Below are 115343 nucleotides of genomic sequence, written 5' to 3' on the forward strand. Positions count from 1 at the left end.
CAGGCGCCGCAGCTGGCTCGGAAGAGTTGGCACGGTTATGCGTTTGATCCTTGAGAACTCAACAGTGTGTCATAGTCGACGAATTAGTTTAATTGCCCTGTCGGCATGCTTTTCGGAGTGTGTTGATGGTTTCTTTGATTGACAACGAATTCTGACAAATTATTGTCGGTGTTCAGTCTGTCGGGAATTTGGCTCTCTTTTTCCGATCGAGGCTTTCGGGTTTTGGTTGGTGTTGTTTTCAATGGAGAGTTTGATCCTGGCTCAGGACGAACGCTGGCGGCGTGCTTAACACATGCAAGTCGAGCGGTAAGGCCTTTCGGGGTACACGAGCGGCGAACGGGTGAGTAACACGTGAGTAATCTGCCCTTCACTTTGGGATAACTACCGGAAACGGTGGCTAATACCGAATATGACCCCCTTCTGCATGGTTGGGGGTGGAAAGCTCCGGCGGTGGAGGATGTGCTCGCGGCCTATCAGCTTGTTGGTGAGGTAATGGCTCACCAAGGCTTCGACGGGTAGCCGGCCTGAGAGGGTGACCGGCCACACTGGGACTGAGACACGGCCCAGACTCCTACGGGAGGCAGCAGTGGGGAATATTGGACAATGGGCGAAAGCCTGATCCAGCAACGCCGCGTGAGGGATGAATGCCTTCGGGTTGTAAACCTCTTTCGCCTGCGACGAAGCGAGAGTGACGGTAGCAGGTAAAGAAGCACCGGCCAACTACGTGCCAGCAGCCGCGGTAATACGTAGGGTGCGAGCGTTGTCCGGAATTATTGGGCGTAAAGGGCTCGTAGGCGGTTTGTCACGTCGGGAGTGAAAACTCAGGGCTTAACTCTGAGCTGGCTTCCGATACGGGCAGACTAGAGGTATGCAGGGGAGAACGGAATTCCTGGTGTAGCGGTGAAATGCGCAGATATCAGGAGGAACACCGGTGGCGAAGGCGGTTCTCTGGGCATTACCTGACGCTGAGGAGCGAAAGTGTGGGGAGCGAACAGGATTAGATACCCTGGTAGTCCACACCGTAAACGTTGGGCGCTAGGTGTGGGGCCTATTCCATGGGTTCCGTGCCGCAGCTAACGCATTAAGCGCCCCGCCTGGGGAGTACGGCCGCAAGGCTAAAACTCAAAGGAATTGACGGGGGCCCGCACAAGCGGCGGAGCATGCGGATTAATTCGATGCAACGCGAAGAACCTTACCTGGGTTTGACATATGCCGGAAAGCTCTAGAGATAGAGCCCCTTTTAGTCGGTATACAGGTGGTGCATGGCTGTCGTCAGCTCGTGTCGTGAGATGTTGGGTTAAGTCCCGCAACGAGCGCAACCCTCGTTCTATGTTGCCAGCACGTAATGGTGGGGACTCATAGGAGACTGCCGGGGTCAACTCGGAGGAAGGTGGGGATGACGTCAAGTCATCATGCCCCTTATGTCCAGGGCTTCACGCATGCTACAATGGCCGGTACAAAGGGCTGCGATCCCGTGAGGGGGAGCGAATCCCAAAAAGCCGGTCTCAGTTCGGATTGGGGTCTGCAACTCGACCCCATGAAGTCGGAGTCGCTAGTAATCGCAGATCAGCAACGCTGCGGTGAATACGTTCCCGGGCCTTGTACACACCGCCCGTCACGTCACGAAAGTCGGCAACACCCGAAGCCGGTGGCCCAACCCCTTGTGGGAGGGAGCCGTCGAAGGTGGGGCTGGCGATTGGGACGAAGTCGTAACAAGGTAGCCGTACCGGAAGGTGCGGCTGGATCACCTCCTTTCTAAGGAGCACATGCCCCGACAACCGGCGTTCGATCGGTTGCGTATGGTGGTGTTCACTAGTGGAATCGTCGATGAATGGCTTTGATGGTTCGTGTGTTTGTTCCTCAGTACGGCGTGGGTCCTTTGTGGGTTTGCGTGTGGAAAGTGGGATGGATGTGCGGGTTGGATGGGTCGAGACACACTGTTGGGTCCTGAGGGATCAGATACCTGTGTCACTGCCTTTGGGTGGTGGGATGGGGGTTTGGTTTCTTGGTTCCTCCCTTTGCCTGGTCCGGGTCGGTTGATTCGGGTTGGGGGTTGGTGGGGTTGTTGTTTGAGATCTGGATAGTGGACGCGAGCATCAAATGCCCGCCTTGTTTTGTGTGGCTCACCGTTGGGTGGGGGCACGATGCGAGTGTGTGGTGTTTAGTTGTGTAATTTTTGTTGACCATTCACATCCTGATTGTGGTGTGGTGGTTGAGTTCTTTGTAGTTGAGTTGTTTTGACGTTGTTGAGACAAGCTACTAAGGGCACATGGTGGATGCCTTGGCACCAAGAGCCGATGAAGGACGTAGGAGCCTGCGATAAGCCCCGGGGAGTTGGCAACCGAGCTGTGATCCGGGGGTGTCCGAATGGGGAAACCCAGCTGGAGTCATGTCCAGTTACCCTCACCTGAACACATAGGGTGAGTGGAGGGAACGTGGGGAAGTGAAACATCTCAGTACCCACAGGAAGAGAAAACAAAAGTGATTCCGAGAGTAGTGGCGAGCGAAATCGGATGAGGCCAAACCATAATTGTGTGATACCCGGCAGGGGTTGCAGTTGTGGGGTTGTGGGGCCGCTCGATCACGTCTGCCGGCGTGGTACAGAGTAAGAAACTTGTGGTGAAGTCGAAGCCGGTTGGAAAGCCGGGCCGTAGAGGGTGATAGCCCCGTAGGTGTAAGCCGCAAGCTCTGGAGCGTCACCCCAAGTAACACGGAACCCCTGAAATTCCGTGTGAATCTGGCGGGACCACCCGTTAAGCCTAAATACTCCTTGGTGACCGATAGCGGACAAGTACCGTGAGGGAAAGGTGAAAAGTACCCCTGGCGGGGAGTGAAATAGTACCTGAAACCGTGTGCCTACAATCCGTTGGAGCGAGAACTTGTTCTTGTGACAGCGTGCCTTTTGAAGAATGAGCCTGCGAGTTTGCGGTGTGTAGCGAGGTTAACCCGTGTGGGGAAGCCGTAGCGAAAGCGAGTCCGAATAGGGCGTATCAGTTGCGCGCTCAAGACCCGAAGCGAAGTGATCTATCCATGGGCAGGTTGAAGCGCGGGTAAGACCGCGTGGAGGACCGAACCCACTTAGGTTGAAAACTGAGGGGATGACCTGTGGATAGGGGTGAAAGGCCAATCAAACTTCGTGATAGCTGGTTCTCCCCGAAATGCATTTAGGTGCAGCGTCGCGTGTTTCTTGCCGGAGGTAGAGCACTGGATAGCTAATGGGCCCTACAAGGTTACTGACGTTAACCAAACTCCGAATGCCGGTAAGTGAGAGCGCGGCAGTGAGACTGCGGGGGATAAGCTCCGTAGTCGAGAGGGAAACAGCCCAGACCATCAGCTAAGGCCCCTAAGCGGTGACTAAGTGGAAAAGGATGTGGAGTCGCATTGACAACCAGGAGGTTGGCTTGGAAGCAGCCACCCTTGAAAGAGTGCGTAATAGCTCACTGGTCAAGTGATTCCGCGCCGACAATGTAGCGGGGCTCAAGTCATCCGCCGAAGCTATGGCATTCACATATTGAGCTAGGCCTTCGTGGTCCAGGCGTGTGGATGGGTAGGGGAGCGTCGTGTGGGCAGTGAAGCGGCAGAGTGATCTAGCCGTGGAGGCCACACGAGTGAGAATGCAGGCATGAGTAGCGAATGAAATGCGAGAAACATTTCCGCCGAATGATCAAGGGTTCCAGGGTCAAGCTAATCTGCCCTGGGTAAGTCGGGACCTAAGGCGAGGCCGACAGGCGTAGTCGATGGACAACGGGTTGATATTCCCGTACCGGCGAAGTAGCGCCCATGATGAATCTGTTGATGCTAACCGTCTGAAGCGCGTGTGACCGATCCCTTCGGGGTGAGGCGTTCGTGTGGAGCACGGGACCCGATTCAGTAGTAGTCAAGCGATGGGGTGACGCAGGAAGGTAGTCCAACCGTGGCGATGGTAGACCACGGCCAAGGGTGTAGGACTGACGGTAGGCAAATCCGCCGTCTGCATGTCTGAGACCTGATGGGGAGCTCTTTTGAGCGAAGTGGGTGATCCTATGCTGTCGAGAAAAACCTCTAGCGAGCTATGAGCCGCCCGTACCCCAAACCGACTCAGGTGATCAGGTAGAGAATACTAAGGCGATCGAGATAACCATGGTTAAGGAACTCGGCAAAATGCCCCCGTAACTTCGGGAGAAGGGGGGCCGGATCCGTTATCACCCTCGCGGTGAGAAGCGGTGATGGCCGCAGAGACCAGGCCCAAGCGACTGTTTACTAAAAACACAGGTCCGTGCGAAGTTGTAAGACGATGTATACGGACTGACTCCTGCCCGGTGCTGGAAGGTTAAGGGGACCGGTTAGACGCAAGTCGAAGCTGAGAACTTAAGCCCCAGTAAACGGCGGTGGTAACTATAACCATCCTAAGGTAGCGAAATTCCTTGTCGGGTAAGTTCCGACCTGCACGAATGGAGTAACGACTTGGGCGCTGTCTCAACCGTGGACTCGGCGAAATTGCACTACGAGTAAAGATGCTCGTTACGCGCGGCAGGACGGAAAGACCCCGGGACCTTTACTATAGTTTGGTATTGGTGTTTGGTTCGGCTTGTGTAGGATAGGTGGGAGACTGTGAACCATACACGCCAGTGTGTGGGGAGTCATCGTTGAAATACCACTCTGGTCGTACTAGATGTCTAACCTAGGTCCGTAATCCGGATCAGGGACAGTGCCTGATGGGTAGTTTAACTGGGGCGGTTGCCTCCTAAAATGTAACGGAGGCGCTCAAAGGTTCCCTCAGCCTGGTTGGTAATCAGGTGGCGAGTGTAAGTGCACAAGGGAGCTTGACTGTGAGACAGACATGTCGAGCAGGGACGAAAGTCGGAACTAGTGATCCGGCGTCGGCATGTGGAAGCGGCGTCGCTCAACGGATAAAAGGTACCCCGGGGATAACAGGCTGATCTTCCCCAAGAGTCCATATCGACGGGATGGTTTGGCACCTCGATGTCGGCTCGTCGCATCCTGGGGCTGGAGTAGGTCCCAAGGGTTGGGCTGTTCGCCCATTAAAGCGGCACGCGAGCTGGGTTTAGAACGTCGTGAGACAGTTCGGTCCCTATCCGCCGCGCGCGTTGGAAACTTGAGAAAGGCTGCCCCTAGTACGAGAGGACCGGGGTGGACGAACCTCTGGTGTGCCAGTTGTCCCGCCAGGGGCACGGCTGGTTGGCTACGTTCGGAAGTGATAACCGCTGAATGCATCTAAGCGGGAAGCATGTTTCAAGATGAGGTTTCCCACCACCTTGAGTGGTTAAGGCCCCCAGCAGAACACTGGGTTGATAGGCCGGAGGTGTACAGCAGTAATGCCCAGCCGACCGGTACTAATAGGCCGAGGGCTTGTCCCAACACCGTACAAAACACCTCAAAACATTGAGCATGAAGTACACAACAGCGCACGCGTCCACTAACCAGTTCCCAGACAACAACTGTCTGCTGAGGAACACACACAACAACACAATGGACTCGACCCGACACACATGCCGGTTCGAGCACCTCACGCCGTACCTGGGTGTGATGAGTGCCGAACGGTGTCACTGGACAGGGTTGGATAGAGTTACGGCTGCCATAGCGAGAGGGAAACACCCGGTCCCATCCCGAACCCGGAAGTTAAGCCTTTCAGCGCCGATGGTACTGCGATGGAGACGTCGTGGGAGAGTAGGACGCAGCCGGACATACACTTCGCAGAGGCCACCCCTATAAGGTGGCCTCTGCTGCATTTCTTGGCCGGGCACCCCTGGCCGACGCGCAGAACTGAGACTGAGAAGGTGAAGTACATGGCTGACGAACGCCGTGGCCAGCGTCCTGAACGCAACTCTCGCGGGGGTCCGCCCTCCTCGTCCAACCGCGGCGGTGCAGCTGCATCGCGCGGTGCCGGCGGCGGCCGTGGTCCTTCGGGGTCCAAGCCCCCCGCCCGCGACGGCATGCCGCCCTACAGCCGCGATGGCAAGCCTGCCTCGCGTGACGACAAGCCCGCGTACGGCAAGCGTGACGACAAGCCCGGATACCGCGACGGCAGTCGTGACGACAAGCCCGCGTACGGCAAGCGTGACGACAAGCCCGGATACCGCGGCGGCAGTCGTGACGACAAGCCCGCGTACGGCAAGCGTGACGACAAGCCCGGATACCGCGGCGGCAGTCGTGACGACAAGCCCGCCTACGGCAAGCGTGACGACAAGCCGTCCTACCGCGCCGGTGACGGCCGCACCGCTGGTGGTCGCCCGACTGGCGGGCGCCCCGGTGACCGCGACAAGCGTCCCTACTCGCGTGAGCGCAAGGATGACGCACGGGGTGAGGCTCGGCCCCGTCGTTCGATGACCGAAGCTGAGCGCACTGCGGAGCAGGAGAGGTACGACGGTCCGCCCCTGCCCGAGGAGATCACGGGCAAGGAACTGGACCGCAACGTCATCGCGCAGTTGAAGGGCCTACCGGAGAAGCTGGCTGCTCGGGTGGCCCGCCACCTGGCAGCGGCCGGCATGCTCATCGACTCTGACCCGGAGACGGCCTACAAGCACACGTTGGCTGCCCGTGCTCGCGCCACTCGCCTCGCCGTCGTGCGTGAGGCAACCGGTGAGGCAGCCTACGCAGCCGGGCACTACGCGGAGGCGCTGTCTGAGTTGCGTGCCGCCAAGCGGATGAACGGCGCCCCGGACTACCTGCCGATCATGGCGGACTGTCACCGCGCGCTCGGACAGCCGGAGCAGGCCATCAAGCTCGCCAAGAGCCCGTCGGTCGTCAACTTCTCGGCAGAGGCGAAGGCAGAGATGACCATCGTCGAGGCCGGTGCGCGTCGCGACATGGGTCAGGTGGATGCCGCGCTGCGTACGCTCGAGCTCGCGCCCTTGATGTCCAAGAGTCGCGAGGGGTGGGTCGTCCGTCTGCGCTACGCCTACGCCGACATCCTCGAGTCGGCCGGGCGTGAGGACGAGGCGTTGATGTGGTTCCACCGCACCCATGCGGTCGACAGTGACGAGATGACCGACGCCGCTGAGCGTGCGGAGTTGTTGGAGCACAGGACCAGGTGACTCGCAGCGCCGCACAGCGGTGCATGCAACGATGACCAGCACACATGTCCCGGCGTGTCCGAGGCGCGTGTGCTGGTTTTCTTTTGTCCTGTGGGTCAGAATGGGTTCAAACTACATAGGTGTCACTGTGCACTGACAGTTTCCAAAGTCGAGACCGCTGGGGAAGGCGTAGCTCACGCCGGAAACAAGAGGAGGTCACGGTGACCACACGTAATGCACCCAACCCGAATGGACCCGGGACCAGGGGCATCCTGTTCGTGCACTCGACGCCGTCCGCACTCAGCCCGCACATTGAGTGGGCCGTCGGGGGCGTTCTCGGCGCTGCCGTGAGTTTGGACTGGACCCCTCAACCGGCCCAACCCGGTACTTACCGCGCCGAGCTCTCATGGGCCGGTGCGGCAGGAACTGCGGCCGCTGTTGTTTCAGCGCTGCGCGGGTGGAACCACTTGAGGTTCGAGATCACGGAGGAGCCGACGGCTTCGACCGAGGGATCTCGTTACTCGTTCACCCCTGAGCTCGGCGTCTTCCATGCCGTCACAGGGCTGCACGGTGACATCATGATTCCCGAGGACCGGATCAAGGCCGCAGTGGTGAAGGCAGCGATGGGGGAGACCACGGTCGAACTCGAGCTCGACAAGCTGCTGGGCAAGCCTTGGGACGATGAACTGGAATCCTTCCGGTACGCCGGCGAGGGCGCTCCTGTCAGGTGGCTCCACCAGGTGGGCTGAGCATCTCGCGCCAAGGTGCCAAGAACGCAACACGAAGGGCCCGACGACCAGAGATGGTCGTCGGGCCCTTCGGCGTCTGGCTCGTCGGCGTCAGAGAGGGATGTTCGTGTGGGTGCCGCGTACGTCCCCACCGTCTGCCAGAGCGTCCGCGATGGCGCGAGCGATGGCGGTACGGGTCAGGGCAGGCTCGACGATCTCGTCGACCACGCCGATCTCGACCGCCTTCTCCACTCCGCCTGCGATCTTCTCGTGCTCGACGGCGAGCTCGGCCTCCACCTGGGGACGCTGGTCCGGCGGCACCTCGGCCAGCTTGCGCCGATGGAGGATCCGCACGGCGGCGACGGGTCCCATCACCGCCACTTCGGCGCCGGGCCAGGCGAAGACCTTGGTCGCGCCGAGCGAGCGGGCGTTCATCGCGATGTAGGCGCCGCCGTACGTCTTGCGGGTCACGAGGGTGACCCGGGGCACCACGCTCTCGGCGAAGGCGTGCAGCAACTTCGCCCCCCGGCGTACGACCCCGTCCCACTCCTGACCGACGCCCGGTAGATAGCCGGGGACGTCGACGAGCACGACCAGGGGGATGCCGAGGGCGTCGCACAGTCGGACGAAACGGGCCGACTTCTCGGCGGACATCGAGTCTAGGCAGCCACCGAGACGCAGTGGGTTGTTCGCCACCACTCCGACCGTACGACCGCCCAGACGACCCAGGGCAGTGACGACGTTGGGGGCCCACTTGGCGTGGAGCTCCTGGGTGGTTCCCTCGTCGAGGACCGATTCCACCAACGGATGGACGTCGTAGGCGCGCTTCTTGCTCTCGGGCAGCAACGCCGCCAGGTCGGTGTCGAGGACCTTGGCCGTGTCGAGGACGCCACGGTTGCCGGTCAGGGACGTCACCCGACGGGCCCGGTCCAGCGCCTCGCGCTCGGACTGGGTGAGGATGTGGACCACGCCGGAGCGGCGCCCGTGCGGCTCGGGTCCACCGAGACGAGCCATGTCGACGTCCTCGCCGGTCACCGAACGTACGACATCGGGGCCGGTGACGAAGATGCGTCCCTCCGGTCCGAGAATGACGACATCGGTCAGAGCCGGACCGTAGGCGGCGCCTCCGGCGGCCGGGCCGAGGACCACGGAGATCTGCGGGATCTTGCCTGACGCCTGGGTCATCGCGTGGAAGATGAGACCGACCGCGTGGAGCGAGAGCACACCTTCGGCCAGTCGGGCGCCTCCTGAGTGCCACAGTCCGATGATCGGTGCCTGGTCGGCCATGGCGCGTTCGTACGCCTCGACGACCACCCGGCAGCCGGCATCGCCCATGGCTCCACCCATCACGGTGGCGTCGGAGCAGAAGGCCACGGAGTGCGTGCCTTCGACCAGACCGACGGCGGCGAGCATCCCGGAGTCGTCCTGGGGGCTGATGAACTCCACGGTGCCGTCGTCGAAGAAGGCAGTCAGACGGTGGACCGGGTTGCGCGGGTCCTCCTCGCGGGGCACTTTCGCGACCGTGCGGGTGCCGGGAGCCAGTGCGGGGGCAGTCATCAGACGCTCCCGAAGGCGACGGCCACGTTGGCGCCACCGAATCCGAAGGAGTTGTTGAGCCCTACGACGTCACCCGCGGGCAGGTCGCGAGCGCTGGTCGGGATGTCGAGGTCGACAGCCGGGTCCTTGTCGTCGAGGTTGATGGTCGGCGGGCTGACCCGGTGGTGCAGCGCCAGCACGGTGGCAACCGCCTCGAGGGCCCCGGCCCCACCGAGCAGATGGCCGGTCATCGACTTGGTGCTGGTCACCACGGCCTCGCTGGCCTGGCTCCCGAGCACGTTGTGCAACATCAGGCCTTCGGCCACGTCGCCCTGCGGGGTCGAGGTGGCGTGCGCGTTGACGTGCACGACGGTGGTGGGGTCGACGTCGCCCTCGCGCAGCGCCATCCGGATGGCGCGGGTGCCGCCGCGGCCCTCCGGGTCCGGCTGGGCGATGTCGTGGGCGTCGTTGGTGATCCCTGCGCCCAGCAGGGTGGCGTAGACGCGGGCGCCGCGGGCCCGGGCGTGCTCCTCGGACTCGAGGATCAGCGTGGCGCCGCCCTCTCCGAGCACGAAGCCGTCGCGCCCCGTGTCCCAGGGACGAGACACGGTGGTCGGGTCGCCGTCGTTCTTCGACAGCGCCATCATCTGGGCGAAGGCGGACATCGGGAGCGGATGGATCGCAGCCTCCGCGCCGCCGGCGATCACGACATCGGCACGACCCAGGCGGATCAGGTCGAGCGCCATGGCGATGGCTTCGTTGCTGGAGGCACAGGCGGAGGTGGGGGCGTGAACGGCAGCACGGGCGCCGAAGGCCAGCGAGATGTTGGCTGCCGGGGCGTTCGGCATCAGCATCGGCACCGCGAGGGGCGAGACCCGGCGAGGACCCTTCTCCTTGAGTGCGTCGTAGTTGCTGAGCAGGGTCGTGACGCCTCCGATCCCGGAGGCGACCGCCACGGCGAGACGCTCGGGGTCGACATCGGTGTCAGTGAGACCCGCATCGGCCCAGGCCTCCTGAGCGGCAACCATCGCGAACTGGGTGGACCGATCCATCCGTCGCGCCTTGACCCGATCCAGGACCTCGCTCGGCTCGACCGCGACTCTGGCCGCGATCCTGACCGGCATTTCAGCTGCCCAGTCCTCGGTGAGGAGCCGGACGCCGGACTGCCCGGCCAACATGGCCTGCCAGGTGCTGGGGACGTCGCCGCCCAAGGGGCTGGTGGCCCCGAGGCCAGTGACCACGACACGGGTCGGGCTCATCGCGATGGCTTCCGTTCTCAAGAGGGGGTGGGGTGAGTGGGGCGGGCAGCCGGAGTGGTCCGGCCGCCCCGCCACGGATGGAACTGATCAGGCGGCTGCGCGCTCGATGAACGCCACGGCGTCGCCGACGGTCCTGAGGTTCTTGACCTGGTCGTCGGGGATGGAGACGCCGAACTTCTCCTCGCAGGCGACGACGACCTCGACCATGGACAGGGAGTCGACGTCGAGGTCGTCGACGAATGCCTTGTCCAGCTGGACCTCGTCGGTGTCGACGCCGGCGACCTCGTTGACGATGTCGGCGAGGTCGGAGCGGATCTCTTCGGTGGTGGCCATGTGGCTTCCTTCTTTCGTGGTGGGTGGTGCGGGGGACTGCGGTGGTGGGTGGTGCGGGTCGGGCCTGCGTCAGGGGACGACGACGACCTGTGCTGCGTACGCGAGGCCGGCACCGAAGGCGATCAACAGGGCCTTGTCGCCGGACCGGGCCTCGCCCTCGACCATCATTCGGTCCAGGGCCAGCGGCACCGAAGCCGCAGAGGTGTTGCCCTGCTCGGCGATGTCGCGGGCGATGCGTACGTGGGGCGGCAACTTCATCGAGCGCGCCATCGCGTCGATGATGCGCATGTTGGCCTGGTGCGGGACGAAGACGTCCAGCTCGTCGGCGGTGATGCCGGCGCGCTCGAGGGTCTCGTTGGCGATCTTTGCCATGGCGAAGGAGGCCCAGCGGAAGACCGAGCTGCCCTGCATGGTCAGGAAGGGCATCACTCCGCTGCCCGGCTCCTCGGGGGTGCCGACGACGTCTCGCCAGTCCTCGCGTTGTCGGATGTAGTCGAAGTACTCACCGTCGGAGCCCCAGACGACCGGGGAGATGCCGTTGGTCTCGCTCCGCCCGACCACGGCGGCGCCAGCGCCGTCCGCGAAGATGAAGGCGGTGCCGCGGTCGCCCGGGTCGGTGATCTCGCTGAGTCGTTCGACCCCGATCACCAGGACGTTGGTGGCACTGCCGGCCCGCACCATGTCGTTGGCCAGGGCGACGCCGTGGCAGAAACCGGCGCATGCTGCGGAGATGTCGAAGGCCGCGGCCTTGTCGGTGCCCAACTCGTGGGCGATCGCGGTGGCGATGGCCGGCGTCTGGAGCAGGTGGCTCACGGTGGCCACCACGACGCAGTCGATCTCCGCGGCGGTGATGCCGGCGCGCTGGATAGCGACCTTCGAGGCCTCCACGGACATGAACTGCACGGACTCGTGCTCGTCGGCGAAGCGCCGCTCACGGATGCCGGAGCGCTGCTGGATCCACTCGTCGCTGGAGTCGATGGCCGCGATGATGTCCGCGTTGGGCACGATCAGGCTGCCGCGGTAGGACCCGATGCCCAGGATGCGCGCATGCGTGTCGACGGGCGTGGTGGCGAGGCTCATGCCGCACCCACCGGGTGGATGCGTACCAGCGGTTGGCCCGGGTCGACCGGGTCACCGTCCTCGACGAGCCACTCCACGACCCTACCGCCGTGGCGTGCGCTCACCGGCGTACGGTCCCGGGTGCTGGCCACGTCACCGATCACCGTGCCGGTCGCGAAGGACTCGACGTCGGCGTCGGGAGCGCGGTGGAAGATCCCCTTCGAGGGTGCCACGACCATGCGCCAGGTGGGCGAACTCTCCATCGGCGAACCCTCGCCGTGGCGCTCGCAGAACGCCCTGGCCTCGTCCAGCTGGTCAGGAGACTTCAGCGCGAAGGTCTCCACGCCCTTGAGGGCGCGCTTGGCGATGCCGGTGAGGGTGCCGGCCGGAGGCATCTCGAGGATGCCGGTGACACCCAGGTCCTGGAAGGTCTCCATGCACAGGTCCCAACGGACGGGGCTGGCGATCTGGCCGACGATCCGCCTGATCACGTCCTCGCCGTGATGGACGACCTGACCGTCGCGGTTGGAGACCAGACGCGTACGCGGGTCGTGGGTCGAGACCGAGCGAGCCAGGGACTCCAGGTGGCTGACAGCAGGTGCCATGTGCGTGGTGTGGAAGGCACCGGCGACGCTGAGGGGGATCAGGCGGGCCTTCGCCGGAGCTGCCTCGGCCAGGGCCGCGAGCTGCTCGAGGGTGCCCGCCGCCACGATCTGTCCTGGTCCGTTGTCGTTCGCAGGGGTCAGTCCGTGACGGGCCAGAGCAGCCAGCACCTCGTCGCGGTCCCCGCCCAGCACGGCCGTCATGCCGGTGGGGATGGTCGCGGAGGCAGTTGCCATGGCGCGGCCACGCTCGCGAACCAGGACCATCGCCTGCTCGGCAGTGATGGCGCCGGCACCGGCAGCCGCAGTCAGCTCACCGACGCTGTGACCGGCCACCGCACCGATCATGCGGAAGGCCTCGGTGGGATGAGGGAAGAGCTCCAGGGCAGCGACCAGACCCGTGGCCACCAGGAGAGGTTGGGCGATCTCGGTGGCCCGGATCGTCTCCGCGTCAGAGTTGGTGCCGTGCTCGACGAGGTCGATGCCGGCCACGGTGGAGAGCCACTCGAATCGGGAGCGGAACGTGGGGTCCGCCAACCAGGGAGTGAGGAATCCGGGGGACTGGGCACCTTGGCCGGGAGCGACAATGACGAGCACGAGTGACACTCTGCCCTGTGGGGAGGCAGTGGATCCCCTCCAGCGCACACGAAAAAGATGGCCGAATCTTTGTAGGGTCCCTACAGATTCGCTGTGCCGGGCGTGGGTTCGGACTGTCTCCCCAGGATCAACGCGAGCTGGAGGGTCAACGCGTCTCGGGGGACCGCGGGCGTGAGGCCGGTGAGCTCGGCCACCTGACGGAGTCGGTAGCGCACCGTGTTGGGGTGGACGAAGAGGACCCGGGCGGCTCCTTCCGTCGAGGAGCCCGACTCGAACCAGGCCGTGAGGGTCTCGATGAGGGACTTGCGTGGCGAGGCCAGTGGGGCGTAGATCTCCTCCACCAGATGACGCCGGGCGTGGACGTCGCCGGCCAACGTTCGTTCGGGCAGGAGGTCGATGCTGCGGACGGGGCGTGGGGCGTGGGGCCAGGCCGGGGCCGCGAGTTGAGCCGAGAGGGCAGCGCGGGCCGACACGTGTGCAGTGGCGAGGCCGGAGGTGACCGGGCCGACCACCACCGGGCCGTCGCCGAAGAAGCCCGCGATGAGGTCGGCCCCCTTCAGGGCGTCCGTCAAGCCTCCGAGGACCACGACGAGGCGATCTCCCTGGGTTGCGCACAGGGCATCGAACCCGCCGGAGCGAGCCACCCTTCGTACGTCGTCGAAGACGTTGCTGTCACGCCGCCCGGCACGCGCCTGGCCAAGGATCACCGCCACCCCCTCCAGGGAACTCCATCCCAGGGCGTTGGCCCGGGAGAGGAGGGACTCGTCGGCCTCGGCCCGCAGCACTGCGTCCACGACGAGCGCTTCCAGTCGCGCGTCCCAGGCGCCGCGCGACTCCGCGGCCCTGGCGTACACCTCGGCGGTGGCGAAGGCGACCTCACGGCCGTACCGCATCACTGCTCGCTGGAGCATGGGGGAGGTGTCCGAGGGGTTCAGGTCGTCGATGTGTGACTCGACCACGTCGATGCTGAGACGGATCAGATCCACGGTCTGGCGCAGGGTGATGACTCCGGTGAGCTCTTGCGGGGCGGCCCCGAAGACGGCGGAGGCCAGGGTGTGGCCCTCCGGGCTGGCAGCTCCGTCCTCGAGCGAGCGTTGCACCCAGTCGACGAAGTTCTTGATCCCGGCGTGCACGATCAGCCCGACCCAGGAGCGGTCCTGGGCGCTGAGTCTGGCGAACCACGGCATCTCGGACTCCATCCGAGCTGTCGCGGCCGTGCTCATGGCGCCGCTGGCCCGCGACAACGCGGCAGTGATCCGGACCTGTTCGTTCCGGATCGAGTCCGATCCTTGGCTTTCCACACCCGTCAGGTTAGTGCGTGGGGGCGGCCGAGGCTCCGGGCCAGGCGCGCGGCACGGATCTTGACGTTTTTACCGGTTCTGCTTCGGGAACCTGCCAGACTTCAACTGTTGGGTCGCAGTTCACCGCAGGGTCTCCCTGTGGACAACCCTCTCGTCGAGTCGGAGGCGCACCATGGTCAGCAAAACCATCTACGAGGTGCAGTACCGCACGATCAACGGTCACCGTCGCGCATTCGTGAAGACTGGCCAGGGACCCGCCCTCCTCCTGCTCCACGGAATCGCCTGTGACCACAGCACGTGGCTGCCGGTGATCGAGGAGCTGGCCAAGGACCACACCGTGATCGCCCCGGACCTGCTCGGCCACGGCCGCTCCGACAAGCCGCGGGCCGACTACAGTCTCGGCGGCTACGCCAACGGGATGCGTGACCTGCTCACAGTCCTGGGCATCGACAAGGTCACCGTGGTGGGACACAGCTTCGGTGGAGGTGTGGCAATGCAGTTCGCCTACCAGTTCCCCGAGCGCACCGAGCGGATCGTGCTCGTCTCCTCCGGTGGCCTCGGGCGTGAGGTGACCCCGGCCCTGCGAGCCATCACGACCCCCGGATTCCACCAGGTGATGGGCGTGATGACGATGCCGCTGGTGCGACACGTCAACGCCGGTGCTCTGCGGGCCCTGTCGCACACCGGTCTGCCCGGCACCCGCGACCTGGCCGAGGTGGCCTCGGTCTACGAGTCCTTCACCGACCCTCGGGCGCGGGCAGCGACCCGTCACGTCGTACGCGCCGTGATCGACCGCAAGGGCCAGGTCGTGACGATGTCTGATCGCGTCTACCTGACCCAGAAACTCCCGATGTGCGTGATCTGGGGAGCCGATGACCGGGTGATCCCGGCCAAGCACGCCGCAGCAGCGCTGGAGGCAGCACCCTGGGCCCGGGTCGTGGTCTTCGAGGAGAGTGGACACTTCCCGCACAAGGACCACCCGATGCGGTTCGCCCAGGTCGTCGCGGAGTTCGTACGCACCCAGCCCGCGAACCGGCACACGCGTGCCGAGTGGCGGCGTTTGTTGATCGCGGGCTCCGACACCAAGAACGCCCACCCCATCCAGACGGACGGGGCGGGCGTGGAGACCTTGGCGCCGGTGCACGAGCTGCACGCACCGCGAGGGTGATGATCCTCAGGCGTCGCCGCCCTCCTGGCTGACGTCACTCACGGCGGTCGGGTCGTCGATCCGGTAGCGCTCCTTGGCCTCGACGACCTTCTCGACCGGGAACTGACCGGCGTCGGCCAGCGCCTGCAAGGCCTGGACGACGATCGACTCCGCGTCGATCTGGAAGAAGCGACGCGCCGCAGGACGCGTGTCGGCGAAACCGAACCCGTCCGCACCGAGGACGCGGTAGTCACCCGGCACCCATCGAGCGATCTGCAACGGCACTGCCCGCATGTAGTCCGAGACGGCGACGACCGGCCCCTCGACGTCGATCAACCGTTCCTCGACGTAGGAGGTGCGGGCCGTCTCGCCCGGGTTGAGCAGGTTCCACCGTTCGGCCTCGACGGCGTCGCGGGCCAGCTCGTTCCACGAGGTGACTGACCACTGGTCAGCCTGGACACCCCAGTCCTCGCTGAGCATGCGTGCGGCGTCGGCCACCCACGGGAAGCCGACTCCGGAGCCCATGAGGGTGACCCGAGGGCCTTCGCCCGATGCGGTGGCGACCTGGTGCATGCCCCGGAGGATTCCCTCCACGTCGACGTCGTCGGGCTCGGCCGGTTGGTGGGTGGGCTCGTTGTAGACGGTGACGTAGAAGATGACGTTCTCGCCGTTGCCGTGGGGTCCGCCGGTGCCGTACATGCGCTCGAGACCGCTGCGCATGATGTGTGCGACCTCGTACGCGTGCGCGGGGTCGTAGTGGACGACGGCAGGGTTGGTGGCCGCGAGCAGGGGGGAGTGGCCGTCCGCGTGCTGCAGCCCCTCACCGGTCAGGGTGGTGCGCCCGGCGGTGGCTCCGATGAGGAAGCCGCGCGACATCTGGTCGGCCATGGCCCAGATCGAGTCGCCGGTGCGCTGGAAACCGAACATCGAGTAGAAGATGTAGAAGGGGATCATCGGTTCTCCGTGCGTGGAGTACGACGAACCCGCCGCGGTCGCCGAGGCCACCGCACCGGCCTCCGAGATGCCCTCGTGCAGCATCTGTCCCTGCGCCGACTCCTTGTAGGAGAGCAGGAGCTTGCGGTCGACCGATTCGTACTGCTGGCCGCCGGGGTTGTAGACCTTGGCGCTCGGGAACATCGCGTCCATGCCGAACGTGCGGTACTCGTCGGGCGCGATGGGCACGATGCGCTTGCCGATCACGGGGTCGCGCATCCACTCCTTGAGCAGTCGGACCGTGGCCATGGTGGTGGCGATCTTGTTCTTCCCGCCACCTTGCTTCAGGTCCTGGTACGCCTTGTCCCCGGGCAGCTCCAGCGCCTCGGCACGCTCGACGCGACGCGGGATGGAGCCGCCGAGGAGACGACGGCGTTCCATCATGTACTGCATCTCGGCCGAGTCCGCCCCGGGGTGGAAGAAGGGGGCGCTGCCGGTCTCCTCGAACGAGAGGTCGAGGTCACGGTCCGAGATGGGCATCCGCAGACGGTCCCGGAACTTCTTGAAGTCCGCAGGCGTCAACTTCTTCATCTGGTGGGTGGCGTTGCGACCCTCGAGGGAGTCGATCGTCCATCCCTTCACCGTCTTGGCCAGGATCACCGTCGGTTGGCCGACGTGCTTGGTGGCAGCGTCGAAGGCGGCGTAGACCTTGCGGTAGTCGTGACCACCACGGGGGAGCTTGGCGATCTGCTCGTCGGTCATGTGCTCGACCATCTTGCGCAGCCGCTCGTCGTCACTGAAGAAGTTCTCGCGGGTGTAGGCGCCGTCCTCGACCGAGAAGGTCTGGAAGTCGCCGTCGGGGGTGGTGTTCATCTTGTTGACGAGCACACCGTTGACGTCGCGGGCGAGCAGGTCGTCCCACTCCCGTCCCCAGACGACCTTGATCACGTTCCAGCCGGCGCCGCGGAAGTTGGCCTCCAGCTCCTGCATGATCTTGCCGTTGCCCGTGACCGGGCCGTCGAGCTGCTGCAGGTTGCAGTTGATCACCCAGGTGAGGTTGTCGAGCTCCTCACGGGCCGCGACACGGATGGCTCCGAGCGACTCGGGCTCAGCCATCTCACCGTCACCGAGGAAGGCCCACACACGCTGCTGGCTGGTGTCCTTGACGCCGCGGTTCTGCAGGTAACGGTTGAAGCGCGCCTGGTAGATCGAATTGATGCCGGTCAGGCCCATCGAGACCGTGGGGAACTCCCAGAAGTCCGGCATGAGACGGGGGTGGGGGTAGGAGGACAGCCCGGCGCCCTCGCCGTGCTGCACCTCCTGGCGGAAGCGGTACAACTGTTCCTCGTCCAGGCGCCCTTCGAGGAAGGCCCGGGCGTAGATGCCGGGAGAGGCGTGGCCCTGGAAGTAGATCTGGTCGCCACCACCGGGGTGGTCCTTGCCGCGGAAGAAGTGGTTGAAGCCGACCTCGTAGAGGCTGGCCGAGGACTGGTAGGTGGCGATGTGTCCACCGACCTCGAGCCCCTTGCGGTTGGCGCTGGAGACCATCACGGCTGCGTTCCACCGGATGAAGGCCCGGATGCGGCGCTCGATGTCTTCGTCACCGGGGAACCAGGGCTCGCGCTCGGGGGGGATGGTGTTGATGTAGTCCGTCGAGCGGAGGGCTGGCACGCCAACGTTGTTGGCACGCGCTCGCTCGAGGAGTCGGAGCATCACGTATCGGGCTCGGTCCCGCCCTCGGCCTTCGACAAGTGCGTCGAAACTGCCGAGCCATTCCAGCGTCTCCTCGGGATCGATGTCCGGGAGCTGGGTGGGGAGGCCCTCGTGGATGACCGAAGGAATCGGAGGACGTTCGGGTTGCGTCTGGTCAGTCACAGAGCCCATCCTGACACGACGGGCAACGACAAAATATCTACTCTCCGGTACGTGGGGTTGCGCTCAGCCGACAACTCCGCTGGACTACACACCACCCGCACACACTCGCGCGGGTGCAATGGAGTGAAAAGTGATCCAAGGAGGGTCTGTTGAGCGCGATCGTGGACGGAGAGTCCACCCAGAATCCGAACAGTCCGGCTGCCAAGTTGGGCTTCAAGCCTGGCCAGGTGGTCCAGGAGCTCGGCTGGGACAAAGACACCGACGACGACTTGCGCATGGCGATCGAGGACCTGCTCGACGCTGACATGGTGGATGGCGACTACGGCAACGTGGTGGAAGCTGTCCTGCTGTGGTGGCGTGAGGAGGACGGCGATCTCGTCGACGGGCTCGTGGATGCCAAGGCTGACCTGGTCGGCGGCGGCGTGATCTGGCTTCTCACTCCGAAGGTGGGCCGACCCAACTGTGTCGCGGCCACCGACATTGCCGAGGCCTCGCCGATCGCGGGCCTTGCTCAGACCACGACGGCGACTGTCAGCAAGGACTGGCAGGCGACCCGTCTGGTCACGCCCAAGACGCCCGCCTGACGCACGGCACCGACCCCGGGAGGGGGTGCGGCCGTGCGCCGCACCCTTGAGGAACCCATGAGTCTTGCCAAATCTCTGTCCGTCCTGAAAAGCGCCGGGGTCATTCACCCCATGTCGCCCTTCGTGCTCGCCAAGATCGTGCGCACCGTGAAGGCCTGGGGCACCGGCCCTGCAGGCGGGTTCACCCAACTGACGTACTCGCGCCCCAACGACGTGGGGCTGATCGACGAACTCGGCTCGCTGACCTTCCTCGAGATGCACCAGCGCTCGAACGCCCTGGCGCATGCCCTCGCAGCCAAGGGTGTCAAGGAGGGTGACCAGGTCGCCATCATGTGTCGCAACCACCGTGGTTTCGTCGAGGCGACCATCGGTGCGGCCAAGCTCGGTGCCGACCTGTTGTACCTCAACACCGCCTTCGCGGGCCCGCAGTTGGTGGACGTCCTCGCGCGGGAGAAGCCCGTCCTGGTGATCCACGACGAAGAGTTCACCGACATGTTGGCCAAGGCCTCCGTCCCGATGACCGTGATTGCCTGGCAGGACGTACCCACGCCGGGCGACACCATGGAGGCGCTCATCGCCTCCCACCCCGTGACTGACCTCGACCCGCCCGAGCACCACGCCAAGATCATCATCCTCACGTCGGGGACGACCGGTACGCCCAAGGGTGCCCCGCGCAAGGAGGCAGGCATCAGCAACGCCGTCGCCCTCATGTCGCGGCTGCCGTTGAAGTCCGGCTGGCGTACGCACATCGCCGCACCGCTCTTCCACACCTGGGGCTTCGCCCACCTGTTCCTCGGCATGCTGCTCGGCTCGACGATCGTCCTGCGACGCAGGTTCGACCCCGAGGAGACGTTGCGCGTGGTGGCTGAGGAGCAGTGCGACTCGCTGATCGTCATCCCCGTCATGCTGCAGCGGATCCTGCAGCTGCCGGACGATGTCCGGGCGAAGTACACGCTGTCGTCGTTGAAGTTGACGGCCGCCTCGGGCTCAGCCCTGCCCGGCGACATGGCGCTGCAGTGGATGGACGAGTTCGGCGACAACCTCTACAACATCTACGGCTCCACCGAGGTGGCCTATGCCTCGATCGCCACTCCCGAAGACCTGCGTGAGTCCCCGGAGTCGGCGGGCAAGCCGCCCTACGCCACGGAGGTGAAGCTCTACGACGCCGCAGGCGTGGAGGTCGCACCCGGTGAGACCGGCCGCATCTTCGTGGGCAACGCGATGTTGTTCGAGGGATACACCGGTGGTGGCAACAAGGAGATGATCGACGGGCTGATGTCCACCGGAGACGTGGGCCGCTTCGATGCCCAGGGTCGTCTCCACGTGGAGGGACGCGACGACGAGATGATCGTCAGCGGTGGGGAGAACGTCTTCCCCCGCGAGGTCGAGGACTGCCTGGTCCGTCACGATTCCGTCGTCGAGGCCGCAGCGGTTGGGATCGAGGACCCGGAGTACGGGAAGCGCCTGCGCGCCTTTGTCGTCGTGTCGGACCGGACCGTCGATGAAGCGGCACTCAAGGACTGGGTCAGGACGAACCTGGCTCGCTACAAGGTGCCGAAGGAGATCCACTTCCTCGACGAGTTGCCGCGCAACGCCACCGGAAAGATCCTCAAGCGAGTGTTGGCGCAGACGCCCTGACTGCTGACGGAGCGGGGGCCGGTGCAAGGATGAGCCCATCATGAGTGGACTCGTCTGCGGGGGACCGGCCCCCGACTTCACCTTGCGCGACCAGTTCGGGCAGGACGTCACGCTGTCAGCCTTCCGGGGACGCAAGGCTGTCGCGATCCTCTTCTACCCCTACGCGTTCTCCGGGGTGTGCACCGGCGAGATGCAAGGAGTGCGGGAACATCTCGCGGAGTTCATGACCTTCGACACCGAGGTCCTCGCGATCTCCTGTGACCCCGTCTATTCCCTGCGGGCCTTCGCCGACCAGGACGGGTTGAACTTCCCCCTCCTGTCGGACTTCTGGCCGCACGGTGAGGTCGCCCGGGCGTACGACGTCTTCGACGAGGCCAAGGGTGCCCCGCGTCGGTCCTCCTACGTCATCGACCGGGACGGGAACATCTCCTGGTCGGTGCACAACGCCATGCCCCAGAGCCGCGACCTCTCCGAGCACCTGGTCCAGCTGCGCGCCGCGCTCGGCGCCTCCTAAAGTAAAATGTTGAAATACTTTCCCATGTAACCAATTTTTCCGGGACAGAGCGCATCCCGGGCCTCTAAAGTTCCTGTTGTTGAGCCGCTGGCGACCCGAGACGCCGGCGGCTCGACGCATTTCCGGACAATGCTCCGAGACCGTGGTGCAGGCCCCGGAGCCGGTTCGCGTACGCTGTGCCGCGTTGCACGCGCGTCGGTAGCTCAGCGGTAGAGCACTCGGTTTACACCCGAGCGGTCGGCGGTTCGAAACCGTCCCGACGCACCTGAGAACTTCCATGAGAGCTGTCTCATCCAGGGTTCACACACCCCTCACGTAGCCCCGGCATCGTGGTCTCCACAAGCGCAGGAGGGGCTCTGGCCCCAAGCACTCAAGGAGCAGCTATGACCATCAAGAAGATCATGTCCCTCAGCACCCTGGCCGTTGCCAGCACGATCTCGGTCGGTGTGCTCGCGATGCAGGCCGGTGCGGTCGACGTCGACCAGGCCGCCAAGCGTGACGAGGACACGAGCGAGCTGGTCCTGGTCGACGACAACGACGACGGTGACGACGACAACGACCTGACCAAGAACACCCGCGGCGACGTCACCAACGACCGCAACGACCTCACCAAGAACACCCGCGGCGACGTCACCAACGACCGCAACGACCTCACCAAGAACACCCGCGGCGACGTCACCAACGACCGCAACGACGTCACCAATGACGTCACGAACGACACCAACGACGGCGTGTCGAAGGACCAGACGAACACCCGCGACAACACCAAGAACACCCGCGGCGACGTCACCAACGACGTCACCAACGACGTGACCAATGACGTCACCAACGACGTGTCCAACACCAACACTCGCGCCTGACCCGAGCGTTCGCCGACGACCACGGCTTCGGCCGAGGAGGAACCCCTGTGAGTGGTGCTACCGATGACTGGTGCCTGACTCCCGGAGACGCCATCACCCCCGAGTTGACCGCCATGCGGTTGCTCGGGGGTGGGTCCTCGTACGAGGCCTGGCTGGCCTTCGACGAGATCACGTACGCGCCCGTGGTGGTGAAGTTGCTGCGCCCCTCGCGGGTGGGCGACGAGTCGGGGCTGCGAGGACTGCGCCGCGAGGCGGAGGCGCTGGCCGCGATCAACCACCCCGTGGTGGTGCGAGGGCTGCGGCACGTGGCAGACGGTCCGCGTCCCCACCTGGTCCTCGAGCAGGCTGACGGACCGCGTCTGTCCACCCTCGTACGGCGCCATGGCCCGCTGTCGGAGCAGCAGTACCTGCCGTTGGCGCTCGACGTGGCTTCGGTGCTGCACTACCTGCGCCACGTCGGCTACGTGCACCTCGACCTCAAGCCCAGCAACATCATCATGGGTGCCCCCGCGCGGGTGATCGACCTGTCGGTGGCCCGGACGATCGAAGAGGCCGCGCAACTGCGTACGCCGATCGGTACCGATGCCTACATGGCGCCTGAGCAGTGCGACCCGACGAATCTCGGGGCGCCGACGCCCGAGAGTGACGTGTGGGGGCTGGGGGCGACACTCCACGAGGCCATCAGCGGCGAGAAGCCCTTCGCCAAGGGGGATCCGAAGTCCACGGACCCCGCGGCGGTGCATCCCCAGCTCGCAGGCAGGACGCCCCTCCTGGGCAAGAAGGTACCGGCGGAGGTCCGCGACATCGTGCACGCCGCCTTGGCGCCGGAGCCGGAGCAGCGTCCGACGCCCGCCGAGATCTCCGAGACCCTCCAGCCGGTCCTCGAACGTCAGCCGGTCCACCGGCTCTCGTTCAAGGTGCGCTGAGCACCGAGCACGAACGCACGAGGACTGCCTCGCCCGACCGGGCGGGGCGGTCCTTCTGCGTGGGAGCTCATGGGTTGAAGCGGTAGCCCATGCCCCTGGCAGTGCTGATGGTTCCCGCTCCGAACTTCTTGCGCAGGTAACCGACGTAGACGTCGACGACGTTGGAGCCGGGGTCGAAGTCCATGCCCCACACGTGGTCGAGGAGTTGCTCGCGCGACAGCACGTTGCCCGCGTTGAGCATGAAGATCTCGGTGAGGGCGAACTCGCGGGCCGACAGGTCGACCTTGCGGCCCGACACCGTGGCCTGACGCGTGCGGAGGTCGAGGTGGACCTGGCCGGCGTCCAGGGTGTCCTGACTGGCGCCCTGGGTCGACTGCCCCTGACGGAGGCGCACCCGGACCCGGGCCAGAAGCTCGGCGAACCGGAAGGGTTTGGCCATGTAGTCGTCGGCCCCGCCCTCCAGTGCCGCGACCGTGTCGGTCACCGAGTCGCGGGCCGTCAGAACGATGACGGGCACGGTCGATCCTTGGGCCCGCAACTGGTCCAGAACCTCGAAACCGTCCATGCCGGGGAGACCGATGTCGAGGACCACCAGGTCGTGGGCCCCGGAGAGGGCCTCGTCCAGTCCTGTGGGGCCGTCGGTGCGCACGGTGGTCAGGTGTCCCTCGGCGGTCAGGCCCTTGGCGACGAAAGCGGCGATGCGTGCTTCGTCCTCGACGATCAGGATGCTGGCCACGACGTCTCCTCCAGTTCGAACTCGACGGCGACGCATGCGCCCCCGCCGCGAGTGTCCTCAATGATGACCCGTCCGCCATGAGCGGTCGCGATGGCGTTGACGATGGAGAGTCCGAGCCCGAATCCCTCGTCGTCCGGACGGACCTTGGCCCGGGCGAAACGTTCGAGGACCGCGGTCCGTTCGGAGACCGGGATGCCGTCGCCCGAGTCTCGGACCCAGACCCGGGCGGTACGTCCGTCGCTGCGCGACCCGATGGCAATCACGTCACCGGTGTCGGTGTGCTTGACGGCGTTGTCGACCAACTGCAACAGCGCCTGGGTGATGCGCTGTTCGTCGACCACGACGCGTACGGCCGCCATCTCGTCGGCGACCCAGGTGCGGTCGGCCATCGCACGAGCCTTGGCCAGGACAGTGGCGGTCAGCTCGTCGAGGTCGACCGGCCCGGGGGAGAGGAAGTCGGGACGCCGCACCTTGGCGAGCACGATCAGGTCGTCGACGAGGCGCGACATCCGCTCCACCTCGTCGAGGAGGAGTGCGCGGGTGCTCTCGACCTCGTGAGCATCGGAGGCGTCCAGGAGCTCGAGGTGTCCCTGCAGGATCGTGAGCGGCGTACGCAGCTCGTGCCCGGCGTCGTCGAGGAACTGGCGTTGGCCCACGAAGGCGGTCTCCAGTCGCTCAAGCATGTCGTTGACCGTGCGGGTCAGGGCGGTGATGTCGTCGTTCCCGGTCTCCGGGACGCGTCGGGACAGGTCGCTGCCCGTGATCTCCCTGGCGGCGTCCGAGAGCGACCGCAGGGGTGACAGGAGACGGCTTCCCTGCCAAGCGGCCAGTCCGGTGATCAGGAGCATGGCGAGGAGCGAGACCAGGAGATAGGTGCGCAGCAACTCGTTGAGGCTCTCCCGCTCGTCGTCGAGGAAGGAGACCACGACCAGGGCTGCGTCCTCGTCCCCGCCGACCACCGGTTGCACGGTGACCAAGACCTCACCCTCGCTGGTGTCGGTACGTTTCGCTCCGCCCTCGGTGAGGAGGGACTGGACGGTCTCACGGAACAGCGCGTCGTCGATCACCCGAGGGTGCGGCGAGCGTGACCGGAGGCGCACTCGGTCGCCCAGCCAGGCAGCCAACATCTCGTGGGTGCCCGCGACGTTGCGCGCCAGGAAGGCGCGCAGCAGGGGGTCGGCCTCGGTGAAGGGTTGGCCGGTCGCGGGGTCGGTGCCGGTCTCGCCGAATCGGCGCAGCTCGGCCAGCTCCTCGTTGGCGCCGTCGATCACGGCGACCTCGCGGCGGGCCGATTCGACGGTGTAGATCACGACTCCGGCAGTCAACATGGCGAAGGTGGTCAGCAGGGCCACGGTGAGGGTGAGCTGCGTACGCACCGAGACACCCGACCGGTGGGGTCGGGTGTCGTTGTCGGTGACGGGCGCCATGCGCAGCGTCGTCTCGGTCGATGGCTCAGGGGTCGGCGGGAGACGTTCCGTCCGGGGTCCGTCGGGGTCAGCCGCGCGTGTCATCGTCCCCGTCGTCCCCGTCGTCCCCGTCATCATCGTCGTCATCGTCGTCGGGATCCACTGGTTCGGGACGGATCACCTCGGCGTCATCGTCGTCATCATCATCGTCATCGTCCCCGTCGTCATCGTCATCCCCCCGACCGGGAGGCGGTCCGCCGGGGGCAGAGGGGGGCGTGGGGGTGACGCTGGGCTCGGGCTGGGGCTCGGGCGTGGTGCTGGCGTCGGGAGTCGGCGAAGAAGTGGGGCTCTCGGTGACCTGCTCCAGGATGATCGGGGAGTGCTCAACTGGTGCGGGGTCGGCAGCGCTCAGGGTGCCGAGGACGTACGCCACCAGGGGCAGCGACAGCAGGAGCCCGATGGCGACCTTTCCGAACATGCTCATGGTGGGCATGATCCTGCCTCATCGTGGGGCGCAGGTGAGAACCTCATGAGAGCCCTCTCATCAAAGTGTCCGCGTCCGGGGCCGCAGCACGCCCGGGCCCAGCGACCGATCGCCTAGGCTCCGCCCATGGCCCGTCTCGCTGATCTCGTCGCACTCCTGCACTCCTGGTACCCCCCGGAGACGGCCGAGTCGTGGGACGCCGTGGGACTTGTCACCGGCGATCCTCAGGCCGAGGTGCGCAAGGTGATGTTCGCGGTGGATCCGACCGAGGACGTGGCCACCGAGGCGGTCGAGTGGGGAGCCGACCTGCTCGTCGTGCATCACCCGCTCTTCCTGAAGCCGGTCCACAGCGTGGCTGCCACGACGGCCAAGGGACGCACTCTGCACCGACTCGCCACCGCGGGGTGCGGCCTGCTGACTGCCCACACCAATGCCGACCAGGCGGTGGGCGGTGTCTCCGAGGCGATGGCGCACGCCCTCGGCCTCGTCGACGTCCAACCACTGGTGCCGGCGACGGCGCCACCCCTGGACAAGTTGACGACGTACGTTCCCCTCAGCCATGCCGAGCGGGTGCGTGCAGCGTTGGCCGAGGCTGGTGCCGGCGCGGTCGGTGACTACGACAGTTGTTCCTTCTCGGCGCCCGGGGAAGGACGTTTCCGGCCCCTGCCCGGTGCCAGCCCCACGATCGGCGAGGTGGGTCGCGCCGAGGTGGTGCCCGAGGAGCGGGTGGAGATGGTGTTGCCTCGTGCTCGGCGCGCCGCTGTCGTCGCTGCCCTGCTGGCTGCCCACCCCTACGAGGCGCCGGCGCACGACCTGGTCGAACTGGCCGATCCCGGGATTGCCGGCACCGGCACCGGTCGCATCGGTGCCGTGGCGCCCACGACGCTCGCCGGCTTCGCTCGTGGGGTGGCGCGGGTGCTGCCCAGCACGGCCGGCGGGGTGCGGGTGGCCGGTGACCCCGAGCGGCCAGTACGTCGTGTCGCGCTGGTGGGTGGGTCGGGGGACTTCCTGCTCGACTCCATGGCAGGCAGTGATGCCGACGTCTACGTGACCTCGGACCTGCGACACCATCCGGCTTCGGAGTTCCTCGAGAAGCAGGGTCCCGCGCTCGTCGACGTCGCCCACTGGGCGGCTGAATGGACGTGGTTGCCGGTGGTCGAGGCGAGACTCCGGGCACATCTGGGGGCTACGGTGGAGACCCGTGTGAGCACCCTGCGCACGGACCCGTGGACAATGCTGGTCACGGACTGAACATCGAGGTCCGTGCCGTTGATGAGGAGCCTGCGCTGAAAGCCGACCCGAACGCCCAGTTGAAGTTGCTCGACGTGCAACAGATCGACTCCCGGCTCGCCCAGCTGCGCCACCGGCGCGGCACCTTGGCGCAGTTGCGTGAGATCGCGTCGCTGGAGGCCGAGCGAGCGCTCGTACGGGACCGGGTCCGCGATGCCCAGATCGAGGTCCACGACCTCACGGCCGAGCAGACCAAGGCCGAGGCCGACGTCGAGCAGGTGCGGGCGCGTCGTACGCGTGACCGCAAGCGGATGGACGAGGGGCAGATCACCAACCCCAAGGACCTCACCCGGATGACGCACGAGCTCGAGTCCCTCGAACGTCGGGTGAGCAAGCTCGAGGACGACGAGCTCGAGATCATGGAGCGGCTCGAGACCGCTCAGGCCAGCCTGGGTCGTGCGGAGGAGGAGCTCAACGCGATCGACCAGCGCGTGGCAGACCTCGAGGCCGAGCGCGACGCGCAGTGGACCGAGATCGATGCCGAAGCTGCCCAGGTCCAGTCGAGCCGCGAGGCGGCCAGTGAAGGCATCCCGGCAGACCTGCTGGCCCTCTACGAACGTCTACGCGTCTCCAAGGACGGTCTCGGAGCCGCTCTGCTCCGGGCGCGCGAGTGCGGTGGCTGTCGGCTGACGCTGGACCATCTCGAGTTGGCCGCGGTGAAGGCTGCTCCCGCCGACGAGGTCATCCGTTGTGAGGAGTGCAGCCGCATCATGGTGCGCACGAACGAGAGTGGCCTCGGCCTCTGACCTCAGAGGTCCCTGACCACCACGTCGAGTTCGGTGCCCTTCGCGCCCGGTGACCCCTGCTCGACCTGCCATCCGAGGTCACGCAGCACGTCGGCGAGCGCCGACGGCGTCCGGGGGGAGGCACCTTCCTCCATGAGGGCGCGGACGATGCGTCCCTTGGTGGCCTTGTTGAAGTGACTGACCACCTTGCGGGTGCCGTTGTGCTCGTGCAGCACGCGCACGCTCGCGACCTTGGCGGCGGTGTCCGGGGTCGGACGCCAGAGATTGGCGTACATGCCTGAGCGAAGGTCGACCAGGAGGCCGCTGCCCACGGCCTCGACGACGGCCTGACCGAGGACGGGACGCCAGTTGCTGGCGAGGGTGCCGACTCCGGGCAGGGCCGCGTCGCCGGAGAGTCGGTAGGCCGGGATGCGGTCTGCGGGGGAGAGCAGCCCGAAGAGGGCCGAGGCGATGCCGATGCGGCTCCGGGCGCGACGCTTAGCTGCCGTGGTGAGAGAGCCGAGGTCAAGGGCGTCGTAGAGGACGCCGGTGTAGACGGCATCCGCGCGGGCGGTGGGTGTCTCCTCCAGTGCGGCATTGCGGGCCACGAGGTCGAGCTGGGTGGCGCCGAGGCCGAGCGTCTGGGCCGCCTGCTCCTGCTCACCGCCACACAGAGCAGTGAGGTCGTCCAGGATGCGGCGACGGGTCTCGTTCAGCGCCGGGAAGGAGAGGGCCTCCAGATCGAGTGGCTTGCCGCGCGACGGCACGGCCTTGCCTTCACTGGGCGGGAGCAGGATCAACACGCGGCAACCCTAGAACGACGCCATCGTGTTGCGACTGGCGAGGTGCCCGATGCCGTTGCCGACTCACCTGGGTGCGGGGACACCTCAGCTCAGTTCGGCAGCAGGGGGAGCCAGTCCTGCTCGCGGGTCCGGGGGCGGACCTCCTTGATGGCCGTCGTGTGCTCCAGCAGCATGACCGCGACGTCGTCGCCGAGTTCTCCTCGTACGGAGTGGTCGCGCACCCGCGCGAGGACGAGGTCGAGGGTGGTCTCGACCGACTGTCCTCGAAGGACCGGGACCAGGTCACGCAGAGGCAGGAACTCCCCATCGGCGTCGCGTGCCTCGCTCACCCCGTCGGTGAAGAGCAGGAGCCGGTCGCCGGGCTTCCAGTCGAACTCCCACTGGCTGAAGTCCTGACCGAGACCGAGGGGGAGGTCAGCGTCTGTCTCGAGGAACTCGTAGGTCCCGTCGAGGCGGACGAGCAGGGGTGCTGGGTGTCCAGCGTTGACCAGGAGGGGGCGGGAGGGGACGGTCGTGTCCAGCAGGATCGCCGTGACGAACTCCTCCTCGTCGAAGAAGGGAGCCAAGTAGGCGCTCATCTCCTCTGCCACCTCGTCGAGATCGGTGTGGATCGCTGCGGCCTGGCGGAAGGCCCGGATGACTCGCCCGGCCTGCTCGACGGCCCCGATCCCCTTGCCCCGCACGTCTCCGATCAGGAACCGGGTGTGGCTGATGGAGTGGTAGCAGTCGTAGAGATCGCCACCGATGACAGTGTCCTCGGTGGCCGATTCGTAGCGAACCGCGATGTCGGTGTGTCGTACGTGCGCCGGGACCACGGGCAGAACGGCGCGTTGGGCCACTTCCGCCAGCTTCACGAAGCGGCCCAGTCGCTGGGCCTGCCGGATGCGGGTGACGGAGACCATCACCGCAGCAGAACTGACCAGGAACACGTCCAGCTCACGGACCAGGTGCTGGGCGCTGTCGAGGTCGTGGTGCCAGAACCCCGAGATGCCGGCTGCGAGCACAGCGGCCACGGCGAAGAGGGCGGTGCGCAGGGGAGGTAGCACGACGCAGGCGATCAGCGGCGATAGGGCGAAGAGTGGTGAGAGTGCGATCGTGTCCCGGGTGAACACGGCGTCCGCGACGACCAAGGAAGCGAGCGTCAGGGCGGCGAGCCACGTCCCGACAACTCTTGCTCGAATTCTGATGTCAGACCATGCCTCTCCATCTGTCGGTGAGTGATGTCGCACCGAGCCATGCCCACGCTAACCGACACTTCTCGTTACGTCGCGATCCCGAAACGCTCGATGGGCGGATCCGCGAATGCACAAAAGGCCCCGACCTGGTGAGGTCGGGGCCTTTCGCGGAAAATCAGGAGACGGTGACGTTCTCCGCCTGGGGGCCCTTGGGACCCTGGGCGAGGTCGAACTCGACCTTCTGGTTCTCGTCGAGGGACTTGTAGCCGCCGGACTGGATCGCGGAGTAGTGGACGAACACGTCCTCACCGCCGCCGTCCTGAGCGATGAAGCCGAAACCCTTTTCGGCGTTGAACCACTTGACAGTTCCTGAAGCCATGATCTTTTCCCTTGTTACGTGCCGAGGGCAACGTGCCCACGAGCCGCAGAAGACATCCATCTGTGCTGATGTCCAGCGAACCGAAAATCAGAAGTACGAGATACTAGCCGCGACATCTTGTGCGGCCAGGACGGCTTAGCAGAGCCATCCCTTCAGCAATGTCAACCATAGGGCACGATCGGCGATTAGGCGACTCCGGGATGCAAATTGATTTCGCGTCGCCCTCCGGACGGGCATGAGTCAGGTCACGCAGCGCGTGGGGAACAGCGCCGCAACCGAGGTGGTTGAGGGTTGCATGACCTCTCCTCTCGCCATCCCTGCGGACGTCCAGGACCTGCTCTTCCGGGAGGCCCGCACCGCCAACGCCTTCACCGACGAGCCGGTGGGGGACGAGCAGATGGCCGCCATCTACGACTTGGTCAAGTTCGGTCCCACCGCCATGAACAGCCAGCCGCTGCGCATCGTGCTGGTCCGCAGCGACGACGCCCGCGCCAAGCTGCTCAAGCACATGAGCGGCAGCAACCGCGACAAGACCGAGTCGGCTCCGCTCGTCGCGATCCTCGCGGCAGACACGAACTTCCACGAGACGTTGCCGCAGGTCTTCCCGATCTTTCCCGGCGCCAAGGACCTGTTCGCGGACGACACCGCTCGTGAGCACGCGGCTCGCTTCAACGCTGGCCTCCAGGTCGGCTACTTCATCGTCGGGGTGCGCGCGGCCGGCCTTGCTGCGGGTCCGATGACCGGCTTCGACGCCACGGGCATCGACGAGGACCTGTTCGGCGGCACTGGCCTCAAGACGATGGTGGTGGTCAACATCGGCCACCCGGCCGAGAACGCCTGGTTCGACCGCCTCCCTCGCCTGGACGAGGACCAGGCAGTCCTCAGCCTCTGAGCCATCGGCCCCGGGAGGGCCGAGGTGACTCGGCACGGTTGCTTCGTGACGCTGGCTAAGGTGCGGGCATGACCAGCGCGCGCTACGTCCGAGTCCATCCGGCCGAGGGGTTCCCCGGTGAGCAGGCGCTGCGTGACGGCATCGCCGAAGTGCAGCGTGAACTCGGTGTCAGTCCTGACTTCCCTGCGGAGGTGCTGGAGGTGGCGCAGGCCGCGGCGGCCAGCCCGAGGTTGCCCGAGCTGGACCGCACCGACCTGGAGCTCTTGACGATCGACCCGCCCGGCGCGCGTGACCTCGACCAGGCACTGCACCTCGGGCGTGACGGCGACGGCTACGTGGTGCACTACGCCATCGCTGACGTGGGGGCCTTCGTCTCGCCCGGCGACGCCGTGGACGTCGAGGCCAACCGACGTGGCCAGACGCTCTACGGTGCCGACTCGAAGGTGCCGCTGCACCCGCCGATCATCTCCGAGGACGCCGGGTCACTCCTGCCTGACGCGGTCCGTCCCGCGCTGCTGTGGACGATCGGTCTGGACGCCGCGGGAGAGCGTACGCACACCCACGTCGAGCGGGCCCTCATTCGCTCCCGGGGACAGTGGACGTACGCCGAAGCGCAGTCCGCGCTCGACGACGGCACCGCCGGCGAGACGCTGCGCCTGTTGGCCGAGGTCGGGCCGAAGAGGCTGGGGCTCGAGGCCGCTCGAGGTGGCGTGAGCCTCCCGCTGCCGGAGCAGGAGATCGCAGTCTCCGACCACCACTGGCACCTGGAGTTCCGGTCCATGACGCCGGTTGAGGAGTGGAACGCACAGATCTCCCTGCTCACCGGCATGGCGGCGGCGTCCTTGATGGTCGCGGCGGAGGTCGGACTCCTCCGTACGTTGCCGCCCGCCCAGGATCGCGACGTGACGCAGTTGCGACGCATCGCCCAGGGGCTCCGCATCGAATGGCCGAAGGAGATGACCTACCCCGAGTTCGTGCGCTCGCTGGACCCGACGCAGTCGCGGCACGCAGCCATGGTGGTGGCGTGCACGAGACTCTTCCGGGGCAGTGGCTACGAAGGCTTCGTGGGCTCACTGCCCGAGCACACGGGCCACTCGGCCGTGGCGAGTGACTACGCCCATGTCACCGCACCCCTGCGCCGCCTGGTCGACCGCTACGCCGGCGAGATGTGCTTGGCCATCTGTGCCGGGGAAGAGGTGCCGGAATGGGTGCTGGAGAAGCTGGAGTCGGTGCCCAAGGTGATGCGGGAGAGCGGGACGTTGGCGGGACGCTACGAACGAGCTGTGCTCGACCTGACTGAAGCCGTGCTGCTGCGTGACCGGGTGGGGGAGCGGTTCGTCGCCACGGTGCTGGAGGTGGACGAGAAGAACCCGGGCCGCGGCGACATCACGATCCCTGACCCGGCCATCGAGTCCCGGGTCGACGGTGACCGGCCTCTGCCACTGGGCGAGGAAGTGGCGGTCGTGCTGGTGGAGGCCGACCCCGTGGCGCGCAAGATTCGGTTCGAACTGGCCTGAGTGCCCTTGTGGGAGGGGCGCAGGGGTGTTTGAGTGGCAGTGCAGTCCACCCGTCTCGAGGAGGCAGCATGAAGGCCGTCCAGTACACCGCTTTCGGAGCCAGGCCCCAGGTGGTGGAGGTCGAGAAGCCGAGCCCGGGACCCGGGCAGGTGCTGCTCCGGATCACCGCGTCGGGTCTCTGTCACTCCGACGAGTTCGTGATGATGATGCCGGAGGAGGGGTATCCGATGCCGATGCCGATGACCCTGGGGCACGAGCCGGCCGGGGTGGTGGAACAACTCGGCGTGGGGGCGACCGGAGTCGCGGTCGGGGACGCCGTCATCGTCTACGGCTGCTGGGGGTGCGGGGTCTGCGAGATGTGCGCCGACGGCAGCGAAAACCTCTGCCTCACCGGCATGGTGTCGCCCGGTCTCGGAGTGCACGGGGCCATGGCCGAGTACATGGTGGTGGACAGCGTTCGTCATCTCGTCCCCATCGGTGACCTGGACCCGGTGCGTGCCGCGTCCCTCACTGACGCCGCACTCACGCCGTACCAGGCGATCAAGGGTGTCCTGCCCAAGCTCGTCGGGGGGACCACCACGGTGGTGATCGGCGCCGGGGGTCTGGGACACGTGGCGATCCAACTGCTGCGTGAACTCACGCCGACGCGGGTGATCGCGCTCGACATCGGTCAGGAGAAGCTCGACTTCGCGATCGAGAACGGCGCGCACGAGGCGTTCACCTCCGACCCTGCGGCGGCCGAGAAGGTCAAGCAGCTGACTCGGGGTCGCGGCGCCCACGTGGTGCTCGACTTCGTCGGCATGGACGTGACCGGCGAGCTGGCCGTGGCCTGTGGCGGCGTGGGTTCATCCGTGGTGATCATCGGTGCCGGGATGGGTGGCGCGAAGATCGGGCTCACGTCGGCGCCGTACAACATGAGCGTCTCGACCTCGTTGTGGGGCAGGCGCAAGGAGCTCCTCGAGCTGGTCGAGATGGCTCATCGGGGACAGATCAGGATCCGGACCACGACCTACCCGATCACCGACGGCGAGCAGGCGTACGACGACATGCATGCGGGCCGGATCGTGGGGCGCGCGGTCATCGTTCCCTGACGGGGCCAGCGCTGCGGCGCTAGCCTCGGAGCATGGGTGAGGTGCGAGAGCCGGTCGCCTTCGAGCCGTACGAGCCAGGGGTCTACCTGCACGGGACGAAGGCGGAGCTGGCCGTGGGCGAGTTGCTGGTCCCGGGTCGTGAGTCGAACTTCGAGGGCGGACGGGTGATGCGCCACGTCTACTTCACCGCCACCCTGGACGCGGCGACCTGGGGTGCCGAGCTGGCTGCCGGCGAGGGGCGGGGGCACATCTACGTGGTGGAGCCCACCGGCGACTTCGAGGACGACCCCAACGTCACGGACAAGAAGTTCCCCGGGAACCCGACGAAGTCCTTCCGGAGCCGGGAGCCGGTGCGCGTCGTCGGCGAGATCGACTGGATCGGCCATTCCCCCGAGACGTTGCAGGCCATGCTGGACGGTCTGGAGTCGCTGCGACGTCAGGGGTCGGCACAGATCGAGGACTGAGGGGCCCTCCCGGGGCCCGGATGGTCAGCGAGCAGCAGGCGCGCGGTAGGCCCACTCGAGGGGGCTCCCGCCGGAACGTGCCCGTCCGCGTAGCGGAATCGTCGCTCGCGGGCGGCGTGCGCCCGGGGCCGGCTCGGGCGGACGCCGCTTGGCTGTGGCAGTCCGAACGCGTTGCGTGAACGCGACGAAACGGGGGTTTTCGGGCCTGTCTGCTGCGGTGAGGTCCACCGCGACCCACAACCCGTTGGGTTCGAAGGTGAGGGCAGACGGCTTCGCGCCGGCCCGTGTGGCCGCGACGTCGGGCGAGTGGACCTGCAGGTAGAAGTCAACCGCTCGAGAGCGATGGTCGCGGGTGTTCTGCAGTTGTTGGGTGGCCTCGATGACGGCCCTCTCCTCGCGGGAGATGGCACCGGCCAGGACCCACGGTGGCCGCGGACCCTCCCCGTCGATCATCGGTCGAGTTTCAGCTCCGCAGACCCAGACATCTCCCCAACTCATGCCCTCATGGTCGCACCTGTCCTCGAACTCCTGACCTCCGCGTCAGCCGGCGACCGGTGACGAAACCGGCGACCTCCCCGGGCGCTCCGCCACCGAGGCGAGTTGTTCGCGTCGCTCGTAGGCCCATCCGGGGCCGCGCAGGAGGAAGGAGAAGCGGTCCCGCCAGGTCGGCGCCGTGGTGATGTCCGCGGCGATGTCGCGCCACTCGTGGGTGGCGATCGTGACGGGGTTGAAGGAGTCGATGTTGCGGGTCAGCCCGTAGCGCACCTGCTCGTCCTCCGGCTCAAAGGTCCCGAAGAGCTTGTCCCAGATGATGAGGATCGAGCCGTGGTTGATGTCGAGGTACTGCCGCTGGCTGCCGTGATGGGCGCGGTGATGGCTCGGAGTGTTGAGGATCTTCTCGAGCCAGCCGATGGAGCGCACCACCTCGGTGTGGATCCAGAACTGGTAGATGAGGTTGAGCGCGCGAGCGTCCTCGACGTACTTCGGCGGAACGCCGGCGAGGGCGAGCAGCCCGTACGGGACGGTCATGCCGAATCCCTCGGCCACCGGTTGGCGCAGGGCGGTCGACAGGTTGTAGCGCTCACTGCTGTGGTGCACCACGTGCACTGCCCACAACCATCGGGACTCGTGTGAGAGGCGGTGGTTCCAGTAGTAGATGAAGTCCCATCCGGCGATCGCGAGCAGGTAGGTGGCGGCCCCACCGCGCATCCCGAAGGGGGACCGTTGGGCCAGGCGCATCGCCGAGGTCTGTGTCGCCCACACGGAGGCCGCGGCCACGGCCGTGGAGGCCACCGCGGCAACGGCCGAACCAGAGGTCATCAGCCCCAACGCGTCCGCGCGGGAGCGCACGACCACCGGCGCAGCCGCGTCCGACGGGAGGGTCCCTGCCTCGGGAAGTGTGCCTCCGTGATCGCGACGACGGCGCAGCACGTCTCCCAAGGTCGTGGCCACGCCAGCGGCCACTCCGACGGCCAGGAGTGCAGTGCCCGCCTTGGTGGCGCCGGGGGAGAGGCGGCGCATGATCGGGCCCGTGACGAAGGGCGCGATGAGGCTGCCTACCCCCATCGTCAGGCTGGCGATGGTGTCGTTGAGCTCGTAGTCGCCGGCTCGGTCCGTGCCGGGCTCGGCCGGGTGGGTGCGCTGCCACCAGAACTCTGCGCCCATGGCCCCCACGAAGGCGGGGATGGCCAGGACGGTCAGGTCGGGACGTGGCATTTTGGACCTCCAGCGGGGTGAGCGACGGACTGACCCTAAGCGATGAATCGCCCCTCGTCGGGTTCCGAGGAGGGCCGCGTCGGACCGTCCCGGAGGCGTTCTGTGAGATGCGTGGAATTTCACCCCTACGCTGGCGAGATGGAACTGAGCAGCAGCCGAAGAGCTGGGCTCGTGGTGTGAAGGCAGTCGTGTACGACCGCTACGGCGGTCCCGGAGTGCTCCGCCTCACGGACGTGCAGGTGCCCTCGCCCGCAGCCGGTCAGGTGCTGGTCAAGATCGCGGCGACCTCGATCAACCTCAGCGACTGGGAGACCCTGCGCGGCTCGCCTGCCTACGCGCGGATCGGCGGTCTGCGGGCTCCGGCGCACCGGACGCTCGGCTCGGACATCGCCGGCGTCGTGGAGGCTGTGGGTGGCGGGGTCACCCGGTTCCGGCTCGGGGAGGAGGTGTACGGCGACAACCTCGCTCTGAAGGGCGGCTTTGCCGAGTACGCGGTGGCGCCCGCGTCGGTGCTGGCCCACAAGCCGTCCGCGTTGACGTTCGCGGAGGCCTCGACCATCCCGCAGGCCGGAGCGATTGCCCTGCAGGGGACAACCAGGGCAGGGCCGGGTTCACGGGTGCTGATCAACGGTGCCGGAGGAGGCTCGGGGTCGTTCGCCATCCAGTTGGCGAAGCGGGCGGGCGCCCACGTCACCGGCGTGGACAATCAGAGGAAATTGACCTTCATGCGGTCGCTCGGCGCGGACGAGGTCATCGACTACGCCACGGACGACTTCACGCGTCCGCACCAGCCCTATGACCTGGTGCTGGACCTGGTCGCGCACAGGTCGGTCCTCGCCTATCGACGGGCTCTGAGCCGTGGTGGCCGCTACCGGTGTGTGGGTGGGTCAGTGGGCACACTGCTCCGCGTGCTCACTGCTGGCTCGGTGGTCGGGTTGCTCAGTGGCCGTTCCATCGGGGTGCTTGCGGTCAAGGAAGGCCCGGTGCACTTCCAACCGCTTGCCGACCTCTGCGCAGACGGGGAAGTGGCGATCTCCATCGATCGGACCTTCGCGCTCGAGGAGGTCCCGGCTGCTCTCACGTACGTCGGTGCGGGTCAGGCGCTCGGCAAGGTGGTGATTGTGCCCACCTGAAGTCGTCAACATCCCTGACCCGCGGGAAACGTCTTCTCGTCGGTGGCACAGAGCTCTGCGATTGCGTCCGCAGGTCAGCGGGGGTGGGGCGAATGGGTCGACCTGTAAGCCGGGTTCTGTCCCGCGTGAGCGGGGGCGATCATCCATCTACGGCGGCTGTTGCCAGCCGCCTCCTGCGGTCTACCCGTGCACTCGGGCGGGCCGCCCTCGAACGTGCACGCACCACTCGCGAGCGAGTGATTCTCTTGACCTTGCTCCAGGTGGGGTTTACCTAGCCGCTGCGGTCACCCGCAACGCTGGTGGTCTCTTGCACCACCGTTTCACCCTTACCGCTCCCGGAGGAGTGGCGGTCTATTTTCTGTGGCACTGTCCCGCGGGTTGCCCCGGGTGGGTGTTACCCACCGCCTTGCCCTGTGGAGCCCGGACTTTCCTCGGCACCTCAGGTTGCCCCTCGGTGACGCGATCGCCCGGCCGACCCATTCGCAAGGGTGAGTCTAGGTCCGCGCGCCGCGGAAGTGCGCATTCGTCTGTCGCGCGGTCAGAGTGAGCCGGGCGAGGCCATGCGAGGCTCGCTCAGGGGTTGGTCAACACCTCGGCGCCGGTCGGCGTCACGAGCAGCGTGTGCTCGAACTGCGCGCTGCGCTTCAGGTCCTTGGTGACGACGGTCCAGTTGTCGTCCCACATGGTCCATTCGTGCGTACCGAGGTTGAGCATCGGCTCGATCGTGAAGGTCATGCCGACCTCGATCGTCTCGGTGTAGAAGTCCTGGTCGTAGTGCGGGATGACGAGGCCGGAGTGGAAGGAAGTGCCGATGCCGTGCCCGGTGAAGTCGCGGACGACGCCGTAGCCGAAGCGCTTCGCGTACGACTCGATCACCCGGCCGATGACGTTGATCCTGCGGCCCGGCTTCACCGCCTTGATGGCGCGGTCCAGTGACTCCTTGGTGCGCTCCACCAGCAACCGGGACTCCTCGTCGACGTCACCGGCGAAGAAGGTCGCGTTGGTGTCGCCGTGGACGCCGTCCAGGTAGGCGGTGATGTCGATGTTGACGATGTCGCCGTCCTCCACCACCCGGGCATCCGGGATGCCGTGGCAGATGACCTCGTTGATGCTGCTGCACAACGACTTCGGGAAGTTCCGGTAGCCGAGCGTCGATGGGTAGGCGCCGTGGTCGCAGAGGAACTCGTGACCGATCCGGTCCAGCTCGTCAGTCGTGACGCCCGGCGTCACGTGGGAGCCGACGAGCTCACGGGCCTGAGCCGCCAGCCGACCGGCGACGCGCATCTTCTCGATCGTCTCGGCATCCTTGATCTCGGAGCCCAGGAAGGGTGCGGGAGCCGGCTTGTCGACGTACTCCGGGCGGGTGATGGTGCCGGGCACGGGACGGCGGGCAGAGATGGCGGCAGCGACTACAGGACTCACGACGGTGAGTGTAGTTTCGTCGGCATGAGTCACACGTCTCCGGAGTACTGGTACTGCTTCAAGCACAGCACCGTCGAGCCGCGTGAGGGATGCAAGAACGCGGATCGGCTCGGCCCGTACCCTTCCCAGGCCGAAGCCGCGCGGGCGCTCGAGAAGGTCGAGGAGCGCAACGAGCAGTGGGAGACCGACCCGAACTGGAACGACGACCTCGACGAGGACGACGCCCAGAAGTGACCTGACTGGCCTCGTCCGGGCGCCGCCTCAGTTCGGCGAGGGTCAGAACGAGTGCTCGTCGGCAGGGAACGTACGGGCCTTGACGTCGTCCTTGTAGGCCTTCGCGCCTTCGAGCAGGACGCTGTGAAGGTCGGCGTACTGCTTGACGAAACGGGCCATCTTGCCCGTACGCAGGCCGAAGGCGTCCTGCCACACGAGAACCTGGCCGTCACAGCCGTTGCCAGCGCCGATGCCGATGGTGGGGATGTGCAACTCGGCAGAGACCTGCGCGGCGACGTCGGCGGGCACCATCTCCATCACGACGGCGAACGCGCCGGCCTCCTGCACCGCGCGGGCATCAGCGAGCAGCCGCTCCGCGGTCTCACCGCGACCCTGGACCCGGTAGCCACCCAACGCGTGCTCGCTCTGCGGCGTGAAGCCGATGTGGGCCATCACCGGGATGCCGCCCTGGGCGCACTTGGTGATCACCGGGGCCATCTCGGCGCCGCCCTCCAACTTCACGCAGTGGGCCCCGCCCTCCTTCATGAACCGCACCGCGGTGAGGTAACCCTGCTCCGGTGAGGCCTGGTACGACCCGAACGGCAGGTCGCCCACCACCATCGCGCGCTTGGCCGATCTGGAGACGGCGCGGGTCAGCGGGATCAACTCGTCGACCGTGATCGGGAGCGAGGTCTCGTTGCCGAGGACGTTGTTGGAGGCGCTGTCGCCCACCAGCAGCAGGTCGATGCCGGCCTCGTCGAAGGTCGCCGCGGTGTACATGTCGTAGGCGGTGAGCATGGTGATCGGCTCGCCGCGCTCCTTCATCTCGCGCAGGTGGTGGGTACGTACCTTGCGCACCGGTGCACTGCTCGCCGCAGCGGCGCCGGACCCGTAGGGGGCGGTCTCTTCGCTCATGGAGCCTCTCCTGTCATCTCGCAGCTCCCTGGTGGAGTCCACGGACACGCTCAGGCTAGTCCGACTCCGGGGTCGAGCAATGTGGTGGTCCTCACGTCGCCGACAGGCTCGCCCTAGACTCCTTCCCGTGGACTTCTACTCGGCCTATGCGCACGGATTCGTCAGGATCGCCGCCTGCACCGTCCCGGTGAGCGTGGCAGACCCGGAGGCGAACACGACGACGATCATCGAACAGCTGCGTGCCTGCGACGAGGACGCAGTCGGGGTGGCGGTCTTCCCGGAGTTGGCGTTGAGCGGCTACGCCATCGACGACCTTTTCCTGCAGCAGACGTTGCTGGAATCCGTCGAGTCCCAGCTCGAGCGCCTGGTGGCCGAGACCGCCGACCTGTTCCCGGTGGTCGTGGTCGGCGCGCCGCTGCGGCACGGGGGCCGGATCTTCAACTGTGCCGTGGTGATTCACAGTGGCGAGATCCTCGGCGTAGCCCCGAAGTCGTACGTGCCGACGTACGGCGAGTTCTACGAGCGGCGCCACTTCGCTCCCGGGGACGACCAGCGGGATGGCTGGATCCGGCTCGCCGGCTCCGAGGTGCCCTTCGGGCCCGACCTCATCTTCACCGCCACCGATCACCCGGCGTTGCGCCTCCACGTGGAGATCTGTGAGGACATGTGGGTGCCGGTGCCGCCGAGCGCCGAAGCTGCGCTGGCCGGTGCCACCGTGCTGGCCAACCTCTCCGGCAGCCCGATCACCATCGCTCGCGCCGAGGAGCGGCGCCGGCTGGTCGAATCGGCCAGCGCCCGGTGTGCCGCCGCCTACGTCTACGCCGCCGCCGGCCAGGGCGAGTCGACCACCGACCTTTCGTGGGACGGCCAGACGATGATCTACGAGATCGGTGAGATGCTCGCCGAGGGACAGCGCTTCCCCCAGCATGCGGTCTGCACGGTCGCGGACGTCGACGTCGAGCGCATCGCGCACGAGCGCCTGCGTCTGGGCACTTTCGACGACAACCGACGTGCACTCGGCGTGGGTGCCGGGGAGCGCGACTTCCGCACGGTCGAGTTCACGCTCGACGCGCCCTCCGGTGACATCGGGTTGCGGCGCAAGGTCGACAGGTTCCCGTTCGTCCCCGACGACCCGGCCCGTCTGGCCCTGGACTGCTACGAGGCGTACAACATCCAGGTCAACGGGCTGGAGAAGCGGATCGAGTCCATCGGCTCTCCCAAGGCCGTCATCGGCATCAGCGGAGGACTGGACTCCACCCACGCGCTCCTGGTTGCCGCCAAGGCCATGGACCGGCTCGGGCGGCCCCGCAGCGACGTGCTGGGCTACACGATGCCGGGCTTCGCGACCGGAGACACCTCGAAGTCGTTGGCCACGCGCTTGGCCGCGGGGCTCGGCATCAGCTTCGACGAGGTCGACATCCGTCCGGCGGCCCGTCAGATGTTGGCGGACCTGCGGCACCCCTACGCCGAGGGGGAGAACGTCTACGACGTCACCTTCGAGAACGTCCAGGCAGGGCTGCGCTACGACTACCTCTTCCGCTTCGCGAACCATCGCGGGGGTCTGGTGGTCGGCACCGGCGACCTCTCCGAGCTGGCCCTCGGTTGGTGCACCTACGGCGTGGGCGACCAGATGTCGCACTACAACGTCAACGCCGGGGTGCCGAAGACGCTGGTCCAGCACCTGATCCGCTGGGTCGCCGACTCCGGCGAGTTCGACGAGGAGACCAACGCGGTCCTGCGCGGGGTGCTCGCCCAGGAGATCACGCCCGAGTTGATCCCGGACGCCGACGGGGTCAAGCCGCAGGCCACCCAGGACACCGTGGGGCCGTACAACCTCCAGGACTTCACGCTCTTCCACCTTGTGCGCCGGGGCCTGCGTCCCAGCAAGGTCGCCTTCTTGGCCTTCCACGCCTGGCGTGACGTCGAGGAGGGTGAGTGGCCGCCCGGCTACCCGGAGGGAGAGCGACCCGCCTACGACCTGGTGGAGGTCAAGAGGTGGCTGGAGGTCTTCGTACGCCGGTTCTTCGCCTCTCAGTTCAAGCGCAGCGCCCTGCCCAACGGACCCAAGGTGAGCGCCGGAGGGACCATGTCACCACGTGGTGACTGGCGGATGCCCTCGGATGCCAGCCCGGCCGCCTGGCTCACGGAAATGGCACGAATTCCCGACGCGTGAGGCCGGTTTGGGGGGAAGTGCGACCCATCGGCCACCTCGTACGCCATAGTTTGTCCCATGGGCAAGCAGGAAGACTTCGTACTCCGCGCTCTTGAGGAGCGTGACGTCCGGTTCGTGCGGTTGTGGTTCACCGACGTCCTGGGGTTCTTGAAGTCGGTGGCGATCGCGCCGGCAGAGCTGGAGAGTGCCTTCGGTGAAGGCATCGGCTTCGACGGCTCCGCGATCGAGGGCTTCGCCAGGGTCCAGGAGTCGGACATGCTGGCCAAGCCGGACCCCTCGACGTTCCAGATCCTGCCGTGGCGGGGGGAGGGGCCGTCGACGGCACGCATGTTCTGCGACATCGCCATGCCCGACGGCAGTCCGTCGTACGCCGATCCGCGTCACGTCCTCAAGCGGACGTTGGCCAAGGCCGCGGACAAGGGCTTCAGCTTCTACACCCACCCCGAGATCGAGTTCTACCTCTTCAAGGACACGCCGCAACCCGGTGTCGAGCCGGTCCCGGTGGACCGCAGCGGCTACTTCGACCACACGGCGCAGTCGTCGGGGGCGGACTTCCGCCGCGAGGCGATCACGATGTTGGAGTCGATGGGCATCTCGGTGGAGTTCAGCCACCACGAGGCCGGGCCGGGGCAGCAGGAGATCGACCTGCGCTACGCCGACGCGCTGACGACCGCCGACAACATCATGACCTTCCGCACCGTCATCCGTGAGGTGGCGCTGGGCCAAGGTGTGTGGGCCTCCTTCATGCCCAAGCCCTTCACCCAGCACCCCGGCTCGGGCATGCACACCCACCTCTCGCTCTTCGAGGGCGACCGCAACGCCTTCTTCGAGGCGGGCTCGCAGTACCAGCTCTCCAAGACCGGCCGCCACTTCATCGCCGGCCTCCTGACCCACGCGGCGGAGATCACCGCGGTCACCAACCAGTGGGTCAACTCCTACAAGCGCCTGATCGGTGGCGGCGAGGCGCCGACCTACATCTCGTGGGGTCACAACAACCGCTCCGCCATGATCCGGGTGCCCATGTACAAGCCCGGCAAGGGCCAGTCGACACGCATCGAGTTGCGCTCGATGGACGCCGCCTGCAACCCCTACCTCGCCTTCGCCGTGACGCTGGCGGCCGGACTGAAGGGGATCGAGGAGGGCTACGAACTGCCGCGCGAGGCCGAGGACGACGTGTGGTCCCTCACCGAGCGCGAGCGCCGCAGCCTGGGGATCCAGTCACTGCCCCGCACACTCTTCGAGGCCATCAACGTCGCCGAGAACTCCGAGCTCCTCGCGGAGACCCTCGGCGAGCACGTCTTCGACTTCTTCCTGCGCAACAAACGTGCGGAGTGGGAGGAGTACCGGGGCCAGGTCTCGGCCTTCGAACGCGACCAGATGCTGCCGGTGATCTGAGATGGCACGTGGGGGGGAGGCACGGCGCAGGGGGGCTCGCAAGGCTGCCCGGCCCGCACAGCCGGAGTGGGGTTCGACCCCGATCGACCGGGGCCCGGTGCTCGACGAGCGCAAGCGCCCCGTGCCGGTCAAGCGTTCCAAGGACGTCGCCAAGGGGATGCGCGTCGACCCCACGCGGGTGAGCGGTCCGATCCGTTTCGTGCTCGAGCCGATGCTCTGGGTGGGCTTCCTCAGCGGCGTCCTGTGGGTGCTGATCCTGATGGACCCCGGCGTCCGTACGCCCTCCGAGGACGGCTACCTCTTCCAGTACGCCATCCCGCTGGGGAGCCTGGTCTCCGCCATCCTGCTGATCTCCACGATCAGCGCCCTGATGCACCTGCCACACTCCACGACCGCCACTCGCGCCCGGACCTCGTTTGCCGGGCTGGGCATGCTCGCCTCCGGTTGGCTGTTCGCAAAGCTGCACCCCGTGGACACCGAGGACCTGCTCGGACTCTCCTGGTTGTCGATCGGCATCGGGGTGCTGCTGGTCGCCATCTGTTCCGTCCCGTGGCCCACCACCCCTGCGGGTTTGACCCGGTCTCCCCGAGGGCTGGAGAAGGTGTTGCTCGTGCTCCTCTTCGTGGTCTGCGCGGGCCTGGCCTACCGGGCGTGGGAGGCGGCCCAACTGGGTCTGGTCGGGGTGAGCCCGGGCGCCGAGACCGGATGGGACCAACTCATGCCGATCCTGGGGGTCCTGGTGATCCTGCTGGGCATCGCGCGCTACGTCCTTCGGCGTCCTGCCGGGAACACGAGCTCATCGACAGATGCCGCCTGAGCTCAGCGCGACACAACTCAGCCGGGCCGGGCTCGATGACCTGGCCGCAGCTCGAGTCGCTCTGGGCGCCGTCGGTCGCGCTGCCGGGACTGTCCTTGCTGTGCTCGCCAAGGTGGCGGACCCGGACCTGGCGGTGCGGGGCCTCGCGCAGCTGATCGGTGCGGTCGAAGCCTCCGACGAGCTGGTCGACACCTTGGCCGACGACCAGGAGACGGCTGCCCGACTCGTCCACGTCCTCGGGGCCAGTCAGGCACTGGCCGAACACCTGGTCCGGCACCCGGACCAGTGGACCGAACTGTGTGACCCGGGTCTGGCGACCTCCCGTACTGCAGCGTGGTACCGCCGCGAGCAGCTGCTGCTCAGCGTCGGCGCCGACGCAGCCGCCACGACTCCGGTCGCGGGCCTCCCTGACGCCGAGGCCGTCGACGCCCTGCGGGTGGAGTACCGCCGCCAGTTGCTCGGGCTGGTGGCCCGGGACCTGCGGCACCAGGAACGCATGGACGACGTCGCCGCGGAGATCTCCGACCTGGCCGCCGGCACCCTCGACGCGGCGCTCGCGGTGGCTCGGGCCCGAGTGGGCGCGACGGCGACCCGGGCCAACCTCGCGGTCATCGCGATGGGCAAGTGCGGGGGACACGAGCTCAACTACGTCTCCGACGTCGACGTGATCTTCGTCCACGAGGCCGCACCCGGCGTCGAGGAGCACGAGGCGACCCGGGTCGCCACGGAGTTGGCCGCGCAGATGATGCAGGTCTGTTCGGCCCACACCCGCGAGGGCACGATCTGGCCCGTCGACGCAGGTCTACGCCCCGAGGGGAACCAGGGTCCGCTGGTGCGTACGCTCACCAGCCACCAGGGCTACTACGAGCGCTGGGCCAAGACGTGGGAGTTCCAGGCTCTGCTGAAGGCGCGCCCGGTGGCCGGCGACCGGGCGCTCGGAGCCCAGTTCGTGGACATGGTCGCCCCCATGGTTTGGTCCGTCGCGGAGCGGGAGAACTTCGTCAGCGACGTCCAGGCGATGCGTCGTCGCGTCGTGGAACACATCCCCAGCAAGCAGGCCGAGCGTCAGCTCAAGTTGGGGTCGGGGGGCCTGCGTGACGTCGAGTTCGCGGTGCAGTTGCTCCAACTGGTGCATGGCAGGGCAGACGCCCGTCTCCGCTCACCGACGACCCTCAGCGCGCTGGCCGAGCTGACCCGCGGTGGCTACGTGGGCCGCGAGGACGGTGAGGCGCTGCACGAGGCGTACACGTTCCTGCGCACGCTCGAGCACCGCATCCAGCTCTTCCAGCTGCGGCGCACGCACGTGGTGCCGGACCGCGAAGCTGATCTGCGTCGTCTGGGGCGCTCCATGGGCTACTTCAAGAACCCCGGCAGCACGCTGCAGACGGAGTGGAACAGTCGGCGCCGGCTGGTGCGTCGACTGCACGAGAAACTCTTCTACCGGCCGCTGCTCGAGGCAGTCGCTCGGATCCCCGGTCCGGACGCTCGCCTCACGCTCGCGCAGGCCCAGGACCGACTGGGGGCCCTGGGCTACGGCGATCCCCGCGCTGCCCTGCGACACCTCGAGGCCCTCACCGCCGGGGTCTCCCGCTCAGCATCCATCCAGCGCACCCTGCTTCCGGTGATGCTCGAGTGGTTCGCCGACTCACCGGATCCGGATGCCGGGCTCTTCGGCTTCCGCCGGATCAGCGAGACGCTCGGCGCCACCCCTTGGTACCTGCGCCAGCTCCGCGACGAGGGTCAGGTGGCCGAGCGACTCGCCAAGTTGCTGTCGACCTCGGCCTTCGTCACCGATCTGCTCGAGCGGGAGCCGCAGGGGGTGCGGATCCTCGGGGACGACCTCACGCCGTTGAACGGCGAGACGTTGACGGCCGAAGTCGTGGCGACCGCACGGCGTCAGGGCGACGCAGGCGAGGCAGTGCGCGCCGTTCGCGCGATCCGTCGCCGCGAACTCTTCCGGATCTCGGTCGGAGAGTTGTTCGGGGACACCGATGTGGAGGCCGTCGGCCGAGCGCTGAGCGACCTCACCAGCGCCACGCTGGAGGCCACCCTCCAGGCGGTGGCACGCGACCAGACCGCCATCCGGGGACTCGACCAGCCTCCGGCCCGGATGGCGATCGTCGCCATGGGACGGTACGGCGGGTTCGAACTCTCCTACGGCAGCGACGCCGACGTCATGTTCGTCCACGAGGCGGTGGAGGGGGTCGAGCCCGCGGACGCGTCGTCGTTCGCGTTCGCGGTGGCCAACGACGTACGCCGGTTGCTCGCGGCCTCCGGCAAGGACCCCGGCCTGGAGGTGGATGCGGATCTGCGCCCCGAGGGGAAGCAGGGGGCGTTGAGTCGTTCCCTGGAGTCGTACGCCGCCTACTACGCCAAGTGGTCGGCGGTCTGGGAGGCCCAGGCGCTGCTACGTGCCGCTCCGGTGGCCGGCGACCCCGGCTTGCGCGACCGATTCATGGAACTGATCGACCCGTTGCGCTACCCCGAGGAGGGGCTCAGTCAGGACGACGTCATCGAGGTGCGCCGGATCAAGGCCCGCGTCGACAGCGAGCGTCTGCCCCGGGGCGCCGACCCGTACACGCACTTCAAACTGGGCCGCGGGGGACTGGCGGACATCGAGTGGACCGTCCAGTTGCTGCAGATGCAGCACGCCGGCACAGTCGCTGGATTGCGCACGCCCGTGACGTTGCCGGCGCTCTCGGCCGCCCGGGAGGTGGGCCTGATCAGCGCGGATGACGCCGAGATCCTGGCCGAGGGATGGTGCCTGGTGAGCAGGATGCGCAACGCTGCCACCCTGGTGCGCGGGAAGGGCGCCGACGCGATGCCACAGGCGCCCAAGGAACGCGCCGCGTTGGCGACCGTGCTCGGTTATGACATGGGTGACACGGACCGGATGGTCAACGACTACCTACGCACCACGCGTCGCGCGCACGCAGTAGTCGACCGGATCTTCTGGGGTTGAGACCCCCCGTCCCGACGGCGGGTCAGCCGCGGGGAGCGGCCTCGCCGCGATCGATCGCCTTGGAGTGCTCGTCGTGCGCGCGCTCGATCAGTTCGACGAGGGGAGCCTCGTCACGAGCCTTCTCCTGGTACTTCTCAGGCAGGGCGCGGATCTGCTCCTGACCGTCCACCAGGGCGCGGTAGAGGCGTTCGCGCTCGGCCGGGTCCTGGGTGTAGTCGGCGTCGAGATAGGCGGTGGCGTGACGACGGGCGTTCGCCACCACGGCGTGGGCCTTGCCTGCGGGGCTGACCAAGGAGGCCAGGACCGTGACGAGCAGGATCCCGAGGATGACCGTGAGGGAGAGGCCGATGCCGACCTCGACGACAGGCACGTGCTCGCCGTCGTTGATGAACGGCAGGTTGTTCTCGTGCAGGGCGTGGAGGATCAACTTCACGCCGATGAAGCCCAGGATCGCGGCCAAGCCGTAGGACAGGTAGATGAGCCGGTCCAGGAGGCCGTCGATGAGGAAGAAGAGCTGACGCAGGCCGAGCAGCGAGAAGGCGGTCGCCGTGAAGACGATGAAGACGTTCTGGGTGAGCCCGAAGATCGCGGGGATCGAGTCCAGGGCGAAGAGGATGTCCGTGCCGCCGATGGCCACCATGACCAACAGCATCGGGGTCATGACCTTCTTGCCGTTCTCGATGGTGAACATCTTGTCGCCGTCGTAGTGCTCGGAGGTGTGGAACACCTTCCTGGCGATCTTGATGACGAAGTTGTCCGCCGCGCCCTCCTCGTCGTCCTCGCCCTTGAGCAGGTTGCCGGCGGTCAGCAGCAGCACCAGACCGAAGAGGTAGAAGATCCAGGCGAACTGATTGATCAGCGCCGCCCCCAGCAGGATGAAGGAGGTGCGCGCGATCAGCGCGAAGACGATGCCGAAGAGCAGCACCTTCTGCTGGTCCTCACGAGGGACCTTGAAGCTGGCCATGATGATGAGGAAGACAAAGAGGTTGTCCACCGAGAGCGCCTTCTCGGTGATGTAGCCGGCGAAGTACTCCGAGCCCATCTGACCACCGCCGAAGACGAGCACGCCGAAGCCGAAGACGATCGCGATGCCGACGTACAGGGCCGACCAGGTGGCGGCCTCTTTGAGCGTGGGGACGTGGGCGTGGCGCACGTGGAAGAAGAAGTCGAACGCGAGCAGCCCGATGATTCCTGCGATCGTCAGGCCCCACACCAGTGGACTCACGTCCATGTTCATCTCCTTGGTCAGTGTGTCGATGCCGCGGGGCGTCGGCTCCGGCCCGGAGCTGCACCCGTCAGCCGCACAAGTTTGTCATGGCGCCGGTGACGAGGTCGCGGGCCGGGTAGGTGGAGCGAAATGAGACAGGTGTTGCATGTGATCCACATCACCCGCTTGGATGGAGACACCATTTCGGGGATGAATGAGGGAGATCACCTGTGTCCGCACAACGTTTCATGGCTGCCCTGGCAGCCAGCAGCATCGCCGTCGCGATGACGGTCGCCGGGGCCGTAGCTCCTGCTGCGGCCGAGTCGCCGCGACCGGCCTTCTACGAGGCTCCGGCCTCCTTGCCCAGTGCCAACGGAGAGCTCATCCGGAGCGAGAAGCTCAACTTCCTGCTCGACCCGCTCAAGGTCCACACCGTGGCCTACGACGCGACCCGGGTGCTCTACAAGACCACCAACCGCACGGGGAAGTCGATCGCGGTCTCCGGATCGGTCATCGTGCCCAAGACCAAGTGGGTCGGACCGGGCACGCGCCCCGTCATCGGCTACGCCGTGGGGACCCAGGGGATCGGTGACTCGTGTGCTCCCTCCCGCATGTTCAGCGAAGGCTTCGAGTACGAGTCGCTCTTCATGGCTGGCATGTTGGCTCGTGGCTACGCGATCGCCATGACTGACTACGAGGGGCTCGGCACCGCTGGGATGCACACCTACATGGACCGGGTCTCCCAGGGCCGAGCGGTGCTCGACATCGTGCGTACGGCGCAGCGGATGCCCAGCACCGGATTGAACGCGAAGAGCCCTGTCGCCTTCGTCGGCTACTCCCAGGGCGGTGCCGGTGCTGCTTCGGCGGCTGAGTTGGCGGGGAGCTACGCCCCGGAGCTGAAGGTGAAGGGAACGGTCGCGAGCGCGGTCCCGGCTGACCTGCGGGCACTGCCCGAGGCGATCGACGGCAGCCTCTACTCGCTGTTCACCTGGTTCGCGATCGCCGGACTGACCGCCAGCTACGACATCGACATGGACCCGTACCTCAACGCTGCGGGCAAGGAGATGTACAGCGAGATCGAGGAGGCCTGCGTCTTCGACCTCCTCAAGAGCGCGTTCACCAACTCCGAGGACTACACGACCGATGGCGCCGGGCTGACGGAACTGATCACCCGAGAGCCCTTCAAGCAGATGATTGCCGACCAGCGGATCGGGCGGACCAAGCCGAACGCGCCCGTGCTGGTCACGCACAGCCTGCTCGACGACGTGGTGCCCCACCGGGTCGGCAAGCAGTTGGCCACGGACTGGTGCAACAAGGGAGGCAACGTGCGCCTGAGCACCAATGCCACTCCACTGCACGTGGGCGGAATGCTCAACCACGCGACCGAGATCTACGCGTTCCTCGGGGCGAGGTTCGCAGGTCTGCCCGCCGCCTCGTCCTGCTGGAGGTTGTGACCTAGGGTCGCGGCGACGCCTCGGTGTCGGCGTCGGTGAACGCGTTGCCTCCTCCCAGGGCATCGCTCACCGCCGCCGCACCGAGGACCTTGTACGGCGAAGCGGAACGCGCGGCACGCTCGAGGAGCGCGCTTTCAGGAAGCCCGCTGCGGGAGGCCACCAGCAAGAGGTTGCCCCCGCGCCTGGCACGCAGTGTGGCCGGCTCGGCGCTCACCATCACCCTGGGCAGCTGGGTGCGCACGGCAGCGATGACCCGCCTGGTCCACGCGAAGGGTGCTCGGTCCGAGAGGTTGAAGAGAACAAGGCCCTCGGGCGTCAGGACGCGGGCGATCTCCGCCACCGCCTCCACGGTGACGAGGTCGGCGGGCACCTGCCCCTTCGCGTAGGCATCGACGACGACCGCATCGAACGCTCCGTCACGCAGGCCCACCAACCCCGACCGTCCGTCGAGGGGACGGACCTTGATGCCGCTGCGCGCAGGCAGTGGCAGCTCGGCGCGGACGAGCGCGGTGAGTGCCTCCGCAGGCTCCAGCACGACCTGGGTCGAGCGCGGGCGGGTGGCCGCGACGTAGCGGGGCAACGTCATCGCCGCGCCACCGACGTGGGCGACACGCAACGCGGCGCCCGGCGTACCGAGGGTGTCCAGGACGTCGCCCATCCGCCGTACGTAGTCGAAGACGAGCCGGGTCGGGTCGTCGAGGTCCACGTACGACTGGTCGTGTCCGTCGAGACGCAGGACGTAGGAGTTCGCGCGGTCGGCGGGCACGAGCTTCGCGCCCGCCGCGTCATCTCTCGCATCCCTGTTGGCCACGGAGCCATTGTGACCGGTGCCCTGCTCAGTTGTGCGGCGGAGCCACTGGACGCGGGTGGCACCATGGGGAAGGTCACTTGCGCTGCCCACGCGTCTCCTCGTCCCGACCCGGAGGTCCCCATGTCCCGACTCGTCGACTCCCTCATCCCCGCCTGCGGTTCGTTGGTCGCGGACCAGTGGTTGGTCGGGGATCGGGCGACCTTCGACGTCCAGGATCCCGCGACCACCTCCGTCGTGGCCGCCGTGGCCCGCGCCGAGGACGAGGACGTGGTGGCGGCGGTCGACGCCGCGGCCGGTGCGTTGCCCGGGTGGTCCGCCACGTCGCCCCGACGTCGCTCGGAGGTCCTGCGACGTGCCTTCGAGTTGATGCTCGAGCGCTCCGACGACCTGGCCGACCTGATCGTCGCGGAGAACGGCAAGTCCAGGGCGGATGCCGTCGGCGAGGTGACGTACGCGGCCGAGTTCTTCCGCTGGTACTCCGAGGAGGCAGTGCGGGCGGCAGGGGCCTTCGGGAGCGCACCCGCCGGCGGCGCCCGTACGCTCGTGCAGCGGCGCCCAGTGGGGGTCTCGGTCCTCATCACACCGTGGAACTTCCCGGCCGCGATGATGACCCGCAAGGTTGCTCCTGCGCTGGCGGCGGGGTGCAGCGTGGTGGTCAAGCCGGCTTCCGAGACGCCACTGACAGCACTCGCGATCGGCCAGATCCTGCTCCAGGCCGGGGCCCCGGCGGGCGTGGTCAACGTCGTGACCACCGACGACTCCTCGGGCTCGGTCAAGACGATGCTCGCCCACGAGGCGGTGCGCAAACTCTCCTTCACCGGGTCGACCCGCGTGGGCTCCCTGCTCCTGTCGCAGGCCGCGGAGCGGGTGCTGAACTGCTCCATGGAGCTGGGTGGCAACGCACCCTTCGTGGTCACGGCTTCCGCAGACGTGGAGGCCGCCGTCGAGGGCGCGATGGTCGCCAAGTTCCGCAACGGTGGTCAGGCCTGTACTGCCGCCAACCGGTTCTACGTGCACGCTGACGTGGTGGACGACTTCGTCGCCGCATGGGGTGCACGTATCGAGGCCCTCGTCGTGGGAGCGGGTGCCTCCGGAGCCGCGATCGGCCCGATGATCTCCGCCCGGGCACGCGACGGGCTGGTGAAATTGGTCGACCGAGCGGTCGCGGCGGGGGCAGTGGTGGCTGCCCGGGCAGAGTTGCCCGACCTGCCGGGCCACTTCGTCGCCCCCACCCTGCTCACCGGCGTGGCTCCGGACGCGGAGATCCTCGCCGAAGAACTCTTCGGCCCCGTGGCGCCGGTGGTCGTCTGGGACGACTTCGATGAGCTCGTGAGGCAGGCGAACGGGACCGAGATGGGCCTGGCCTCGTTCATCTACAGCCAGGACCTGGGCGAGGCGCTCCGGTTGGCGGAGGCCTTCGAGATCGGGATGGTCGGGATCAACCGGGGAGTGGTCTCCGATCCTGCGACTCCCTTCGGCGGCACCAAGCACAGCGGCATCGGGCGCGAAGGTGCATCCGAGGGCATGGAGGCCTACCTGGAGACCCAGTACGTCAGCATCGGTTGGGAGTGACCTTTGACCGGCGTGTGGGTTGAAGACTCCACCAGCCACTCACTACGGTCCGGGGATGGCAACAACCACCTCCCGTGACTACGCCCGCCTCGTGACCGTGACGATCGCCGAGATTGCATGCCTCGTCGGATCGGCGATCGGGTCGGGGGTCTTCGGGCCGCCGCAGGTCGCCGAGGCTGCGGGCGGCGCTCTCTCGGCAGACGCGACCATGCTCGCTCCTGCCAGCCAGGCCTTCAGCATCTGGTCCGTGATCTATCTCGGCCTGGCCCTCTACACGATCTGGCAGTGGCTCCCTGCCCAGCGTGCCGCTGAGCGGCATCGGCAGGTGGGGTGGTGGATCGCGGCCTCGATGGTGCTCAATGCCGCGTGGCTCCTGGTCGTGAGGCAGGGGTGGCTCTGGATGAGCGTGCTGGTGATCGTCGTGCTCGTCCTCGTGCTGGGCCACGTCGTACGCACCTTGGCGCAGAAGCCGCGAGCCTCGACCGAATCGGTGGTCGACGTCGTCGTCACCGACGCGACCATGGGGCTCTACACCGGGTGGGTCTCCGTCGCGGTCTGCGCCAACATCGCTGCCACGCTCGTCGACTCCGGGGTGGACCCGGGCGCTCCGTGGCCGGACGTGTGGGCGATCACCGTGCTGGTCGCGGTCGGTCTCGTGGGCGTGGTCCTGGCCCTGGTGACCCGTGCCAACATCGCCATCGCCGTGGCGCTGGCCTGGGGGCTCTCCTGGATAGCGGTGGGGCGGCTCAACGGTGAGCCCGAGTCGATCGTCACCGCGGTGACGGCGATCGTGGTGGCCTTCGTGCTGATCGCCTTCACGGGAGCCATCCAGGCCCGAGGCAAGGGGACCGTCAACCCGTAGGGGCCGTCAACGCCTCACCAGGGCGGGACTGCGGAGGCGGGTGTTCCGGTCAGCACGCGGACCGCGAGCGACGTGGTCGACTCGACGTTGAGGTGACCCACCACCCGGGAGACCCGGTCGATGTCCAGGGGCAGCAGCCCCGGGGTCCCGGGGATGTCCGGAGTCAGGCCCAGGTCGAGGTCGTCGTGGCCGGACATCAACGCCATGTTGAACTCGAAGCGCTCCCGGGCTCCGGGAGCGGTGAGCCTCTTGAGGAGGCCCGCGCCGATCCGGCGACCACCCGTCTCGGCCGCCCAGGCATCCATCACCGCGACCAGGTGGGTGCCGCCGCAGTGCTCGATGTCGCTCCAGACCGCATCCATCGAGCCCATCTGTTCCAGCAGCACGGGGGCGGTCTTCTCCCCGATCCCCGGGACACCGGGCAGGTTGTCGGAGGCGTCACCACGCAGCGCGGCGAACTCGAGGTAGTTCTCCGCTGCGACGCCGTACATCAACTTGAGGCTCCGCGGGTTGAGCAGCGGCGAGTTGTTGATGCCGCCGTTGATCAGTCGGAGCACCTGGGTGTGCTCGCTGATGTGGGCGAAGGAGTCCCGGTCGGAGGTGATGATCACGCAGTTCCAGTCGTGGCGCACCGCCCAGGTGGCCGCGGAGGCCGCGACGTCGTCGGCCTCCAGGCCCGGAGGGGTCAGGGTCGCCAGACCGAGGGCATCGAGCAGGGCGCCGGCCCGCCCCAACTGGTCGACGAGGGCCGCGTCCTTGGGCGCACGGCCGGCCTTGTAGTCGGGGTAGAAGGACGACCGGACGGAGGCCTCACGATCGTCGAGGCCGAAGATGACGGCGTCCGGCGCGAACTGGTCGATCGACTCGATGATCTGGCGCAGCATCCCGTGCAGGGCCCAGGCCGGTCGGTGGGAGCGGTCCGTCAGTCCGGTGTGGGCGCGCGCGTGGTGGTTGCGATGCAGAAGTGAAGGGGCGTCGACGACCAGCAGGAGCTTGCGCCGGCCGTGGTCGGCGGTGTTCGCCAGACCTCGGTGGAACTCCTCGCCAGGCACGCCGCGATCCTAGCCCAGCGCGTTGGCCGGCCCCCGGTCATCGCCCGGGGCCTACGATCGCCGCGTGGACATCTCCCGACCCTGGACACTGAGCGATCGCGCGAACCGCTGGTTCGACCGACTCCTCGTGCTGGCACTGTCGAGTCTGTTGGTGTTGCTGGGGTGGGGCGGCGTCGGGTCCGTCGAGACCGTGCTCTGCCTGCTGCAGATCGTTCCGTTGTGGTGGCGCCGCTCCCACGCCACCGCGGTCTTCGCAGCGGTGGCGGCGGCCAGTGCGCTCCAGGTCTTCCTCGTCTCGGACCCCATGCCCAGCCAGCTCGCGTTTCCGATCGCCGCCTACTCAGCAGCCCGCTGGGGTGGACGAGCAGTGCCCACCCTGACCCTCGCTGTCACCCTTGTCGCCGCCGCGGTGGGTTCGTGGAGTTGGACCCACCAGTACGCCCGAGGGTGGAGCGACTACCTGACCTTCTTCGTCACGGCCGCGGCCATCGCCGTCTCGGCCTGGGCGCTGGGCGTCGCAGGGCGACAGCGCGATCAGCACCTCGACGGGTTGGTGGAGCGCGCCCGGCAGGCGGAGCGGATGGCGGAGCGCGACGTCGCGCTCGCCGCCCAGGACGAGCGGTCCCGTATCGCGCGCGAGATGCACGACGTCGTCGCCCACGGTCTGTCGGTGATGGTGGTCCAGGCCGACGGGGCCCGGTACGCCGCGCCGAAGGACCCGCAGGCTGCGGTCGATGCCCTGGCGACCATCGCGGCCACGGGGCGTGAGTCCCTCCAGGAGATGCGCCGGCTCCTCGGGCTCCTGCGGGTGGGGGACAGCGGAGTGGCGCCGCAGCCGCGACTCGAGGACGTACCTCGGCTGGTGAGCGAGGCTGCAGCAGCCGGGATGCAGGTGGAGGCCGACTTCGGGGAGTCCGACTCGTCCGAGTTGGCCGAGGTGCCTGAAGGTGTCGGCCTCGCCGTCTACCGCGTGGTGCAGGAGGCGCTGACCAACGTGCGCAAGCACGCCGGGCCCGACGTACGCGTGCGTGTGCGGGTGGCCCGCACACCGTCCGCACTCGAGGTCCTGGTCATCGACGACGGGCGCGGGGCGACGGTCCCGCCCGACGGCGCGGGTCTCGGACTGCTGGGGATGCAGGAACGCGTCAGCGTGCACGGCGGCCGTCTGGAAGTGGGCCCCGTGGTGGGCGGCGGCTGGCGGGTCCAGGGCAGAGTTCCCCTGTGAGCACCTCAGGAACGCCCGAGACGCCGCTGCACGACGCAGCCATCCGCGTCTTCCTGGTCGACGACCAGCAGATGGTCCGGGCCGGCTTCACGATGCTCGTCGAGAGCCAGGACGACATGACGGTGGTCGGCGAGGCCGGGGACGGCGGGGAGGCGCTGGAACGACTCGCGGTGACAGCCGCCGACGTCGTGCTGATGGACGTACGCATGCCGCGGATGGACGGCGTCGAGGCGACGCGGCGGCTGCTCGCCGAGCCGGGAGCGCCGCGGGTGATCGTGCTGACCACCTTCGACCTGGACGAGTACGCGTTCGCCGCCATCCGCGCCGGAGCGTCCGCGTTCCTGCTCAAGGACGCGACCCCGCCCGAGCTGCTCGGTGCGATCCGGACGGTGCACGCCGGTGACGCAGTGGTCGCGCCCAGCACCACGCGCCGCCTGCTCGACCACTTCGCCGGACTGCCTGAAGCCTCACCCGCTCCTGCCCGGGAGCCTTCGGGCCAACTCGCCTCCCTGACCGAGCGAGAGCTCGACGTGCTCCGCCTGATCGCGGCCGGTCGCTCGAACACCGAGATCGCCGGGGACCTGACGGTCGCCGAGACCACCGTCAAGACCCATGTCGGACGGATCCTCGCCAAGACCTCCTCACGTGACCGGGTCCAGCTGGTCGTGCTCGCCTACGAGAGCGGACTGGTCCAGCCCTGACACCGCGGGTCATCCCGGGGTAGGACGTCACGGCAGTGCGTACGACCGGGGGAGGAGCCGAGGTTCGGTCCGTGGGGTGACGATCTCGCAGGCGTCGGCCGCGAGGCTGGTCGTATGACCACCGCCACCACTTCACGCCACCGCCCACTCGACCCTGCCCCTGACGTCGCCGCTCGCGCCCGGGGGCTCAGCAAGACCTACGGGAAAGGTGAGAGTGCCGTCCACGCCTTGCGAGGCATCGACCTGGAGGTCCGAGCCGGTCGCTTCACCGCGATCATGGGCCCCTCGGGCTCGGGCAAGTCGACGCTCATGCACTGCCTGGCCGGACTCGACGGCGTCACCAGCGGGGAGGTCACCGTCGCCGGACGCGACCTCAGCGGCCTCGACGACACCGAGCTGACCCTCTTCCGTCGTGAGCACATCGGTTTCGTCTTCCAGGCTTTCAACCTGCTGCCGATGTTGACCGCCGGGCAGAACATCGTGCTCCCGCTCGAGCTGTCGGGACGCTCCCTGGACCGCGAGCGCTACGACAAGGTCGTGGACGTCCTGGGCATCGCCGACCGATTGGGGCACCTCCCCGGCGAGCTCTCCGGGGGGCAGCAGCAGCGCGTGGCCATCGCCCGCGCCCTGGTCGCCGACCCCGCCATCGTCTTCGCCGACGAGCCCACCGGCAACCTCGACTCCGAGGCCAGTGCCGAGGTGCTGGGTCACCTGCGGCGCTCGGTGCGGGAGCACCAGATGACCGTGGTGATGGTGACCCACGAGCTCGACGCGGCCGCCTATGCCGACGACGTCGTGGTGATCCGCGACGGCGCGGTCGCGGCACACCTCGTCGAGCCCACGCAGGACGAGCTCGTCGCCGCGCTGCGCAGCAAGGTCGCCTGATGCGTACGGTGCTCTTCGCCTCCCTGCGCCACCACACCCGCAGGTACGTCGCCTCGGCGCTCGCCGTGATCATCGGGGTCGCCTTCATCGTGGCCACCGACGGACTGGCCGGGGCCCTGCGCGACGGGATGACCGCTGACGTCGGCAAGCCGTACGCGGGAGCGTCCTACGTCGTGGAGACCCAGGATCTCGAGCAGGTCCAGGCCCTCGTCGAGGCCGGAGCGCGTGAGGGGTTCGGCGTCCAGCCGATCGCCGAGAACTGGACCTCGCTGCGCGTCGAGGGACGAACGGTCGACAACATCACTCTCGGCACCGTCGCACTCGACCCCGACCTGCGTTGGCAGGAGCTCGTCGCAGGTCAGCATCCGACGGGGCCGGGTGAGGTCGTCGTCGACGAACGGACGGCGGCGCGTGCCGCTCTGGACGTCGGGGACGAGGTCGTGATCCCGTTCGCCGAGAAGGAGGGCGCGTTCCGGGTCGTCGGCATCAGTGACGCCACGGTCGGTGCCGGGGCCGACGTCTACCTCCTGTGGTCGGACATCGCTGCGGACCAGAGTGTCTGGGTGCGAGGCGTGCTCTGGAACGGGACCTTCTCCGCCGCCGACGAACTGACCGACGGTGCAGTGATCTGGACCGCCGAGGAGCACGTGCGCGATCTGCAGAAGCAGATCACGCAAGGCGTCGATGTCATCTCCCTGATGGTGATGCTCTTCGGTGCCATCGCCCTCGGGGTCGCCATCCTGGTCATCACCAACACCTTCGCGATCCTCTTCGCCCAGCGCACCCGTGACTTCGCGTTGCTGCGATGCGTCGGGGTCACCCAGCGGCAGTTGCGTCGTTCGGTGCGGATCGAGGCGATGGTGCTGGCCATCGTGGCTGCCGGGGTCGGGGTCCTGGTCGGAATGGGTGCCGCATGGGCCTTCGGCAGTGTGCTCGCGCGCCGCTTCGACGCGATGGGGCAGGTCTCCTTCTCGCCCGCCTGGGTCATCGGTGCCGCAGTCGTCGGCATCCTGGTGACGGTCGTGGCTGCGTGGCTCCCGACCCGGGCCGTCACCCGTGTCTCACCGCTCGCAGCTCTGCGCCCTGACGCCGGGGTGGGGATCAGCACTCCGGCCGGTCGGTTCCGGATCCTGCTCGCCACCCTGATGATCGCCGGTGGTGTGGCTGCCCTGGTGGCGGCCATGGCGAACAAGGAAGCAACGACTGCAATTCTGCTCATGTTGGCGGGCGGGGCTCTCAGCTTTGTCGGCGTGCTCCTGCTGGGGCCGCTCCTGATCCCTGCACTCCTGCGTGGGGCGGGGCGCCTCATCAGCCGCAAGGGGCCGGCAGGTGCTGTGGCGCGTCTGGCCACCGGCAACTCCGTGCGCAACCCGCGCCGTACGGCGACCACCGCCGCGTCACTGATGGTCGGGGTCACCCTGACCACTGCCGTGCTCACCGGGCTCCACGTGATGTGGGCGGGCCTGAGCGAGGAGATGGACACGTCCTACTCCCTCGACATGGCGGTGGCCGTGATCGGGGCGGAGCCGCTCCCCGATGACATCGCCCGCAGGGCGGCCGAATTGGACGGGGTCGACGACGCAGTCCTGGTCACCGGCGGCCGGCACGAACTCCTGACCGGTACGGAGTCCGTGCTGCTCGGAGTCCCTGACACCTCGATCCTGCGTGGGTCCGAGGACGTGCTGCGAGGTGCCGACCTGGTCGTCCCGCACGAGCTGATCAACGTCCTGGGGGAGCAGGACCTGGAGCGGTACTACGCCGACGGCACCGTGACCGTCCGGGGCGTCGACGGTCCGTTGGTGGTGAAGGTGCGGTCCACCGACGCCTACGGCGGCACGGTCGTCCTCGACCCAGCGGTGCTGGAGAAGTTGGTCTCCGCGCCTGAGCCGCGCGCGCTCTGGCTGCGAGCCCAGGACGGTGCTGACGCCGGTGACCTCGAGACCGCGTTGAACACCTTGCTTGGCCGCTCCGACCTGGTGTGGAGCGGCGACTACGAGGAGCGCACCTGGGTGGAGACCCAGATGAACGTGATGACCGGTGCGGTGGTCGGACTGCTCGGGGTCGCGATCGTGATCGCCCTGATCGGTATCGGCAACACCCTCGGGCTCTCGGTGATCGAGCGGGGACGGGAGAACGCGCTGCTCCGCGCGATGGGCCTGACCAAGCCACAGCTGCGCCGCACGCTGGCGGTCGAAGGACTGCTCGTCGCCATGGTCGCCACCCTCCTGGGGATCGCCATCGGGCTGGGGTTCGCCTGGGTGGGGATCGAGGTGCTGGTCGCGGAGATGATCGACACCTCCTTCGCGGTGCCGGTCCGGCAACTCGCCGTGGTGCTCGTCGTGGCAGGTGTGAGTGGGGTGCTGGCCAGCGTTCTGCCCAGTCGCCGCGCGGCCCGCGTCAGTCCGGCTGAAGGGCTCGCGCTGCAGTAGCCGGCGCGCCAGCCAGCACTCGGGTCGGTCATGAGGTGGTGACCGACCCGAGCAGCTGGGTGGAGGTTGGCCCCGTGCCAGACTTCTCGCCGTGACCCTGCTCCGGATCGACTCGTCCTGGCTGGGACTCGGCGGCGTCTTCGGGGGCAAGATCATCGCCGAGACCATCCGGGTGGCCGGGGCGCACCCTGAGGTCGCTGACCTCTCGGTCGCGTCGGCGTACGTCTCCTTCCTCGGGACCGTGACTCCCGGCGAGGTTGACTTCGCCACGCGCGTCACCCACCGAGGTCGACGCACGGCCACCGTCGACGTCGCCGTGGTCCAGGGGCGTGATCTGGCCACCGGGCGGGTGAAGCTCGCGGTTGCCGGGGCCGAGGACCTCTGCGGCCCGGCCCGACTCAAGGCGTTCCCCGGGCCCGAAGACGTGGAACCGTACGTGGCGCCGTACGGTGCCCTTGCCCACGACGAGCACCTCGAGGTGCGGCCCTTCAGCACGGTTCCTGACGAGGGGGTGCCGAGCGTACGGGCGTGGGTGCGGGCTCGCGTCGGGGCCGGACTGGGGGTGGGGACGGCAGCTGCCCTGCTGGACATCGTGCCGCCCAGCCTCTTCTTCAGCGGCCACCCGCCGACGTTCGTGCCGACCATCGACTTCCACCTGCACCGTCAACCCCGCGACGAGGACCTCGAGGGCCAGTGGCTCCTGGCCGAGGCCCGCACGGAGTGGGCCGACGGGGCACTGTGCGCCGAGACGACGACCCTGCACCGCCCTGACGGCACCTTCCTTGCCCGGGGGACCCAGACCAGGCGGATCGTTCGCGACTGACTCAGGTGCCGTTCACAGCTGGATCCGCGCCCGGGGTCCCGCCGCGCCGCGGTTGCCCATCGGTTGCGCGGGCGCCCGGCGGTTGACGAACTGCTCGCGGTAGAGGCGGGCGTACAGGCCGTCCTCGTCGGCGAGGAGCTCCTCGTGGGTGCCCTGCTCGACCAGCCTCCCGTCGACCAGGCCGAAGATCACGTCGGCGTTGTGGATGGTGCTGAGGCGGTGGGCGATGGCGAGTGTCGTACGTCCTTGGGTCGCCCGCTCCAAGGCCTCCTGGACGAGCCGCTCGGTCTCATTGTCCAAGGCGCTGGTGGCCTCGTCGAGGATCAGGATGCGCGGGTTCTTCAACAGGACTCGTGCGATCGCGATCCGCTGCTTCTCGCCTCCCGAGAGCCGGTAGCCGCGCTCGCCGGTGATGGTCTCGTAGCCGTCGGGGAAGCTCATGATCCGGTCGTGGATGTTGGCGTCGACGGCGGCCCGGACGATCTCGTCAGCGCTGGCGCCCGGCTTGGCGTAGGCGATGTTGTCGCGGATGGTGCCGTGGAAGAGGTAGGGCTCCTGGGTGACCATGCCGACGCAGTCGGCCAAGGAGGAGAGCGTCAGGTCCCGTACGTCATGGCCGTCGATGAGGACCTGTCCGCGACTGACGTCGTGGAACCGCGGGACCAGATAGGTGGTGGTGGTCTTGCCGGAGCCTGACGGACCGACCAGCGCAGCCATGTGGCCCGGCGCGATGGTGAAGCTCAAAGCCGACAGGGTCCAGTCGTCCTCGGTGGCGGTGGAGACCGCGTCGATGGCCTCGGCTGCCTCGTCGAAACGGCTGCCACCGGTGGCGCCGGTCAGGGCGCGTGGCTCGGGGTAGCGGAACCAGACGTCGCGGAACTCGACCTCTCCGCGCAGGTCCTCGGGGCGAATGGTGACGGCGCCGGGCCGGTCCACGATGGCGGGCTCGAGGTCCAGGTACTCGAAGATGCGCCGGAAGAGCGCCAGGGACGTCTGTACGTCGAGGGAGACCCGCATCAGCTGGATGAGCGGCATCTGCAGGCGGGCCTGGACAGTGGTGAACGCCACCAGGGTCCCGGCGGTCAGGGCGTCGTCACCCCCGGGGACGCGGTCCGTCAGCAGGAACCCGGCGAAGAGGTAGATGATTGCGGGGGTGATGGCGAAGAAGGTCTGGACGGTCGCGAAGAAGAGCCGCCCGGTCATCGCCTGCTCGACCTGGAGCTTGGTCTGCTCGAGGTTGGCCCGGCGGTAGCGCTCCGCCTCCGCCTCCCCACGGTTGAAGACCTTGGAGAGCAGGATCCCGGAGACGCTGAGCGACTCCTCGGTGATCGCCGTCATCTCGGAGAGGTTCTCCTGCGTCCGCCGTGCCAGCACCTGGCGCCGACGCCCCACCCGCACCTGCAACCAGATGAAGAGCGGCATCAGGACCACGGTCAGGATCGTCAACTGCCACGACAGGATCACCATGGAGATGAAGGCCGCCGTGACGGTGACCGAGTTCTGCAGGATCGAGGTGGCGGTGTCGGTGAGGACCGTGCGTACCCCGGCGACGTCGTTGGCGAGCCGGGACTGGATGGCGCCGGTCTTCGTGGTGGTGAAGAAGGCCAGCTCCATCTTCTGCAGGTGGGAGAAGAGCTCGCTGCGCAGGTCCGCCATGGCGGAGTTCCCGATGGTGGAGGTCAGCCAGTTCTGGGTGATGCCCAGGAGCGCGGCCAGGACCGGGAGCACGCACATCCCCGCGACCAACCATCCCAGCAGGGTGAGGTCGGGTCCGCCGTCACCGAAGAGGGCCTGGTCGAAGACCGCTCGGGTGAGGAACGGGACCATTGACGAGAGCACCGCGGCCAGCACGACGACGCCGGCGACGGCGAGCATCCTCGACGAGTACGGCCGCAACAGGTGGGCGATGCGACGCAGTACGGGGCGGTTGTTCGCCTGGAGTTCTTCGGGGCTGAGATGGGTGACGCGTGGTCCGCCGCGGGGCATGGGTCCTCCTGCGTGACCAGGGTGTCAGGGGTCGTAGAGGGTCGTGGGGAGAGGGTCGTGGGGATGGCTGGAAACAGTCTGCCGCAGCGACGAAAGGGGCCGCTCCGGTGGGAGCGGCCCCTGTGTCGTTGTACTCGGTCAGACGTGGGTGGGTGCGGCTGTCTCCTTGCACTCCAGCTGCTGGAGCAGCTTGTCTCCCTCGACGTCGAGGTCGGGAAGCGCCTTGTCGAGCCACTTCGGCAGCCACCAGGCCTTGTCGCCGACCATGGACATGACCGCCGGCACCAGGGTCATCCGGATCAGGAAGGCGTCGATCAGGATGCCCACGGCGAGGGCGAAACCCATCTGCTTGATCATCGGGTCACCGTTGAAGATGAAGCCGGCGAAGACCGAGACCATGATGATCGCGGCGGCCACCACCACTCGGCTCGACTGGGTGAAACCGTGCACGACTGCGTCATTGCCGCTGCGCCCGTGGACGTAGGACTCACGCATCGACGAGACCAGGAAGACCTGGTAGTCCATCGCGAGGCCGTAGAGCACACCGGTGACGATCACCGGCAGCAGCGCGAGCACCGGCCCGGTGCTGTCGAGTCCGAAGAGGCCGTTGAGCCAGCCCCACTGGAAGAGCGCAGTGGTCGCGCCGAAGGTGGCCAGGATGCTGAGCAGGAAGCCCACAGTGGCCTTGAGTGGCACCACGATCGAGCGGAAGACCAGCAGCAGCACGATCAGGGAGAGGCCCATCACCACGGCCAGGTACTTCGGCAGCACGTCAGCCATGTTGTCGGCGATGTCGATGCCCATGGCGGTGACCCCGGTGATGCCGATCTCGAAGCCGTACTCGTCGGCGTACCGGGCGGACGAGTCACGGATCTCGTGGACCAGGTCCTCGGTGGTGGCGTCGGTCGGGCCGTCGGCCGGCACCACCGAGAGGAGAACGATCGTGCCGTCCTCGTTGGCGCCGGCCATCGTGGCACTGGCGGCCTCGTCGTACTCACCCAGCTCAGTGGTCAGGGCGCCGAGAGCCTCCTGGGAGATCGGGTTGCCGTCGACCGACCGGGCCACCGCGATCAGGGGACCGTTGAGTCCTTCTCCGAAGGCGTCGCTGACGGCGTCGTAGCTCTCGCGCTGCTCGGTGCCGCTCGAGTAGGACTCCCCCGAGGGGAGCCCCAGGCGCATGTCGGTCATCGGGATCGCCATCACCGCGGTGAGGGCGACGACCGCCAGTGCGGCGGGGAAGCGGAACCGGACCAGGAAGCGTGACCAGCGAGTGGCGGCCGGGTGGTTCTCGGTCGCATGGTCGGCGTGGGCGGCCCGAGCCTTGTCTGACGCGATCCGCTCGCCGACGAAGCCCAGCATGGCGGGCAGCAGGGTCAGGGCGATCAGGACCGAGATGGCGACGGTGCCGGCGGCGATCAGTGCCATCGTGGTGAGCAACGAGACGTTCGCGACGACCAGGGCGACCAGGGCGATGATCACCGTGGTGCCGGCGAAGAAGACGGCGCTGCCTGCGGTGCCCAGGGCGCGGCCGGTGGCCTCCTTCGCGTCGAGGCGGCGCTCGAAGATCAGGGCTCTTTGCCGGTTGACGATGAAGAGGGCGTAGTCGATGCCGACCGCGAGCCCCAGCATCAGCGCCAGCACGACCGAGATCGAGTTCAGGTTGAAGAGGAACGACAGCGCGAGCGCGGCGCCGATGCCCGACGCCACGCCGACCATGGCGGTCAGGAGGGGGAGCCCGGCAGCGACGATGGAGCCGAGGGTGATGAACAGCACGATCGCGGCCACGGCGATGCCGACGACCTCACCGATGCCGACCACCTCGGGCAGGCCCACCAGCGCAGAACCGGGGAGTACGTCGATGTCGGCCTCAGCGGCCGGCGTGCGGGCTGCCTCGACCGTGTTGTCGATGGTGTCGGGCTCGAGCTCGATCACCTGCTTGGTGAACTGGAACTGGAGCAGGGCGGTGTCGCCCTCGGCGGTGACGATGACTCCGGGGACCGGCTGGCCGTCGATGACCAGCGGGACCGGCTGGCCCTCGATCGGTGCCTGCTGGGCCTGCTGGGCCTCTGGCCCCGGGCCCTCCGCCTGAGCGGCGGCTGCCTCAGCCATGGCAGCCCGCGGATCGATGACCTCGTCGATCCCGTAGACGCCCTCGACTGCTTCGGCCAGTGCCGCTGCCTGCTCCGGGTCGTTGAGGTCGGCGCCCTCCGCGGCCTGGAAGACCAGCGAGCCCTGCCCGCCTGCCGCCTCAGGAAGGGCGACCGTCAGGTCGTCGACCAACTGCTGGGCGGGGGTTCCGTCGATGCGGATCTCGTTGCTCAAGGTCGGGGGATTCACGGCGATGGTGACGCCCAGGACGAGCAGGATGCCCAGCCAGGCGAACAGCACCTTCAGGGGGTTGCCGAAGGCGGCTTTGCCCACGCGATAGAGGAACGTCGACACGACGGTGGTCCTTAGAACTGGAGGGGTATGGTCAAGTGATAGGACACTATCAGTGTGGGTGACATGAGGGAGGCGAGGAGATGGCGGAGACGAGAGGTCGCCGACGGGACGCGTCACGCAACCATGACCTGATCGTCGACGTCGCGCGCCGATCCCTCCGCAGTGGTGTCTCCCTGTCGCTGGAGACCATCGCGGCCGAGGCCGGGGTCGGCATCGCCACCCTCTATCGACACTTCCCCAACCGGGAGTCGTTGGAACGCGAAGTACGACGGGTCATCTTCACCGAAGAGGTCGAACCGTTGCTCGAACTCATCGACGAGGAGCGCCCCCGCTGGTCCTTCCTCGAGATCAGCGAACGTCTCATCGACCTCGTGGTCGCGCACAGCATCGGCAGCGGAGCCCCGATCAATCTCTTCGAATCGATCCGTGACGCCCACGACGAGTTCACCGCTCCCTTCGAGGAGCTCGTGCGCCGTGGAGTGGAGGAGGGTGAGTTGCGCGCCGACCTGGAGGTGGATGACCTCCTGTGGCTGCTGCACATGTTCGTCACCGGTTTCAGCGTCCCGGAGGCAACCCCCGCCATCCGCCGACGCCACCTCTCGCTGGTCTTCGACGCGATCACGCCCGGTGCACACGAGCCATTGCCGCCGACGGACCGCTGATCTGGGATGCTTGCGCAGGCGCGGACGGCTGGCGTGCGCCGACCACGAGGAAGGCGCGGAACTTGAGCGAGATCGCCGGGGAGCTGGTGAAGGTCAACAGGGCCTTCGACCAGCCGACGCTGACGCTGCTGCACCAGCGTCAGGCGCCCGTGGTGATCACCCTCTTCCGGGCGGCCTTCGGGCGCGAGAACAGACCGATTCCTGCGGCCCGACTCCACACCCAGGTCGAGGAGCACCTCACGAGCCTGGACGGTCGCGACGATCTCGAGGTGCCGACGGGCAGTGGCCGCGACCTCTGTCAGCGTTGGATGCGCGGTCAGTGGCTGGTCCGTTCCCTCGACGAACGGGGCAACGAGGTCTACACCCTGACCTCACACGCCCAGTCAGCCCTCGAGCTGGTCAAGAGCCTCGCGCGAGACCGGCCGACCCTGAGCGAGCACCGCATCGCCACCATCCTCGGCACGGTCCGGCGCTTCAACTCCGAGGCCAACCCGGACCGTACGACCCGGGTCAGCCTGCTCAACGAGGAGATCGCGCGACTGCAGGCCGAGCGGGACCGTCTCGTCGACGGTGTCGAGATGGTGAGCGCGGGCGAGGACTACATGAGCGAGGGGTTCACCGAGCTCCTCTCCCTGATCTCCGCGCTGCCCAGCGACTTCGCCCGGGTCGAGGAGCGCTTCGCGAACATCCGGACCGAGATCCTGGCTGCCTTCCGCGCCGAGGACCGACCGGCCGGCGAGGTGATCGACGACTACCTGGCTCGGGCGGACACACTGATGACGGCCACCCCCGAGGGACGGGCCTTCGAAGGAGCCTTCGCGCTGCTGCGCGACGACGCACTCGTCGCCCAGTTGCGTGAGGACCTGGCCGCGCTGCTCGAGCACCCGATGGCCGACCGGATCCTCGGCGACCTGGACCGCAACGAGCTCCGCGGGACGGTGAAGCTGATCCGCGACGGTCTGGACCGGGTCCTGACGCAACGTTCTCGGGTCACCGCGACGCTCAAGGAGTACATCGTCTCCCACGACGCGGCCCGGGACCGCGAGCTGGAGCGCACCTTGCGCCAGATCGATGCCGAGCTGGTGACGTGGATGTCCAGGACCGGCCCACGCGCCAGCCACGACGTGCCGTTGTTGCCACGGCGCACCAACATCGATCATCTGCGCGAGAAGTTCTACGACCCCGCCGACGACGTGCTGCCCGAGAAGATCGCGCTCACGCCGGACGAGACGGCCCCGCCCGTGGCGCTGTTGGAGCTGATGGCCCAGGGAGGGCCCCAGCTGGGCACGCTCCGTGAGCGTCTCGACGCCGCGACGTCCGGGCTCTCACCACACGACTCTCTGGGGGCGCTCTTCGAAAGTCTCGAGCCGTGGCTGCGACGTCCGGTGGAGATCTTCGGTCTCCTCCACCTGGCCGCGGACCGGGGGTGGGAGGCCAAGGAGACCCGGGAGCTCTACACCGCCCGGCGCAACGACGGCAGCGGCCGGACCTTCGCAGTGCCACTCCTGCCCCTGCCCGACCCTGATTTGGCCGACCCTGATGTGGCCGACCTTGACCTGCACGAGAGTGGGACCGCGTGATGAGCGACGCCAACGACCTGGCCGAGATCGAAGCCGACTTCGAGGCCGACGGTGACGGCGGGATGGAGGCTCCGGACTCGGTCTCGATCTTCGAGGGTGACGAGGGTGGGCTCGAGTTCGTGCAGCGGCGCGCGCTGGTCACGCTCCTGAAGCAGCGCTTCATCAGCGCCCGCACGCACCCGGGTGAGTGGCAGGTGCTCACCGAGCACGAGCGCCTGCTGCGCTCGCGTCTCAACGATCTCTTCCTCGACCTCCAGATCGATCGGTCACGAGAGGTGGCATGGAAGCGCCAGGCCACCTCGGAGACCGGCGGCCGCTTCCCGACGCTGCTCCACGACGTGCCGTGGTCGCGGGAGGAGACGCTGGTGCTGGTGCATCTGCGTGACCGCCTGCGGGCCGGGCAGGCGAGTGGCGACACCCGTGTCTTCATCGACCGCGAAGACGTCGTGGACCACGTCGCGAGCTTTCGCCCGTCGCACGCCACCGACGAGTCCGGCGACGAGAAGCGCGCGCGCAACGCGGTGCTGAGCATCGTGAAGTCCGGCCTGCTGATCGGCGCCGCCACCGACGACCGCTACGAGATCAGCGAGGCGGTCGAACCGCTGCTCCCGTTGGAGTTGCTCCAGGAACTCCTGGAGGCGTTGCAGCGCGCGAACACCGTGGGTGAGGGGCTGCGGAGCCAGCCGCTGGAGGACCTCTTCGGCGAGGAGACCGACGAGCCTCTCGACCAGCCGACCGCCGATGAGGAGGAATGGGCATGAGCAACGAGGCACTCGCTGTGACCGTTGACGGTCTCTTCGACCAGAAGATCGTTCAGACCCCGGCCGACGACACGATGCAGTGGCGCGCCGCGCTGCTGCAGTTGGTCAACTGGGGTGGGTTCAGTGGGCTGACCTCGGTGCCGTTGCGCGGGGACACCACGATGATCTCGGGGGCCTCGGGAGTCGGCAAGAGCACCATCCTCGACGCCTACACGGCACTGATGATGCCCTCGGACACCAAGTTCAACGGCGCCTCGAACGACGCCGTCTCCGGTCGAGCCCGCAGCGTGGGTCAGCGCAACCTGCTCTCCTACCTGCGCGGAGCTGTCGACGTCGTCGACGACCCGAAGACCGGGCGTCCGGTCGAGAAGTTGCTGCGTGGCAAGGGCGCGGACACCTGGGGTGCGGTGGCGATGACCTTCGTCAACGACCAGGGCGGACGCTTCACGGCGCTGCGCACCTACTACGTGCCACGCCGGGCGACCCGGTCCAGCGACGTACAGATGCAGTTGGTCACCCACGAGGAGGCCCTCGGCCTCGAGGCGCTCGAGGTTGCCGTGCCCGAGCGCTTCCACGCCAACACGCTCAAGAAGCTCTTCCCGGGTGTGCGGGTTCACCGGACGTACGCGGAGTTCTCCGCCGTCCTGCACGCCCGCCTCGGCATCGGCGCCCACAGCGACGGCGCGAAGGCGCTGCGTCTGCTCGCGCGCATCCAGGCCGGCAACCAGGTTCGCAGCGTCGATGAGCTCTACAAGGACATGGTCCTCGAGCGGCCCTCGACCTACGCCGCAGCCGACCGGGCGATCAGCCACTTCGACGACCTCGACGCCTCGTACTCGGCGATGCGCACCGAGGAGGCCAAGCTCGACCTGCTGGAGCCGATCACTGCGTTGCACGAGCGGCGCGGGGCGGCCTTGCGACGGATGGTGGAGCTGGACTCCTTCGGAGTCACTCTGGGCGGCGACACCCCGTTGCGCACGTGGCTCCTGCGCACCCACCTCCGCCTGCTCGAAAAGGCCGTGGCCCTCAATCGCGATGCCAGACGTGCCGCCACGGACGCCTTCGCCGCGGCGAACTCCGCCGAGGCCGCGCTGGTGGGGGACCTGGAGGCGGCCAAGGAGGCGCACCGTGCTGCGGGCGGGTCCACCCTGCAGTCGCTGGCCCTCTCGCTCGAGCAGGAGGAGGTCGTGCGCCAGGACCGGCTCGGACGCCGGGCCGGCCTCCAGGCGCGGCTGCTTCCCCTGATCCAGGTCGCCGAGACTCTCGATGCACCCGAGGAGGGGGTTGCCGAGAGTCTCACGGTCGAAGGGCTCGAGGTGGGTGAGGCGTTGGAGTCGGCCTCCGATTTCGCCGACCTGCAGGCGCGGGCCCGCGCCTGGCTCACCGGGTGGGAGGCGCAGAACGCTCGACTGAAGGCGGAGCGGGACGAGGTCCGCGACCAGCGCTATCCGATCAACGTCCGGCAGAGTGAATTGCGCCGTGAGCGCGAGGCCATGGAGAGCCGGGCGGGCAGGATGCCCGCGCGGATGCACGAGATGCGTACGGCGGTGGCTGCCGCCAGTGGGATCGACGTCGAGGACCTGCCGTTCGTCGCGGAGTTGATCGACGTGGCGGGCGACGAGTCGCAGTGGCGGCTTGCGATCGAGACCGTCCTTGGCTCCTCGGCGCGCACCATGCTCGTGCCCCTCGACCGGCTCGAGGAGTTCTCGGCCGCGATCGACGGACTGCACATCCGGGGACGACTGCACTTCGAGGGTGCCGAGACCCACCTGAGTGACCTGCCGCCTGCGGACCCCGACCACGTGGCCGGCAAGTTGGTCTTCAAGGACTCGCCCTTCTCCGGTTGGGTGCAGCACCACGTCGCCGACCCGGCCCGCAACGCGCTCTGCGTCGAGGACGCCTCAGGCCTGTACGGCGACGGTCTGCGCGTCACGCTGGCCGGTCAGACCCGACAGGGGCGTCGAGGTGCGCACGGGCTGGGCGACCTGCGCAACGTCATCGGCTTCTCCAACGACGACGCCCTCGCCGAGATCGACGACGAGCTGGCGGCTCTGGAGGTCCAGTTGGTCGAGATCGACGGTGTCGTCGCCGACCTGGACCGCCGGACGAGCGTGCTCGAACAGCGGCGCACCGCGTACGACGCGATCGCCGGGGTCCGCTACGACGACCTCGACGTGGCAGGAAGCGACCGGCGGATCGCCGACCTCGAACGTCGTCGGGCCGAGATCCTCTCCTCCGACGACCAGTTGCAGGCGCTCCAGGACCAGATCGAGGAGCTGGGCACCCGGCTCGAAGAGACGCGCAAGCGCCGCTACGACCTCGATCGCCTCCAGCGCGAGCTCAGCAGCGCGCACGGTGAGCTCGTCGACTCCGAGGACCTGGTCAAGGACCGACTCGAGGTCGTGGAGCGCAGCGGACGCGTCACCCTTGACGAGGCCCAGGACGCTGCGTTGACGGTCGAGTTCGCCGAGGCTGCTGCCCCGGCCGATCCTGAGGACCTGGACCGGTTCGCGGAGAACTCCCAGCGGCTCTCGGAGCGCCTGCGTACGGCGGTGGCCGATGCTGAGGTCGAGGCACAGCGGGCCGAGGAGGAGCTGGCGGGCATCTTCCGCCTCTACAAGCTCCAGTGGGACTCGCCCAACCTCGGCGCGAGCGTCGAGTCGTACCCCGACTACGCCCGGATACTCGAGGAGATTCGCGGCACCGGCCTCGCCGAGCGCCGTGCCGAGTGGCGTCGGCGGCTGACCGAGTGGAGTGGGCAGGACCTGGTTCCGCTCCTGGGCGCGATGGCCTCCTCGATCGAGGAGATCGAGGACCGGCTCGAACCGATCAACACGATCCTGCGTCGTCTCGAGTTCGGGGCCGAGGCCGACCGTCTGCGCATCCGCTTGCGACGGCTCTCACCGGCCCACGTCCAGGTCTTCATGCGGGACCTGCGCGCGCTGTCGAGTGGCGGCACCTCCGAGCTGGAGGAGTCCGAGCTCGAGCAGCGGTTCGCCGACCTGAGCCGCTTCATGAAGCAGTTGCGCAAGCCGAGCGAGCTGCTGGCCGGCACGAGCGACCGGGACCGCCTGCTCGACGTACGCCGTCACGTGGAGATCAGCGCGGAACGCTACGACTCGGCCACGGGGGAGTTGCGCGCCACCTACCGCACCCTGGGCGAGAAGAGCGGTGGCGAGAGCCAGGAGCTGGTGGCCTTCATCGTCGGATCCGCGCTGCGCTTCCGTCTCGGTGACGAAATGCGGTCGCGGCCCCGGTTCGCGCCCGTCTTCCTCGACGAGGGCTTCGTGAAGGCAGACTCCGACTTCGCCGGTCGCGCAGTCCAGGCCTGGAAGGGGTTGGGTTTCCAGCTGATCATCGGTGTGCCGCTCGACAAGGTCACCGGACTCGAGCCGCACATGGACGACCTGCTGGCCATCACCAAGAACAGCCACACCCACCAGTCGTGGATCACCCCGATCACCGACGCCCGCCGTGACGCCCAGGACGTCGTGCCCGCCGAAGGTGTCGGCGCACGACCGTAGGTTGGGTGTCATGCGCTTCCTCCACACCAGTGACTGGCACATCGGCAGGACCTTCCACCAGGTCTCGCTGCTCGATGAGTTGAGGCAGGTCTTCGCCGCCCTGGTGGAGCTCGTCGTGCGCGAGGAGGTCGACGTCGTCGTGGCGTCGGGCGACATCTTCGACTCCTCGACCCCGTCGGCTGATGCGGTCCGGTTGCTCGACCAGATCCTGCTCGACCTGGCCGACGTCGGGGTGCGGGTGGTGATGACCAGTGGCAACCACGACTCGCCCGCGCGGCTGGGGGCCAAGGCAGCTTTCGCCCACAAGGCGGGGATCCACGTGATCACGCAGTCCGAGGAGATCACCTCGCCGGTGACGATCGACGACGAGCACGGGCCGGTCCACTTCTACGGGGTGCCCTTCCTCGAGCCCGCCCACCAGCGGCACATCTGGAGCGAGGTCGAGCCGTTGCGCTCCCAGAAGGATGCGATGGGTCACGCCCTGGGCCTGGTGCGGGACGACTGGCAGCGACGGGGCGGTCGAGCGGTGGTGCTCGCCCACACCTTCGTCCAGGGCGCCGACGGAGAGTCCTGCGACTCCGAGCGGGACATCGTCGGGGGAGTCGACAAGGTCCCTGTCAACTACTTCTCCGACTTCACCTACGCCGCACTTGGACACATCCACGGTCGCGCGGTGCTGGCGCCGACGGTGCGCTACTCCGGGGCTCCGTTGCACTACTCCTTCAGCGAGGCAGGCAAGCGTCGCGGTGGCTGGATCGTGGACCTGGATGCCGATGGCACGCGCGAGGTCAGGTGGCTCGACCTGCCGGTCCCACGCGAGTTGAGCATCCTGTCGGGGACGCTGGAGGAGTTGCTCACCGACGAGGTCCACGCGGCAGCCGTCGGCCACTGGGTCAGTGCGACGGTCACCGACCAGGTGCGTCCGTCCAACACCATGCGCCGCCTCCAGGGGAGGTTTCCCCATGCTGTCGAGCTCGTCTTCGCCCCCAGCCACGTCCACGGGCCCGACGCAACGACCTACGCGGCCAGGATCAGGTCCAGGACGGACCACGAGATCGTCGAGGTGTTCCTGGAGGCGGTGCGCAACGGCGCGGGGATGAGTGACGAGGAAGCGGTGCTGGTCCGTGACGTCATCGGCTCCCGGAGCCCGCGATGAAGATCCACCGGCTGACGCTGACCGGCTTCGGACCCTTCCGTGGGACGGAGGTGGTCGACTTCGACGCCTTCGCCGGGGACGGCAAGTTCGTCATCACCGGCAAGACGGGTGCGGGCAAGTCGACGCTCCTCGACGGGGTCACCTTCGCGCTCTTCGGCCACGTCCCGCGTTACGGCAACGTCAGTGACGACCGGGTCCGCAGCGACTACCTGAAGCAGACCACTGAGACCACCGAGGTGGTCCTGGAGTTCTCCACGGTCCGGGCGCGCTACCGGGTGACCCGTCGGCCGGGGTATTCGGTCCCCGGCCGCAAGACACCGCTGCCCCCCTTCGCCGAGATCGAGGAGTTCCGCAACGACGAGTGGGAGGTGCTCGCCAGCAGGCGACTCACCGACGTGAGTCGCAAGATCGACGAGGTGGTCCGGCTCAGTGCCAGCCAGTTCCAACAGGTCATCCTGCTGGCGCAGGGCCAGTTCGAGGAGTTCCTGGTCGCCGACAGTGGCAAGCGGCGCACCCTCCTGCGCCAGCTCTTCGACACCGGCCGTTTCCTCGACTACAGCGACGACCTGGATGCGCGGGCCGCAGCCCTGGGCTCGGGGCTCGCCCTCACCACGGCCGCCATCGACACGAACCTCTCCCACCTCGCATCCGTGGTCGCCCGACCACTGCCCGACGGCATCGACGCGTCGCACTCCGGCGCGGTGACGGCCTGGGCGGAAGGGGTCCACCAGGAGCAGCAGGAGGAGTTCCACGAAGCGAGCGCCGCAGCGGAGCGTGCTGCGGTCTCGTGCCAGGAGTCGCGGACAGCCCTGAAGCAGGCGGAGGCCACCCTGCGGGCCCAGCACCGCTACGCGGCAGCCACGGAGCGTCTTGAGCAACTGTTGGCCGAAGCCGACACCATCGCCGAGGCTCGGCTTCGCCTGCGCACCGCCCAGGACGCGGAGGCGATCTGGGCCAGCGTCCAGGCCCACCAGAGGGCACTGGCCAAGTTGGAGGAAGCCGTCACGTCCCTGGCCGAGGCACGCCGCAGCGACATCTCGGACCCCGGTGACGTCCTCGACTCCCATGACGCCCATGACGTCACTGTCGCGCTCGACGGCCCCGCCCTGGTCGAAGAGCTGCGTCAGCGGGAGTCCGTACTGCGGGCCACTCGGGAACGACTCACCGAGCTCGTACGCAGTGAGGCCACCCTGGCCACGCTGGCCCGCAGTCTCGACAGTGCCAGGACCCTGCACGAGCGGGCACGGGCGGATCAGACCCGCCTCGAGGCCGATCGGGAAGAGCTGCTCGGCACCCTCCCGGAGCTCGAGAAGTCCGCGGCGGTGCTGGCCACCGCGCCGCAGGAGTTGGTTGATGCCGAGCAGGAACTCCGGACGCTCGAGAAGCGACTGCGAGCGGCCGAGACCGTCCTCGCGCTGGAGGTGGATCTGGATGCGGCCCGACGTGGACGGCGGGACACCAGCGAGGGCGTCGTCGCGGCCGCCGCCGAGCGCGCGGACCTGATCGCGCGTCAACTGGGCGAGTACGCGAGCACGCTGGCTGCCGAGCTCGTCGACGGCGACCCGTGTGCGGTCTGTGGCTCGGTCGTACACCCGGCCAAGGCACAGACCTCGACGGCCCACGTGACCGAGACCGATCTCGCCCGCGCGGAGGAGGCGGTCGAGGCCGCTCTCAAGGCACACGAGGGGGCCGCCACCCAGGTCGCGCGCCTGACGGAACGGCTGAAGCATGCTGGCGACGAGGCTGCCGGCGGCAGCGTGCAGTCGTGGGCCGCAGCGGTCGCGGAGGCCGAGGCGACGATCGTCATCCGCCGTCGGGCCGTGCTCGAGCTGGACGAAGTGACCGCGCGGCGCGCCAAGGTCACTCGCGAGATGGCGAAGGTGGAGGAACAGATCGGGGCGGCCAAGGAGACCCGCCACCAGGCAGAGACCCACATGACCGTGGTGCAGATCGCCCACGACACCAAGCAGGAGGCAGTCGAAGCGGGCCGGGGGAGCCACACGTCGCTGGGCGCGCACCTGGCCGCCACCGAGGCACGCCTGACCGCGACCCAGGAGCTGATCCGGGCCCTCGAGCGCCACGCAGCGGCCTCCGAGACCCGCGACGCGGCCAGGACCACACTCGCCGGTCTCCTCGAGAAGTATGACTTCTCCTCGAGTGACGCGGCGGTCGCCGCGCGGCTCCCATTGGGAGAACGATCGTCCCTGCAGGCCCGGATCAGCGCCCACGAGGCCGGAGTCGCGGCCCAGCGGCAGATCTTGGCGGACCCCGAGCTGAGCGACCTGCCCGATGAGCCGATCGACGTCGCGCCGCTCCAGGCGCGGTGCGACACCGCCGACCTCGAGAACCAGGCCGCCGCAGCGCGCCTGGGCGAGGTGAAGACCAGGGTCACCCAGGTCGAGACCTGCGTCGACCGGCTCAGGAACACCCTGGCGCAGGCAGGTGCCGCCCAGCACGAGTTCGAGCTCGTCGACGGCCTGGCCCGAGCCGTACGCGGACAGTCCCCGAACACCAGGAAGATGACCCTCGAGACGTTCGCCCTCGCTGCCGACCTCGAGGAGATCGTCATCGCGGCCAACGCTCTGCTGGCCCGGATGACCTCGCACCGCTACGAGCTCAGGTACAGCGACGAGCTCGCCAAGGGTGGGGCCCAGTCCGGCCTGACGATCGACGTCGTCGACGCCTACAACTCCGAGACACGTTCACCTCGCTCCCTGTCGGGCGGCGAGAAGTTCCAGGCATCCCTCGCGCTTGCGCTGGGACTGGCGGAGGTCGTCACCCAGCGCAACGGCGGGGTCCGGCTCGACACCCTCTTCATCGACGAGGGGTTCGGTTCCCTCGACACCGAGACCCTGGACACCACCCTCGACACCATCGACGCGCTGCGCGAGGGCGGGCGGACCGTGGGCCTGATCAGCCACGTCGACCAGGTCAAGGAACGCATTCCGCACCACCTCAAGGTCTCAGTGACCTCTCAGGGTTGGTCCCGCATCGAGCGCTGACGCGTCGATTCAGCGCGTGCTCAGATCGGGGAGCAGTGCTTCTCGTTCGTCGAAGACGAAGCACTCGCCGTCGAAGTGGTCGCCACCGACCTCCTCGAAGTAGTTGAGGATCCCGCCCTCGAGCTGCAGCACGTTGCCCAGCCCGATCTCCCGCATGTAGATCGCAGCCTTCTCGCAGCGGATCCCCCCGGTGCAGAAACTCACCACGGTCTTGTCCGCGAGGTCGTCCAGGTGGTCGACCACGGCTTGGGGGAACTGGGTGAACCGCTCGATCTTCCAGTCGATCGCACCGGTGAAGGTGCCGTACCCGACCTCGAACGCGTTGCGGGTGTCGAGCATGACGACCGCACGCCCGTCGTCGTCATGCCCCTGGTCGAGCCACCGGCGCAAGGTGCTCGGAGAGACCGCGGGAGCCCGTCCCTCGACGGGACGGATCGTGGGGTGATCCATCCGGATGATCTCGTTCTTCAGCTTCACCAGCATCTTGCCGAAGGGTTGCCGGGGCGACCAGCTCTCCTTGGGCTCCAGGGCAGCGAACCGGGCGTCCGTACGCAGGTCGGCCAGGAAGCCACGCAAGGCTTCGGGACGACCGGCGAGGAACAGGTTGATCCCCTCGGGGGCGAGCAGGATGGTGCCCTTGAGCTCAGCGGCCCGAGCGCGGTCCACCAGTGTCAGCCGTAGTTCGTCACGGTCCTCGATGGGCGTGAAGAGATAGGCCGAGACGTTGAGCACCGCTTCCACGGACGCGATTCTAGGCACGTGCGCCCGGGGGAGCTGCTTTCAGGATTCGGCGGCCTCGCGTGCAATCTGCTCGAACTGGGCACCCATGGCAGCGGCGAGCGCCTGGGCGGCCGACAGCGGACGCACCATCACCATGAAGTCATCGATGCGTCCCTCGTCGTCCAGATGGAGGAAGTCGCAGCCGTGCACCTCCTTGCCATCGACCCACGTCCGGAAGAGGAGGGCCTGGTCGCGTCCGTCGGGGCTGATGATCTCGCGTACGTAGTGGAAGTCGGTGAAGACCCGCAGCACCCCGCGCAGGATCGCAGCCGTGATCGCCCTGCCCTCGTACGGACGGAACGCAACGGGGCTGGTGAACCTCACGCCCTCGGCCAGCAGGTCCTCGATGCCGGCGTGGTCGCCGGACTCCACGGCCTTGCGAAATGCGCTCATCGGACCTCCGGGTGTGTCAGCTCTGGTGCACGGATTGTGGTCACACCGAGCCCCTGCCTGTCCAACGCAGCACTGAAAGCACTGTAGGCACTGAAGGCACTGACCCCGGCCGACCGAGAGGTCGCCGGGGTCAGTGCTTGTGGTCGATCGCTGAGAGGTGCTCAGGCGCGTCCGTAGAAGACCGACCTGCTCCAGATGCGCTCCTTGCCGACCGGCTTGCCGGGGCGGGAGGCGTGGAAGACCTTGTTCCCACCCGCGTACAGGCCCACGTGGTAGACGCGACCGCGGTTGTGGAAGAACACGAGGTCACCCTTGCGGGGCTTCTTCGTCCGCTTGGTGCTCGCGGCCTGTGCCCCCGAAGTGCGGGGGAGGTTCTTGCCGACCTTGGCGTAGGCCCAACGGACCAGACCGGAACAGTCGAAGGCGTGGGGGCCCGAGGAACCGTAGCGGTAGGACATGCCAGCTCGGGTGCGAGCGCGCTTCAGTGCCCTGAGCGGGCGCTGCTTGAGGCGCTTGACCTTCTTGGCCTTGGCCCTCTTCTTCGCAGCCTTCTTGGCCTTGGCCCGGGCCTTCTTCTTCGCGGCCTTCTTTGCCTTGGCGGCCTTCTTCTTCGCCTTGGCAGCCTTCTTCTGGGCAGCCTTCTCCTGGTCCGACGAAGCAGTGGGGCTGCTGTCGTCGAGCGACGTGCTGCTGGTGTTGCCGTCGACGGGGGCTGACTGGGCGGGGACCGTGAGCATGCCCACGGTGAGTGCGGTGGCCACGAGGGCACCACAGATGAACGACATGAACTGTCGCATGATGAAATTTCTCCGGCACGCGCCTGCGACTGATGACCTGTCGGATTCGGACTGCCGTGTCCGGGCGATCTGGGGATCGCCTTCACCCCGAGCCGTCCCTGGGGGAACGGCGTGCAGCTGGGTCAGCCGCGCTCGACACCACTCGATTCTTGCGTTTCGAGTCACCCCGGCGACGTGTCGAGCTTCAGCGCGGTCCGGGTGGCCCCACCAGTTCAGTGAGGGCTGAGCAGCAGGGCTGCCTGTGATCCAGAGTGCGTGCGGGATCGCGGAAATGCACATCAAAGGCGGTGTGCGCTTGCGCACACGAGTGCGTTGGCGCTCCTACGGGTGGGTTGGCGGGTCATGGCAACCGTGGGGCGTTGGGGCCGGTGGCGTATCGTCCGTCACGCTCGCGGCCCGGCCGCGTAAGGCCATCGTGAAGGAATTGTCTTGTACCTGTACCTCATTGCATTCGGCGGCATCCTGCTGGCTGGTCTGCTCACGCTCCCGTTCTCGGCGAAGGCCGGCCCGGGCCGTGTCCTGGCCTTCCTCCTGCTCTCGTTGGTCGCCGCTTGCGCGGCGGTCGTGATCGACCACTCCGACCTCCTGCCGGAGTCGTCGTCGAGCCAGGCGGAGCGGACCATCGAGGTCATGGAGGAGGCACTGCAGACCGAGGCCCAGGTGGCTGTGATCGAAGCCCCCGACGCCGAGAAGCTGCAGGACTCGCAGACCCCGAGCGTGTGGCGGATGGAAGGTGGACTGTCCCTGCTGTGCGTGCCGACGGACTTCCCGACCTCCGCCGAGATGGTCTGCTGGGGCCCCGACGTGATGGTGGCGGAGGGGATCATCGTCGGGGACGACACCGACCCGCAGCCGTCGCACACCGACTGAGCTGACTGGACGTGCCAGACTGGTCGATCTGTCTGGACCCGATCGGAGATTCCGTGCCACTGACGCCTGATCTGTCCCCTCCCACCTCGGCCCGGGCTGGGCTTCCCGACCGGCTTCCGGCTGGGGACGCCGCTGACCTCGTGGTGCTGCTGGACCAGGACAGGCATCCGATCGGCCAGGCGCCGCGTGAGGGGATCCACAGTCAGGAAACTCCGTTCCACCTCGCCTTCTCCTGCTGGCTCGTCGACGAGTCGGGCCAGCTCCTCATGACCCGTCGTGCGCTCGGCAAGCGGTCATGGCCGGGTGTGTGGACCAACTCCTTCTGTGGCCACCCGCGGCCCACGGAGTCCTTGGTCGAGGCGGTGGCTCGTCATGGGCGCGTGGAGTTGGGGGTCGACGTCGCCGACATCACCGCTCTGCTGCCCGACTTCGCCTACCGGGCGGTCGACGCCGGCGGCACCGTGGAGAACGAGTACTGCCCGGTGTTCCTGGCCCGGGTCCCTGGCCCGGTCGTTCCCCATCCCGACGAGGTGGTGGAGCACCACTGGCTCGGCCTCGCCCAACTCCGGGCAGCGCTCGACGCCGCTCCCTGGGCACTCAGCCCGTGGCTGGCGGCACAGGCAGCAGAGCTGGACGAAGCAGGTCGCTGGACAGAGGTCGAGGCCTTCAGCGCGCGCGCTGCCTCCCGCCGCGGCGCGTCGACCGACACGGCGGAGGTCCGATGAGCGGGTGGAGCGCCCCGCGTATCGGTCGCCGCGGCGCCGCGGACCGGCTGGCGCCCCACGAGCTGTACGACGAAGTGGCCGAAGCTGCCTCGGACGTCGTGATCCGGCGCTACTCCACCTCCTTCGGCCTGGCCTCGCGGTTGCTTGCCGAGCCGGTGCGTACGCACGTCCGCAACGTGTACGCGTTGGTGCGGGTCGCCGACGAACTCGTCGATGCTCCCCGCCCGGACGGTGACGCGGAGACCCAGTCCGTGCTGCTCGAGCGTCTCCACGCCGAGGTACGCGACGCCTTGAGGACCGGCCACAGTGCCAACCTGGTGGTGCACGCCTTCGCCCGCACCGCACGCCACTGCGGCATCGGTGCCGAACTGTTCGACCCCTTCTTCGAGTCGATGCGCATGGATCTCGTGCGGGCCGAGCACGATCCGGCGAGCTTCGCTGCCTACGTGCACGGCTCGGCGGAGGTCGTGGGACTCATGTGCCTGCGCGCCTTCCTGGTCGAGAGTGCTGACCCGCAGGGTGAGTACCTGCGCCTGCGTGAGGGGGCGCTGCGTCTGGGTGCCGCCTTCCAGAAGGTCAACTTCCTGCGCGACCTGGCTGCCGACCACGACGAGTTGGGTCGTAGCTACTTCCCCGGGCTCGACGTGGCGCGATTCGACGCGGCGGACCGGGACCGGCTCCTCGACGACATCGACTCCGACCTCGCCGTCGCGGCCGCGACGATGGTCCAGTTGCCCACCAGCAGTCGGCGGGCGGTAGTCGCGGCCCACGCACTCTTCGCGGAGCTCTCCGACCAGTTGCGTGGCACGGCTCCCGAGGTGATCCGGACCCGGCGGGTCCGCGTCTCGACCCCACGCAAGGCACAGCTGATCGCACGGGCAGTCACGAGGGGTGGGTCATGAACCAGAAGATTGCAGACGACGTGTCCGGCGGGCGACGCGTGGTCGTCGTCGGTGGGGGCATCTCGGGCCTGGCCACGGCGGCTCTGCTCGCCGCTGACGGCTGGACGGTCGAACTGCTCGAGAAGCGCGACGAGATCGGTGGCCGCGCAGGCTCGTGGAGCAAGGACGGCTTCAGGTTCGACACCGGACCGTCGTGGTACCTGATGCCGGACGTCTTCGAACACTTCTTCGCGTTGCTCGGGACCAGCGCCGCGGAGCAGCTCGATCTCCGACTCCTGGATCCGGGCTACCGGGTGTACTTCGAGGGCGATCAGGTCCCGCTGGAGACCCGGGCCGCGCGCGAGGCCAACCTGGCTCTCTTCGAGGAGGTCGAGCACGGCGGCGCTGCAGCGCTGTCCGCCTACCTCGACTCGGCCGACGAGGCCTACCGGCTGGCGGTCGAGCACTTCCTCTACACCAGCTTCGAACGCCCGCAGAAGCTGATGAGCCCCGGCGTCGTACGCAAGTCCCCGCGCTTGCTGGCACTCCTCACCCGCAGCCTCCAGGCGCATGTCGCGTCGCGTTTCAAGGACCACCGGTTGCGGCAGATCCTGGGTTACCCGGCCGTCTTCCTGGGCTCGTCCCCGAGTAGGGTCCCGGCGCTGTACCACCTGATGAGCAGGATGGACCTGGCCGACGGCGTGCTCTACCCCCAGGGTGGCTTCACCACCCTGATCGATGCCATTGCTGCACTCGCCCGGGAGGCGGGGGTGGTGGTGCACACCGGAGCATGCGTCACCGCTGTCGACGTCGACCATGAGCCCGGTGGCGCCGGACGAGGCCGTCCCCGCGTCAGCGGTGTCACCTATCGCGACGCGCACGGTGAGCTCCACCAGATCGAGGCGGACGTCGTCGTCGGCGCCGCCGACCTGCACCACATGGAGACCGAGCTCCTACCTCCCGAGTTGCAGACATTCAGCGAGAAGTGGTGGCGTCGCCGCGACCCCGGTCCCGGTGCCGTGCTCGTCTACCTGGGCGTCGAGGGCAGCGTGCCGGAGCTCGCCCACCACACGATGTTCTTCACCCGGGACTGGGAGACGAACTTCGACGACGTCTTCGGGGACGAGCGCCGTGTCCCCGACCCTGCCTCCACCTACGTCTGCCGCCCCTCGGCGACCGACGACTCGGTGGCACCACCCGGCCACGAGAACATCTTCATCCTGGTGCCGGTGCCCGCCGACGTGACACTCGGTCACGGCGGCATCGACGGCGCCGGTGACCCGGCGGTCGAGAAGGCAGCCGACGCGGCCATCGCGCAGCTGGGGTCGTGGGCGGGCATCGACAACCTTGCCGAGCGCATCGTGGTGCGCCGGACCGTGGGTCCCGCGGACTTCGCCACCGATCTGAACGCCTGGTCCGGTGGGGCGCTCGGGCCCGGCCACACGATGGCCCAGAGTGCCTTCTTCCGGGCGGGCAACGCCTCGAAGAAGATCGACGGCCTGCTGTACGCCGGCTCCAGCACGATTCCCGGGATCGGTCTGCCGATGTGCCTGATCAGCGCGGAGTTGGTGCTCAAGCGGTTGCGCGGGGACCAGTCCACCGTGGGCGTCGAGGCGCCGTTGCCGGGCGCGGGCGAGCGCCGATGAGCCTGCTGTACCTGGGCTTCGTCATGGTCTCCATGGCGTGCATGGGGCTGGTGGACCGCCGTTGGCGACTCTTCCTCTTCGACCGGCCCAAGGTGGCCGTGGTCGCCGTGGCGGTGGGGTTCGTGCTCTTCCTGGTCTGGGACCTCGTCGCGATCGAAGTGGGTGCCTACAGCAAGGGCGCCTCGCCGGCGATGACCGGGATCGAGGTGGCCCCTGAGTTGCCCCTGGAGGAGCTCTTCTTCATCACCTTCCTCTGCTACATCACCGGGGTGTTCCACGGGCTCTTCACCAAGGTGTTGGCGCACGTCGCAGACCGCTCCGCCGACGTCGAGGGGGCTCGGTGACGTATCTGACCCTGGCCGGGCTCTTCGTCCTGGCCTCTGTCCCGTTCTTGGTGGTGGCGGTGGTCGTACGCCGCCCCTCGCGCCGCTGGTGGGCCGCGACCGGCCTGACCTGCCTGACCCTGGTGGTCCTCACCGCAGTCTTCGACACGGTGATGATTGCCGCTGACCTGTTCCGCTTCGACGAGAGCAAGCTCGTCGGTCTGCGCATCGGTCTCGCCCCGATCGAGGACTTCGCCTGGCCGATCGCTGCCGTGGCGGTGGTGCCCGCCATGGTCCTGCTGCTCACCCCGGGGCGCCGCGTCGTCCGGCCGGCCACCGGCGAGGAGTCGTGATGAACGTCGCCACCGACCGCAGGCCGTCGTCCGGGGTCGCCACCGTGCTGGCGTCGTCCCGACCGCTGTCGTGGGTCAACACGGCGTTCCCGTTCGGCGCTGCGTACCTGCTCTTCGGCGGCGGGTTGGACGTGGCCTTCTGGCTGGGCTGCCTGTGGTTCCTGGTGCCCTACAACCTCTTGATGTACGGCCTCAATGACGTGTTCGACTACGAGTCGGACCTGCGCAACCCCCGCAAGGGTGGGGTCGAGGGAGTGGTCCTGGACCGCTCGCTGCACAGACTGACCCTGTGGTCAGCGATCCTGGTCAACGTGCCCTTCGTGGCGGTGCTGCTGCTCCTGGGTTCCGCGCTCTCGGCTGCGGTCCTCGCCGTGAGCGTCTTCGCCGTCGTGGCCTATTCGGCCCCCGTGCTGCGCTTCAAGGAGCGACCCTTCCTGGACTCGCTCACCTCGAGCACGCACTTCGTCAGCCCTGCCGTCTTCGGGTTGGCGCTGGCGGCTGCGCGTGGCGGGGAGACCACGCTGGAGACCGAGGTCGTCGCCGCCCTGGTCGGATTCTTCCTGTGGGGCGTGGGCTCGCACGCGTTCGGTGCCGTCCAGGACGTCCGGGCGGACCGTGAGGCCGCGATAGGTTCGGTCGGCACGGTGATGGGTGCGCGGGTGACGACGTGGTTCGCCCTGGGTGCCTACCTGGCCGCTGGTCTGGTGCTGCTGGCCACGGGATGGCCGGCGATGCTCTCTGCGGCCCTGGTGCTGCCGTACGTCGCCAACGTGGCGCCCTACCTGGGCATCACGGACGACGACTGCGAGCGCGCCAACGCAGGGTGGCGGCGATTCCTGTGGCTGAACTTCCTCACCGGCTTCCTGGTGACCCAGCTGATCATCTTCGCCGTCCTGCGCTGACGAGTCCGCTCAGAGCCGACGAGTGATCCGGGCCTGCCAGCGTTCCCAGGGCGGCTGGACCTCCCAGTTCAGCCGCAGCGTGGTGAAGGCGCGGTCCATCCGCCGCCGCAACTGACGTGATCCACGGACCGAACGCCCGGAGACTCCCACTCGAAGGGCGCGGACGTAGCGGATCGTGGCGCGCGGACCGAGCACGAAGGCGAGGTCCATGTCGTCGTGCACGTCCGCGTCACGGTGGACCAGGTGACTGACCCGGGACCACACCGAGCGGCGTACGGCCATGCTCGAGCCCCACAGCGGGATGTTGGCGAGTGCCAACCAGGTCAGCGCGTAGTAGCTGCCCAGGTAGAGCAGACCCGCGAGCTGCCTGATCACCGGCGGGAGGTCGTGGAAGCGTCCGGGACCGGTCACGGCGTCGGTCGCTGGGTCGGCCATCGCCTCGACGATGCGAGCCACCCAGTCCGGGGAGGGTCGGGAATCGGCATCGAGACGAGCGATCAGGTCGCCGGTGGCGGCGTCGTACCCGGTCGCGGCCGCGTGCGGGATACCGATCCGGCTCTCCGGGACGACCCGGGCACCTGCCGCGCGGGCGACAGCGGCGGAGCCGTCGCTCGACCCGTTGTCCACCACGACGACCTCGTGGAGCGGGTGGCTCTGACGAGCCAGGAGAGCGAGGCAGACTGCCAGCTCGGTGGCGTCGTCTCGCACCGGGATGACGACGGAGACCGTGGTCGGGCTCAACGCGCGTACTCGTCCTCAACGGTCGCAGTCACGGGCTGCGGCGAGCCGGCCGCCACCGCGGCGGCGAGCATTCCGGCGGCGAGAGCGCCCAGGACGCCGGCGGCCAGGTCGGAGAGGGTGTCCTGATAACCCACCTGGATGCTGCTGTCGAGATGGTTGTGCCCCAGCCACTCACCGATCTCCCACAGGGCTGCCAGGGTGGTGGCCATCGTGGTGGTGAAGACGACAGCGCCCAGGCGCGCGGCGAGCAGGGTCGTCGGTTCAGCCAGCACCCCGCTGCGGAGCAGCAACTGCCAGGCCAGCAGGCCCAACAGGGCGGTGAAGACCGTGTGCACTGCCAGGTCGAGCCATTCGACGGAGACGTACCAGTCGAGCAGCGCTGCCCAGGCGGCGAAGAGCGCCGCCGAGCAGAAGGCGGCGTCCAACCAGGCTGTCGTGCCCAGCGCCCTCGGGACCATGCACCCCCCGAGGACCAGAAGAATCAGCGCCAGTCCGATGACGCCGTGGTTCACCACGGCCGGGACCAGAGTCACGGCAGCCAGCACGCGGAGCGTGTCAGGGGCGGTCAGCGGCATGCTGGTGAGATTACCCGGGCTCACCCCACTTGCTTCCCGCGCTGCCATGAATCGAGCACCATCAAGGTCTTGGTGCCGATCACGTGCCCGTCGCGGCGGATGAGGTCGATCAGCTGGTGCAGGTGCTGCACGCTGTTGACCTTGAAGTGCACGATCGCGTCCGGGTCGCCGGCCACGGTGTAGACACCGATGACCTCGGGGATGCTCCGGGCCGAGGCGGTGATCTCGGCGACCTTGGTGTTGCCGGCGAACCTCAGCTCGGCGAAGGCCTCGAACGTGTTGCCCAGGCGGCTCTCGTCGACCACGGCCGTGTAGCCGGCGATGATGCCGACGCGTTCGAGTCGTTCGATCCGTCTCCGGACGGGGCTGGGGGAGAGGCCCACCAGGTCGGCGACCTCCTTGACGGTGCGGCGACCGTTCTCGATGAGCAGGTCGAGGATCTGTCGATCCACCGAGTCGATGTCGGATGCTGCCATGGCGCGAAACTATCCCGAGGCAGCGACAATCGCCCCCTGACCCCCCTGTTGAGGGCGGAAAGCGCCTTATGAAGGGTGTTTCGCGCTGGTTAGTTGCGTCGTGGGAGCCGTCGTTCAATCCTGTACATGCTGTACCGAGAGAGCGGAGCCCGTCTGTGACCCCCCAGGACAACCCCCAGCCCACCCCCCGGGCAACCCCTGACGCCGAGACGTCACCACTGTCCAGGACGCTTCCTGCGGCCCGGATCGCGACGTTGCGGGAGATCTCGCAACGGGTCCTCTGGCTGTCCTCGGCGATGATCAACGAGGCCAACCGGGGCCGGGTCAACACCAGTGGGGTCAAGGTCGGAGGACACCAGGCCTCCAGCGCCTCCATGATCGACATCATGGTCTCGCTGTGGTTCGCCGAACTGACCGAGTTGGACCGGGTCTCGGTGAAGCCGCACGCCTCGCCGGCCCTGCATGCGATCAACCACCTGCTGGGCGATCTCGACGCCAAGCACCTCACCACACTGCGTGCCAAGGGAGGGTTGCAGTCCTACCCGAGCCGACTCAAGGACCCGGACACGGTCGACTTCTCCACCGGCTCGGTGGGCATCGGCGCCACCGCGGCACTGTGGGCGGCGATGTCGCACCGCTACGTGAAGTCCCGCTTCCCCGAGACCCCTGAGGCGGGTCGCTTCATCAGTCTGATCGGTGATGCCGAACTGGATGAGGGCGCGATCTGGGAGGCCGTCGCGGACCCCGCCGTCTCCTGCCTGGGGGAGCTGCTCTGGATCGTCGACCTCAACCGTCAGTCCCTCGATCGGGTCGTCCCGGACGTGCAGACGCACCGGTTGCGGGGGATGTTCGAGGCCGCCGGATGGCAGACCATCACCCTGAAGTGGGGATCCACGATCTCCCGCCTCTTCGAGCGCCCGGGGGGAGCTGAACTTCGCACCCGCCTGGAGGAAATGCCCAACGAGGAGTACCAGCGCATGCTGCGCGTCGACCGGGACGAGGTCGTCGCGCGGATCGTGGGCGCCGACCCGAGCCCCGAGTTGCGTGACCTGCTGGACTCGATCAGTGCTGAGGAGCTCGCGGTTGCGATCCGTGACCTCGGTGGGCACGACATTGCTCTGTTGCTCGAGGCCTACCGTCAGATCGACCCGACTCGCCCGACGGTGATCTTCGCGTACACCGTCAAGGGCCGAGGCCTGCCGACCGAGGGCCACCCCAACAACCACTCCGCCCTCATCACCGAGGAGCAGATGCTCGAGCTGGCCGAGGCCTCGGGCGTCGACCCCGAACATCCCTGGGAGCCGCTGCCCGCAGACTCGGACGCGGCCGAGCTCTGCCGCGTACGCGGTGAGGAGCTGAAGCGGGAACCCGTCACCGCCACCCCGAAGATCTCCGTGCCCAGCACGATGTCGCGCGCCCATCGCGCGCCCATCTCGACCCAGGCTGCCCTGGGACGCTTCCTGGCTGATCTCTCGCGCGAGGTGCCCGAGATGGCCGACCGCGTGGTGACCTGCAGCCCCGACGTCGCCTCGTCGACCAACCTCGGCGGCTGGATCAACCGCACCGGCGTCTGGTCGGTCAAGGACCGGCGCGACTGGTTCGCGGACGACTCCGAGCGGGTGCTGAAGTGGGCCGAAGGGACCCATGGGCAGCACATCGAACTCGGCATCGCCGAGGTCAACCTGGTCTGCCTCCTGGGCGAGCTCGGTGCCACGTGGTCGCGATGGGGTGAGCGACTGATCCCCATCGCCACCCTCTACGACCCGTTCATCCCGCGCGCGTTGGAGCCGTGGTCCTACGGCATCTACGCCGGAGGCCAGTCGATCATCATCGGCACGCCCTCCGGGGTGACGCTGGCGCCCGAGGGCGGGGCCCACCAGTCGATCTCCACTCCCTCGATCGGCCTCGAGCAGCCGCAGTGCATCGCGTGGGAGCCCGCCTTTGCGCAGGACCTGGAGTGGACGATGCTCGCCGCGATGGAGCAGGTGGGGATCGAGGGCGGAACCTCGTCCTACTTCCGCCTCACCACCCGGCCGTTGCCCCAGGACCTTTCCGCCCTGCCCAGCGACCCCACGCTGCTGGAGCGTCGGCGTCGGCACGCGGTCTCCGGTGGCTACCGGATCACCACCCATGACCCGGCCCAGGAGCAGGTGACCCTGGTCGGGGTCGGTGCGATCATGCCGGAGGTGATCGCTGCTGCCGAGGCGTTGGCGGAGCAGGGGGCCACGGCAGGAGTCGTCTGCCTGACGAGTCCGGACCTGGTGTTCCGTTCCTTCAATCGTCGCGGCGCGGTGGGCGCAGCGAGCGCCGTGGCGGGCGACGACATCGTCGACGTGCTCTTCCCGGACGAGCACCGAGCACCGATCGTGACCGTCATGGACGGACATCCGCACACCCTCTCCTACCTCGCGGGAGTGCGCGGGGACCGGATCAGGTGCCTGGGGGTCAGCGACTTCGGACAGTCCAGCAACCTGGAGGACGCCTACGCCCTGCACGGCATCGACACAGCTGCGATGGTGGACGCAGCCCTGGGTCTCCTGGGGCGCTGACCCGCGAGCCGGTCACCCTCCCTTGGGGAGCTTGTGCGAGCCGTCGCACCAGGGCAGCAACTCGGAGCGACGGCACCGGCACACCGCCACCACGGGCCGGGTGACCGGGTGCACCTCGCCGTCCTTGTCCTCCCACGCCTCGGCCCCGCGCACGAGCAGCGGCCCGCCGGGACACTTCGTCGTACGCACCTGATCGCCGTGCGCGCTCACCGGGTGACCGCCCACAGACGCGGCTCCGGGGTGGGGCCGGGCAGGGTGCTGGTGCGTCGGCTGCGCCAGCGCTGGACGAGTTGCGACGCGGCATGGCCGTCGACCAGGAGGCACACCTGCGCCCCCAGGAGCACGTCATCGGCGAGCGAGGGCTCGGCAGCGACGAGTTCCCCGCAGATGTCGCGCAACGCGACCTGTTCGTGCGCCGCGTCCGCCTCGACGTGCTCGTCGTAGTAGGCCGAGACCTCCGGCGGGAGGCCGACGCGCGTGATGCCGCGGCTGATCCGACGACACGGGAGACTGCTGGTCGCCTCGAAGACGGCCAGGTGACCCATGCTGGCGCCGCGGAGACGACGGTGGAGGGCGAAGAGGCTCATCACGTTGTTGGAGGCCAGGGTGGGGGCGTCCAACTCGTCGATGTAGGCGCCGTACTCGTCGCTCAGGCCGCTGCCCCGCAGCGCCGCTCGGAAGAGGTCCTGGTGCAGCATCTCCGGACGACCGGCCCCGTACTCGTCGTACTGCAACTCGGCCAGGGCCACCTTCGCGCGCCCCGTCAGCCGGGGGAGCGCGAAGGTCTGCGGGTCGGACTCCTTGAGGTGGTAGATGCTTCGCAGGCGGAGGTACTCAGCCACCTGTGCCCGGTCGGCGTGCTCCTCGATGAACTCCGCCAGCCCGCTGTCAGGGCTCTGCGCGATCAGGGCTTCGATCTGCTCCACGATGCGCTCGGGCTCTGCCGTTGGCACTTGCTCGCGGCAGATCTGGCGCAGGTCCCGCTCGAGGACCACTTCCATCTCACGGCGCGCGCGCAGCAGGTGGTGGTCCCATTCCGAGTCGTCCCGGGCGCCGTCGAATCCCCGGTAGTGGAGCTCGTAGAGCATCCACAGAGCCAGCTGGAGATCATCGTCGTCCAAGGAGGAGCCCGGTGCGGTGGTGATCGGCGGCAGCGGGTCCACGGGGTCCGGGTGGGTGACGGCGTTGCGCACCCACGCACTCAGGGGGCCTCGCGATTTGGGAAGTCTCATGCCTGCTCCAGGAGTGCGACCACCCCGCGGTCGCCGTGGACGCGGACCTCGGTGATGGTGAGTGATGGGCTGTCGGGGGTGTCGAGCCACGTGTGCAGTTGTTCGACCTGGGCGCTGGTGCCCAGCTGTACGAGGGCGACCCCGTGGGGAAGCAGCGCAGGGGCCACCACGTGGAGGAGGTCACGGATGACATCGAGGCCGTCCTCGCCCCCGTCGATCGCTAGGCGCGGGTCCTCAGGGAAACGGTCGATCTCGCTGGTCGGGACCCAAGGAGGGTCGACCATGACACACGCGAACCGCTCGTCGGGGCGCAGGGCCGCATCCGCCCGAGCCAGTCGCACCTCGACGAATTCGCCCAGACCGGCGGTCTCGGCGTTGAGCCGTGCGTAGTGGCAGGCGGTGGGCTCCATGTCGACCAGGACGGCGCGGCGCCCACTGAGATGTGCGGCGAGGAGGCCGATGTGTCCTGCGCCGCTGCACAGCTCCAGGATCGGGCCGTCCGGGAGGTCCTGCATCAGGTCTGCTGCCCAGGTCGACTGCTGCCTCGTCCAGTCGCGCGGGGTGAGGACTCGGGAGTCGTACGCGATCTCGAGTGGCCCGTAGGCGACCGAAGTCGCCTCGTGCTCTGCGAGCGAAGTGCTGGACTGGGGCATGCTGACTCTCCTCGATGGACGTCACACCGACGCGGACCGTTGAGGGCCGCTCACGACTGTCTCCGTGTACCCATTTCGCGCTGGGTCAACCGCCCCTGCAGTCAATCACCCAGTGGTGCAGATCACGTGACGCTGGGTGCGCGAATCGTCGCCGGCCCAGCCTCTTCCTAGGATGGCTCCTCCGCGACGAGGAGGAGAGACACCCATGAGCGAGCCGACCGGGACGCCTGTGACAAACCTTCTGCCAACCGCTCTGCCACAGGTCAGCCTCTTCGCGCTGGGCGGCACGATCGCGAGCGTTCCCCAGACCTCGCCTGACGAGGGGAGTGCCGCGGTCGGCGTCCGTCCGGCGGTGAGTGGCCGGGAACTCGTCGACGCGGTGCCCCTGATCGCCCAGGTGGCCCGGGTCGAGACCACCCAGGTCCTGCAGGTGCCCTCGGTCGAGATCACTCCCGGCGACCTGCTTGCCCTGGTCGAGCTGATGCGCGACGCCGTCGACAGCGGAGCTGACGGGATCGTCGTCACCCAGGGCACCGACACGTTGGAGGAGTCAGCCTTCATGGTCGATCTCCTCTGGGACCGGCCCCAGCCCGTGATCTTCACCGCGGCCATGCGGACGCCGTCGAGTCCGGGTGCCGACGGGCCCGCCAACCTCCTGGCCGCCGTCCAACTCGCGGTCACGCCGGAGGCCCGTGACCTCGGAGTCCTGGTGTGCCTGGGTGACGCGGTCCACGCGGCACGGCACGTCCGCAAGGCGCACTCCAGCAACCCGGCCGCCTTCGAGTCACCGGGCCTGGGACCCATCGGCTGGGTCACTGAAGGGCGCCCGCGGATCGCGCTGCGGCCCGTTCGGGGCGGAGCGCCATTGCGGGTGATCGCGGGCACCGACCTGCCGAACGTGGCCCTGGTCCGCATCGGTCTCGGCGACGACGGCCAACTTCTGCAGGCCGTCGGCAGCCTGGACGTCCAGGGCCTGGTCGTCGAGGGGGTCGGTGGGGGACATGTCCCTCGCGCGCTCGCGCCCGTCCTCTCGCGACTGGTGGAGCAGATGCCCGTCCTCCTGGCCTCCCGGACCGGCGCGGGCGAGGTGCTGACCCAGACGTACGGCTATCCCGGTGGTGAGATCGACCTGAGGGCTCGGGGCCTGCTCGGGACCGGGGCGTACGACGGCACGAAGGCGCGACTCCTGCTCGTCCTCGCCCTGGCAGCGGGACTGGACCGGCCGGCGCTGGATCGGCTGTTGACGCTCTGATCGAGAGCAGCGTCACAAGGAGGAATTGAAGGCCTCTCCGCGGGGTATGGAATGCCCATGCGTACCCGTACCCCTGTCGCGGTGCGACCTGCGGCGACGAACGTCCTCACGGTCGCCTCGGTCCCTTCCTCCCACGTCTACGTCCGTCACCTGTCGTCCGACGTGGGCCCGCCGGTCGTACGGCTCCGGGACCCGCACCCCGACCATCCGGGACGCTCCGCGGAGCAGCGGTGGTGGCCACCCACCATGCTGGATCCGCACTGGGCCAGGACGAATGAGTTCGACGTCTTCCACGTGCAGTTCGGTTTCGACGCTCGCACCCCGGCCGAGCTCTCTGCGCTCGTGCAGGTCCTGGAGGAGCGTGGAACCCCTCTGGTCCTCACCGTCCACGATCTGCGCAACCCGCACCACCTGGACCGTGGCCTGCACGACGCCCAGTTGGACGTGCTCGTCCGTGGGGCCGCTGCCCTCATCACCCTCACCCGGGGTGCCGCCGACGAGATCCACCGACGCTGGGGACGTACGGCGCACGTCGTCCCGCACCCGCACGTGCTGGAGTTCGACGAGATGAGGGCCTTCCAGGCCCAGCACCGGGCGCGCCCCACTGACGAGTTCCGAGTGGGGCTGCACGTGAAGAGCCTGCGCGCCAGCATGGCCCCGATGCGGATCCTCCCGACGCTGCTCGAAGCGGTACGCGGCATCCCTGGCGGGGTCCTCCAGGTCGACGGCCACACCGACGTCCTGGGTGGGTCCGGCAGCCGTCGCGACGACGAACTGGCCACCTGGCTGCACGAGCGCGCCCAGGACGGCGAGATCGACCTGCGAATCCACGACTACTTCACCGACGCAGAGCTGTGGGAGTACCTGGCTGGCCTGGACGTCTCCGTCCTCCCGTACCGCTTCGGGACCCACTCCGGATGGCTGGAGGCGTGCCGCGACATCGGCACGACCGTGGTCGCGCCGACCTGTGGCTACTACGCCGACCAGGGGCCGGTGCATTCCTACCTCCACGAGGAGGATCTCTTCGACCCGACGTCGCTGGTCGATGCCCTCACCAGGGCAAAGGAGTCAGCGCCCGTCCCTGCCCTCACGCTCGAGGAGCGCCGACAGCAGCGCGACGTGGTCGCTGTGCGCCACGCGGAGATCTATCGGAGTGTGCAGTGAGCCGAGCCCTGAGGATCTGCCTGATCGCCGCGAGCCGCTTCCCGATCATTGAGCCCTTCGTGGGCGGACTGGAGGCACACACCCACGCGTTGGCCCGCGAGTTGGTGCGGCGAGGGCACCAGGTGTCCCTCTTCGCCGCTCCCGGCTCGGACCCGTCCCTCGACGTCCACCACCTGCAGGTGAAGCAGCGGGAGCCCAGCGCCGCCGCCCGAGCCGACGTGGGCGCCACCCCGCGGGAGTGGATGAGCGAGCACCACGCCTATCTGGGTCTGATGGTGGACCTGGCCCAGGAGGGGTACGGACACTTCGACGTGGTGCACAACAACAGCCTTCATTACCTGCCGATCGCGATGGCCAGGTCGCTGTCCCCGGTCGTGGTGACCACGTTGCACACCCCGCCGCTCGACCTCCTGGAGTCGGCCATCGACCTGGCTCCGCCCAGCAGCGTCTTCGTCTCGGTGAGCCACGCCACGGCCCGGGCGTGGTCCCCGCACGTGGCCAGCACCACCATCCACAACGGGATCGACACCGACCGATGGGCGTACGGACCCGGGGGTGGTGCAGCGGTCTGGTTCGGGCGGTTGGTGGCGGAGAAGGCACCCCACCACGCGATCCTGGCTGCCCGCGCCGCGGGGATGGACCTGGACCTGGTCGGTCCACGGCTGGACCCCACCTACTTCGCCGAGCAGGTCGAGCCCCTGCTCGGCGACGGAGTCGTGTACCGGGGCCACCTGGGCCACCGGGAGCTGGCCGCGATGGTGGCGCGCGCGAGCGTGGCGGTCGTCAGCCCGGTCTGGGACGAGCCGTACGGTCTGGTCGCGGCGGAGGCCATGGCCTGCGGCACACCGGTGGCGGCGTACGCCCGTGGTGGGTTGCCGGAGGTCGTGGGACGGGACGGTGGAGCGCTCGCACGCCCCGACGACCCCCACGACCTGGCCCGCGCGATGGTGCGCGCCCGTCAGCTGGACCGTCGGACGGTCCGACGTCGGGTGCAGGAGCACTTCTCCCTGGCGGCGATGGTCGACAAGTACGTGGACCTCTACCGTCAGGTCATCCCGGCGAACGCCGACGTCGCATGATCGGTTACTACGTCCACCACCAGGGGCAGGGCCACGTGAGCCGGGCGCTCCGCCTCGCTCACCAGATCGACGCCGAGGTCACCGGTCTCTCCTCCCTGGAGCGTCCCCCGGGGTGGCAGGGCCCGTGGATCCGGCTGGACCCGGACGACCGGTCGGACCCGCCCCACGACCCGACAGCTCGCGGCCACCTGCACTGGGCCCCGCTCGGGGACCCGGGACTCAGGAGCAGGATGGCGCGGATCGCCGACTGGATCGACACGGCTCGCCCTGACGTGGTGATCAGTGATGTCTCGGTCGAGGTCGCGCTCCTGGCTCGACTGCACGGTGTGCCGGTGGTCTGCGTGACCCAACCGGGGGATCGTGGGGACGCCGCGCACCGCCTCGCGCACGGTCTCTGCGACCTCTTGGTCGCCTTCGTTCCCGAGGCTGCCAGGTCGGCCGTGCGGGGCCTGACCGAGCAGGACCGGGCGCGGTTGCACTGCCTCGGAGCGGTCTCCGCCCACGCCGACAGGGCCGCCCACGCCGACAGGGCCGTCCACACCGAACCGGACACGTCAGTCGTCGTGCAGCAGCGCTGCGTCGTGGTCCTCGGAGGGCGCGGAGGCGGAGGGCTCAGCGTGGCAGCACTCGAGCGCGCCCAGCGTCTGGCACCCGGGTGGAGTTGGACCGTGCTGGGGGGCCGCTCCGAGACGTGGGTGGACGACCCGCTCGCGATCGTGCGGGCGGCGGAGGTGGTCATCACCCACGCCGGGCTGGGTGCCCTGGCGGATGTGGCTCTGGCCGGGCGTCCCGCCATCGTCGTCCCCGAGGTGCGGCCGCACGACGAGCAGGTGAGCACGGCGGGGGTGCTGGCCGACGGCAGTTGGCCCGCCCTCGTGGAGACCGACCCGGAGAGCGCCGACTGGCCGGCCCTGCTCGCCACTGCGGCCAGCCTCGACGGTCGCGGATGGTCCCGCTGGTCGGGCGGCGACGCGGCCGCCCGGTTCGCTGCCCTGCTCCAGGACCTCTCGGGGCAGGAGGCGACCCTCCGATGACCGCGAGGACTGCCGTGGTGACGATCGCCCACGGGCGCCATGACCATCTGGCGCGCCAGCAGCAGGCGCTGGCAGCGTGCGCTGGACCGGCCCCTGACTACGTGGTGGTCGCCATGGATGACCCGTGGGTCGCGACCTGGGTGCCGACGAGCGGGCCGGTGCCGACGGTCCTGAGCGTGCCGAGCCACCGAGACGGACTCCCGCTGGCGCAGGCCCGCAACGCCGGGGCGCGTGCCGCCCTGGAGCGCGGGGCGGACATCCTGGTCTTCCTCGACGTCGACTGCCTCCCGGGCCGGGGCCTGGTGCGGGGCTACACCACCGCTGTCAGAGAGGAGCCAGGGGTGGTGTGGTCCGGACCGGTCACCTACCTGCCTCGGTCGGCCACCGCGCCTACCCCTGGGTCAGAGCCGGCACCCGGCGCCCTGGATCTCACGGACTTGGCACGGTGGGACGATCCCCACCCGGCCAGACCAGCGCCCGGTCCAGGTGAGCGCACGCGGGGAGGGGACCCGAATCTCTTCTGGTCGCTCTCCTTCGCGCTCTCACCGCAGATGTGGCAGGCCACAGGTGGCTTCTGCGAGGAGTACGTCGGTTACGGCGGGGAGGACACCGACTTCGCCCGCCTCGTCGTCACCGCTGGTGCAGACCTCGGCTGGACCGGTGACGCCCGGGCCTACCACCAGTACCACCAGACGGAGTCGCCTCCGGTGCGCCATCTGGAGGCCATCCTGCGCAACGGGCGGACGTTCGCCGATCGGTGGGGGACCTGGCCGATGCTGGGATGGTTGGAGGAGTTCGAACGCGCCGGGCTCGTGCGACGGAACGAGGACGGATGGGAACCTACGTCGCCCGACGGGTCCAGGCGTCAGTGAGCGGAGGGCTGCGACTGGCGCGCTTCGCTCGCGAGCACCCGTGAGGAGATCTCGCGGTGAGCCTGGGTCAGTGTGTCGTGCTGCTCCTCGCCCTGGGCCAGGAGCCACTCCAACTCCTCCCGGTCGAGGGGCGCGTGGTCGTCGACGACGGTGAGCAGCGCCTGCCAGCCGGCGATCTTCCCCGCGACGGCGTCACGCATCGTCTCCAGCACCACCAGGTCGGTGAGGGGGGTGCGGCGGCGCCAGTTGCCCGCAGGGCCGAGGCGTACGAGTTGGGCGCCGAGGCGGGTGACACTGCTGAGAACGACGGGGTCATTGGCGCCGAACTCCTTGACCATCCTCACGAGGCGCTGGCGTTCGTCCACCAACTCCTCACGGATGCGGAGCACCTCCGTGCTGATCTTCTCGTCGAGGATCCTTCGTCCGCTGAGGCCGAAGAGATCGATCCCGGCGGCTGCCCCGGCCAGGTGCACCTGCATGTATCGGGCCACGTCCTTCATGGTTCCTCCTGGGTCGTCGTGCTTGTGTGGTACCCGATTGCCGCCGGCTCACACCTCGGTGCTGCCTGTCGGGGTGCGGGTGGGGTGGACAGACGCGGAGTCGTGCGCCGAGGTGGGCGGGCAGCGAGGAGCATGACCAGGGCCAGGAGCAGCTCGGCGAGGTCACCTCCGAAGTACATCAGCGACCCGGCGGCCTGCATCTGGGGCATCGGCTCCTGCACCTGGACCCACACACCCGCGTACAGCAGTTGGGAGACAGTGGCGTGCACGGCGATGGCGATCCCCAGGGCCACGAGCCGGGCCCGCACCGAATGGCGACGCGCGGCAGGGTCGAGGCCTGCGATCACCCACGCGAAGAGGAAGCCGGACAGCACCAGGTGTACGTGCACCAGCACGTGCACCGGCGTGTGATGGGTGCTCAAGGCGTAGAGCGGGGTGAAGTAGAGGAGCACGAGCCCGCCACTGGCGGCCAGCAGAGCCAGGGACGGGGTGGTGAGCAGCCGGGCCGGTCGACTGTTGAGCAGACGCCCGAGCCTTCGAGCGGCCGGGTAGGGGAGCGTACGCAGCATCAGGGTCACCGGCATGCCGATGACGAGCAGCACAGGAGCCACCATCGCCATCAAGAGGTGTTGGGCGGCGTGGCCACTGAAGTCGTGCTCCGCGAACTCGTCGAAGCTGGGGGAGAACGCCACCGCCAGCAGGAACATGCCTGCGGTGAAGGCAACGGTGCGCCACACCGGCCACCCGCGGCGCGCCCGAGCCTCCAGGCTCAGCGACAGGTACCCGCACCATGCGGCAGCCAGCAGGGCCACCGGGAGGTACGCCACCAGGAGTCCGGCGCTGTCGGGTTCGGCGTGCAGCGGAAGGCTCATGCGACGGGCTCCTGCGGTGCTCGCTCGTCGTGGGACGTGGTCCGGCGCGCCCACCACCAACCACCGAGGACGAGCAGGGCACCGAGCAAGAGGAAGGCGAGGTCCCAGAGGAGCTCGTGCTCGCCGCGGCGGACGTGGTGGATGCCGAGCAGGTGATGATTGACAGCCCCCTCCACCAGGTTGAAGAGGCCCCAGCCGACCAGGACCCAGGCCCACAACGCACCGTGGCGCCACACCGGTGGGTGCTCGGTCCGGAGTCTGTTGAAGAGCATGGCCATGCCGAGCAGCACCATCAGCCAGGTGAAGACGTGGAAGACGCCGTCCAGGAGGGTGTTGATTTCCAGACCGTGCACGGTGGAGTCCGGGTAGTAGGGGATCCCGACGTTGTCGGTGTCGGTGCTGGTGAGCAGGTGGTGCCACTGCAGTAGCTGGTGCAGGACGATGCCGTCGACGAAGCCGCCCAGCCCGATGCCGAGAACGATGCCCGGGGCCCTGAGCTCCGGGGCCCTGAGCTCCGGCGGCTGGCCGGTACCCGGGTGGCCGATGCCCGGGCGGCGATCGCTGTGGCTGGTCATCAGACCTCCTTCGACACCCCCTGTACCCACCCTGCCCGTTTCTGCACCTGTGTCGCGCATGCGATCTGCGTCACCTCGATCGAGGTCGTCGTGCACTGCGATCACCCACACGCTGGTTGACTGGGGCCCCACGCGCGATTCCAACCACGGAAGGGTGACGGCCATGGACGTCAGCTCACTGAACGAACTCGTCGACGAACTGCTCACCAAGGCCCGGGGTGCCAATGCGGGACGCGCGGCGCACACCGTGCACGGAGGCCAGGAGCACCAGCTGCGCCAGACCGTGATCGCTCTGGCCTCGGGTCACGAACTGGCCGAGCACGACAGCCCCGGTGAGGCGACCCTCCAGGTGCTGACGGGTCGCGTACGTCTGGCGGGAGCCTCGGGGTCGGCGGAAGGGGGCGTCGGTTCCTTCATGCTCATCCCGCTGGAGCGCCACTCGCTCGCCGCGTTGGAGGACTCCGCGGTGCTGCTGACCGTGGTGGTCCAGTGAGGTGACCGATGAGTCCTGGCAGTGACGAGGCGGCCCGTCTGGAACGCTGGACGGCTTCGGGCGGGAGATGGACGGTCGTGACCCGCTCACCCACGACCCTCACGGTGGCGCTCCTCACCTGCGACGGCGGCGAGGAAATGGACCGTATCGTGTCCGGGACCCCAGAGTTCGCTGCCTACGTGGGCTCGCGCTGGGACAGCGACCAACCCGTGATGGATGAGGAGTGACCATGCGTCTGAGGCATGTCTCGCAGGAGTCGCCGGGCTGGACCCGGCGACGTTCCGGGCGCGGTTTCTCCTACCTGGACGAAAGTGGTCAGCTCCTCGACGAGGCTGACCGCGAACGCATCAGGGCCCTGGCGATCCCGCCTGCCTGGACCGACGTCTGGATCTGCCCCAGGGACAACGGTCACCTGCAAGCGGTCGGGACCGACGAAGCGGGCCGGCGTCAGTACCTCTACCACCCGGTGTGGCGGGAGAAGAAGGACGCGGAGAAGTTCGAGCGGTGCCAGGAGTTGGGCGCCGCGCTGGGCCGAGCTCGTACGAAGGTCCGCCGCGACCTGGCGCTGACCGGGATGCCGACCGATCGTGCCTGCGCGGTGGCGTTCCGGCTGCTCGATCTCGGGTGCTTCAGGGTGGGCAACGACGTCTACGCCGACACGTACGGCAGCTTCGGCCTCACCACCCTGGAGCGCAGTCACGTACGCCAGAGCCGGGGGGTGCTGCACTTCGACTTCGTGGGCAAGTCCGGAGTGGAGCACCACGTGGAGCTCGCGGACGCAGAGCTGCTGTCCGCGTTGAGCACCATGCGTCGTCGTCGTGACGGGGGACTGTGCCTCCTGGCCGCGCGTGAAGGGGCGGCGTGGGCGCCGCTGACCTCGGAGATCGTGAACTCCTACATCCGCGAGATCACCGGCGTCGACGCCACCGCCAAGGACTTCCGGACGTGGCACGCGACGGTGGTGGCGGCAGCGGTGCTGGGTGATGCGGGTCCGGCCGAGTCGGACCGTCACCGCCGCAAGGCACTCACCCGCACGTGGGCCGTCGCCTCGGACCTGCTGGGCAACACGCCGACCCAGGCTCGCACTTCGTACGTCGACCCGCGCATCGTCGACGCCTACGACGAAGGACGTACGGTCCCAGGGCGACTTGCGCGTGAGCAACTCGAGGGGGAGGAACGCTCTCGCGACCTCGAGTTGGCCGTGTTGAGACTGCTGGCTGGGGAGGACTGACCTCCCTCAGCCGCTCGGGTCATGCGTCCTGTTCGGTGGAGTGGCTCGGACACTCGGGGTTGGTGCAGACCCGTTCGTCCACCGTCTCGTCGCCGGCTCCCACCACTCCGTCGGACGGGCCGGCCGGCTGCCGGGTTTCCGCCTCGGAGGGTGTGCGTCGAGCGCGGAGTCGGATCTCCGCTCCGCAGACGGCGCACGGCTTGTTGTCGAAGTACATCGGGGCCTCCCGGGCCTGCTCGTGCACGCAGCGCCCCGCCCGGTGGTCGGGCGGGGCGCTGCACGGTCTGCTACTTGGCCTTGGGGCTCTTGATGTTGCCGCCCTGGTCCTCCAGGTGGGCGCGTACGAACCAGTGGAAGAGCTCGAGCTGGCTGGTCTGGGAGATCAGCATGTCTTCGGTGATGGGGTCCAGGTCGCCGACCTCCTCGATGCCGTCACGGTGCGAGGTGATCACACCCTGGTAGACCACGTCGAGAGCAGCCAGGTGCTCCTGGGTGCCGGCCCGTCCGACGCTGTAGTCGTCCCAGGCGCGGGCCTCCACCAAGGCGCCCGGTGTGCCGTTCGGAGCGCCGCCGAGAGTGGCGATGCGCTCGGCGGTCTCGTCGGCCATGGCACGGACCTGGTCGACCTGCGGGTCGATCATCTCGTGCACGGCGATGAAGTGGGGGCCCACGACGTTCCAGTGGACGTGCTTGAGGGTCAACTGGAGGTCGTTGAGCGCGTGCAACCGCAACTGGAGAATCTCGATGAGTCGCTTGGCGCTCGCGTCGTCCAGGCCGGGGATCGTGTAGGGCAGCTTCTTCTTGGGAGAACTCATGTCCCACCGGTACCCGGACTCGCCGTCGTCAAACCTGCGCGCGTGAGACTTCACCGACGATGGGGGAGGATGGGGGCGTGTACGTGAAGATCTGTGGCCTCCGCACCGCCGACCACGCCCGGGCGGCCGTCGATGCCGGCGCCCGCGCGGTGGGTGTCGTGATGAACCGGAACAGCGCCCGCCGCGCCAGTGAGGCGGAGGCGCTCGCCGTCGTCGAAGCGGTGGGGGAGGACGCCGACGTCGTTCTGGTCGTGAACGACATGCCTGCGGTCGAGGCCGCACGGACCGCGCGCCGTTTGGGTTTCGACGTCCTGCAACTGCACGGAGGAGCGTACGCAGAGAGCGACTTCGAAGCCGCCCGCGCAGTCATCGCGCGGGTGTGGCGTGCCACCTCGCTCGATCTAGACCCGCCCTTGGAGGTGGGCGCGTGGGGGGAGGAACTCCTGCTGCTCGACGCGCCGCGTCCCGGCTCGGGTGAGCGGTGGGAGTTGGGCGACCCCGCGGACCGGGCTCCCACGGGCCAGTGGTTGCTGGCCGGTGGCCTGGATCCGAGCAACGTGGCGGAGGTCGTCGCCCGCGTGCGTCCCTGGGGGGTCGACGTCTCCAGTGGAGTGGAGACCGCGCCCGGAGAGAAGTCGGTTGACCTGATCCGCGACTTCGTCGCTGCTGCCGTCGCCGTCTGAGACCCACCCGCCCGGCAGCCCGGGGTGGCAGGGCCCTGAGATGGTCGGACTCCAGCTCGCTGCGACCGTGAGAGACTGTGCGACGGCCCGAGCCAGTACGCCCACCGCACAAGGAGCTTCATGAGCGAGACCGTCGTCACCATCGAACCGGTGTCGTCACTCGCACGCCTCACCAGCATTGCGTTGAAGGTCCTCCTCCTGGTGATGTTGGCACTCATGCTGATGTATCCCGATGCCACCAACATGCGTGACAAGGGTGCTGGAGCCCGGGCTGTGGTCTACCCGGCACTCGCCTTCCTCATCCCCGTCGTGTGGTGGACCAGCTGGCGGGATCGGGTGGCCTTTCCCTGGCTGGCCGACCTCATGGTCACCATCACCTGCTTCACCGACATCCTGGGCAACCGTCTGAACTTCTACGACTCGATCGTGTGGTTCGACGACTGGATGCACTTCATGAACACCGGGCTGCTCGCTGCAGCCTTCGTACTGCTCACGCTGCCGCGCGACACCGGCTTTCCGCGGATCCTCGAACGCTCGCTGGCCCTGGGAGCCACCGGAGCGATCGTGTGGGAGATCGGGGAGTTCTTCTCCTTCCTCAGCCAGCACAGTGAGCGCCAGTTCGCCTACGCCGACACCCTCAGCGACCTCGGCCTCGGGGTCTTCGGCGCCTTCGTGGCTGCGGTCGCGGTGCACTGGCTGTGGCGGGCCGGCCGCCTGGTAACCGTCGAACCCTTGGTCCCCGCCACCACGGACTGAACCACCCTGGGGTGCGTCAGCATCACTGACGACAGCCGTGTGAGGTGAGTACGGCGCCTCATGTGCCGCACGCCCGCCACAGAGGAGTCTGGACACATGAGACCGACATTGCTCCTGGCGGGACTGACCGTGTTGACGATTCCCCTCCTGACGTCCTGTGCCGGACCCGACAGGTCTGCCGACGCCGATGACCTTCGGGGCGCGCTGGCGGACCTGCCAGGGGTGGCCGAGGTCGACTTCGGCTACACCGAGCCTGAGTTCCTCGACTCCGGCAAGGTGGCGCTGACAGTGCGGATGGACGAGGAGGCCCGAGCCGGAGCCGTTCCCGCAGTGGTCACCACGGCCTACGAGGCCTTCTCGGGGACGCATCATGACGAGGAGGGGGACGTCTTCGTGAACTTCGATGACGACGTCGTCCACCTGCGCAGTTTTCAACCCTCGGCTGAGGTGGACCACGTCGCTGATGTCGTCACCCGTGCGCTCGCGGTGCTGCCGGCAGGGGCGGTGCAGGTCGACATCGACACCCAGGAGCCCGACCAGGAGCCCTACGTCTTCACCTCCTTCACCGTGACCATCGCGCAGGAGGACGCGGACAGTGTGCTGCAGACCATGACAGGACTGGAGCAGGTGCACGGCGCGATCCCGGACGCTGGGTGGCGCGTCCTGACCAGTGGCGAGGGCATCTGGGAGTTCGGGTCCACAGCCGGTTTCCCGGGCGCCGACCAGCGCGCGATCTTCGCCGAGCTGCGCGGCGACCTGCCCCCGAAGGCCTCGATCCAACTGGTCGATGACTTCGTGACGGTGCAGGTGCCAGAGCAAACCACGACCGATCAGGTTGCGACGATGGTTGATCGCCACCTCGGACTGCTCGGTGGTGTCGAGGACGCGTTCTACGACGTCACCAGCGGCGAGAACTTCTACGCGATGTTCAGCGCGGGTGAATGCACCTTCGCGGAGGGAGAGGTGGGTGCGCGCCTCAAGGAGGACCACGGCGACGACTGCGCCACCGTGAGCGGTGAGGGAGAGGAGCCCTCGTGAAGCCGCCAGCCTTCGATACCCTGCCCAGATGACAGGCTCGGGGGACCGCCAGGCACCACCGTCCCCGCAGATGCGTGAGGCTGCGATCGAGACTCTCACCGCTGCGTACGGAGACGGACAGCTCACCCTCGACGAGTACGACGAACGTGTGGCGGGGGTGCTCGCTGCCGACAACAACTGGCGTCTCGAGCGATGGATCAACGACCTCCAGACACCGTCCTCGCTGCAGGCCACGGATCCGGGTCGGCTGCCGGGTCGACTCGGTCGGCACACACGGACGTGGTGGGACGACCTGCGTCGGGACTGGGCAAAGTACCCGCGCAGGGGCAAGGTCGCGGTGGTTGCACTGGTGCTGACCCTGAGTGGGACGTTGGCAGGCGGCGCGGTGTACGAGGCCGTGCGCGACGCCCCCTCGGTCGTCGCTGAGCAGCAGGTGACGTCAGGTCTGGGGGAGTTCCGCACCGCGTACGAGGCAGAGTTCGACACGACGACCGTGGGTGGCCTGCAGATCGACCCGGGCTACGTGAGGTTCCAGGTGCCGGTCGAGGACGATCCGCCGCGTTTCCAGGACTGGACGCTGCAGGACGACTCGTTCGCGAGCACCGGCCGGATCAGGGGTGGCAGGCCGGGCGTCGTCGACCTGGCCCAGATCGACGTGGGAGCGGTCGAGGAGACGTTGCGGCGCGGGGTCGCCGAGCTGGGAGTGGCCGACGCCTCCGCGGTCACGACGATCATCTCGCCTGACACGGGATCCGAGGGACGGATCACGCTGGTGATCAGCAACGAGTTCCGTGAGTCGGCCCGGGTGACCACAGACTTCAACGGCCGCGAACTGAGCAGACAACCGTTCGTCGAACCAGGGGAGAGCTGATGGCGCTCATCGGTAGGAAGCGTGCACGCATGGTTGATCGCGACCATGCCGTCGAGGTGATCAACGCAGCGTACGCAGAGGGGCAGCTCACCACTGAACAGCGCGAGGATCGCGTGCACCGGGCGTTGCTCGCGACCCACGTCGGGGACCTCGACCAGGTCACCAGTGACCTCCAGACGGCCCAGCCGGAGGAGCTTGGGAGTGAGGTCGCTCCGACGAGCTGGTGGGGGCGTACGTCGCGACGTACGAAGGTGGCAGTCGCGGGGGCGCTGCTCGTGCTGGCCGGCGGTGGGCTCGCGGTCGCCGAGATGGGAGGGGACTCGGACTCGGTGGTCGAGGCCCAGGACCCGCCGTACGTCGTGCCCGCCACCGCGGAGGCGGTCGAGGAGCTGATCGCGGACCAGCAGGAGGAGTTCGACACCACGAAGAGCTACGGGGTCAGCCTCCAGGCGGAACTCTCGACCGTGGCGGTGCCCACCGATGACGGTCGGGCCCGCTACCAGCAGTGGACGGTCGGCGACGGCACCTTCGAGGCGAGCGGGGAGGTGACCGGCGGTGGGGACCAGATCGAGTTCGACCTGGCAGAGGTGGACATCGAAGCCCTCGAGGCGAGCTTCGACAGCGCGTGGACGACGCTGGATGTGCCGGACCCGACCCACGCGACCCTCGTGATCGACCACTGGGAGCAGTACGAGGAGCCGAGGATCACGATCAACGTCACCAACGAGTACGACGAGCACGGTTACGTCGTCACCGACCTGGCTGGACGGGTCATCGAACGCGAGCCGTTCGATCCCACCTCACCCTGAGGTCCCGGGATGGGAATGGCTCCGCGCGGTGTTGTCGTGAGAGCGAACGGTGATTCTGCGTTCCGCTTCCCCCGACGAAAGGCGTTTGATGTCCCTCCCCGTCTCGATCCTCGATCTCGCAGGAGTGGCCCGCGACCAGAGTGTCGCCGAGGCCCTGGCGGGCACCGTGGCCCTGGCGCAACAGGCGGAGAGGACCGGCCACACCCGCGTCTGGTACGCCGAGCACCACAACATGGCCGCAATCGCGTCGTCCGCGACCTCCGTGCTGATCGCCCACGTCGCGGCCCACACCGAGTCCATTCGCCTCGGCGCCGGTGGGGTGATGTTGCCCAACCACTCGCCGCTGACCATCGCGGAGCAGTTCGGCACCCTGGAGAGTCTGCACCCGGGGCGGATCGACCTGGGTCTGGGTCGGGCGCCCGGAAGTGACCAGAACACCCTGCGTGCGCTGCGCCGTACGCACACCTCCTCGGACTCCTTCCCCCAGGACGTCCTGGAGCTGCAGGGCTACCTGCGTGGCCAGTCCCTGATCCCGGGCGTCGACGCCTACCCGGGCAAGGGCACCGATGTGCCCCTCTACATCCTCGGCTCCTCGTTGTTCGGCGCGGGGCTCGCCGCAGCGCTCGGTCTTCCGTACGCGTTCGCCTCGCACTTCGCGCCCGCAGCCCTGCACGAAGCGATCGCGCTCTACCGTCGCGAGTTCAAGCCCTCCGAGCAACTGGCTGAGCCCTACGTCATCGCCGGCTACAACGTGGTCGCGGCCGACGACGTGAGCGATGCCGAGCGGCAGCTGCAGGCGATCATGCGTAGTCGGGTGGCGCTGCTCCTACGCCCCGGGGTGAGCTACACCGACGAGCAGGCCGACCAGTTGCTCGCCAGCCCCCAGGCCCAGCACCTGCACCAGATGATGACCTACACGGCGGTCGGCACCGCCGACACCGTCGCCGAGAAGGTCACCGCCTTCGCCGAGCAGACCGGCGCCGACGAACTCATCGTGGCTCACCAGAGCCCGCGGGTGGAGGAGCGGTTGCGCTCGGTGGAGCTCTTCGCCAAGGCGTACCTGTGATCGCCACCTGGTCCGAAGAGCGATCTAGGCTGGAGCCATGAACTCCCCGCACCCCCGCCTCGTCGACGCCCAGTGGTTGAGTGACCATCTCGACGACCCCACGATCCGCGTCGTCGACGGCACGGTCCACCTGACCTTCGACGAGAACGGTGCCCACACCGAGTCCGGTCGCGCGACCTACCGCCGAGCGCACGTGCCCGGAGCCACGTTCGTCGACCAGTTGACCGACCTGAGCGTGCACGACGGTGAGGCGCCATTCGAGACAGCGCCCCCTGAGCAGGTGGCCCGCGTGCTCGGCGAGGCCGGCATCGGGGACTCGCACACTGTCGTCGTGTACGACCACGTCAACGGGATCTGGGCCACCCGGCTCTGGTGGCACCTGGAGTACGAGGGTCACCCGGACGTCGTGGTGCTCGACGGCGGGCTCCGGGCCTGGCAGGAGTCCGGGCTGGCGGTGGAGTCCGGCGACGCCATCTACCCGCCCACCACGTTCACGCCGTCGCGGCGACCCGAGCGCGTCACCGCCACGCCCGTGGTGGAGGCTGCGACGCGGGACTCCTCGGTGTTGCTCATCAATGCGTTGGACCGCGACTCCTTCGCCACGGGTCGCATCCCGGGCAGCGTGAACGTGCCGTTCGCTGAGTTGGTCGACGACCGAGGTCGCCTGCGTGACCTCGACGAGCTGCGGCCGCTCTTCGAGTCCGTCGGGGCCCTCGACCCGTCGGTGGCACCCGTCGCGTACTGCGGGGGAGGCATCGCCGCGACCGCGGTGGCCTTCGCGCTCAAGGGCCTGGGGCGCGACGACGTCGCGGTCTACGACGGCTCGATGAACGCCTGGACGGCCGAGGGCGATCGCCCGCTCGAGCGCGACTGAGGCACTGCCTCAGGAGCGTGGCAGGACCGTCAGCACCCGTTCGGTGTGGTCGCGGAACTCCTGCATGAACTCGGTGAGGAAAGCCTTCGTCGACTCGTCGGTGACCTCACCGTCGTCGGTGAAGACCTCGGACTTGAACTGGATGTAGCCCTCCGGGGAGGTCATCTGGCGGGCGTTGCAGAAGCTCAGTACTGCGCGCAGGCTCTGTTGGGCCACTGCCGTGCCGATTGCCCCGGGGGATGCACCGATCACGGCCGCTGGCATGTGGTCGAAGGAGTTCTGGCCCCAGGGCCTCGACGCCCAGTCGATCGCGTTCTTGAGAGCGCCCGGAATGGAACGGTTGTACTCCGGCGTCACGAAGAGCACGGCATCGAGCTCTGCCAGCGTGTCCTTGAGCGCCTGAGGGTCAGCGGGATAGTCGTCGTCGAAGTCGGGGCTGTAGAGCGGGAGGTCTCCGATCGGCAGTTCAGTGAACTCGAGGTCCTCAGGAGCCAGCCGGATCAGGGCCTTGCTCAGCGTGCGGTTGATCGAGGTGGAGGACAGGCTGCCGACGAAGTATCCGACCCGGTAGGTCATGGAGTCTCCTTGGGGAGTTGCGTCCGGACGCTCGCCGACCGGACCTGTGCCCTCCATCCTGTGGCGCTCGACGCTGCTTGGCTACCCCGGCGGCGGTGTGGGTCGAACGGCCCGCGGCGAGCGGCGGTAGGCGGAGACGGTGGGATCGCCGGAGATGGTCCAGCGCCAAGGCACCTCCGCGGCGAGCGTCACCCCCACCCTCGGGCCGCTGACGGCCGGACCGATCGGGAGAGGCGGGCGGTGGAGCTGGAACCGTTCTCCTGCGACCAGGTCGACGCGGTTGTCGGCGCCGGTGATTCCCAGGGCCCTGGCCAGGTTGCCGGGACCCCTGGCGAGGGAGCGGAGGTCGACGTGCTCGCCCCGCCTCGCACGAGCCAGGTCCTCTCCCTGCACGACGCGGCCGGCGCGCAGCAGGACCGCGCTCGCCGCGCCGGACGTACCGGTGACGATGTTCATGCACCAGTGGATGCCGTGCGAGCGGTAGACGTAGACGCGTCCCGCCGGGCCGAACATGACCGCGTTGCGCGCCGTCTCGCCGCGATGGGCGTGTGAGGCCGGGTCGACCTCGCCCTCGTACGCCTCCACCTCGGTGAGGACCACCGCGACGGTCCCGTGAGGGGTGTGGCTGCTCAACAGGCAACCGAGCAGGTCAGGGGCGACCTCGGGGGACGGGCGGGAGAGGAAGTCGGACAGCACCCCACCATCCAATCAGCAGCGGTCCCGGGGAGCCGGTGAGGCGTAGAGTGAAGGAAGAAGCAAGAACGACGACCACGACGAAGCGCACGACCGCGTGCCTGGTCCCAGGCACCACGAGGGTGGGAGTTCAGAGATGGCATTTGGTCGTAGGAGCTCAGCCGACACATCGGCAACCCGGTCCGGACCGGTGGACCGGGGGCCGGCCACCGAGACCGATGCGGGGACGGGGACTGGCTCGACTGGGTCTGGCTCAACTGGGTCTGGGTCAACTGGGTCTGGGTCGGGACCGGACCAGGTGCCGCTCACCCGAGCAGGCGCGGCGTGGGTCGGGGTCAGCGTGGCGGCGCTGATGGCCATCCTTCTGATCATCTTCCTCGTGCAGAACACGCACCGCGTCGAGGTGGAGTTCCTGTGGATGTCGACGGGCACCTCGCTGGCGCTCATGCTGCTCATCGCAGCGGTCAGCGCGGCGCTGATCACCGTGATCCTGGGGACCGCGCGCATCGTCCAGCTCCGCAAGATGGTCCGCTCCGACACGCCGGTCAGGAAACGGTGACGAGGGTGCCCGCCCGGCCCTCGAAGATCGCGACCGCGTCGTCGAGGGCCCCGATGGCGGCCGTCGCGCCCGTGCGCGCCACGAATCGAGACGCTGCCTCGACCTTGGGCCCCATCGAGCCGGCCGCGAACTGACCTCCTGCCAGTGACGCGGGAGTGGCACGGCGGATCGGCTCCTGCGTGGGAGTGCCGAAGCCACTCATCACCGCGGAGACGTCGGTGAGCATCAGCAGGACGTCGGCTCCGAGGGCTTCGGCCAGCACCGCGCTGGTCATGTCCTTGTCGACGACCGCCTCCACCCCGTGCAGCTGACCGCGCTCGTCGCGCACCACCGGGACGCCCCCTCCGCCCGCGCAGACGACCAGCGCCCCGCTGCTCAGCAGGAGTCGGATCGACTCGGTCTCCACCACCTCCAGCGGCGTGGGTGAGCCGACGACCCGACGCCAGTCGGCACCGTCCTGCGCGAAGCGCCACCCTCGTTCGGCGCCCAAGGCGTCGGCCTGCTCGCGCGAGCAGACCTCGCCGACGAATTTGGTCGGTTCGTCGAAGGCCGGATCGGCGGCGTCGACGAGGGTCTGGTTGATGACTGCCGCGACCTGGCGGTGGGGGAGCCTGTTCTGCAGTGCCTGGAGCAGCCAGTAGCCGATCATCCCCTGGGTCTGGGCGCCGAGGACGTCGAAGGGGTAGGGCGTGGTGAGTCGTGGGTCCGAGGCGCTCTGCAGGGCCAGCACCCCGACCTGGGGCCCGTTGCCGTGGGTGAGGACCAACTCGTGGTCGGCCGCCAACGGCGCGAGCGCCTCCACTGCACGACGTACGTTCGCCTCCTGGGTCTCCGAGTCCGGGCGCTGTCCGCGTTCCAGCAGGGCGTTCCCGCCCAGGGCCACGACGATGCGCACCCGTCAGCTCCGGTGAGCGGTCGTGGGCGTGTCCATGGATGCAGCGTCACACGTGCGCGCTCCTGTGACCAGCGTCGAGTGGGGTGCGGGTGCGTCTCCTGCCTTCGGTATTGATGGGAGCACGTGGGCGGGCGTAGTTTCGGTTCTGTCGCGTCGCGGACGTCATGCCACGTCCGTCCACTGATGCATGGGGTGACCTCGGGTCGCTCATGGGGGAGCGCGCATGGCCGCACTGAGCATGCAGTTGCTGGGAATGCCGTGCGTGTTGCGTGATGGTGCGCACGTGGGTATTCCCCCCAGCCTCCAGCAGCTGCTGGGCTACCTCTGCCTGGAGCCCGAGAGCCACTGCCACCGGGAACGCGTGGTGGAGGCGCTGTGGCCGGACATGGGACCTGAGGTGGGTCGCCGTCGGCTCAACACGGCGGTGTGGCGGGCCAGAGCCCTCTTCGGCACCGGACGGGACGAGGTGCTGCAGGTCTCGCGATCAGGGACGCTCCGCCTGGACCGTTGCCGGATCGAGGTCGACGTGGTCGAGGCGCTGCTCGGGCTCGGAGAGCAGAACCGGGGCGCCGCTGCCCTCGGCGACCACCGGGCTCTCGACCTGCTGGCCGCGGGCGCCCGCATTGACCCGCAGGACTTCCTCGTCGGCTGCTGTGACGACTGGGCCTGTGATGCACGCAAGCACCTGGAGGTCTCCGTCCTCTCGGCGCTGGAGACTCTGGTCCATGCCTCGACCACTCCGGCGAAGACCATCGCGTGGGGCGAGTTGTTGCTGCGTCGTGATCCGCTGCGCGAAGACATGCACCGGCTCCTGATCCGTCTCTACGCCGAGACCGGTCGACGTCCCGAGGCGCTGCGCCAGTACGAGACCTGCCAACAGGTGTTGCGTCAGGAGCTGGGGGTCGAGCCACTGGTCGAGACAGCGCTCCTCGCCGCAGCAGTGCGCGCCGGAGTCCCTCCGCTGTCCCCGGACGTCCCCGACCCGGCACTGCTGATGCGGGAGTTGAGTGCTGCTCTGGCTGCTTGTCGCACCGCTGCCGACCAGATCGAGCGTGCCATCACGCTCTTCGTACGGGACTGACCGCTCCCGGCCGGTCGGTGATCGAGCGGTGATCGGTGGTGAGTGGGGCGCAATCGCCCGCGCGTAGAACCGGAGCCATGAGTCCACGGCAGTCGCACCGGGCGACTTCGTGACCCGGCGAGAGGTGATCGTGCGTATCCACGTCTGGCTCGAAGAGCGCGAGATCGCAGGCCTGGAACCTGCCTTCCGGGCCACCCTCGAGCTCTCGACGGAGAGCGTTGCGACGCCGGCCTCGACCGGGTGCGGATCTCCGGAAGAGTTGCACACTGCGCTCGACCGCCTGCTCGCGGAAGCCGGAATGGTCGCGGAGCGGTCGAGCTGATGGCCACCTACCGCGCCGTGGAGGCGGCGAGCGCAGCTGTCGTAGGGCTGCTCGACGACACCTTCGACGAGACCGACTTCGCCGAGGAGATCGAGTTCGAGGTGATCGACGGAGGGGACTTCGCGTCGGGTCTGCCCTCCGGGGCAGGCATTTTCGCCTACCGGATCGAGATCAACGGCACCCGCCGCCATCCCAGCGGACGGATCGACCCCACCGGGCAGCGTGAGCTCTCGAAACTCCCTGTCGACGTGCACCTCCTGGTCGTGGTCTCGGTGGCGGATGCCCGGACCAAGCTGGCCCTCACCGGATGGATCATGCGCACCCTGGAGGACCACCCGGTGCTGCCTTCTGCCCTGCTCAACCGGGACGCGGGTGAGGAGCCGGTCTTCCGACCGGACGAGACCGTCGAAGTGGCAGCCGACCACGTGACCCATGAGGAATTGCTGCACCTGTGGGAGGTACTGGGCGCTGCCAAGTTCGACGTCGTCCTGCTGACCTACGTCCTGCGCAACGTGCTCATCGAGTCCAACCGCAGCATCAGCGAGGCCGCCGAGGTCCAGGAGCGGCTGACCCGCTTCGGCCACCTGGAGGCGGTGACCCGATGACTGAACAAGCCCTCACCGCACGACCCGACGAGGTCCTCCTCGACGACGGTCGACGGGTCGACGTCGTGGAGGAGGTGGTGCGCAGCGCTCCGCTCGGGTTGCGCTTCTGGGATCCCGCCACGGACCGGCCGGTCGTCGAGGGACTCCTGGTGCAGGCCCAGCCAGAGGCTGGCGGGCCGATCAGCACCGCGCGACCGTCGAGCTCGGGCGTGCACGGGTTCGGGGCGCTGCCGACCACCCGCGACGCCGAGCACGGCTCGGTCGTCGACTTCGGTGCCCCTGTGCCCTACCGCGTCCTGGTCATCGACACCCGGCATCGGTTCGTGACGATGTCGCTGACCACGCAGGCCCCGGTGGCGGGGGTCCAGCCGGTGTCGAGCGCAGTGCCGGGCCACCCCCTCTTCTCGTCGGCCCTGCGTCCGGTCCCGGCCGGACAGATCGCCGTACGCCTCGACCTGCGCGACGAGAGCCGGCCGCTGGTGGGGTCACCCGACACCTATGCGCCCGCGGCGCACGCCCTGGTCGTCCTCACCCTCGAGGGAGCCCCTCGCTACGCGGTGGCCGACGCCACGGGCCGTGCACTGGTCCTCGCCCCCGCGCCCGTCTTCGCCTCCCCGAGTGGTGGGAGCGGGCCGATCGACCCGCAGGACCAGGCGTGGCCTGCCGTCGTCGAGGTGAGGTACGAGGCGCTCACCGCCACCGGCTTTCCCGGTGTCCCTGACTTCTCCGACATCGCGGGACAAGCGGTGTCGGGGGCGAAATACGAATCCGTCACGTCCACGTCGCACGCCGTGGACATCGAGTACGGCGAGGCGCTGGTGGTTCGCAGTCCTGGCCGATCTGACCTGCTGGTGACACCAGCCTGATCCAAGGAGCACCATGCCCGAGTACCTCGCCCCCGGAGTCTTCGTCGAGGAGACCTCCTTCCGACAGAAGACCATTGAAGGGGTCGGCACGAGCACCGCCGCCTTCATCGGCCCCACCCGCTTCGGTCCGGTCGACGGTGTCCCCGAACTGCTCACCAGTTTCGGCGACTTCGAACGCATCTACGCCGGGATCGATCGCCTTGACCTGGGTGCCCCGGTCGACAACTACGTGGCCCACGGGGTCCGCGCCTTCTTCGAGAACGGAGGTCGTCGCTGCTACGTCACCCGGGTGCGGCACAGCAGCCAGGCCGACGACGCCGGGCACGCGACGACGACCGTACCGACGGCGGCCGGACCGGCTGAGCGCCGCCTGGTGTTCACCGCTCGTCATCCCGGCCGGGCGGGCAACTTCCAGGTCCGACTCACCCTGCGGCTGGGGGCCAACATCCTCGACCGCAGTGGTGTGGTCACCGGTCTGCGAGGGGCGCTGGAGCACCAGGTGGTCTGGTTGGACCGGGTCGACGACGGCGGCACCGTGAGGACCGGCCAGTTCGCCCAGCTCGACGAGGTCTTCGACGAGACGCGGGGCGAGTGGACCTTCGACCTGCTCAACGCGGCTGCCTCCGGAGGCGGCTTCGGCGACGTCTCCGCCCTGGGTGGTGACACCACCCAGGTCCGGGTGCTGAGTGTTGACGTGGAGGTCGGGAGGCTGGGCGAGTTCCTGGACCCGGTGTTCCGGGGTGGTCTGGGGCTGGCCCCGCAGGACCGCCACTCCCTGCAGCACGTCTTCGCCCCCACGGACCGGGCCGACAGATCCACCGAGCTCTCGGTGCCGCTGGTCGTGACCACCGAGAACATCCCCGACGGTCCGGCGTTGGCCGACCTGTTGGTGACCGAGTCCGGTGCTGCCGCTGGACTCACCGGCACCGGGGTGGTGCTCTCCCTGGTCGGCGCGCGGGGCGGGACGTTCGCCCTCCGGGTGGGGACTGCTGCGGCCCAGGACGTGGATTTCGACGCCACCGATGCCGACGTACTCGGCGCTCTGCCGGCGGGCTCGAGAGTGAGCGGTCCGGCCGGGGGACCTTGGGTGATCGCCCTCTCCACCGATGACGCCGTGACGGTTGACCCCACGAACCTGTCCGGTCGGGGCACGGTCGACATCCATGAGGGCACCGTCTGGACGGTGACGCCGAACGGCCAGAACTTTCGCCTGACCGTCAACGGTCACACCACCGGCCAGTTGCGTTTCAACACCGGGGCCGACGACGTGGATGACGCGCTCGAGGAGATCCTGGGGGTCGGGCAGGCTAGGGTGACCAGGTCAACGGGGCCCCTGCGCTTCGAGATCACGCTCTTCGGTGGTCACGGGGTACCGATGGCGGCGGCACCTCCCGCGGTGACGGTGTCTCCGGAGCAACCGGTGACGGAGGTGGGCGTCACCGGTGACGAAGGCACCTTCACCTTCGTCGCCGGCGGTCTTGCCTCGGTCCCGATCGATCCGACGGTGCCCGCCGACGTGATCGCCGCCCTGCAGGCCAGCCTCGGCACCACCGAAACCCCCGTCGAGATGGACGGCGCCTACCTGGCGGTCCTCACCACCCCACCGGGGCCGACCACCCTGACCGCTGACACCACGCTGCTGGCCGCCTCCACCGGCGCGGCCACAGCGACGGTGGTCCCGGTCTCCGACCCACTCACCAACCCCGGTGCCACTGCCTCGGTGCAGGCGCGACTGAGCGGGGGCACTGACGGTCCGTGGCCTGACGGCGACGGATACGCCGGGGACGACGGTCTGCGGAAGTCGGGACTCGAGGCACTGGGCGACCTGCCGGACGTCTCGATCGTGGCGGCTCCCGGCTCCACCCACGACTACGCGCTCGACCGTACGGGCGTCATCAACCGGGTGGGCCTGGTGATCCGGCACTGCGAACGGATGCGCTACCGGATCGCGGTGATCGACGCACCCCCCGACCAGTTGCCCAGCCAGATGGTCGAGTTCAGGGGTGAGTTCGACTCCACCCACGCCGCTCTCTACTACCCGTGGATCACGGCGTACGACGCAGTCACCCGCAGCGACGTGGACCAGCCGCCGAGCGGTTTCGTCGCCGGGATCTACGCCCGCAACGACACCGTGCGAGGCGTGCACAAGGCTCCGGCCAACGAGACCATCGCGCTGTCCGTCGGCTTCGAGACCCACGTCAACACCGCTCAGCAGGAGTTGCTCAATCCCTTGGGCATCAACTGCCTGCGTCACCTGGACCAACGCGGTCGACGCGTCTGGGGTGCGCGCACGATGACCTCGGACCCCGAGTGGAAGTACGTCAACCTGCGCCGCTACTTCGCGTTCCTGGAGGCCTCGATCGACCGCGGCACCCAGTGGGCCGTCTTCGAGCCCAACGGTGAACTGCTCTGGGACAACGTCCGGCGCACCGTGGAGGACTTCCTGCTCAACGAGTTCGCCAGCGGGCACCTGCTGGGCTCCACGCCCGAGGAGTCGTTCTTCGTGCGCTGCGACCGCTCCACCATGACCCAGAACGACCTCGACAACGGTCGCCTGGTCTGCCTCATCGGCGTCGCGCCGTTGCGGCCGGCCGAGTTCGTCGTCTTCCGTATCGGCCAGAAGACGCTCGACGTCGTGGCCTGAGCCCACCCGCACACAGACAGGAGCACCGCAGATGGCCACCGAACGCGATCGCCCGTACAGCCAGTTCAACTTCCTGGTCGACATCACCGACATCAATGACGCCCAGCAGGACTCGGGCGGGTTCCAGGAGGTCAGCGGACTGGGGGTCGAGATCACTGCAGCCGAGTACCGCAACGGCAACTACTCGTTCAACAACGTCACCAAGGTCATGGGTCTGTCCAAGGTCCCCGACATCACGCTCAAGCGCGGCGTGATCGGCAACCTGGCGCTCTTCGAATGGATCAAGGCGGTGCAGGCCGGGGAGCAGGAGCAGTTGAAGACGGTCACCGTCACCCTCCTGGCCGAGGACCGCACGACCCAGGCCCAGGTGTGGCAGCTCTCCAACGCACGCCCGTTGAAGTACACCGGCCCCACCCTCAGTGGAGCCGGCGGTGAGGTCGCGGTCGAGGAGCTGGTCCTGGCCTGCGAACGGATCGAGCAGAAGTGAATCTCGACCTGGCGGCGTCGGCCGGATCCGCGCGCTGGCCCGGCCTCTCCTTCGAGGCCTCGCCAGCGGGCCGTCCGTCCGTGCTGCCACGTCTCGACGTCACCGGCTTCGTCGGGTATGCCGAGGCCGGTCCGCTCGACGTCCCCGTGCTGGTCCACGACGTGGCCAGCTTCCAGGACACCTTCGGTGCCGACGTGGTCCTGGCTGAAGGCCTGGCTCGTCCACCGGCAGCACCGGCCCGGGACCGGGACCGGCGCGTCACCTCATTGCTGGGACCGACCGTACGGGCCTTCTTCGACAACGGGGGACGCGCGTGCTGGGTCGTCAGGGTCGCCCAGGACGCCTCGACTGCCCGGTTCGTCGTCCCCGGTGTCGTCGCTCGGGGCGGGGTGGGGGATCCGCACGGATGGCGTGCGGTGGTGTTTCCGGCTCGCTCGCCGGGTGCCTTCGCCGACGACCAGGCGGTCACCGCGCGGGTGACCCGAAACCCGTTGGTGACACTGCCCGGGTCGCTGGACCTGCGCGGCTGGGTGGACGGACGCGTGGTGGTTCCCGCCTCAGCAGTCGTGGGGCCGGGTGACCTCCTGGAAGTGGTCCTGACCACGGGCCGCACCCTCTGGGTGGGCGTACGCACGGAGCATGCCGACGCGGCCGGCCAGCGCACGCTGACCTGGCGTCCGGACGACGAGACGTGGCTCGACCCGGTGCGCGACACCGCACGCACGGGGATCTTCTCCGCGCAGGTCAACGGACCTGGAGGCGATCGCACGGTGCCGGTCGACTCCTACGAGGTCGACGCCGACGGCGCGACTCGACTCACCGTCCCGCTGGCCCCCGAGATCGCCCCCACCACCGGTGACGTCCTCCATCTGGAGGACGGGCTCGGAGCCCCGATCCTGCTGAGCGTCCATGCCCCCGCCCACGGGGTCCCGGCCGTCGGTGCGGCCCGGTCCGTCGTCAGCGGCTGGCCAGCCTGGCGGTTGTTGGACCCCGGTGTCGGGCGAGGCGGACCCCACACCCTGGCCCGCGTCAGCGTCGTCGAGCTCGGCCTGGCCACCCGTCGTGGTGACGCGGCACTGGGTGCCGTCGACGGACTCGGCTTCACCGATGCCCACCCCCGTTGGGTGGGTCACCTGCCCTCGGACCACAGCCTGCACGTGCGTCGCTACCGCAGGAGCGCGGGCGGCGGCCGGGACGAACCGACCGGCCCGCTGGACGAGCTGGTCCGTCATCCCCGCTTCTCGGCCGCGGCCGACGGTGACACCCCCACCACCTGCCTTCCCCTGGGGCTCGGTGTGGTCCACGGCTCCGCCGGCGTGCGGACCGCGCTGGTGGGCGCCGAAGGGCCGCGGGCACGCAATGGGGTCGCGCGCCGCGACCCGGACGCCTTTCTCGACCCGGCCCTCGCGGACCGGGGGGCCGAGACACTGCTGGAGGCCGCTCGCCGTCGCTTCTTCGTCGACGGGCTCGAACTGCGTGGCATCCACGCGCTGCTGCCGCTCGAGGAGGTGGCCGTGCTGGCCGTCCCCGACGCCCTGCACGGGGAGTGGGAGCAGGAGAGCCCCACCGCGTCCCAGGCCGTGGGCGCGCCGCGGCTGACCTTCCTGCCTGAGACCACGGGGGAGAGCGGGCACCTGGTCTGGGACGACCCCTTCGCCTCCCTCGATGCGGCCGAGCCAGCTGACTCCTTCGTGCTCGAACGATGCGAGCGGGCCGACTTCGGCTCCGGGGTCGAGACCGTGCTGCTGGGGGCCGACCCGCTCACCCGTCCGGTCGAGCAGGGGCGGTGCGGACGCTGGTTCCACCGGGTGCGCGCGCAGCGTCGAGGCCTGACCTCGCCGTGGTCCGCAACCGTCGACGTCCCGGCTGCCCGAGCACCCTTCGACGAGTGCGATGCCGAGGTGTTCGACGCACCCCATGCCGTCCTCGCGGACCTCCTGGTGACCTGGACCGGCGCGGATGCTCCCTTCGAGATCGAGGTCAGCAGC

104 protein-coding genes, 1 tRNA gene, 3 rRNA genes and 1 other RNA gene (1 of these 109 running past the window's edge) are annotated in these 115343 nt (G+C 68.2%); 69 read left to right on the forward strand and 40 right to left on the reverse strand.

The genetic code is table 11. The annotated features are described in order from the left end of the window. Positions 1-238 precede the first annotated feature (238 nt). The 5 genes from DNK52_RS05355 to DNK52_RS05375 all read left to right on the forward strand — a co-directional run bounded on the left by DNK52_RS05355 (position 239) and on the right by DNK52_RS05375 (position 7762). Positions 239-1755 (forward strand): 16S ribosomal RNA (locus DNK52_RS05355). Between the two features lie 494 nt (positions 1756-2249). Continuing rightward, a 23S ribosomal RNA gene (locus DNK52_RS05360) occupies positions 2250-5357 on the forward strand. 210 nt (positions 5358-5567) lie between these two features. After that, positions 5568-5684 (forward strand): 5S ribosomal RNA (gene rrf / locus DNK52_RS05365). Together the 16S, 23S and 5S rRNA genes form the textbook arrangement of a ribosomal RNA operon. 102 nt (positions 5685-5786) lie before the next feature. Further along, entirely contained in the window at positions 5787-7034 is a 1248-nt protein-coding gene (locus DNK52_RS05370) for a tetratricopeptide repeat protein (protein WP_239455411.1), read from the forward strand. A gap of 200 nt (positions 7035-7234) precedes the next feature. Next, positions 7235-7762: a DUF3145 family protein gene (locus tag DNK52_RS05375; RefSeq protein ID WP_162598630.1), complete on the forward strand. Its 528-nt coding sequence runs from the start codon at positions 7235-7237 to the stop codon at positions 7760-7762. A gap of 90 nt (positions 7763-7852) precedes the next feature. Here DNK52_RS05375 and DNK52_RS05380 read toward each other — a convergent pair whose 3' ends face one another. From DNK52_RS05380 to DNK52_RS05405, 6 genes are all read right to left on the reverse strand, one after another. Beyond that, positions 7853-9298 carry an acyl-CoA carboxylase subunit beta gene (locus DNK52_RS05380; RefSeq protein WP_110239994.1) on the reverse strand — a complete coding sequence of 482 codons (1446 nt, stop codon included), beginning with the start codon at positions 9296-9298 and terminating at the stop codon, positions 7853-7855. Then, complete coding sequence (fabF, locus tag DNK52_RS05385; protein ID WP_110239995.1) at positions 9298-10536, reverse strand: beta-ketoacyl-ACP synthase II; 1239 nt, start codon at positions 10534-10536, stop codon at positions 9298-9300. The genes DNK52_RS05380 and fabF overlap by 1 nt, the downstream gene beginning before the upstream one ends. An 87-nt stretch (positions 10537-10623) precedes the next feature. Next, on the reverse strand, positions 10624-10869 hold the full coding sequence (locus DNK52_RS05390; protein WP_110239996.1) for an acyl carrier protein: 246 nt from the start codon (positions 10867-10869) through the stop codon (positions 10624-10626). 69 nt (positions 10870-10938) lie between these two features. Further along, entirely contained in the window at positions 10939-11949 is a 1011-nt protein-coding gene (locus tag DNK52_RS05395; RefSeq protein ID WP_110239997.1) for a beta-ketoacyl-ACP synthase III, read from the reverse strand. Further along, positions 11946-13127, reverse strand: coding sequence for an acyltransferase domain-containing protein (locus tag DNK52_RS05400; RefSeq protein WP_110240586.1), 1182 nt, complete (start codon positions 13125-13127; stop codon positions 11946-11948). The genes DNK52_RS05395 and DNK52_RS05400 overlap by 4 nt, the downstream gene beginning before the upstream one ends. 80 nt (positions 13128-13207) lie before the next feature. After that, on the reverse strand, positions 13208-14428 hold the full coding sequence (locus DNK52_RS05405; protein WP_239455412.1) for a PucR family transcriptional regulator: 1221 nt from the start codon (positions 14426-14428) through the stop codon (positions 13208-13210). 172 nt (positions 14429-14600) lie between these two features. Between DNK52_RS05405 and DNK52_RS05410 the strand changes: the two genes are divergently transcribed. Next, on the forward strand, positions 14601-15596 hold the full coding sequence (locus DNK52_RS05410; RefSeq protein WP_110239998.1) for an alpha/beta fold hydrolase: 996 nt from the start codon (positions 14601-14603) through the stop codon (positions 15594-15596). A gap of 6 nt (positions 15597-15602) precedes the next feature. On the opposite strand, the gene aceE is transcribed toward DNK52_RS05410, so the two are convergent. After that, positions 15603-18392, reverse strand: a complete 2790-nt coding sequence (gene aceE, locus DNK52_RS05415) for a pyruvate dehydrogenase (acetyl-transferring), homodimeric type (protein WP_110239999.1) — start codon at positions 18390-18392, stop codon at positions 15603-15605. 140 nt (positions 18393-18532) lie between these two features. Between aceE and DNK52_RS05420 the strand changes: the two genes are divergently transcribed. The 6 genes from DNK52_RS05420 to DNK52_RS05445 all read left to right on the forward strand — a co-directional run bounded on the left by DNK52_RS05420 (position 18533) and on the right by DNK52_RS05445 (position 22905). Further along, positions 18533-18967 carry a DUF3052 domain-containing protein gene (locus DNK52_RS05420; RefSeq protein WP_204163404.1) on the forward strand — a complete coding sequence of 145 codons (435 nt, stop codon included), beginning with the start codon at positions 18533-18535 and terminating at the stop codon, positions 18965-18967. 111 nt (positions 18968-19078) lie between these two features. Further along, positions 19079-20605, forward strand: a complete 1527-nt coding sequence (locus DNK52_RS05425; protein ID WP_239455414.1) for an AMP-binding protein — start codon at positions 19079-19081, stop codon at positions 20603-20605. 40 nt (positions 20606-20645) lie between these two features. Beyond that, the gene (locus DNK52_RS05430) at positions 20646-21119 is read left to right on the forward strand and encodes a peroxiredoxin (protein ID WP_110240001.1); all 474 of its coding nucleotides are present in this window, start codon (positions 20646-20648) and stop codon (positions 21117-21119) included. 192 nt (positions 21120-21311) lie between these two features. Continuing rightward, positions 21312-21383: transfer RNA gene (locus DNK52_RS05435), tRNA-Val, on the forward strand. A gap of 119 nt (positions 21384-21502) precedes the next feature. Next, positions 21503-21979, forward strand: coding sequence for a hypothetical protein (locus DNK52_RS05440; protein ID WP_110240002.1), 477 nt, complete (start codon positions 21503-21505; stop codon positions 21977-21979). 47 nt (positions 21980-22026) lie between these two features. Then, positions 22027-22905 (forward strand): serine/threonine-protein kinase, encoded by an 879-nt coding sequence (locus tag DNK52_RS05445; protein WP_239455415.1) that lies wholly within the window; start codon positions 22027-22029, stop codon positions 22903-22905. A 67-nt stretch (positions 22906-22972) separates the two neighbouring features. On the opposite strand, the gene DNK52_RS05450 is transcribed toward DNK52_RS05445, so the two are convergent. From DNK52_RS05450 to DNK52_RS15970, 3 genes are read right to left on the reverse strand one after another with little or no spacing between them, the layout of a single operon-like run. Then, positions 22973-23641: a response regulator transcription factor gene (locus tag DNK52_RS05450; RefSeq protein WP_110240003.1), complete on the reverse strand. Its 669-nt coding sequence runs from the start codon at positions 23639-23641 to the stop codon at positions 22973-22975. After that, positions 23626-25152 (reverse strand): sensor histidine kinase, encoded by a 1527-nt coding sequence (locus tag DNK52_RS05455; RefSeq protein ID WP_162598631.1) that lies wholly within the window; start codon positions 25150-25152, stop codon positions 23626-23628. The genes DNK52_RS05450 and DNK52_RS05455 overlap by 16 nt, the downstream gene beginning before the upstream one ends. Further along, the gene (locus DNK52_RS15970) at positions 25136-25531 is read right to left on the reverse strand and encodes a hypothetical protein (protein ID WP_162598632.1); all 396 of its coding nucleotides are present in this window, start codon (positions 25529-25531) and stop codon (positions 25136-25138) included. Before DNK52_RS15970 ends, DNK52_RS05455 begins: the two co-directional genes overlap by 17 nt. 126 nt (positions 25532-25657) lie before the next feature. Here DNK52_RS15970 and DNK52_RS05465 point away from each other — a divergent pair, with 126 nt between their 5' ends. Further along, entirely contained in the window at positions 25658-26782 is a 1125-nt protein-coding gene (locus DNK52_RS05465; protein WP_110240005.1) for a Nif3-like dinuclear metal center hexameric protein, read from the forward strand. After that, positions 26758-27567, forward strand: a complete 810-nt coding sequence (locus tag DNK52_RS05470; RefSeq protein WP_239455416.1) for a zinc ribbon domain-containing protein — start codon at positions 26758-26760, stop codon at positions 27565-27567. The genes DNK52_RS05465 and DNK52_RS05470 overlap by 25 nt, the downstream gene beginning before the upstream one ends. Before the next feature lie 2 nt (positions 27568-27569). Here DNK52_RS05470 and yaaA read toward each other — a convergent pair whose 3' ends face one another. The 3 genes from yaaA to DNK52_RS05485 all read right to left on the reverse strand — a co-directional run bounded on the left by yaaA (position 27570) and on the right by DNK52_RS05485 (position 29903). Beyond that, the gene (gene yaaA / locus DNK52_RS05475; RefSeq protein ID WP_110240006.1) at positions 27570-28349 is read right to left on the reverse strand and encodes a peroxide stress protein YaaA; all 780 of its coding nucleotides are present in this window, start codon (positions 28347-28349) and stop codon (positions 27570-27572) included. An 89-nt stretch (positions 28350-28438) separates the two neighbouring features. After that, positions 28439-29479 (reverse strand): PP2C family protein-serine/threonine phosphatase, encoded by a 1041-nt coding sequence (locus DNK52_RS05480; protein ID WP_110240007.1) that lies wholly within the window; start codon positions 29477-29479, stop codon positions 28439-28441. A gap of 220 nt (positions 29480-29699) precedes the next feature. After that, complete coding sequence (locus tag DNK52_RS05485) at positions 29700-29903, reverse strand: cold-shock protein (RefSeq protein WP_110240008.1); 204 nt, start codon at positions 29901-29903, stop codon at positions 29700-29702. A gap of 295 nt (positions 29904-30198) precedes the next feature. Here DNK52_RS05485 and DNK52_RS05490 point away from each other — a divergent pair, with 295 nt between their 5' ends. The 4 genes from DNK52_RS05490 to arr all read left to right on the forward strand — a co-directional run bounded on the left by DNK52_RS05490 (position 30199) and on the right by arr (position 33867). Next, on the forward strand, positions 30199-30795 hold the full coding sequence (locus tag DNK52_RS05490) for a malonic semialdehyde reductase (protein ID WP_110240591.1): 597 nt from the start codon (positions 30199-30201) through the stop codon (positions 30793-30795). A gap of 68 nt (positions 30796-30863) precedes the next feature. Continuing rightward, entirely contained in the window at positions 30864-32312 is a 1449-nt protein-coding gene (locus DNK52_RS05495; RefSeq protein ID WP_110240009.1) for an RNB domain-containing ribonuclease, read from the forward strand. A 68-nt stretch (positions 32313-32380) separates the two neighbouring features. Then, entirely contained in the window at positions 32381-33403 is a 1023-nt protein-coding gene (locus DNK52_RS05500; protein ID WP_110240010.1) for an NAD(P)-dependent alcohol dehydrogenase, read from the forward strand. Between the two features lie 32 nt (positions 33404-33435). Then, positions 33436-33867 (forward strand): NAD(+)--rifampin ADP-ribosyltransferase, encoded by a 432-nt coding sequence (gene arr / locus DNK52_RS05505; protein ID WP_110240011.1) that lies wholly within the window; start codon positions 33436-33438, stop codon positions 33865-33867. A gap of 24 nt (positions 33868-33891) precedes the next feature. Here the strand turns inward: arr and DNK52_RS05510 are convergent, their stop codons facing one another. Continuing rightward, entirely contained in the window at positions 33892-34320 is a 429-nt protein-coding gene (locus DNK52_RS05510; protein ID WP_110240012.1) for a hypothetical protein, read from the reverse strand. Between the two features lie 87 nt (positions 34321-34407). Beyond that, positions 34408-35583 carry a sterol desaturase family protein gene (locus DNK52_RS05515; RefSeq protein WP_110240013.1) on the reverse strand — a complete coding sequence of 392 codons (1176 nt, stop codon included), beginning with the start codon at positions 35581-35583 and terminating at the stop codon, positions 34408-34410. 176 nt (positions 35584-35759) lie between these two features. Between DNK52_RS05515 and DNK52_RS05520 the strand changes: the two genes are divergently transcribed. Next, a complete protein-coding gene (locus DNK52_RS05520; protein ID WP_110240014.1) occupies positions 35760-36716 on the forward strand; it encodes an NAD(P)-dependent alcohol dehydrogenase in 957 nt (318 codons plus the stop codon). Positions 36717-36805: 89 nt separating this feature from the next. Here the strand turns inward: DNK52_RS05520 and rnpB are convergent. After that, positions 36806-37195, reverse strand: an RNA gene (gene rnpB, locus DNK52_RS05525) — RNase P RNA component class A. Positions 37196-37289: 94 nt separating this feature from the next. Next, positions 37290-38138, reverse strand: coding sequence for a type I methionyl aminopeptidase (map, locus tag DNK52_RS05530; RefSeq protein WP_204163405.1), 849 nt, complete (start codon positions 38136-38138; stop codon positions 37290-37292). A 24-nt stretch (positions 38139-38162) separates the two neighbouring features. Between map and DNK52_RS05535 the strand changes: the two genes are divergently transcribed. Next, positions 38163-38372 carry a hypothetical protein gene (locus DNK52_RS05535; RefSeq protein ID WP_110240015.1) on the forward strand — a complete coding sequence of 70 codons (210 nt, stop codon included), beginning with the start codon at positions 38163-38165 and terminating at the stop codon, positions 38370-38372. Positions 38373-38414: 42 nt separating this feature from the next. On the opposite strand, the gene panB is transcribed toward DNK52_RS05535, so the two are convergent. Beyond that, entirely contained in the window at positions 38415-39266 is an 852-nt protein-coding gene (panB, locus tag DNK52_RS05540; RefSeq protein ID WP_110240016.1) for a 3-methyl-2-oxobutanoate hydroxymethyltransferase, read from the reverse strand. A gap of 79 nt (positions 39267-39345) precedes the next feature. On the opposite strand from panB, the gene DNK52_RS05545 reads away from it, so the two are divergent. From DNK52_RS05545 to DNK52_RS05560, 4 genes are read left to right on the forward strand one after another with little or no spacing between them, the layout of a single operon-like run. After that, positions 39346-41439, forward strand: a complete 2094-nt coding sequence (locus DNK52_RS05545) for an NAD(+) synthase (protein WP_204163406.1) — start codon at positions 39346-39348, stop codon at positions 41437-41439. 57 nt (positions 41440-41496) lie between these two features. Further along, a complete protein-coding gene (locus DNK52_RS05550) occupies positions 41497-42834 on the forward strand; it encodes a glutamine synthetase family protein (protein ID WP_110240018.1) in 1338 nt (445 codons plus the stop codon). A 1-nt stretch (position 42835) separates the two neighbouring features. Beyond that, entirely contained in the window at positions 42836-43651 is an 816-nt protein-coding gene (locus DNK52_RS05555; protein WP_110240019.1) for a hypothetical protein, read from the forward strand. Further along, positions 43641-46613: a bifunctional [glutamine synthetase] adenylyltransferase/[glutamine synthetase]-adenylyl-L-tyrosine phosphorylase gene (locus DNK52_RS05560; protein WP_110240020.1), complete on the forward strand. Its 2973-nt coding sequence runs from the start codon at positions 43641-43643 to the stop codon at positions 46611-46613. Before DNK52_RS05555 ends, DNK52_RS05560 begins: the two co-directional genes overlap by 11 nt. A gap of 22 nt (positions 46614-46635) precedes the next feature. On the opposite strand, the gene DNK52_RS05565 is transcribed toward DNK52_RS05560, so the two are convergent. Beyond that, positions 46636-47844 carry a TerC family protein gene (locus tag DNK52_RS05565; protein ID WP_110240021.1) on the reverse strand — a complete coding sequence of 403 codons (1209 nt, stop codon included), beginning with the start codon at positions 47842-47844 and terminating at the stop codon, positions 46636-46638. A gap of 206 nt (positions 47845-48050) precedes the next feature. On the opposite strand from DNK52_RS05565, the gene DNK52_RS05570 reads away from it, so the two are divergent. Next, positions 48051-49274, forward strand: a complete 1224-nt coding sequence (locus DNK52_RS05570; RefSeq protein WP_204163407.1) for a lipase family protein — start codon at positions 48051-48053, stop codon at positions 49272-49274. Between the two features lies 1 nt (position 49275). Here the strand turns inward: DNK52_RS05570 and DNK52_RS05575 are convergent, their stop codons facing one another. After that, positions 49276-50085, reverse strand: coding sequence for a spermidine synthase (locus DNK52_RS05575; RefSeq protein ID WP_204163408.1), 810 nt, complete (start codon positions 50083-50085; stop codon positions 49276-49278). A 120-nt stretch (positions 50086-50205) separates the two neighbouring features. Here DNK52_RS05575 and DNK52_RS05580 point away from each other — a divergent pair, with 120 nt between their 5' ends. After that, on the forward strand, positions 50206-51657 hold the full coding sequence (locus DNK52_RS05580) for an NAD-dependent succinate-semialdehyde dehydrogenase (protein ID WP_110240024.1): 1452 nt from the start codon (positions 50206-50208) through the stop codon (positions 51655-51657). Between the two features lie 55 nt (positions 51658-51712). Continuing rightward, the gene (locus tag DNK52_RS05585) at positions 51713-52519 is read left to right on the forward strand and encodes a tryptophan-rich sensory protein (protein ID WP_110240025.1); all 807 of its coding nucleotides are present in this window, start codon (positions 51713-51715) and stop codon (positions 52517-52519) included. Positions 52520-52533: 14 nt separating this feature from the next. Here DNK52_RS05585 and DNK52_RS05590 read toward each other — a convergent pair whose 3' ends face one another. Next, positions 52534-53571 (reverse strand): 5'-3' exonuclease, encoded by a 1038-nt coding sequence (locus tag DNK52_RS05590; protein WP_239455417.1) that lies wholly within the window; start codon positions 53569-53571, stop codon positions 52534-52536. A gap of 64 nt (positions 53572-53635) precedes the next feature. Between DNK52_RS05590 and DNK52_RS05595 the strand changes: the two genes are divergently transcribed. From DNK52_RS05595 to DNK52_RS05615, 5 genes are all read left to right on the forward strand, one after another. Beyond that, the gene (locus DNK52_RS05595) at positions 53636-54796 is read left to right on the forward strand and encodes a sensor histidine kinase (protein WP_110240026.1); all 1161 of its coding nucleotides are present in this window, start codon (positions 53636-53638) and stop codon (positions 54794-54796) included. Further along, on the forward strand, positions 54793-55497 hold the full coding sequence (locus tag DNK52_RS05600) for a response regulator (RefSeq protein ID WP_275426136.1): 705 nt from the start codon (positions 54793-54795) through the stop codon (positions 55495-55497). The genes DNK52_RS05595 and DNK52_RS05600 overlap by 4 nt, the downstream gene beginning before the upstream one ends. A gap of 114 nt (positions 55498-55611) precedes the next feature. Beyond that, positions 55612-56382, forward strand: coding sequence for an ABC transporter ATP-binding protein (locus tag DNK52_RS05605; protein ID WP_110240027.1), 771 nt, complete (start codon positions 55612-55614; stop codon positions 56380-56382). Further along, complete coding sequence (locus tag DNK52_RS05610) at positions 56382-58811, forward strand: ABC transporter permease (RefSeq protein WP_110240028.1); 2430 nt, start codon at positions 56382-56384, stop codon at positions 58809-58811. Before DNK52_RS05605 ends, DNK52_RS05610 begins: the two co-directional genes overlap by 1 nt. Before the next feature lie 91 nt (positions 58812-58902). Continuing rightward, positions 58903-59634 (forward strand): thioesterase family protein, encoded by a 732-nt coding sequence (locus DNK52_RS05615; RefSeq protein WP_162598633.1) that lies wholly within the window; start codon positions 58903-58905, stop codon positions 59632-59634. Between the two features lie 12 nt (positions 59635-59646). Here DNK52_RS05615 and DNK52_RS05620 read toward each other — a convergent pair whose 3' ends face one another. Next, positions 59647-61620, reverse strand: coding sequence for an ABC transporter ATP-binding protein (locus DNK52_RS05620; protein ID WP_110240030.1), 1974 nt, complete (start codon positions 61618-61620; stop codon positions 59647-59649). A 138-nt stretch (positions 61621-61758) separates the two neighbouring features. Next, a complete protein-coding gene (locus DNK52_RS05625) occupies positions 61759-64062 on the reverse strand; it encodes an MMPL family transporter (protein WP_110240031.1) in 2304 nt (767 codons plus the stop codon). An 80-nt stretch (positions 64063-64142) separates the two neighbouring features. Between DNK52_RS05625 and DNK52_RS05630 the strand changes: the two genes are divergently transcribed. The 6 genes from DNK52_RS05630 to DNK52_RS05655 all read left to right on the forward strand — a co-directional run bounded on the left by DNK52_RS05630 (position 64143) and on the right by DNK52_RS05655 (position 74747). Further along, the gene (locus DNK52_RS05630) at positions 64143-64724 is read left to right on the forward strand and encodes a TetR/AcrR family transcriptional regulator (RefSeq protein WP_110240032.1); all 582 of its coding nucleotides are present in this window, start codon (positions 64143-64145) and stop codon (positions 64722-64724) included. Positions 64725-64786: 62 nt separating this feature from the next. Continuing rightward, positions 64787-66304, forward strand: a complete 1518-nt coding sequence (locus DNK52_RS05635) for a DUF3375 domain-containing protein (protein ID WP_110240033.1) — start codon at positions 64787-64789, stop codon at positions 66302-66304. Further along, positions 66304-67065: a DUF4194 domain-containing protein gene (locus tag DNK52_RS05640; protein WP_110240034.1), complete on the forward strand. Its 762-nt coding sequence runs from the start codon at positions 66304-66306 to the stop codon at positions 67063-67065. Before DNK52_RS05635 ends, DNK52_RS05640 begins: the two co-directional genes overlap by 1 nt. Next, positions 67062-70589, forward strand: a complete 3528-nt coding sequence (locus DNK52_RS05645; RefSeq protein WP_110240595.1) for an ATP-binding protein — start codon at positions 67062-67064, stop codon at positions 70587-70589. Before DNK52_RS05640 ends, DNK52_RS05645 begins: the two co-directional genes overlap by 4 nt. A gap of 10 nt (positions 70590-70599) precedes the next feature. Then, positions 70600-71745, forward strand: coding sequence for an exonuclease SbcCD subunit D (locus DNK52_RS05650; protein ID WP_110240596.1), 1146 nt, complete (start codon positions 70600-70602; stop codon positions 71743-71745). Beyond that, a complete protein-coding gene (locus tag DNK52_RS05655; RefSeq protein ID WP_110240035.1) occupies positions 71742-74747 on the forward strand; it encodes an AAA family ATPase in 3006 nt (1001 codons plus the stop codon). The genes DNK52_RS05650 and DNK52_RS05655 overlap by 4 nt, the downstream gene beginning before the upstream one ends. Before the next feature lie 9 nt (positions 74748-74756). On the opposite strand, the gene DNK52_RS05660 is transcribed toward DNK52_RS05655, so the two are convergent. From DNK52_RS05660 to DNK52_RS15975, 3 genes are all read right to left on the reverse strand, one after another. Beyond that, positions 74757-75488, reverse strand: a complete 732-nt coding sequence (locus DNK52_RS05660) for a sulfurtransferase (protein WP_110240036.1) — start codon at positions 75486-75488, stop codon at positions 74757-74759. A 39-nt stretch (positions 75489-75527) separates the two neighbouring features. After that, positions 75528-75920 carry a nuclear transport factor 2 family protein gene (locus DNK52_RS05665; RefSeq protein WP_110240037.1) on the reverse strand — a complete coding sequence of 131 codons (393 nt, stop codon included), beginning with the start codon at positions 75918-75920 and terminating at the stop codon, positions 75528-75530. Positions 75921-76081: 161 nt separating this feature from the next. Further along, a complete protein-coding gene (locus DNK52_RS15975) occupies positions 76082-76717 on the reverse strand; it encodes a C40 family peptidase (RefSeq protein WP_162598634.1) in 636 nt (211 codons plus the stop codon). 429 nt (positions 76718-77146) lie between these two features. On the opposite strand from DNK52_RS15975, the gene DNK52_RS05680 reads away from it, so the two are divergent. The 7 genes from DNK52_RS05680 (at position 77147) to DNK52_RS05705 (ending at position 82417) form a co-directional block, all read left to right on the forward strand. After that, positions 77147-77587 (forward strand): hypothetical protein, encoded by a 441-nt coding sequence (locus DNK52_RS05680; protein WP_110240040.1) that lies wholly within the window; start codon positions 77147-77149, stop codon positions 77585-77587. 140 nt (positions 77588-77727) lie between these two features. Beyond that, on the forward strand, positions 77728-78312 hold the full coding sequence (gene idi / locus DNK52_RS05685; RefSeq protein WP_420812348.1) for an isopentenyl-diphosphate Delta-isomerase: 585 nt from the start codon (positions 77728-77730) through the stop codon (positions 78310-78312). Next, positions 78309-79214, forward strand: a complete 906-nt coding sequence (locus DNK52_RS15980; RefSeq protein ID WP_162598635.1) for a phytoene/squalene synthase family protein — start codon at positions 78309-78311, stop codon at positions 79212-79214. The genes idi and DNK52_RS15980 overlap by 4 nt, the downstream gene beginning before the upstream one ends. Beyond that, positions 79211-80839 (forward strand): phytoene desaturase family protein, encoded by a 1629-nt coding sequence (gene crtI, locus DNK52_RS15985; RefSeq protein ID WP_204163411.1) that lies wholly within the window; start codon positions 79211-79213, stop codon positions 80837-80839. Before DNK52_RS15980 ends, crtI begins: the two co-directional genes overlap by 4 nt. Continuing rightward, on the forward strand, positions 80836-81183 hold the full coding sequence (locus tag DNK52_RS05695; RefSeq protein WP_110240041.1) for a lycopene cyclase domain-containing protein: 348 nt from the start codon (positions 80836-80838) through the stop codon (positions 81181-81183). Before crtI ends, DNK52_RS05695 begins: the two co-directional genes overlap by 4 nt. After that, on the forward strand, positions 81180-81515 hold the full coding sequence (locus DNK52_RS05700) for a lycopene cyclase domain-containing protein (RefSeq protein ID WP_110240042.1): 336 nt from the start codon (positions 81180-81182) through the stop codon (positions 81513-81515). The genes DNK52_RS05695 and DNK52_RS05700 overlap by 4 nt, the downstream gene beginning before the upstream one ends. Beyond that, positions 81515-82417: a prenyltransferase gene (locus DNK52_RS05705; protein WP_110240043.1), complete on the forward strand. Its 903-nt coding sequence runs from the start codon at positions 81515-81517 to the stop codon at positions 82415-82417. Before DNK52_RS05700 ends, DNK52_RS05705 begins: the two co-directional genes overlap by 1 nt. 9 nt (positions 82418-82426) lie before the next feature. Here the strand turns inward: DNK52_RS05705 and DNK52_RS05710 are convergent, their stop codons facing one another. The 3 genes from DNK52_RS05710 to DNK52_RS05720 are packed head-to-tail and all read right to left on the reverse strand — an operon-like array spanning position 82427 to position 84209. After that, entirely contained in the window at positions 82427-83158 is a 732-nt protein-coding gene (locus tag DNK52_RS05710) for a glycosyltransferase family 2 protein (RefSeq protein ID WP_110240044.1), read from the reverse strand. Further along, positions 83155-83733 (reverse strand): DUF2238 domain-containing protein, encoded by a 579-nt coding sequence (locus tag DNK52_RS05715; RefSeq protein WP_204163412.1) that lies wholly within the window; start codon positions 83731-83733, stop codon positions 83155-83157. The genes DNK52_RS05710 and DNK52_RS05715 overlap by 4 nt, the downstream gene beginning before the upstream one ends. Positions 83734-83753: 20 nt before the next feature. Beyond that, entirely contained in the window at positions 83754-84209 is a 456-nt protein-coding gene (locus DNK52_RS05720; RefSeq protein ID WP_110240045.1) for an Lrp/AsnC family transcriptional regulator, read from the reverse strand. Positions 84210-84364: 155 nt separating this feature from the next. Here DNK52_RS05720 and DNK52_RS05725 point away from each other — a divergent pair, with 155 nt between their 5' ends. Beyond that, positions 84365-86758 (forward strand): transketolase-like TK C-terminal-containing protein, encoded by a 2394-nt coding sequence (locus DNK52_RS05725; protein WP_239455418.1) that lies wholly within the window; start codon positions 84365-84367, stop codon positions 86756-86758. 12 nt (positions 86759-86770) lie between these two features. Here DNK52_RS05725 and DNK52_RS05730 read toward each other — a convergent pair whose 3' ends face one another. Genes DNK52_RS05730 through DNK52_RS05740 form a run of 3 tightly spaced genes read right to left on the reverse strand, consistent with a single transcriptional unit; the run spans position 86771 to position 88643 of the window. After that, on the reverse strand, positions 86771-86968 hold the full coding sequence (locus DNK52_RS05730; protein ID WP_239455419.1) for a CDGSH iron-sulfur domain-containing protein: 198 nt from the start codon (positions 86966-86968) through the stop codon (positions 86771-86773). Continuing rightward, on the reverse strand, positions 86965-87990 hold the full coding sequence (locus DNK52_RS05735; RefSeq protein WP_110240048.1) for an iron-containing redox enzyme family protein: 1026 nt from the start codon (positions 87988-87990) through the stop codon (positions 86965-86967). The genes DNK52_RS05730 and DNK52_RS05735 overlap by 4 nt, the downstream gene beginning before the upstream one ends. Continuing rightward, complete coding sequence (locus DNK52_RS05740; RefSeq protein WP_110240049.1) at positions 87987-88643, reverse strand: RsmD family RNA methyltransferase; 657 nt, start codon at positions 88641-88643, stop codon at positions 87987-87989. Before DNK52_RS05740 ends, DNK52_RS05735 begins: the two co-directional genes overlap by 4 nt. 205 nt (positions 88644-88848) lie before the next feature. Here DNK52_RS05740 and DNK52_RS05745 point away from each other — a divergent pair, with 205 nt between their 5' ends. Genes DNK52_RS05745 through DNK52_RS05765 form a run of 5 tightly spaced genes read left to right on the forward strand, consistent with a single transcriptional unit; the run spans position 88849 to position 94044 of the window. Then, positions 88849-89895: an asparaginase gene (locus DNK52_RS05745; protein WP_110240050.1), complete on the forward strand. Its 1047-nt coding sequence runs from the start codon at positions 88849-88851 to the stop codon at positions 89893-89895. 57 nt (positions 89896-89952) lie between these two features. Then, positions 89953-91059, forward strand: coding sequence for a glycosyltransferase family protein (locus DNK52_RS05750; protein ID WP_110240598.1), 1107 nt, complete (start codon positions 89953-89955; stop codon positions 91057-91059). Next, on the forward strand, positions 91056-92138 hold the full coding sequence (locus DNK52_RS05755) for a glycosyltransferase family 4 protein (RefSeq protein ID WP_110240051.1): 1083 nt from the start codon (positions 91056-91058) through the stop codon (positions 92136-92138). Before DNK52_RS05750 ends, DNK52_RS05755 begins: the two co-directional genes overlap by 4 nt. Continuing rightward, positions 92135-93172, forward strand: coding sequence for a glycosyltransferase (locus DNK52_RS05760; RefSeq protein ID WP_110240052.1), 1038 nt, complete (start codon positions 92135-92137; stop codon positions 93170-93172). The genes DNK52_RS05755 and DNK52_RS05760 overlap by 4 nt, the downstream gene beginning before the upstream one ends. Continuing rightward, positions 93169-94044, forward strand: coding sequence for a glycosyltransferase family 2 protein (locus tag DNK52_RS05765; protein WP_110240053.1), 876 nt, complete (start codon positions 93169-93171; stop codon positions 94042-94044). Before DNK52_RS05760 ends, DNK52_RS05765 begins: the two co-directional genes overlap by 4 nt. Here the strand turns inward: DNK52_RS05765 and DNK52_RS05770 are convergent. Genes DNK52_RS05770 through DNK52_RS05780 form a run of 3 tightly spaced genes read right to left on the reverse strand, consistent with a single transcriptional unit; the run spans position 94038 to position 95991 of the window. Then, a complete protein-coding gene (locus DNK52_RS05770; RefSeq protein WP_110240054.1) occupies positions 94038-94544 on the reverse strand; it encodes a hypothetical protein in 507 nt (168 codons plus the stop codon). The genes DNK52_RS05765 and DNK52_RS05770 overlap by 7 nt on opposite strands. After that, the gene (locus DNK52_RS05775) at positions 94541-95416 is read right to left on the reverse strand and encodes a cytochrome c oxidase assembly protein (RefSeq protein ID WP_110240055.1); all 876 of its coding nucleotides are present in this window, start codon (positions 95414-95416) and stop codon (positions 94541-94543) included. Before DNK52_RS05775 ends, DNK52_RS05770 begins: the two co-directional genes overlap by 4 nt. Continuing rightward, a complete protein-coding gene (locus tag DNK52_RS05780) occupies positions 95413-95991 on the reverse strand; it encodes a DUF2243 domain-containing protein (RefSeq protein ID WP_110240056.1) in 579 nt (192 codons plus the stop codon). The genes DNK52_RS05775 and DNK52_RS05780 overlap by 4 nt, the downstream gene beginning before the upstream one ends. A 163-nt stretch (positions 95992-96154) precedes the next feature. Here DNK52_RS05780 and DNK52_RS05785 point away from each other — a divergent pair, with 163 nt between their 5' ends. From DNK52_RS05785 to DNK52_RS05795, 3 genes are read left to right on the forward strand one after another with little or no spacing between them, the layout of a single operon-like run. Next, positions 96155-96484, forward strand: a complete 330-nt coding sequence (locus DNK52_RS05785) for a cupin domain-containing protein (RefSeq protein WP_110240057.1) — start codon at positions 96155-96157, stop codon at positions 96482-96484. 8 nt (positions 96485-96492) lie between these two features. Next, positions 96493-96711, forward strand: a complete 219-nt coding sequence (locus DNK52_RS05790) for a hypothetical protein (protein ID WP_110240058.1) — start codon at positions 96493-96495, stop codon at positions 96709-96711. 2 nt (positions 96712-96713) lie between these two features. Beyond that, complete coding sequence (locus tag DNK52_RS05795; protein ID WP_110240059.1) at positions 96714-97715, forward strand: DNA topoisomerase IB; 1002 nt, start codon at positions 96714-96716, stop codon at positions 97713-97715. Between the two features lie 19 nt (positions 97716-97734). On the opposite strand, the gene DNK52_RS05800 is transcribed toward DNK52_RS05795, so the two are convergent. Together DNK52_RS05800 and DNK52_RS05805 are read right to left on the reverse strand one after the other, a co-directional pair. Next, a complete protein-coding gene (locus DNK52_RS05800) occupies positions 97735-97959 on the reverse strand; it encodes a hypothetical protein (protein WP_162598636.1) in 225 nt (74 codons plus the stop codon). 43 nt (positions 97960-98002) lie between these two features. After that, the gene (locus DNK52_RS05805) at positions 98003-98530 is read right to left on the reverse strand and encodes a Dps family protein (RefSeq protein WP_110240061.1); all 528 of its coding nucleotides are present in this window, start codon (positions 98528-98530) and stop codon (positions 98003-98005) included. Positions 98531-98607: 77 nt separating this feature from the next. Between DNK52_RS05805 and DNK52_RS05810 the strand changes: the two genes are divergently transcribed. From DNK52_RS05810 to DNK52_RS05840, 7 genes are all read left to right on the forward strand, one after another. Continuing rightward, a complete protein-coding gene (locus DNK52_RS05810; RefSeq protein ID WP_110240062.1) occupies positions 98608-99213 on the forward strand; it encodes a phosphoribosylanthranilate isomerase in 606 nt (201 codons plus the stop codon). Between the two features lie 120 nt (positions 99214-99333). Then, positions 99334-99969 carry a DUF2238 domain-containing protein gene (locus DNK52_RS05815; protein WP_110240063.1) on the forward strand — a complete coding sequence of 212 codons (636 nt, stop codon included), beginning with the start codon at positions 99334-99336 and terminating at the stop codon, positions 99967-99969. A 96-nt stretch (positions 99970-100065) separates the two neighbouring features. Further along, on the forward strand, positions 100066-101007 hold the full coding sequence (locus DNK52_RS05820; RefSeq protein ID WP_162598637.1) for a hypothetical protein: 942 nt from the start codon (positions 100066-100068) through the stop codon (positions 101005-101007). Positions 101008-101035: 28 nt separating this feature from the next. After that, positions 101036-101878 (forward strand): DUF1707 SHOCT-like domain-containing protein, encoded by an 843-nt coding sequence (locus DNK52_RS05825; protein ID WP_110240065.1) that lies wholly within the window; start codon positions 101036-101038, stop codon positions 101876-101878. 29 nt (positions 101879-101907) lie between these two features. Next, positions 101908-102687, forward strand: coding sequence for a DUF1707 SHOCT-like domain-containing protein (locus tag DNK52_RS05830; protein ID WP_162598638.1), 780 nt, complete (start codon positions 101908-101910; stop codon positions 102685-102687). An 88-nt stretch (positions 102688-102775) separates the two neighbouring features. Continuing rightward, on the forward strand, positions 102776-103753 hold the full coding sequence (locus tag DNK52_RS05835) for an LLM class flavin-dependent oxidoreductase (protein ID WP_110240067.1): 978 nt from the start codon (positions 102776-102778) through the stop codon (positions 103751-103753). A gap of 37 nt (positions 103754-103790) precedes the next feature. Continuing rightward, entirely contained in the window at positions 103791-104627 is an 837-nt protein-coding gene (locus DNK52_RS05840; protein ID WP_110240068.1) for a sulfurtransferase, read from the forward strand. A 9-nt stretch (positions 104628-104636) separates the two neighbouring features. Here DNK52_RS05840 and DNK52_RS05845 read toward each other — a convergent pair whose 3' ends face one another. Continuing rightward, positions 104637-105203, reverse strand: coding sequence for an NADPH-dependent FMN reductase (locus DNK52_RS05845; RefSeq protein WP_110240069.1), 567 nt, complete (start codon positions 105201-105203; stop codon positions 104637-104639). Between the two features lie 81 nt (positions 105204-105284). Then, positions 105285-105899, reverse strand: coding sequence for a DNA-3-methyladenine glycosylase (locus DNK52_RS05850; RefSeq protein WP_110240070.1), 615 nt, complete (start codon positions 105897-105899; stop codon positions 105285-105287). Positions 105900-106194: 295 nt separating this feature from the next. Here DNK52_RS05850 and DNK52_RS15990 point away from each other — a divergent pair, with 295 nt between their 5' ends. After that, entirely contained in the window at positions 106195-106455 is a 261-nt protein-coding gene (locus DNK52_RS15990) for a LapA family protein (protein ID WP_162598639.1), read from the forward strand. On the opposite strand, the gene DNK52_RS05860 is transcribed toward DNK52_RS15990, so the two are convergent. After that, the gene (locus tag DNK52_RS05860; protein ID WP_110240072.1) at positions 106442-107350 is read right to left on the reverse strand and encodes a carbamate kinase; all 909 of its coding nucleotides are present in this window, start codon (positions 107348-107350) and stop codon (positions 106442-106444) included. The two genes, DNK52_RS15990 and DNK52_RS05860, sit on opposite strands and share 14 nt — an antisense overlap. Positions 107351-107633: 283 nt before the next feature. Here DNK52_RS05860 and DNK52_RS05865 point away from each other — a divergent pair, with 283 nt between their 5' ends. The 7 genes from DNK52_RS05865 to DNK52_RS05900 all read left to right on the forward strand — a co-directional run. Further along, positions 107634-108431, forward strand: a complete 798-nt coding sequence (locus tag DNK52_RS05865) for an AfsR/SARP family transcriptional regulator (RefSeq protein ID WP_162598640.1) — start codon at positions 107634-107636, stop codon at positions 108429-108431. 130 nt (positions 108432-108561) lie between these two features. Next, positions 108562-108753, forward strand: coding sequence for a hypothetical protein (locus DNK52_RS05870; protein WP_162598641.1), 192 nt, complete (start codon positions 108562-108564; stop codon positions 108751-108753). Then, positions 108753-109358 (forward strand): Pvc16 family protein, encoded by a 606-nt coding sequence (locus DNK52_RS05875; RefSeq protein WP_110240075.1) that lies wholly within the window; start codon positions 108753-108755, stop codon positions 109356-109358. The genes DNK52_RS05870 and DNK52_RS05875 overlap by 1 nt, the downstream gene beginning before the upstream one ends. Then, positions 109355-110224, forward strand: a complete 870-nt coding sequence (locus DNK52_RS05880; RefSeq protein WP_110240076.1) for a hypothetical protein — start codon at positions 109355-109357, stop codon at positions 110222-110224. The genes DNK52_RS05875 and DNK52_RS05880 overlap by 4 nt, the downstream gene beginning before the upstream one ends. 13 nt (positions 110225-110237) lie before the next feature. Beyond that, a complete protein-coding gene (locus tag DNK52_RS16105; RefSeq protein ID WP_204163413.1) occupies positions 110238-112868 on the forward strand; it encodes a phage tail sheath family protein in 2631 nt (876 codons plus the stop codon). Between the two features lie 31 nt (positions 112869-112899). Beyond that, complete coding sequence (locus tag DNK52_RS05895) at positions 112900-113355, forward strand: phage tail protein (RefSeq protein WP_110240077.1); 456 nt, start codon at positions 112900-112902, stop codon at positions 113353-113355. Next, a protein-coding gene (locus DNK52_RS05900; protein ID WP_110240078.1) for a hypothetical protein crosses the window boundary here: on the forward strand, positions 113352-115343 show its 5' portion. Its footprint extends 1023 nt past the window's final position; 1992 of the gene's 3015 nt are visible here — the first part of the coding sequence; it begins with the start codon at positions 113352-113354; its stop codon lies off the right edge, out of view. Before DNK52_RS05895 ends, DNK52_RS05900 begins: the two co-directional genes overlap by 4 nt.

Origin of the sequence: Nocardioides gilvus, from assembly GCF_003194605.1 — a bacterium.
GTDB classification, from domain to species: Bacteria; Actinomycetota; Actinomycetes; order Propionibacteriales; family Nocardioidaceae; genus Nocardioides; species Nocardioides gilvus.

Coding starts and splice junctions, on each gene's coding strand:
- DNK52_RS05370 (WP_239455411.1), top strand. CDS start 5,787: ATGGCTGACGAACGCCGTGGCCAGCGTCCTGAACGCAACTCTCGCGGG.
- DNK52_RS05380 (WP_110239994.1), bottom strand. CDS start 9,298: ATGACTGCCCCCGCACTGGCTCCCGGCACCCGCACGGTCGCGAAAGTG.
- fabF (WP_110239995.1), bottom strand. CDS start 10,536: ATGAGCCCGACCCGTGTCGTGGTCACTGGCCTCGGGGCCACCAGCCCC.
- DNK52_RS05390 (WP_110239996.1), bottom strand. CDS start 10,869: ATGGCCACCACCGAAGAGATCCGCTCCGACCTCGCCGACATCGTCAAC.
- DNK52_RS05395 (WP_110239997.1), bottom strand. CDS start 11,949: ATGAGCCTCGCCACCACGCCCGTCGACACGCATGCGCGCATCCTGGGC.
- DNK52_RS05410 (WP_110239998.1), top strand. CDS start 14,601: ATGGTCAGCAAAACCATCTACGAGGTGCAGTACCGCACGATCAACGGT.
- aceE (WP_110239999.1), bottom strand. CDS start 18,392: ATGGGCTCTGTGACTGACCAGACGCAACCCGAACGTCCTCCGATTCCT.
- DNK52_RS05425 (WP_239455414.1), top strand. CDS start 19,079: ATGTCGCCCTTCGTGCTCGCCAAGATCGTGCGCACCGTGAAGGCCTGG.
- DNK52_RS05430 (WP_110240001.1), top strand. CDS start 20,646: ATGAGTGGACTCGTCTGCGGGGGACCGGCCCCCGACTTCACCTTGCGC.
- DNK52_RS05440 (WP_110240002.1), top strand. CDS start 21,503: ATGACCATCAAGAAGATCATGTCCCTCAGCACCCTGGCCGTTGCCAGC.
- DNK52_RS05455 (WP_162598631.1), bottom strand. CDS start 25,152: ATGACACGCGCGGCTGACCCCGACGGACCCCGGACGGAACGTCTCCCG.
- DNK52_RS15970 (WP_162598632.1), bottom strand. CDS start 25,531: ATGAGCATGTTCGGAAAGGTCGCCATCGGGCTCCTGCTGTCGCTGCCC.
- DNK52_RS05465 (WP_110240005.1), top strand. CDS start 25,658: ATGGCCCGTCTCGCTGATCTCGTCGCACTCCTGCACTCCTGGTACCCC.
- DNK52_RS05485 (WP_110240008.1), bottom strand. CDS start 29,903: ATGGCTTCAGGAACTGTCAAGTGGTTCAACGCCGAAAAGGGTTTCGGC.
- DNK52_RS05490 (WP_110240591.1), top strand. CDS start 30,199: ATGACCTCTCCTCTCGCCATCCCTGCGGACGTCCAGGACCTGCTCTTC.
- DNK52_RS05495 (WP_110240009.1), top strand. CDS start 30,864: ATGACCAGCGCGCGCTACGTCCGAGTCCATCCGGCCGAGGGGTTCCCC.
- DNK52_RS05500 (WP_110240010.1), top strand. CDS start 32,381: ATGAAGGCCGTCCAGTACACCGCTTTCGGAGCCAGGCCCCAGGTGGTG.
- arr (WP_110240011.1), top strand. CDS start 33,436: ATGGGTGAGGTGCGAGAGCCGGTCGCCTTCGAGCCGTACGAGCCAGGG.
- DNK52_RS05510 (WP_110240012.1), bottom strand. CDS start 34,320: ATGATCGACGGGGAGGGTCCGCGGCCACCGTGGGTCCTGGCCGGTGCC.
- DNK52_RS05515 (WP_110240013.1), bottom strand. CDS start 35,583: ATGCCACGTCCCGACCTGACCGTCCTGGCCATCCCCGCCTTCGTGGGG.
- DNK52_RS05535 (WP_110240015.1), top strand. CDS start 38,163: ATGAGTCACACGTCTCCGGAGTACTGGTACTGCTTCAAGCACAGCACC.
- panB (WP_110240016.1), bottom strand. CDS start 39,266: ATGAGCGAAGAGACCGCCCCCTACGGGTCCGGCGCCGCTGCGGCGAGC.
- DNK52_RS05545 (WP_204163406.1), top strand. CDS start 39,346: ATGTGGTGGTCCTCACGTCGCCGACAGGCTCGCCCTAGACTCCTTCCC.
- DNK52_RS05550 (WP_110240018.1), top strand. CDS start 41,497: ATGGGCAAGCAGGAAGACTTCGTACTCCGCGCTCTTGAGGAGCGTGAC.
- DNK52_RS05555 (WP_110240019.1), top strand. CDS start 42,836: ATGGCACGTGGGGGGGAGGCACGGCGCAGGGGGGCTCGCAAGGCTGCC.
- DNK52_RS05560 (WP_110240020.1), top strand. CDS start 43,641: ATGCCGCCTGAGCTCAGCGCGACACAACTCAGCCGGGCCGGGCTCGAT.
- DNK52_RS05565 (WP_110240021.1), bottom strand. CDS start 47,844: ATGGACGTGAGTCCACTGGTGTGGGGCCTGACGATCGCAGGAATCATC.
- DNK52_RS05580 (WP_110240024.1), top strand. CDS start 50,206: ATGTCCCGACTCGTCGACTCCCTCATCCCCGCCTGCGGTTCGTTGGTC.
- DNK52_RS05585 (WP_110240025.1), top strand. CDS start 51,713: ATGGCAACAACCACCTCCCGTGACTACGCCCGCCTCGTGACCGTGACG.
- DNK52_RS05605 (WP_110240027.1), top strand. CDS start 55,612: ATGACCACCGCCACCACTTCACGCCACCGCCCACTCGACCCTGCCCCT.
- DNK52_RS05610 (WP_110240028.1), top strand. CDS start 56,382: ATGCGTACGGTGCTCTTCGCCTCCCTGCGCCACCACACCCGCAGGTAC.
- DNK52_RS05620 (WP_110240030.1), bottom strand. CDS start 61,620: ATGCCCCGCGGCGGACCACGCGTCACCCATCTCAGCCCCGAAGAACTC.
- DNK52_RS05630 (WP_110240032.1), top strand. CDS start 64,143: ATGGCGGAGACGAGAGGTCGCCGACGGGACGCGTCACGCAACCATGAC.
- DNK52_RS05640 (WP_110240034.1), top strand. CDS start 66,304: ATGAGCGACGCCAACGACCTGGCCGAGATCGAAGCCGACTTCGAGGCC.
- DNK52_RS05645 (WP_110240595.1), top strand. CDS start 67,062: ATGAGCAACGAGGCACTCGCTGTGACCGTTGACGGTCTCTTCGACCAG.
- DNK52_RS05650 (WP_110240596.1), top strand. CDS start 70,600: ATGCGCTTCCTCCACACCAGTGACTGGCACATCGGCAGGACCTTCCAC.
- DNK52_RS05655 (WP_110240035.1), top strand. CDS start 71,742: ATGAAGATCCACCGGCTGACGCTGACCGGCTTCGGACCCTTCCGTGGG.
- DNK52_RS05665 (WP_110240037.1), bottom strand. CDS start 75,920: ATGAGCGCATTTCGCAAGGCCGTGGAGTCCGGCGACCACGCCGGCATC.
- DNK52_RS15975 (WP_162598634.1), bottom strand. CDS start 76,717: ATGCGACAGTTCATGTCGTTCATCTGTGGTGCCCTCGTGGCCACCGCA.
- DNK52_RS15980 (WP_162598635.1), top strand. CDS start 78,309: ATGAGCGGGTGGAGCGCCCCGCGTATCGGTCGCCGCGGCGCCGCGGAC.
- crtI (WP_204163411.1), top strand. CDS start 79,211: ATGAACCAGAAGATTGCAGACGACGTGTCCGGCGGGCGACGCGTGGTC.
- DNK52_RS05695 (WP_110240041.1), top strand. CDS start 80,836: ATGAGCCTGCTGTACCTGGGCTTCGTCATGGTCTCCATGGCGTGCATG.
- DNK52_RS05705 (WP_110240043.1), top strand. CDS start 81,515: ATGAACGTCGCCACCGACCGCAGGCCGTCGTCCGGGGTCGCCACCGTG.
- DNK52_RS05715 (WP_204163412.1), bottom strand. CDS start 83,733: ATGCCGCTGACCGCCCCTGACACGCTCCGCGTGCTGGCTGCCGTGACT.
- DNK52_RS05720 (WP_110240045.1), bottom strand. CDS start 84,209: ATGGCAGCATCCGACATCGACTCGGTGGATCGACAGATCCTCGACCTG.
- DNK52_RS05735 (WP_110240048.1), bottom strand. CDS start 87,990: ATGAGACTTCCCAAATCGCGAGGCCCCCTGAGTGCGTGGGTGCGCAAC.
- DNK52_RS05740 (WP_110240049.1), bottom strand. CDS start 88,643: ATGCCCCAGTCCAGCACTTCGCTCGCAGAGCACGAGGCGACTTCGGTC.
- DNK52_RS05745 (WP_110240050.1), top strand. CDS start 88,849: ATGAGCGAGCCGACCGGGACGCCTGTGACAAACCTTCTGCCAACCGCT.
- DNK52_RS05750 (WP_110240598.1), top strand. CDS start 89,953: ATGCGTACCCGTACCCCTGTCGCGGTGCGACCTGCGGCGACGAACGTC.
- DNK52_RS05760 (WP_110240052.1), top strand. CDS start 92,135: ATGATCGGTTACTACGTCCACCACCAGGGGCAGGGCCACGTGAGCCGG.
- DNK52_RS05765 (WP_110240053.1), top strand. CDS start 93,169: ATGACCGCGAGGACTGCCGTGGTGACGATCGCCCACGGGCGCCATGAC.
- DNK52_RS05770 (WP_110240054.1), bottom strand. CDS start 94,544: ATGAAGGACGTGGCCCGATACATGCAGGTGCACCTGGCCGGGGCAGCC.
- DNK52_RS05775 (WP_110240055.1), bottom strand. CDS start 95,416: ATGAGCCTTCCGCTGCACGCCGAACCCGACAGCGCCGGACTCCTGGTG.
- DNK52_RS05780 (WP_110240056.1), bottom strand. CDS start 95,991: ATGACCAGCCACAGCGATCGCCGCCCGGGCATCGGCCACCCGGGTACC.
- DNK52_RS05785 (WP_110240057.1), top strand. CDS start 96,155: ATGGACGTCAGCTCACTGAACGAACTCGTCGACGAACTGCTCACCAAG.
- DNK52_RS05790 (WP_110240058.1), top strand. CDS start 96,493: ATGAGTCCTGGCAGTGACGAGGCGGCCCGTCTGGAACGCTGGACGGCT.
- DNK52_RS05795 (WP_110240059.1), top strand. CDS start 96,714: ATGCGTCTGAGGCATGTCTCGCAGGAGTCGCCGGGCTGGACCCGGCGA.
- DNK52_RS05805 (WP_110240061.1), bottom strand. CDS start 98,530: ATGAGTTCTCCCAAGAAGAAGCTGCCCTACACGATCCCCGGCCTGGAC.
- DNK52_RS05815 (WP_110240063.1), top strand. CDS start 99,334: ATGAGCGAGACCGTCGTCACCATCGAACCGGTGTCGTCACTCGCACGC.
- DNK52_RS05820 (WP_162598637.1), top strand. CDS start 100,066: ATGAGACCGACATTGCTCCTGGCGGGACTGACCGTGTTGACGATTCCC.
- DNK52_RS05825 (WP_110240065.1), top strand. CDS start 101,036: ATGACAGGCTCGGGGGACCGCCAGGCACCACCGTCCCCGCAGATGCGT.
- DNK52_RS05830 (WP_162598638.1), top strand. CDS start 101,908: ATGGTTGATCGCGACCATGCCGTCGAGGTGATCAACGCAGCGTACGCA.
- DNK52_RS05835 (WP_110240067.1), top strand. CDS start 102,776: ATGTCCCTCCCCGTCTCGATCCTCGATCTCGCAGGAGTGGCCCGCGAC.
- DNK52_RS05840 (WP_110240068.1), top strand. CDS start 103,791: ATGAACTCCCCGCACCCCCGCCTCGTCGACGCCCAGTGGTTGAGTGAC.
- DNK52_RS05845 (WP_110240069.1), bottom strand. CDS start 105,203: ATGACCTACCGGGTCGGATACTTCGTCGGCAGCCTGTCCTCCACCTCG.
- DNK52_RS05875 (WP_110240075.1), top strand. CDS start 108,753: ATGGCCACCTACCGCGCCGTGGAGGCGGCGAGCGCAGCTGTCGTAGGG.
- DNK52_RS05880 (WP_110240076.1), top strand. CDS start 109,355: ATGACTGAACAAGCCCTCACCGCACGACCCGACGAGGTCCTCCTCGAC.
- DNK52_RS16105 (WP_204163413.1), top strand. CDS start 110,238: ATGCCCGAGTACCTCGCCCCCGGAGTCTTCGTCGAGGAGACCTCCTTC.
- DNK52_RS05895 (WP_110240077.1), top strand. CDS start 112,900: ATGGCCACCGAACGCGATCGCCCGTACAGCCAGTTCAACTTCCTGGTC.